Here is a 115343-nt window from a genome sequence, read left to right as displayed (position 1 = left end):
ATACTGCAAGGCCTTTTCCACAGTGGCCTTTTCATTATCGTCACCACAATCTTCCGGATCTGGGACCTTCTCCCCTAGCGGGAGGCCCTGCCCAGGATTGGTTCCCCAGGTAACGAATGGGGTCAAAGCAGAACCATCAATTTCGACGACGGTATCGAATTCCGCCCCCTCATCAGTGGGAAGCGTCTTCCAATAGTCAACCGCAGCATCCCAGTCTGCCCCCGTAGGAGCGAACTCACGACCCTTCACATATTCAAAAGTGGTCTCATCTGGAGCGACCATGCCGGCGCGGGCTCCCGCCTCAATAGACATATTGCAGATGGTCATGCGCGCTTCCATGGACATCTTGCGGATTGCTTCACCACGGTACTCAATGATGTGGCCTTGCCCGCCGCCGGTACCAATTTTGGCGATAACAGCCAAGATGAGGTCTTTGGCAGACACACCTTCTTGCAGTTCGCCTGTAACCTCAATCGCCATCGTTTTAAAAGGCTTCAAGGAGAGCGTCTGCGTGGCCATGACGTGTTCTACCTCAGAGGTACCAATGCCCATTGCGATTGAACCAAAGGCACCGTGGGTGGAGGTATGCGAATCGCCGCAGACAATGGTCATACCTGGCTGCGTGATTCCCAATTGTGGGCCAACTGTATGGACAATGCCTTGCTGCGCATCTCCCATGGAGTGCAAGCGCACACCAAATTCTTCGCAGTTTTTCCGCAGGGTCGATACCTGGGTGCGAGAAACCTCATCCTTGATTTCCAAGAGGTTTCCGGACTTGATGCCTTGCGTGGGTACGTTATGGTCCTCAGTGGCCAGGTGCAGTTCAGGGTGACGAAGCTTGCGGCCGGCCAGCCGCAAGCCATCAAAGGCCTGCGGGCTGGTAACTTCATGTAGTAGCTGAAAGTCAATAAAGATAAGGTCTGGCGCCCCAGCATCGCCGTGTTGGACGACGTGATCGCGCCAGACTTTTTCTGCCAATGTCAGCTTCTGGTTCATAAACATCTCTCCACACTTGAAATCTCATAATTTGGGACGTAGATTTCATTGTATGGGAGAGTATAGCGAAGTTTCCGGAATTAAAGTGTTGGATCGAGCAATGGCCATCATGATGGCTGCCGCCAACCACCCCTCCACCCTCAATGAATTATGCGAAACCACGGGGCTGCCTCGGGCGACGGCACATCGATTGGCCACCGCACTCGAGGCACACCGCATCCTCGTTCGCACCCCCGATGGAAAGTGGAAGGCCGGCCCTGCCCTCCCCGGCAACCGCGATCATCTCCTCGAGGCAGCCGGGCCAATCATGGAGAAACTGCGCGAAGACACCGGAGAATCCATCCAGCTCTACGAGGTCACCGGAAATACCCGTACCTGCATTGCCACCAGGGAGCCGGAATCCGGCCTCCACAACGTCGTACCAGTCGGGCGCCAGCTACCGCTTAGCTCCGGCTCTGCCGCGCGCATCATTGCCGCATATGTAGACATCAATATCGAAGATGCCTCGTTTACCCAAGAAGACATTGAGGCGGCCAGAAACCAAGGTTACTCCGAGTCTATTGAGGAACGCGAAGCCGGCTTAGCCTCCATCTCCGCGCCGGTTTTCGATGGTTCCGGCACCTTCCTCGCAGTATTGTCGATTTCCGGATCTGCCGAGCGCTTCCAACCTTCCCCGGCCCAGAAATACGCCCACATGCTCACTTCCGCCGCACTCGAATTGAGCAACCGCCTCTAAGGCCCTCCCTAGCTTTACGACGCCCGCTTCCACCTAGCCCCAGGGAGGCGGGCCCTTTTTATTTCCAAACTGGAAAAATTAGAGAAACACACCCACACCTATTGAAACCGAAATGAAAATACGGTGTTAATGAAAACACACTGAAAACAACGGGGAACGTCCCCCACCAGAGAGGATCAAACATCATGACCCACACCACCCACGAAGACCACACCCACACCCATGGCGCCGATTGCGGCCACGTTTCCTTCCCACACGGCGACCACACCGACTACCTCCACGAGGGCCACATTCACCGTGAGCATGATGGCCACTGGGATGAGTGCGAAACCACCGAGCACGTTGAAGCCGAGGCCCACGCCGACCACACCCATGGTGAAGGCTGCGGCCACGTAGCGATCCCGCACGGCGACCACGTGGACTACCTGCACGACGGCCACCGCCACGCCGCCCACGGCGATCACTACGACGAGCACTAAGCGCCTATCGGGGCCCAGCCCCACGTGCTTGCCGCCTAGGTCCCTTGAACTGAGGACCCAGGCGGCTTTTTCTATGCCCACCCTACTGCTGAAATCGTCCCCGAAATTCACACCAGAAACATATCTGCAAGCTCGACGGGACGCGCTCTCTCATTTCTGTTAAAACTGACAGTCAGGCTATTAGTTCTTTCCGGTTGGGTGTTACGATTTTTCGAGTGATTACTAGTTGGAAGATTTTTCTTCAAGATTTTGTCCGCTTGTGGCGGACCCCGCAGGTCTGGGTGATCCTCATTGGTTTGATGATCACCCCAGCCCTGTATTCCTGGGTAAACATCTCCGGTTTCTGGGACCCATACGGAAACACAGAACACCTCAAGGTCGCCGTAGTTAATGAGGACAAAGGCGCATCCTCGGAAATGACTGGCCACTTAGACGTCGGCGGGCAGATGATTGACAAGCTGCATGACAATGACGAGCTGGGCTGGCAGTTCATGGACAGGCAGGAAGCCGAAGACGCCGTTAAGAAGGGTGACGTCTTCGCCTCGGTGATTGTCCCCGAAGACTTTTCGGCAGATTTCGTGAGCCTTTTTAAAGGTACCTATTCTCAGCCCACGCTGGAATATCACGTCAATGAGAAGCTCAACGCCATTGCACCGAAGATTACTGATACTGGCGCTTCGACACTAGACACCACCATCAGCTCGACCTTCAATGAGCAGGTAGCGGATTCGGTGGCTACGGAGCTAAAGAACTCCGGTGGCGATTTGAGCCAGAAGATTAACAGTACCGCAAGCAAGACCGCGGATTCTTTTTCAGAGACCGCAGATACGGTAGCTAACTCCCGCAGCCAACTTGCTGACGTGCATTCCACCATCGAGGATGCGCGCCCAACTATCGCGCAAGCCCGCAAGTCTTTGGGCACGGTGCAAAAGACCATCGACGATGCCCAGACCGCCCTGGATGAACTTAACTCCATTACTGCAGAGGTCCAGCGGGAAGTCACTTCTTTCTCGGACGATGCCACCGCTGCCTACGTAAAAGGCACGACCGCTATGGCGGACGGCACCGCCTCCGCCAATGCCACCGTGGGCTCGGTCTCCGGCAAGCTGCGCGGCGCCCTAAATCGCGTAGGTGCCGCATCTGCGGGCGCGTCAGGAATCGTCGGTGAAGCTGACCGGGCAATCGATCAGCTTGAAAAGCTTGCGTCTTCACCGGCCCTGCCACCACAGGTTTCCCAACAGATTAAGGATCAGGTAGGAGACCTCCGCAAACGCAATGATCAAAATAAGGCCGTTCTCGGTGACTTAGATACTCTCAACGGCGATACGAACGACACCATCGATTCGCTCAATAAGACCACGGGTATGCTGGAAAAGATGGCTGCCCAAACGCGCGATGATTCCCACGCGCTGCGCGATAATGTAGCCGAAGGCCTACCCAAGCTCAACGCTGCGCTGTCCGACGTCACCGCTACCACCGGCAAGCTTTCCGCCTCGCTCGAAAGCCAGCAGGCACTGGTCGGGCAAACCGATGGGCTCTTGGGGGGCGTCGACGAGCAGCTAAGCCAGGCCCAGCAAGTAGTTGAGCGTTTTTCTGTGGACCTCGACGGCATTGAGGAGGGGCTTCGCGCCTCCCGCAGCGACGTGATTGCGCTGAGCAATACTGCCAATAACAATTCCATCCTGCAGTCTGTCAAGGGCCTTAACACCGATGAGGTGTCTTCCTTCCTTGCCTCCCCTGCGGAGATGGAAAGCCACGCCGTATTCCCTGTAAAGCACTATGGTTCCGGCATGTCCTCGCTCTTTATCAACCTCACGCTGTGGATCGGCGCGTTCATGCTGCTCATCATCTTCCGTGCTGAGGTAGACCCGCAGGGCCGCAAGGACCTCACCATTACCAAGGCTTACCTTGCCCGCTTCCTTTTGCTTTCCTTCTTTGCCATTGCCCAGGCACTCATCGTGTCCATCGGCAACCTGGCCATTGGTGTTGAACATGCCAATGCATTGGCCTACGTCGCTACCGCGGTCATCGTGGGCCTGTGCTACCTGAGCATTACCTATAGCTTGGTTTCTACGTTTGGACACGTAGGCCGCGGCATCGCGGTGGTCTTCGCCTTCATCCAGATTCCGGGCGCATCCGGCCTCTACCCCATTGAGATGACGCCGGACTTCTTCCGCGCGGTGCATCCATTCCTGCCCTTTACCTACGGCATCGATGCCATGCGCGAGACCGTCGGTGGTTTCTACGGCAACCACTATGCGCGCGACCTTGCCGCGCTCATCGGCATGGCCGCGATCGCTTACCTCATCGGTACTGTGATGCGCCGCGGCCTGTCCAACGTCAACATGCTGGTCAATGACGAACTGCATAAGGGCGGTCTCGTTATCAATGAGCAGGTCCACCTGGTCGGCAGCCGGTACCGCTTTACCGACCTCCTCTATGCCTTGAATGACCGCGAGGCGTACCAACAAAGCTTGGAGGATAAGTGGAGCATGGCCCGCAGGAATTACTCCCAGCTGATGAAGATTACCGTCGCGGTAGGCCTAGCGTTAGTCGTCGCTTTGGGCATCTACTCACGCATTAACCCTGAAGAAAAGGCCATCATCTTCGGCCTGGCCTGCCTGGTGACGCTCATTGCGGTGGGCGTTATCTGCTCCCTTGAGTACATCAAGCAGAGCATCGCGCACGATAGCCGCCTGGCGGATCTCAGTGATGAGGAAATCCAGGAGCACCTCGAGCACCGACAGGAACACCCAAACCGCTACCTCCTAGAGGACTTAGACGAGGAATCCACATTTTCTAATGCCAGCGAGACCAAGGAAATGCCCGCCGTTGATGGCGATGACTCCGGAAAGCGAGGCGAGTAAGTCATGAAAAACATCCTGACCATTCTCCGCGATGACCTCCACGCCATTCGCACCAATGTAATCACCGCGGTCATCATCTTTGGCCTTGCCATCATCCCGTTGCTTTTCACCTCCTTCAACGTGTTGGCCAGCTGGGATCCCTTTGCTAATACCGACCAACTCAAGATCGCTGTGGCCAGCGAGGATGAAGGCCACGAAAGCGACCTCGCCTCCATGAAGCTTAATTTGGGCGATAAGGTGCTCTCGCAGCTCAGCCGCAATGACGATATCGATTGGGTCATTACTGATAGCGCCGATGCAGTTGAAGGAACAAAGTCCGGCGAATACTATGCCGGCATTGTTCTGCCCAAGGACTTCAGCGCGGATTTGCTCACGTTTTATGTAGAAGGAACCGAGCCAAGCAAGCTCAACCTCTATACCAATGAGAAGAAGAATGCGCTGTCTACCATCATCACGCAAAAGAGTGCGGACGGCGTCATCCAGAAAATCAACGAGTCCTTCACCCGCGTGGTATCCAATGTCGGCCTTGGCGTCGTCTCGGATTTTGATAAATACCTTAATGAGGACGATACCCAGACTGCACTCAATAACCTGCACAACCGCGTCAATAACGTCAGCACTCGCCTCGATGCTGCGGCTGGCACCGTAGGTGCACTAAGCAATCTGGTCGACTCCACCCTGCCGCTTACGCAGGCTGCGGACAATATCCTCGCCGAGGCTGGCCGCCAGGCTACGGAGACCGACAATGACCAAGGCGAAAACCCCATCGACGTTCTGCGCTCTACCCTCAATGACTCGGCTGGCTCGCTCGACGCTTCCTTGGCGGCTACAACGCAAAGCTACGACGCGCTCTCTGCCCAGGTTGATGAGTTGCTCGATAATGCAAGCACCACCAGCGCACAAACGGCGCAGACCTACCGCACCGCAGCTGAGCGTGTAGACGAGCAGACAAAGGCCTTTGAGGGAGTTCGCGCTTCCCTCAAGGACCAAGCCGATAAGGTAGCTCTACCAGCTCCAGTCGCGGGTGGATATAAGGCGATGATGGGTCAGATTGATGCCTCCATTGCGCAGAGCAACGCGCTGCATGATTCGCTGGTATCTACCGCCGATGACCTTGAGCAAGGTCGTGGCACGTCCCAAGACTCCCGCCAGCGCACCAAGGATGCCATCGCTAATGCCAAGCAGGCTGCTGAAAAGGCACGCAATTCCTATAACGAGAACCTCAAGCCGCAGCTAGACCAGCTCAACCAGAGCGTCTCGGTGGTCGCGGACGATATTGATGCTGTCAAGCAGGACATCGCAGGCATTCGCTCTTCGGTCTCCCAGAAGGAGGGGTCGCCACAGCAAAGCCTGGCGCGCGCCCGCGATACCACCGCCAGCCTTGCCAGCACCCTGCGGGAGCAAAGCGGCCGTTTTGCTGACATGGGCCGAAAAATCGACGAGGTGCGCCGTGGCGGCGATTTAGACAAGCTAGCGGATATCGTCGGCAACGATCCAGAACTGCTCGCCTCCCGCATTGCCGCTCCCGTGGCTGTAGACCGCCAGCCGGTCTACCCTGTCGCTGCCTTTGGCGTGGGTATGACGCCGTTCTACCTCGCCTTGTCCCTATGGGTAGGCGCCCTTCTGGCATGCGTGCTGGTGCATACCAACGCCGAGCGTAAATACTTGCGCAAGGACGAGAACGGAAAGTACGACGAGAGCGAATTCACCCGTGGTCAAGCGTTCTTCGGCCGCTTTGCCACACTCGGCCTGGTCGGCCTCGCGCAGGCCACCTTGGTGGTTCTCAGCCTCATCTTCTTCATCCAGATCGAGCCCGCTCACCCATTCATGCTCATGTTTGCTGCATGGATAGTCTCGCTGGTGTTTATGTTGATCATCTATTCACTTGTCATCACGCTCGATAGTGCCGGCAAGGCTTTGGCGGTGTTGTTGCTCGTGATACAAGTCTCTGGCTCCGGCGGCGCTTACCCGCTGCCTTTGCTGCCTGAGTGGTTCCAGAACGTGAGCCCGTGGCTGCCAGCGACGTACGCCATTGATGCTTTCCGCAGCGCCATTGCGGGCATCTACCACGGCGATATATGGCGCGAGTTGGGCATGCTATTGCTATTTGCCATCCCTGCACTCATCGTCGGCCTCATTCTCCGCCGCGCCATGGATGCCTATCACAAGCGCCTCAAGAAGGCGATTAAGAAGACGAAGGTCATGGCGTAGCCGCGCTTGGCGACGTCTCCCCTTCCGCACTTCCTACACCGCCCACCAAGCCCTTTTCACGGCTTGGTGGGCTTCTTTCATGCCTCGGGCCCCACACTAGTGCCCGAAAGACCTAGAAGCGGCTGAGAAAGCCGCATATGCATCCACTAAAGGGACTCGGATACCCTTCCTATCGCTAGGTCTAGCTCCTTCTTAAGAGATTCGCTCGAACGCGGCTATCGAGCACGAAACCACTTACGGCCCACCTGAGCCCCCTACTAAAAGACCGCTACGGGAGTCTGCGTCCCGCTTTACCTCGGCTCCCAAACCGTCCCCGGGGAGGACGGTTAGCCCTTGGACGTCGAGGCCTCCCCTACATGCCGCTAAACCCCACAGGTCTTAGGCAAAGAAAAAGCTGCGAGCCATGTGGCTCGCAGCTTTTTATTGGTACCCCGTACGGGATTTGAACCCGTGTTACCGGCGTGAGAGGCCGGCGTCCTAGGCCGCTAGACGAACGGGGCGCGTTCGCAGCAATCGCACACTGTGCGTTGCGGACTTGTTAAGAGTAAACGATGGGTTAATTCAGCACAAATCGCACGGTCAAGGACGGTTTTGAGGGCAGGCGAAGGAAAACGCAAAAATTCCCGAGTCCGGTACTGCAGTGAGGTTCTTCGTGGCCGAGGTGCGGATCGAATCAGTGGTTATTCCGCAAGCAATCTGTGGATAGTCCGTGGCCGAGAACGCTGTGCTAGTAGGACTCGGGATGGCGCTGTGCGTCGAAGTGCATATGCTGCAGGCTCCTATACTTCGTACAAACGTTGGTGGGAAGGAAGTTGTGGATTATAGCGTTACTACCTGGCTGTGCTTTCGGGCTGTGCGCCTTGGCTGTGGTGCGTTTCGCTTTCTGTCACCCGCTCTCCTTTCTGTCTGTTTTCTGCTGTACTTGCAGTCTATGCCTACGCATGCAGGACAGGAAGGGTTTTGCACAACTTCGCGGTGGTCTTAGCCCTGGTCTCATTGGCACCAGGCAGCTGCCTGCGCGGACGAGGCCAATGGTCTGGGGGTAGGTTATAACCAGTTGTAGCCGCCCCCTACTCGCACCCCGTATGGCGCCAGGAAATGACGACGCCAAGTAAAGAATTGCCCCGAGTATGAAAAATCCTCCAGCCTTTAGGCTGGAGGTCTTTGTACCCCGTACGGGATTTGAACCCGTGTTACCGGCGTGAGAGGCCGGCGTCCTAGGCCGCTAGACGAACGGGGCTTAGAACTAGTGAGCCTGCCGTTTAAAGCATTTTCACTGCTGGCCTACCAGGACTCGAACCTAGAATGGCGGTACCAGAAACCGCTGTGTTGCCAATTACACCATAGGCCATTTGCTAACTTGCGTTGGAAGCTTACTGCCTTCCGGCTGTGCTCCCTTGCTCGCTGCAACGTGTAATAACTATAATGATCAACGCGTAAACTGCCAAATCGCCAGCGCACACGCCATTTTCAGGCCAGTAGAGTGATTAATAAAAGTGCGGCGAATGACAGCGCTGTAGTTCAGCTGTCATTCGCCGCATCGAAGGGCGGGATTAGATATCTATCGCCGCCTTATGGGAGACGCTCCCCCTACTGTGCCGCCGGCACATAAGGAGTCACTTCACGGGCCGCACGAAGGCGGGCCAGGGTGGACTCCTTACCCAGTAGCTCCATGGACTCAAAGAGCGGTGGGGAAACCTGGGCGCCGGAAATGGCTACACGCAACGCGCCGTAGGCCTTACGGGGCTTCAGCTCGAGGTCTTCGATAAGCGCCTTGGAAAGTGCAGCCTCAATATTCTCGGTCTTCCACTCCGCAACACCCTCGAGGGTCTCAATACCCACCTCGAGCGGCTGAATGGCCTCTTCCTTGAGGTTCTTCTTCGCCGCCTTCTCATCGAGCTTTAGGTCGGCATCCGGGGTAACCAAAAAGCTCATGAGGCCATAGGCATCAGACAGAGTCTTGATGCGGGTTTGGACAAGATCTGCGGCGAAGGCGAACTTCTCGCCGTCGTAGTCGGCCGGGAAGTCCGTGTACTCGGTCAAGTAGTTGCGCAGACGGAAGGCAAACTCTTCCGGGTCCAGCTGGCGGATGTGATCAGCGTTGATAGCCTCGAGCTTCTTCTGGTCAAAACGTGCGGGGTTACCCAGCACGTCGTGGACGTCGAAGTTTTCTACCAAGTCATCCATGCTGAAGATGTCCTGGTCCGCGGACAGCGACCAGCCCAGCAGGGACAGGTAATTGAGCATGCCCTCAGGGATGATGCCGTTATCGCGGTGATTAAACAGGTTGGACTGCGGGTCGCGCTTAGATAGTTTCTTATTGCCCTCGCCCATCACAAAGGGCAGGTGACCAAACTCTGGGGTGAACTCGGCTACGCCGATCTTCTTAAGGGCGTCGTAAAGCGCGAGCTGACGCGGAGTAGAAGAAAGCAGGTCCTCACCACGCAACACATGGGTGATGCGCATCAGGGCGTCATCAACCGGGTTAACCAGGGTGTAGAGGGGCGCACCATTGGAACGAGCCACCACATAGTCTGGCTGGGTCTCAGACTTGAAGGTCATCTCGCCACGCACCAGGTCGGTCCAGGTCCAATCCTGCTCCGGCATGCGCAGGCGCCAGACCGGCTTGCGGCCTTCAGCCTCGAAAGCGTCGATCTGCTCCTGGGTGAGATCGCGGTCAAAGTTGTCATAACCCAGCTTCGGGTCACGGCCAGCAGCCTTGTGACGCTCCTCCACCTCTTCGGCGGTGGAGTATGCCGGGTAGACAAATCCGCCGTCGATAAGCTTATCCAGGACCTCTTTGTAGATGTCCATGCGCTGGGACTGGCGGTAAGGCTCGTGCGGGCCGCCAACATTGATGCCTTCATCCCAGCCCAGGCCGAGCCAGGTCAGGGAATCAATGATGGCCTGGTAGGACTCCTCGGAGTCACGGGCGGCATCGGTGTCTTCGATGCGGAATACCAGCTTGCCGCCGGTATGGCGGGCGTAGGCCCAGTTGAACAACGCGGTGCGCACCATGCCTACGTGCGGCGTACCGGTTGGGGACGGACAGAATCTAACGCGTACTTCAGTCATGCCCACCATCGTAGTGGAGGTCGCAATCCCAGTCCGCACCAGCCCAAAGCGGCCCCACACCACCCCGGCGCGCGGAGCTACTTTCCGTGTGTACTTACACACAAATAGGGGTAGATGGAAATGGATTTCAGTAGAAATACACAGGTCAGTGAAAACCGCTTCCATTACCACTAACAGTTTATGAATTTCATTTTCTATAGTTTCTGGTGGACTTATGAGAACTGTAGAAAGGCCTCCCCAACAGTGGCTTCCCCACGCATCCGCTTCCTTGCCGCGCTCAGCACGCTAGCGCTTATCACGCCCGCCACGGCCGTCGCCGGCCCCGATGATGGCAAGCACATTGCCACCGATACCCACGTTGACTCCCCTAAGTCTTTCTGGGAGAACAACGACTTCGTGCTGAAGTCTGAATTTGGCGGCCAGGAACCACCGATCTCTGACACCGTAGCCTGGGTGGGCAGGGGCTACAGCGCTATGGACGGACACAATCAGTACCTCTATACGCTGCCGGAAAATGGCACTCAGGACTATATTGGGGCGCCCGGCACCACGTACTACACCGCGCCGCACCAAGTGTCCGGCAATACCTCACCCATCTGGTTGGGCTTTGGCGCCGATACCTCCCTGCCCACTGACAAATTCCGCGATGGCGTAGCTTTCCTCGACTTGCTAAGCGTTGATGGCCCTGGCGAGGTCGAGCTTTTCACCAATAAAGATGATGAGGACGGAACCCAGCTGCACCGTATGCTCGGCTCCTTCCCTGATTCTCCGCATTCGGCCTATCTCGTTGCCGGCACGCACACCCACAACTCCACGCTGTTTACCAAGCCCGGCCGTTACCGCCTGACCTACCGCACCAGTGCGCGCGGCAAGGACGGCCAGCTCATCGCCAATGAACCGCAGACCACAACGATTCAAGTAGGCGGCCGCAAGCCCAAGGATGAGAAGACTCCAAGCCTGCAGGAACGCTTTGCCCAGTCCGCGACTGGCGACGCCGCCCCTGCCGGCTACAGCCTGCGCATGGCACCTAAGCGCAATCCCGAAAAAGACGGCGATGACAAGCTCACCACTATTTCCTTCGACGCTAAAAATAAGGCGCAGGGTACCCTGACGCTGCTTATCGACGGCTACTTCCTCACCGACCTCCCCGTTAAGAATGGCCGCGCGCAGTGGGACGAGTACATGGGACCAGATCCGTCCAAGGTCCAGGCCGTATTTACCCCGGAGGGTGATGCCCCGCGCTGGATTTCTAGTCCCCTTGATGTCCAGCCTGGCGCGTCCGTCCAGACAGATTCATCTTCCTCCGCTGATACGTGGCAGGAAGCCTCCCACCCGCGCCAGCTTGCCCCTACCCAGGAAACCGAGCTGGAGGAGCTGGGCTATACCATCCGTATGCGCAAGCAGGGCAAGGGTGGCACCAAGATCGTGGTCGATACCGAGGATAAGAACTTCAACGGCCTGCTCACCGGCGGTCTTTATGATGCCAAGGATTCCAAATACCCCACCGTGGATCTTGAAACCCCCATTACCAACGGGCACGGCGAGGTTGCCTTTGACGAGGGCGAATACTTCACCGGCTCTTATGCAAAGGTCAATCTCTTTCCTCATTCCACCGTGAAGGCCGGGCATGCAAGCAGCGTGATTACCGAGTCCTTTGCCTTCGGCGAAAACTACGAAACCACGGGGCGGTTCTCCACTTCCAATGAGGAACCGGACACCACTCCCGGCAAGGAAGACTCGCCTTCCCAAGCGCCGCAGCCAGGCGCAAATGAAGCGGAAGCCGACACACACCAGTGCAGCGAGAAATACCTACTGGACCGTGGGCACGTGGATATCAAGGCTCAACCTGCCGAGGGCGGCTTTAGTACCGTTCTGCGCGATGACACGGCACAGGTGGATAAGAAGTCTGTCGACCGCAAACTTGATGACGTGGTGCTCGGCGTACACGATAATGCGCTCACCCGGCGCAACGAGAAGCTTGCGGGCAAGGAGTTCGATTTCCTCGGAAAACCCGGTGAGCGCTTCTATCACCTACCGCAGACACAGAATCAACACATTATCTGGCCCGGTTATAACACTCAGGACTTGGATTATTCCGCGACCAAAGACAATGCCGTCAACCTCAACCTGAAGCCCACCTCCACCCCAGACGAGGCCGAGTGGGGCGCCTTTATCGACGCCTCCCATGGCAAGGGCTTTTCGGTCTTGGCGAACTCCGCGGCCGAGGACTACACCATCGAAACCAACTTTCCGGCCCACACCCACACGCACTGGGCCTTTTCCAAGCCCGGTGTCTATACCTTCGAGGCCACCTATACGGCCACGGGGAAGGACGGCAAGGAACTTAAGTCCGAGCCGCAAACTCTGACCTTTGCCGTGGGCGATAAAACCCTAGATTCTTGTTCCTCGCACAAGCCTAACGACTCCGAGGGCGAGACACCCAGCGAGAGGCCGACCGAGAAGCCGGACGATGCCGCTAAGCCCGAAGAGCCAAAGGGGTCCTCGTTGAGCCCGTGGAGCTTAGTCCTCCCAGCGGTCCTCGTGGTGGTCTTCAAGGCCTTCTATAACTTCTTCCGCGATAACGAAGACCTCATCCGCCGGCGCTTCGGCCTCAAGTTCTAACCCACCCCAACCCAACTCACTAGACGGGACACCACAATGCACCAATCCCACTCTCCTGCCTCCCGGCGCGCCCCACAGTGGCGCCGGTTCATGTCGGTACTTGCTGCTGTCTTTGCCGCAGCTTTAGCCTTCTTCTCCCCCGGCGCGGCACTGGCCTTCGATGAGGTCTTTGATTCCGGGCACGTCGACGCCTTCTATGTCACGGCCCCTGATGGCACGCTGCACCTTTCCATGAAGGAAGACATCACGGGGTCTGCCGTTCCGCGCTCGGGCGATGACGTAGTGCTGAAAGTCGTCGAGGATGCCTGGTCCGATGCCACCGAGGGCGTGCCAGAAATCGGCCAACCCACCTATTTCCTGCCACAGGCCCAAGACCAGCGCATCATCTGGCCGGGTTGGGATACTCAACCCGCCCGCGATGGCGGCTTCGAAAGCGTTGATCTGGAATTTGCTGAGGTCTCCGGCCCGGGCTCTGTGTATGTCTTTGAAACCAGCAGTTTTGGTGGCCTCAATGCCGTGACCGATTCCGGTTCCATGGAGCTCACCAGCGGTGAGGTCATCAACCAGCCCAATCCCGCTCACCGGCATGTCAACTGGGCTTTTAGCGAGGCCGGCACCTACACCATGACGGTGCGCGCCCATTCCAATGGCGAGTCCAGCAATGCGGTGACCTACACCTGGGAGGTAGGCGACGGCGGCGATGCCTCCACCGCGGATCGCGCGGCTGACTCCGGCGATGGCACCACTGACCAGGGAGATACAAATACAAAGCGACCTGCAGGCAAGAGCGACGCGGCAGGCTCGGGCACGTCCGGCGCAGCACCAGGCGAAGAATGCACCCCGGGCATGACCCCGCAAATCAAGGACGATACGGTCTCGCCCTCCGAGTGGCGCGATGCCGATGGTGCCACCTTCTACCTCTCCGATAAATCCAGCGTGGATCTCCCCCAAGAAGTAGGACCAGTGCCAGCAGGAAAGGCCTGGATGATTGGTTCTACCCAGGTCGACGGTGTTCCGTGGTTAGGGGCGAATACCCAAAGCCCATCGATGCGTGAAAATATCCCCGGCGATGTCACCTGGGAGCTGGTGGGCTTCAAGGGCCCCGGCCCGATGATGGTCTACTCCCAGGGCGGGCTGGGCAAGGTCGTTGGCGAGGAATGGTTCCGTGGCAACGCAGATGCGGCGGAAGGCACCCATTCCATCGCCCCGAATACCCACGTGCACCCCAATTGGGTCTTTGGCGCCCAGGGAACCTATGACGTCACCATCCGCCAAGTGGCTCAAACCGGTGAGGGAAAGCAGGTTGCCGGTGAGGCAACTCTCCATTTCGTCGTCGGCGGCGATGAACCGGCCAAGGCGTTTGATAACGGGCACTTCGACCTGGGAGCTGCCGTGAATCCAGACGGCGGCGACTGTGGGAATGGCGCGGCGGCAGGTGGGGCGTCGGCAAGCGCTAGCGGCTCTGCCGCACCCACCGGATCCAGCAACGGTCAGTCGGCGCAGGCACAAGGCACGGGCGGTTCTTTAGCCAATACTGGGACCCCCATCGTGCCCCTCGGCATCGGGGTGTTGGGCCTAGGCATGCTCTTCCTCGGCCTGGGCATTGCGCGGCTGGCCGTAGCTAAGGCAGCGGACTAATGGAGCGTTCATGTTCCCACAATCGCCGGCGCCTTACCGTGGGGGCACTTCTGGCCTGTTGCCTGCTCAGCGCCGGTTGTGCGTCCTCGGCCGCTCGTGATGCTGGGACCGGAGAAGGATTCAGCGTGGTGGCCACCACCCCAATCCTGGCAGACCTAGCGCGCAACGTGGCAGGAGAAGATGCCCAGGTCAAAAGCCTCATCCCCAGCGGCAAGGATCCGCATACCTTCGAGCCAACGCTGCGCACGGTGCGCGATATTGCCAATGCCAACCTGGCGCTTAGCAACGGCTACCTGCTGGAACCGCAAGCTCTTATCGATACGCTGCACGAGTCCACCGACGCTCCCGTGGTGGAGGTCGCCGACGCTGCCTCCACCCGCGGTGCCACCCTGGTGCCGCTGGTAGAAGATGTCTCCTTGGATGCCATTTGGCTAGGACTGCGCATCAGCGGCGCCGCGCAACGCTCCTCCGGGGTGGACTTTCGCATGGTCTCCGCCGACGGACCGGGCGACGTGGCGGCCTACGTGGTCTCCGCCTTCGGTACCCCGGAGGTCCTCTTTAACTCGGCCGATGGCGTCGATGGCAAGGAAGACGCAGTAACCCTTCCTGCCAACGCCCACACCCACGTCTCCTGGGGCTTTTCCCAGCCAGGGATCTACCGCCTTGGGTTTCAGGCCGAGGGCACCGAAGTCCAGCACCTCACCGTGGCCGTGGGCGTCAACCCACCTAAAGGAATGCAGGCCATTGATTCCGGGCACCTGGATATTGAGGCAAACCTGGCGCAGCACCGCATTGACCTGCGCGACCAAGACAAGCGCTTTGACCCCGCCACCACCGCGGTATCTATCCCCTCGTCAGTGCTGCAGCCCATCCCGCCGGATCCGGCCTACCGCTTCCTCGGCGCGCCGGGCTCGGATACCTATCTCCTCCCGCAGGCAGTGCTGGGCAAGCACATCCATGGCGAGGTGGATCCACACTTGTGGCACAACGTAGACAACGCTATCGCCTATGTCGATGTCATTGCGGAGGAGATGGCGCAAGCAGATCCCTCCCATGGTGCCGCCTACCGGCAGCGGGCAGCGGCCTATACCAAGCGCCTGCGGGACACGGATGACTATGTAAGCCGCGCCATTGCCTCTATCCCTGCTGAAAACCGGCACCTAGTGACCACGCACCATGGCTACGCCTACCTCGAGCAGGGCGATGACATTTCGGTGGCGGGTTTTGTTACGCCCAACCCGGCCATCGAGCCTTCCCCGCGGGAGGTCATAGCGTTGCGCCGCACGCTGGAGAACCTGCATCTGCCTGCCGTTTTTGTCGAGCCCGTACAACAGGCCAGCGCCGACACCCTTACCCAGGCCGCCGCGGAACAAGGCGTGGCGCTGTGCCCCATTTATGGCGACACGCTGGACGGCACCGTCGGCTCCTATATCGACCTCATGAAGTTCAACGCTGATTCACTCCAGCGTTGCCTGAACCCCAATTCCACTGATGGAGAAAACAATGCTTAAATTCGCTACCCGTACCGCTATTCGCACCGCCGCCTGCGCCCTTACTGCCGGCCTTGCTTTTTCTACGAGCCCTGCCTGGGCCGGCGACCTCGCACAAGTGGTCGGCGCCGAGGAACAGGTCGCCCCACAGGGCGAGGACAAGGTCATCGACACCGGCCACGTTGACGTTGGCGCTTTGCTCAACGGCACCGATTCCGAACTCATGGCCCGCGATGATGCCGGCGACAAGCCCGTCTGGCGCCACCTAGATGATCTTGTCTTTGCCGTGGGCGATAAGGCGCAGCAAACCCTACCGGAGACCGATGACTTTGGCTTTGTAGGCGCCGATTCCGGTGAAAAGGTCTGGGTAGTTCCCCAAACCGAGCAGGTCGGGGTTCCCTGGCTGGGTTGGAACACCCAAGCGCCTTCGCTTGTCGATGCCGCCGATCGCGGAGTCACCATGGAATTCCTCGGCCACTCCGGTCCTGGCGACTTCTCCCTTTTCCTGCAAAACGGCGGCTTTGAAGCACCACAGCTGTTGTGGTCTACCGCGCAAAAGAGCGACGAAGACTTCTGGGTGGACCTCAATACCCACACCCATGCCAATTGGACGTTTACAGAGCCAGGCACCCATCAGGTAGGTATCAGGGTCAAAGGCAAGACCAAAGATGGCGCTGATTTCAGTACCGATGGCGTGCTCACCTTTGCCGTGGGCGATGATGCTGACGTCCAGGCGGCCCAAGACACTACTTGGAATCCAGACGATGCCCAGACCACAGGCTCTTCCATCCCCACTTGGGTCTTTATCCTCGCCGGCGTGGGTGCCGTCGTACTCCTGCTGGCCCTTGGCCTAGTACTGCGCTCTTCCAAGCGAGGCGATAGCCGTGGCTAAACCGCTCATTTCCGTTGCCGACCTGGAAGTATCGCTATCCCACCGGCGCGTAATCACAGGTGCGAACCTAGAGGTCCGATCGGGCGAATTCATTGGGCTCTTAGGCCCCAACGGCGCGGGCAAGACCACGCTTATGCGTGCCATTTTAGGGCTCATCCCCTCCTCCGGTACCCGAGAGATCGGGGGAATCGTAGGCTACGTGCCCCAGCGGCACGAGGTGGAATGGGGCTTTCCCATCAATGTCTACCGCACCGTACTCAGCGGGCGCACCGGCATCATTGGCTGGCTCAAACGGCCACGTGCCGCGGACCACGCCGCGGCGGCAGAGGCTCTTCGCTTGGTAAACATGGAAGATTTTTCCACCCGCCCCATCGAGGAGCTCTCCGGTGGTCAGCGCCAACGCGTCCTCATCGCCCGAGCGCTCGCCACGCAACCAGACGTGCTGCTGCTCGACGAGCCCTTCACCGGCCTCGACGCCCCCAATACCGAATCACTACTCGAGCTATTCGAAGAGCTTTCCCAGCGCGGCAAGGCCATCCTCATGTCCACCCACAACCTGTCTGAAGCGGCGCACTCCTGCCACCGCTTGGTCCTCTTTAACGGCACCGTGGTGGCCGATGACTCCGCTCCGCGCCTTCTTCACCAGACCGCTCCGTGGACGCAAACCTTTGGCGTACGCGCCGGTTCTCCCCTGCTTTCTGCCATTGGAGTCTCCGCATGATAGAAATTTCCTTTCTCGATTTCCTCCGCGACCTGGCTAACCCCCACCTCGACTTTCTCGCCCGCGCGGTAGGTATTTCTGTGCTTGCGGCCATTGTTTGCGGCGTCGTCGGCTGCTACGTGGTGCTGCGCGGCATGGCCTTTATCGGCGACGCCGTCTCCCACGCGGTTTTTCCCGGTTTGGCCATAGCCTTCGCTTTGCAAGCCTCCGTGCTCGTCGGTGGCGCGGTGGCCGGTGCGGTTGTGGCATTGCTCATCGCCGCCTTTTCGCAGCGCCGCCACGTACGGGCAGATTCCATCATCGGCATTTTCTTCGCCGCTGCCTTTGCCTTAGGCATGGTGATCATCTCGCGCACCGATGGCTATAGTGCTTCGCTGACCAGCTTTCTCTTCGGCTCGCTCACCGGCGTATCCCGCAGCGATATCATCGTCGCGGCCAGCGTGTGCGCACTGGTTATCGCCGTCGTCGTAGCTTTTGGCCCCCAGCTCAACGCCACCTGCCTGGACCGGGAAACCGCCCGCGCCATGGGTCTGCCCGTTGTTGTGCTCGACATCATGTTGTACCTGTGTGTCACCGCCGCCGTGGTCATTTCTGTGAGCACCATTGGCAATATCTTGGTTCTCGCGCTTCTCATCACCCCGGCCGCGACGGCACGCCTGCTTACCACGCATCTTGCGACCATGATGTGGCTTTCCGCCCTCATCGGCGCGCTGTCCAGCTTCTTCGGCATCTACCTGGCATGGGCCATTGACCTTCCGGCCGGCGCCACCATCGTGCTCACGCTCACCGTCATTTTCTTAAGCGTTTGGGCCATCCATCCACTCCTCGGCGCCCGCAAGCACGTCGGTGCCTCGCTTTCCGACGCCCCACGTCCCGACACCCCACGAAAGGAATCCGTTACCTCATGAAACCAGTCTGCCGCACCACGGTGGCCCTAGGCGCTGCCAGTCTCATCGGCCTCGGCTCCCTTTCAGGGACGGGCGTAGCTGCCTTAGCCCCCGCCTCCGCCCACGCAGAAGAGTCCGCCGCGGCCTGCTCCGCCAGCGACTTCGATCTCATTACCAAGGGCCACCAAGACATGGCGCTTAGCGGCGATTCCGGCGACCTCAGCTTCACGGTCAAAGACGATGACAAGGGAATCAAGCATGACTCTGGAACCTTTGCTATTGAGGTATCCGATGAGTTGAAGCAGCCACTATCTGAGCTCGGCGATAGTTCCCTTCCTGAAGAAGGCTGGGTGCTGCCTCAAACCCAAAACCCCACCGCTCCCTGGCTGGGCTTTAACACCCAGGAGCTATCCCAAGACCTACTCGCTACTGATGACACCGCAACCTTGAGCATGGCGATCGCACAGGGCCCAGAAGATGGGCGCATTGTGGCCTACCAGGCGGAGCTAGGCGAACCCACGGTGCTCATGGACACTGAAGATGGATCCGCCTGGGATTACCCAGGCAATTCGCATTCCCACCCGGCATTTGCGTTTACCAAGCCCGGAACCTACGCGGTGAGCTTTACCTTTGAGCTTCCCGATGGCTCCCGCCACCACCTCCATGCCGGCTTCCTCGTAGGAAAACAAGCTGAGGCGAAGGACCTGTGCGGCGTGGACTATTCCGAAGCGGATGCGGCCACTGGTTCTGGCAACGGCGCGGATAGCCGCCCCAAGCAACTGGAAAAGGACATCAAAGATGTAGACAAATCCATTGCCGGGTTGGACAAGGAACTGGAGAAGACCCTGCAGGAAGGCCAAAAATTCCTTGACGGCGGAGCACCTGACGATACCGAAAAGGACAAGCACTCAACGCACAAAAAGCCGGCGAATACTGAAAAGTCTGGAGCGCCACAAAAATCCCACGCTCCGACATCAACCCGATCCACTGCCCCTGCGCAAAAATCCAGTTCTGGTTCACAAACTACGACCCACCACTCGGCTAGCCGTGTCAACGAATCTGCCTCCACCGCAAAATCAGGCAAGAGCACGTCATCTGGCTCGCACCGCTCCGCTTCCACCAGCGGTTCTTCCCACTCGACTGCGAAGAAGTCCGCCAGTAAGAAGGACACAAAATCCTCCTCCCGTACGAAAGCAAAGTCCGCCGACGCCCGCAGTGCACAGCATGTTCCAGATGCAACCGACACAGAGAACAAGGACAGCAAGAATGTGCTGACCGATGCCGCTGCCTATACCTCTACCCTCGCAAAAAGCAGCTTCTGGGCGGGGATTCTGGCCGGACTGGGCGCATTCGCCTTAGCGCTCGGCATCGGGCTGTTGGTCTATGTCCAGTTCTTCCGCAAAAAGAAGACACCGCACCAGCACCAGGCCAGTGATGCCACGGCGAACTTACCGGGCGTCGATTAGCGCAGGCCCGGCTTAAGAAAGCACAAAGCCCAGAGGATCTCTCCTCTGGGCTTTAGCGGTGGCTAAGGACTAATGCTTCTATACCCGGGTCTTGGACGATAGGAAGTCCCAGACCACGTTCGGCGTATCTGGCTGCCAGAACCAGGTGTGGTCTTGCGGGACCTTAACCAGTTGCACATCCTTTTGGCAACCGTTAAAGCTCAAGCGTTCCGAACCGCCTGCTTCCGGGGTGGACTGGAAGGTCATATCGCAGCGATTGCGCTTCAGATAGCCGCCGAGCACCGTACGCACAGGGAGGTATCCAGCCTCGTGTCGGTCACCGCCCTCATAAGTCATCATCTTGTCGTTAACGCCGTGCATGATGAGGGTATTCATCGGCGCATCGGCACAGTTGACCTCAACCGGGTTATAGAAGGCACCCGAAACCATAGCTACGGCAGCAAAGGTGTCCTGTGCGTGGCAGCCAAGCACCGAGGTAAAGCCGCCTCCATTAGACATACCCATGGCGTATACGCGGTTTCGATCAACGTGGTAGTCCTTGTCTACCGAATCAAGAATGCGCTTGATAAAGCGGATATCCTCCCCATCGCGCGTCTTAGCATAAGGCGCCGCCTCCCAGGCGCGCTCGAATCCCTCTGGATAGACGATGATGGCCTCGTTATTGGCCTCAGTGGTCTGCATGCGCGCGTAGCTGGAGTAGTTCTCCGGGGAGTCTCCCCAACCACCAAAGCCGAAGAGAACGGGGGCCGCCTTTTCGGGCGAATAGTGGTTAGGAATGCGCAACAAGTACCTGCGGGTCTTACCCTCGTGCTCCATCTCTAGGGACTGCATGGAACCCGGCGTAAACGGCGGGTTCGGATTGATGCTGGTATCTACCATTGCCGGCCGCGGCGCTGGCTCGGGAAGAGACGATCCCTCAGGACCAGGCGCTGCATTGTCATCGCTGCTGCCACCTTCTACTGGTGCCGGGGTGGATTCCTTAACACCTTCTGGAACTAGGTGGGACCCATCAGGCTGCGGGGTAACTGGCTTTGCATTTTCGGGAGCAGGTGCTGGAGCCGGGGCCGGTGCCGGCGCGGGAGCAGGTACGGGCGCTGGACCTTCCTGTGCATAGGCAGGAGCAGCGCACACAAGCGCAGCGCTAGCCAGTGCCGCAGCGAGGATCAAGTATAGGGAACCATAAAGAAACTTAGTAACATTAGCCACAAGGTTAAAATTAACCACATCTTTCACTTGATTCACTGTTTACACGCCCAGTGCACACTCAATTCTGTAAGAAAAGCCCTAGGCATTAAGCTAGATCCCCATGCACGAAGACAGACCAAGCACCGCCCCCGATTTTTTGCTTTCGCGAGCAACGGGGTCTGTCCGTACCCAAGGTGCGCGCCACACTTTTAATGACACCGACGCGGCGATTTCTGCCCTGCGCAGCAAAGATGTTGACATGGTCGTCGGTGCGATTCCGTTCGACTCTGACACACCCGCCGCGCTAACGGTGCCGGAGGCCATCATCCACGAAGAGGGCCCTTTGGAGCCGCACGCCTACTACCGCAATAAAAGCCTAAACTCGCGAGTGGTCGGATTCGATCCGGAACCCGAAGAGCACCTACGCCGCGTAGAGGCGGCCATAGGCACGATCGAGACCTCCAAACTGGACAAGGTGGTTTTGGCCCGCGCCGTAGATATCGAATTCCCTGAGGCTATTGATCCGCGCCTCGTGGCGGCGCGCCTTATCGACCTTTCCGCCAACCGCGACGGCTTCATTGCCGATCTCTCCCCAGCTGGGCGGCCGGGCGCGATGCTGGTTGGTTCTTCTCCAGAGGTTTTGGTCAAGCGTCAGGGCTCGACGGTGTCTGCTTTCCCCTTGGCCGGATCGTCACCGCGCCGCGCCACAGCGGCTGAGGATCACATCGCAGGTCAAGATCTCTTGCACTCTGCCAAGGATCTTCATGAGCATTCCTTCGTAGTAGAACACCTGCGCCGGGTGCTGAGCCCACTGTGCGAAAGGCTAGATATTCCGGATACCCCGCAACTTATTAGCACCAATGAGATGTGGCACCTTGGCACGCCAATTTCCGGAACCCTCAAGGATAAAGACTTGACCGCTCTTGAACTTGCCTTGGCAGCACACCCCACACCGGCCATCTGTGGCACTCCAGCAGAGGCCGCCCAAGCCCTCATTGAGACTGCAGAAACGGACCGTGGATTCTATGCCGGAGCGGTGGGCTGGTGCGATAGCTCCGGCGACGGCGAGTACATGGTGGCTATCCGCTGCGCAGAAGTGGCCGGCGATGGTCTTTCCGCGCGCGCGTGGGCGGGCGGCGGCATCGTAGGCGATTCCGACGCCCAGGCCGAGCTGGAAGAAACCACAGCCAAGCTGCGCACCATATTGAAGGCGCTTAGCCTCTAGGCTGCACGCTTGGCGACGAGCACGACGTCGCTTTGGTGGTGCGCACACGCGCCTTCCCCACATCCAATGCCGAGGGCGGTGCCGGGGTTAAGTCCCGCGGCGTAATCGACAAGGGTCTCATTGGGGTTGCCCGATCACACCCGCCCAGAACTCTGGTAGTGTTCCCCCATTTCTTCGGAGGTGGGTACGCAGGCGCGGTGCTCCTAGTGGCTTGGGTTATGCACGGTGGATGGAATTGCGCAGGGTGCCGAGGCCTGGGATCTCGATTTCGATGGTGTCACCTGGGACCATAGGAGCGGTACCAGCTGGGGAGCCGGTGGTGATGACATCGCCGGGCAGCAAAGTGTAGGCAGCGGAGATCTCCTCCAAAATGCCCCCCATCTTCACAATCATCTGGTCCGTATTGGAATCTTGCTTTTGCTCGCGAGAACCCTCGTGCGTCAGGTAGGCATTAATCTTCTGATCGTCTAGATTCAAGCTATCCAGATCGGTTTCGATCCACGGGCCGAGCGGGCAGAAAGTGTCAATACCCTTGGCGCGGGCCCATTGACCGTCTTTGAACTGCAGGTCGCGGGAGGAAACGTCGTTACAGATGGTGTAGCCCAGCACATGGTCTTTCCAGTTCTCGGCCTTGATATTCTTCGACGGCTTGGAAATGACCACGGCAAGCTCGCCCTCAAACTCGACGTTGGTGGCGTAGTCCGGAATCTTGATTGCAGCATCCGGGCCAATGACCGCGGTAGATGGCTTAATGAAGATGGTGGGAGGAAGACTATCGGCAGACTTTTTGAAAACCTCGGCAACGTGGTCCGCATAGTTGCGGCCAAGTGCTACCACCTTGGTGGGAAGGGTCGGCGCCAAGAGGCGAACCTCGTTAAGTTTCCACTCGCGGCCGGTCGGCTCCGGTGGGGTGAAGGGCGTGCCGGCAATTTCCTTTGCTACTAGCTCTTCCATTGGGGCGTCTTTTGGCCCACCGATAATGGCGAAACAGATTCCTTCTGGGTGTGCAATTCGTCCTAAACGCATAGCGGCAATCCTACTCAATCGCCTCCTTCACATGTGTGCAAAGGGTACGGTGTTAATTAGTTAATTTGAGTAAATTCCCATTGTCCTTTAATCACCGTTGCTAACCCCAGTGCGGACTACGCCAGGACGCGGGGGTTGGGGACGTCGGCAAGCGCCCAGCGCAAAACCCCCTTCTATTCGACGAGCAGCTTGGCGATTCGGTCACCCACTTCGACGGTCTTTACCGGTTCGGCACCGCGGCGGGCAACATCCTGCGCCACCGCATCCTCAATCCGCTGCGCATTAGACTCATCGCCCAGGTGACGAAGAAGCATGGCGGCGGACAAGATTGCCGCCGTTGGGTCTGCAATCCCCTTACCCGCAATATCTGGCGCAGAACCATGCACCGGCTCGAACATGGAAGGATTCGCGCCTGAGGCATCGATATTTCCGGATGCAGCAAGGCCAATACCGCCAGTTACCGCGCCCGCCAAATCGGTGAGAATGTCTCCAAAAAGATTATCGGTGACAATGACGTCATAGCGCGCCGGATCGGTCACCATATAAATGGTTGCAGCATCAATATGCTGGTAATCCACCCGAACCTCGGGAAACTCGGCGGCGACTTCATCAACGGTGCGCTGCCACAACCCACCAGCATTGACCAAGACATTTGTTTTGTGCACCAAGGTCAGATGCTTACTGCGCTGCGCTGCCCGCGCAAACGCATCGCGCACCACACGCTCCACGCCGAAACGAGTATTTTGCGATACCTCGCTGGCCACCTCGTGCTCAGTACCCTCACGCAAGGTACCGCCGTTTCCGCAGTACAAACCCTCGGTACCTTCGCGCACCACAACGAAGTCGATATCGCCCGGTTCAGCGAGCGGCGAGGAAGCGGTGGGATAGAGCCTGGAGGGGCGCAGGTTCACGTGATGATCCAGCGCAAACCGCATCTTAAGCAACAGCCCCCGCTCCAGAACGCCAGGCGGCACCTCACCTGGGGCGCCGATCGCCCCCAACAGGATCGCATCGTGTTCGCGAAGGCTCTTCAAATCAGCGTCCGTGAGAAGCTCCCCATTGTGCAGATATCGCCGCGCACCGAGGTCATACTCGGTGGTTTCTATATCGGAGCGTACGGCGCGCAGCACCTTGAGCGCCTCGGCCGTCACTTCTGGTCCAATTCCGTCGCCGCCAATCACCGCTAGTTTCATTATGTAAGATTCCTTTCTCACAGAGTGGATATCAAATTACCTTAGCAAAAGAAACCCGCGCGGCGCAGGAAATTACCTAGCACCACGCGGGTTGAGATTCTGTTGCAGTCCGCAGCCTTATGCATCCATGTTCAGCTGTTCGCATTCAGCATCCAAGGCCGCATTAATTTCGGCAATGAGCCCCTCTGGCACCTCGGCCTCCACGCGCAGAATCAGCACAGCATCAGATTCCTGTTTACCGTGCGTAAGTGCGGCCGCCACGATATTGATTCCCGCAGCGCCCAACTTGGTACCTACCGTTCCCAGTGCACCAGGGGCGTCCGCGTAGCGGAAGAAGAGGTTGCGGCCGGTAGCACGCATATCTACGCCACGGCCGTTGATGCGAATGAACTTTTCGGTTCCATCGATGCCGATAAGTGCGCCGGTGAGCGAGGACGTCTCGCCATCGGCACCGATAACCTTTACCTGCAGGGAAGAACGGTGCCCCTTAGACTCCGTATTAGTAGATACCTCCACCTCTACCCCACGACTATTCGCGATCTGCATTGCATTGACAAAGGTCACCGGTTCCGAAGTCACACCGCTAAACAGCCCCCGGACTGCAGAAAGTCCTAGCACCTCCACGTCTTCGGCAGACAACTCGCCACAGGCTTCCACCTCGACGGCCACGGGGGCCTGACCCAAAAGGCGGCCAGCAGTAAGTCCTAGCTTGCGGGCGAGGTCCAACCAACCAGCAACCTCTTCTCTCACTGGCCCGCCCGAGACGTTGACCGCATCCGGCACGAACTCTCCTTTAAGCGCCTTCAAGACAGACTCCGCCACATCGGTTCCCGCACGGTCCTGGGCCTCTACAGTGGAGGCGCCTAGGTGCGGGGACACGGTGACTTGCGGCAGCTTAAAGAGCGGAGAATCAGTGCACGGTTCCGTGGCATAAACGTCAAAGCCCGCACCTCGATGATGTCCCGACTCGATAGACTCAGCCAGAGCCGCCTCATCTACCAAACCGCCTCGCGCTGCGTTAATGAGAATCTGTCCTGGCTTCGCCTTGGCCAAAAGTTCCTTATCAAACATTCCGGTTGTCTCCGGAGTCTTTGGCAGGTGAATGGTCACGAAATCGGAACGCGACATCAGCTCTTCTAGCTCAACTAATTCCACGCCCAACGCTGCCGCGCGAGCCGGGTTGGCGTACGGATCGTGCGCGATAATAGTCGTCTCAAAGGACTTCAGACGCTGGGCAAAGAGCTGGCCGATGTGTCCAAAGCCAACAATGCCGATAGTCTTTCCGTAGACCTCTACGCCCTTGAAAGAAGAGCGCTTCCACTCCCCTTCGCGCAGGGACTGGTCGGCCGCTGGTATCTGGCGCGCCGTCGCTAAGAGCAGTGCAATTGCCTGTTCACACGCAGAATGAATATTCGATGTTGGCGCATTCACCACCATGACACCCTTGTCTGTGGCCGTCGGAATATCGACATTGTCCAGTCCCACCCCGGCACGGCCCACAATCTTGAGCTTTGTGGCCGCTTCCAATACCCCTGCATCAACGGTTGTGGCAGAGCGCACCAGCAAAGCCTCTGCCTCCGGAACCGCGGCGAGGAGCTCGGCACGATTCGGCCCATCCACCCAACGGACCTCAACAGAATCCCCCAAGGCCGTAACCGTGGACTGGGCTAATTTATCGGCAATAAGGACTACCGGCTTCGACATATTTTCCTTCGCTTAAGTGAAATGCGGTGCACGCGGGTTGCCCGCGTGTCAAGGAAGTGTAGTTCAGTCAGGAGTGCCCTGCTTGATTTTTGCCTTAAATTCTTTCACTCGACCGAATTCCGGCCCCAAAGCTACTAAGGCGCCGTCCTCAAGGCCCGCTACAGCAGCCATGCTGTGCTTATCCGCTAGCGGATCAGCAGTCGGCACGACCAAAACTCTTCCACCGTATGCTGCCGCAGTAATAACGTTCGCGATGGGGCTATCCTTAGTGGCAACGATATTTGGCGCCATCTGGCCGTCCCTGCGGGACTGTGCTGGGATGGGTTGGTTCTTCTTTTCCTCTCCGACATCAAGTTCGCCTTCATACGGCACCCAAGCAGGGCGCAGCTCCACTTGAGGAGTCTTATCCAAACGCGCGATATCTTTCACCATCTGCTCTGGGGAAGCAACCACCTTGGAACCATACTGGAATGCCGTGAACTCCCCCAATGCTTTATGCGTTCCCGGATCCTTGATCACGTTGAAGTCCCCAGATGTTTCCGTCCACGGCACGTCTCCAATTACCACCAAGCGATTTACCCCTAAGTCCGTGAGCAGCTTATGGATTTCCAAACGTCTAGCATCGTCATACTGCACCGCCGGCAAATGCTGGTTTACCGCCAAGGTCGCTGCACGAAGAACAGATTTATCGTCCGGGGCAAAAAGGACAAGCGAATCCGAATCTTCAAAAAATAGTCGGCTGGCTTCAATTCCAATGGGGTCATTAACAATGACCAACTTGCCATCAAATTTCGGATCAATAAGACGGTTTTGGTTTTCCGCCTTGGCCTTGCTGAGATCGATTTCGGACTCATCCAGATCGGACAGACCACGCCTGACCAGCTTGGATTCTGTGACCGGAGTGCCACAGGCTGCTAGCGCAAGAGAAGCAACAAGCACTGTAGCGGCCAAGCGCACAGATTTAGCGATCAAAAGCTTGCGGACCTTCCTCTCCACCAAAAAGGTTTGCTTCATCCACATCGCGGATAACGGGTTTACCTAAAGCATATTCCACAATGCCCAAGAATCGGTGACGGCGGTCCGCAAGGAATTCACGCGGCTGCGATGCGCGCAGGAAATCCAGGTTCATTTCGTGGGATGCTAGCACCTCATCAAATTGCACATCTTCCATGATGGACTTGGACTGAACGCGAGGTAGGTAGCGGTTGGGGGCGAAACCGTCGAGCACTACCTCGGTTCGCTTGCCCATCGGGGTGTAGTTCATCACCGACTCAGCCAAGACGGGATCAACTCCGTGACGCTTGCACCAATTGAGCGGGAATACAGGGAAAAAGCCTGGCTTGAGCTCTTCAAAGGTATGCCGGGTGAAGGTCTTTCCGGTGCGCCAGTCCTTCGCACCGCGCGCCATGAGGAGGGCATAGAGTCCGTGCCATACGCCGTCTTTGTCATCTACGGAAAGCAGACGGGATTCACGGAAGGTGGCATCGGTGACGGTCTTCGGCGTCTCATCCGTTGCACCGGCTACCCATTCGGTGACCTCATCTACGTCGCGAGCTGCACGCAGCTGCACTGCAGAAGAGCCGTAGAGCTCGCCAAAGACGCCACACCAGAACCATTGGTTGATGCGGTTCCAGGACTGCTCGGTAGAAAGCGCTCCCCCGCGCTTGGCCAGGCGGGCGATAATGACTGCCAGGGGAACAATCTGCTCATTAAACGGAACCTGATCCATGCTGAGGATGCATCGCTCCGCCAAGAACTCTGATACCTCACGGAAGGTAATGCGCAGATCGTTGGCTGCCGACTTGTACTCCGCCAATGACAATTTCAAGATATCCTCGCGCTGGCCACCTGCACAGCCCTTTTCACCGGAAACCAGAAGCGATACTGCGGAGAGAAACTCGGTGCGCCCAATTCCATCCAAAGCTGGGGACTTACGCAGATCCTTTTCCACTTCTTGCCAATCAGCGGCCAAGTGAAAGCTGGGATCCTCAGAGGCAAAGACGGCAGTTAGGAGATCGAATACGTCCATCTGCAGGCCGGCCGAGTTCGCTTGGGCAAAAATCGAGCCGATGCCGGCTCGCTCCGTTTCGCGGGAAAGTCGAATCATTGGCAGGTCATAGCCGGACAATGGCCGAATGATGCGATTATTAAAGGCCGCCAGTTCCGCGCTGTATTCCTGCTTGGTCGCCGCAAGTTCAAAAAGCATGCCGACGCCGTCTTCACTTAGCAGAGAGGCCACGGGAATGCACATATTCTCTAGCGCATCTTCGCGCGTTAGGATTTCGCTCTCAATTGCCGGTGCGAAGTGCGAGCAAATCTTGCCGTCTTGATTGACTGCGAAGATGGCATCATCCGGCATAAGATTGCCGCGTACGGCTGCGCGGATATCGATAAAGAAGCGGCGGTGAATCTTCTTCTTGCGGAAGTCAGTGGTATCTACAAAGCCCTCGCCGTTAAAGCAGTGATACAGGGTGGTCAGGCGCTGCTGCCCGTCTAAAAGGAGCAAGCCGGGGTCGACGCCAGTGTCAGGTGCGCCCGCAAGGGCACGGGGACGAAAGCGCATCTTTTCGTTTCGGGTGTCAAGAGCCATGAGCGCGCCGATGGGATAACCGCGCAGCACGGAAACAATAAGAGATCGAATACGATCTTCATCCCAGGCATAGCTGCGCTGGAAGTCAGGTAACTGGATATCCCCGCGATCAATTCGTGCAAAAAGGTCTTTGAGATCATAGCTTGGCGTCGTAAAACCCATGGCCCTCATCCTACTCCCCGCACCGGAGTTTTACCTGACACAAATAAGGCAAAACCCACGGTAAACATGCCTGTTCACCGTGGGTGTGCGCTGCAGACGCCGCCCTTTATTCCTAGGCAGTAGCATCCAGCGGGTTCTTGACCCAGCTCATCAAATCGCGCAGCTTGGTGCCGGTCTTTTCAATTTCGTGCTGCGCAAATTCCTCACGCAGACTCTCCAGCTCCTTGTTGCCGCCCTCAATATTGGCCAGCAGGCGCTTGGTGAAGGTGCCATCCTGGATATCGGACAAGATATCCTTCATGCGCTGCTTGGCATCGGCGTCAATAACGCGAGGGCCAGAAATGTAGCCGCCAAACTCGGCGGTATCAGATACCGAGTAGTTCATGTTGGCGATGCCGCCCTCAAACATCAGGTCCACGATGAGCTTCATCTCGTGCAGCACCTCAAAGTAGGCCATTTCTGGCTCGTAACCAGCCTCAGTCAGAACCTCGAAGCCGGTGCGAATCAGGAACTCTACGCCACCGCACAGGACGGCCTGCTCGCCAAAGAGGTCAGTAACCGTCTCTGCTTCGAAGGTCGTCGGGATAACGCCGGCACGCGCACCGCCGATGGCTGCAGCATAAGACAGGGTCAGATCATGGCCTTCGCCCTTAGGATCCTGTTCGGTAGCAATCAAACACGGAACGCCCTTGCCGTCAACGAACTGGCGGCGAACCAGATGTCCAGGGCCCTTAGGGGCAACCATGCCGACGGTGACATTGGCCTGTGGTTCAATCAGCTTAAAGTGGATATTCAAGCCGTGCCCAAACAGCAGCGCATTGCCGTCTTCCAGGTTGGGGGCAATTTCATCTTCAAAGATCTGCTTCTGAGAGGTATCTGGTGCCAGCAGTATGATTACGTCTGCCCACTTGGCAGCTTCTGCAACGGTCTTGACCTCAAAACCGGCTTCCTCGGCCTTTGCCGCCGACTTGGAGCCTTCACGCAGACCAATAACAACCTCGACGCCGGAATCGCGCAGGTTCTGCGAGTGCGCGTGCCCCTGGGAGCCGTAGCCAATAACGGCTACCTTGCGACCCTGAATGATAGACAGATCCGCATCATCGTCGTAGAAGGTTTCAATAGCCATGTCGTAGTCCTCAATTCTGTAGTAATTGTAAGTTCAATGAATTAACGTCCCACCTAGCACTATACCACTGTGCGAGACGGAGTGACCATATAGTGGGATTTAATTTCGCGGGGGCGCCATCGCCTTGGGACCACGCCCCAAGGCCACGTCACCAGACTGCACCAGCTCGAGCACACCGAATGGCTCCAGGACATCGAGAAGCGCCGCCAGCTTTCCAGGGGTACCGGTAGCCTCCACCACCACTGATTCTTGTGCCACGTCTACCACGCGGGCACGGAAGATATTAACGGCATCGACCACCTGCGGCCGGTTGGCATTATTCGCAGCCACCTTGACCAGCATCAGGGCTCGCGCCACAGTCGAGTCTGCTTCGAGCTCCACCACCTTGATGACCGGCACAATCTTGTTGAGCTGCTTGGTCACCTGTTCCATAATCCTTTCGGATGCATCGACCACGATGGTTAGTCGGTTAATCCCTGGATTTTCCGTTTGCGCAGAAACCAGCGAAATGATGCTGTAGCCACGCCGGGAAAACATGCCGGTCACGCGCGACAGGATTCCCTCTACGTCTTCTACCAGGACCGACAGGGTATGCCGGGAAACGCCACTGGGGGCCATGCCTATACCTCCTGGATAGTCTCGTCGATATCGGCAGGAGTTTCTGCTGCCGATTCATTTTCATCAAAAAGCGGGCGCAAGCCGCGGGCATATTGAATTTCTTCGTTAGACGCCCCACCGCCAATCATTGGCCAGACTTGAGCGTCCTCACCAACGATGAAGTCAATGACCACGGGGCGGTCATTGATTGCGCGGGCCCGTTCAATGGCCGGCACCACTTCTTCCTCACAGGTGACGCGGATAGCCTCGCACCCCAGCGCCTCTGCCAAGCGGACGAAGTCTGGGGTATAGACATCTCGTTCTCGCAGCTTGGTATTGGAGTAGTTCTCATTAAAGAACAGTGTCTGCCACTGACGGACCATGCCAAGGTTGCCGTTATTGATGACGGCAACCTTCAACGGAAAGCCCTCCAATGCCGCGGTGGTGAGCTCCTGGTTGGTCATTTGGAAGCAACCGTCACCGTCAATCGCCCACACCTCCTTATCCGGGCATGCCGCCTTGGCGCCGAGGGCCGCCGGCACGGCGTAGCCCATAGTTCCGGCACCACCGGAGTTGATCCAGGAGCGTGGGTGTTCAAAGTCAATGAACTGTGCCGACCACATCTGGTGCTGACCCACACCGGCGCAGTAGATAGCCTCAGGACCTACGGTTTCACTCAGCTTTTCCAACACAAATTGGGGATTGAGCTGCCCATCCGGAGTGGGATCATAGCCACGGGGGAACCGTTCCTTGAGGCCATCGAGGTAGCCCCGCCATGGGCCTAATTCCGGAGATTTCACCGCGGAGTTCTTGCGGTACTCCTTTAAGAGACCTGCCAACACGTTGCGGGCATCACCCACGATTGGCACGGCAACGTCGCGGATTTTCCCAATTTCAGCCGGATCAATATCAGCATGAATTACCTGGGCCTCAGGGGCAAAAGTGGAGGTATCACCGGTTACTCGGTCATCAAATCGCGCGCCGATAGTAATCAACAGGTCAGCTCGCTGCATGGCCGCAACTGCAGGGACGGTGCCATGCATGCCCGGCATGCCCATGTGGAGCGGATGAGATTCCGGGAAGGCGCCCAAGGCCATGAGCGTAGTCACGACAGGGATTCCGGAAAATTCCGCAAACTCGCGCAGCTCCTTGGCCGCCTCGGCCTTGATAACACCGCCGCCGGCATAGATGACCGGCTTTTCTGCCTGTGCAATGAGCTCAACCGCTTGCGCGATCTGGCGATGGTGCGGCTTGGTTGTCGGTTTATATCCAGGCAGATCAAACGTAGCCGGGAAGGAATATTCCAATTCACCGTTTTGCACGTCCTTCGGGATATCCACCAAGACCGGCCCCGGACGGCCCGTAGACGCCAGATGGAATGCGGCTGCAATGGCAGCTGGAATCTGGCTCGGTTCCGTCACGATGTAGTTGTGCTTGGTAATCGGCATAGTCACGCCGCGAATATCGGCCTCTTGGAAGGCATCGGTTCCCAAGAGGTTGCTGCCCACCTGGCCGGTGATGGCAACGATGGGAACGGAGTCCAGGTTGGCGTCGGCAAGCGCTGTCACCAAGTTGGTCGCACCCGGCCCGGAGGTGGCAAGGCATACGCCTACCTTGCCGGAAGCTTGAGCGTAGCCTTCGGCGGCGTGGCCGGCACCCTGTTCATGGCGGGTGAGCACATGGCGCAGCTTGGTCGAGGTGTGCAAGGCATCGTATAGAGGAAGCACGGCACCGCCTGGAATGCCGAAGACGAGATCGGTTCCCAGGTCTTCGAGAGTGCGGACAATGGCGTGGGCACCACTCATCCGCTCCGGAGCGTGGGCGCGTGAGGCTGCAGCCACCGAAGCGGGCGTGGGCGAAGTTGTCGTAACCACGGTTAATGTGCTCCTTGGAATGGTCTATTACAGGTCCTAATCATCATCGATACCGGCCCCAGATATGAACAAAGCCCCCGCGGGCTTGTCTGTCTGCGGGGGCGAAAAGCGTCGACGTCACGAGGCGTCGCGGTCACCACCGCGTTGGTACTACCTGAAGTCGAATAATGATCATGGACATGACTATACCTTGATAGGTATTACCCTCGTGGACATTACCCCCTTTTGGGATCGCATTCCCACCTGGTGGGACACGCCTGAAAATAGGTTCGCCCTCGCCCGCCTTAGTGAATTAGGCTTGCACACTATGACTCCACCACCTAAGGACAACAAACCTCGTCAGTCCACCACCCAGGCAGAGGTTTTCAAGCCATCCCGCGACCACATCTTGGGCATCCTCATCCTGTCCGCCATTGCTCTGCTGAGCATCGGATGGGCCCCCAAATACCTCGCATGGCTGTTCATAATCCCCATCCTCGGATTGTGGTGGGTCATAAAATCCCGCACCAAAGTCTCCGAATCTGGAATCGCTATCTCTTACGCATTCCGGAAAAATATCCAGATCGCATGGGACGATTTTGCCGGAATCGGCTTCCAACGCGCCCGCGCCTTCGCCCGCACCAAGGCCGGCGCGGAGCACAGCCTGCCCGGCGTTACGTTTAACTCGCTCCCGCGACTTTCGGAGGCCTCCCGCGGCCGCATCCCTGACGCCCTTACCCAGGGCCGTGAAGCGGCAGATGACAAGGTGGTCATTGTCCACCGCGACGGCCAACAAGTCCTCCTCAGCAAAGAAGAGTACGAGGACTACCTCGAGCGCCACCCCGAGCTCAAACCTTCGGCCGAAAACTAAATACGCCGCCTACACTCTCCCCCACATCCTTTGAAGGAATGGTGACTGAAAACCATGTTCCCGCTGCGCTCAAAAGTAACTACCGTCGGCCGCCAAGCCTCTGGTGCCCGCGCCCTTTGGCGGGCCACCGGCACCAAGGAAAATGACTTTGGCAAACCGATTGTCGCCATCGCCAACTCCTATACCCAATTCGTCCCCGGCCACGTACACCTTAAAAACGTTGGCGATATCGTCGCCGACGCCGTACGAGCGGCCGGCGGCGTGCCCAAGGAATTCAATACCATCGCCGTCGATGATGGCATCGCCATGGGGCACAGCGGCATGCTCTACTCGCTGCCTTCGCGCGAAATCATCTCCGATTCCATCGAGTACATGGCCAATGCCCACACTGCCGACGCCCTGGTATGCATCTCCAACTGCGATAAAATCACCCCGGGTATGCTCAATGCGGCGCTGCGCCTGAACATTCCCACCATTTTCGTCTCGGGTGGACCGATGGAGGCCGGCAAAGCCGTCGTGGTTGATGGCGTAGCCCACGCCCCCACCGACCTCATCACCGCCATTACCGCCTCCGCTAATGACGCGGTATCTGATGAGGGCTTGGCCCAGGTAGAGGAATCCGCCTGCCCCACCTGCGGCTCCTGTTCTGGCATGTTTACCGCCAATTCCATGAACTGCCTGACCGAGGCGCTCGGCCTGGCGCTGCCCGGCAACGGCACCACCCTGGCCACCCACACGGCTCGCCGCAGCCTATTTGAAAAGGCCGGCTCCACCATCGTCGATATGTGCCGCCGCTATTACGGCGAGGAGGACGAATCCGTTCTCCCGCGCAATATCGCTACCAAGGAAGCCTTCACCAATGCCATGGCGCTTGACATGGCCATGGGCGGATCCACCAACACCATCCTGCACACGCTCGCAGCCGCACAAGAGGGCGAGGTGGATTTCACCCTCGATGACATTAATGACATCTCCTACCGCGTGCCCTGCCTGTCCAAGGTCGCGCCCAATGGCACCTACCACATTGAGGATGTCCACCGCGCCGGTGGCATCCCCGCCATCTTGGGAGAGCTTCGCCGCGCCGGGCACCTGAACTTGAAGGTGCATACGGCGCTCTATGACAACGCCGAGCAGTGGCTCGATGACTGGGATATCCGCAACCCCCACGCCACCGATGCGGCCCGCGAACTGTACTACGCCGCGCCGGGCGGCGTGCGCACTACCGAACCATTTTCCCAATCCAACCGCTGGGACGAGCTCGACACTGACGCCGCTCATGGCTGCATTCACGACGCCGATCACGCCTTTTCTTCCGACGGCGGCCTGGTTGTCCTGCGCGGAAACCTGGCTCCAGACGGTGCCATCGTAAAGGCAGCGGGCGTTGAAGAAGAGCTGTGGACTTTCTCTGGACCTGCCCGCGTGGTCGAATCCCAGGAGGAGGCCGTATCGATAATCCTGAATAAGGAAGTTCAGCCGGGCGACGTGGTGGTCATTCGCTATGAGGGCCCGTCCGGCGGCCCGGGCATGCAGGAAATGCTCCACCCAACCTCCTTCCTGAAAGGCGCCGGTTTGGGCAAGGCATGCGCCTTGATTACCGACGGCCGCTTTTCCGGCGGCACCTCCGGCCTTTCCATCGGCCACATCTCCCCCGAGGCGGCCCACCAGGGCCTTATCGGGCTCATCGAAAACGGCGACACCATCACCATCGACATCCACGAGCGCCAACTCACCCTGGATGTGGACGAGGACGTGCTGAAGCGCCGCCGCGCCGCCCAAGAACAGCGCGAGCAACCGTGGACTCCGGTGAACCGCAATCGCCCCATCACCAAGGCGCTGCGCGCGTATGCGGCCATGGCTACCTCTGCCGATCGCGGCGCGGTGCGCGTTGTCGATGGCCATGTAAATTAGCCAGTATTAACTGCTAAATCCCTGTGAGCCTCGGTGGGGTGCGCACCCGTTTACCTGCAGATCGCATAAAGTGTACTGCGATGAAACTCGCGCGCACCCCACTTTTTCGTTATGCCTTAGTTCTGCTGGGCCTCATTTTTGGTGCCAGGAAGATTGTTCAAGACACCCGCATCACGGACTTTCCTATCGACATGGTGGTCTACCGCGAGGGCGTCAAGGCCTTCCTTGAGCATCGCTCCGTCTATAGCGAGCCCATGCTGGCCGGGGACATTGAACTTCCCTTCATTTATCCACCCTTTGGCGCGCTCGTCATGGTTCCGCTTACGGCCTTTGACGGCATTGACCATGATATGGCGGGCGACATCATGGTCGTCCTCTCCGATCTACTCCTGCTCGTCTGCCTCTACTTTGTCTTCAAGGCGGTGCTGAAGAAGCCGGATTTCCTCTTGCCAGTTACCGCCATTGCCTGGGCCATTGCCTTGCGCTTTGAGCCGGTTGACCTCAACAATGGTTTTGCGCAGATCAATATCGTGGTGATGGCGCTGGTTATCCTCGACCTCGTCCCACGCAAGCGCTTCCTGCCCCAAGGCATCTTGATTGGCTTGGCCGCCGCTATCAAAATTACTCCGCTCGCGATGCTGCTTTACTTCCTCGTGCGCAAGGAATGGAAGCAGATTGCCACGGCCCTCATTTCCGCAGTCGCTGCCACTCTCCTCGCCGCAGCCTTCCGCTGGGACGCGTTCGTGGAGTTCTTCAGCTCTAAATTGCTCGATATGGGCTCTGGCGGCGACTTCGGCGTCGCAACCGAGTACCAGTCCAATAGTTCCATCAAGGGAGCCATTCAGCGCATGTATTCTTCTACGGAAGCCATGGACGCCAATGGACTGACCATCAACCTTGCGTGGCTCGCAGCTTCCCTAGTGGTTATTGCCTTTGCTGCGTGGCTTATCAAGCGACTGTGCGAGGAGCATCTGCTTGTCGACGCCCAATTGGTCACCGCCCTCACCCTCCTCCTTATCTCCCCTGTTTCCTGGTCGCACCACTGGGTCTGGCTCACGCTCATCATCCCGGTCTTTGTCTTCCGCGCCTGGACCTGGCTGCCGTCCGGATGGGCTGCGGGCAGCCTCCTGACCGTCCTTATCGCCTGGGCAGCCATGCTGTTAACCGTCCCTCCCAAATGGTGGTGGGGCGATCAAGTCGATGTCCACGCCATGGAGCGCTACCAGAAGTTCTGGGTGGATGACTTCGTGTGGCTAACCATACTGACCGTCGCACTTTTCGCAGCCGCTTTCTATTCCTCCCAGCGCAATAACCGGAACGCGAATACCGCTACTCCTGCCCCGCTAGCGTCTTAAGCGCTGCAAGGTGCGAATCGAATGCGGCCTTACCTTTAGCCGTGAGCATCACCCACACCGTGTCCTTGCCTCGCGAGGATCCATACTCACGAAAGCGACTGACATACCCCTCTTTTTCCAGTGCGCTTAGCTGCTTAGACAGCGTGGCATCGGATTGATTCACCTTGTCTCGAATCGCAGCAAAGCGCATTTCTTTGTTGATGGCGCCTTCCACCGCCCCAGCAGCATTGAGTACCGCACAAATCTTAAACCGGTTGAGCGGGTGAATTATTGGATCAAGTTCACTCATTGTCGCTCGCCTGCTTATCGCCTTCGTGGCTTCGCGTGGACAGATCCATCGCCCCAGAGTTGAGAACCCAAAATACAGCGATGCCCCACATCGTGAATACTATGGCCGCAATTACCATGTGTCCTTCGAGAAGGCGCTGGAAGAACACCGGAGCAAATAGGATGGGAAAGGTAGCGTAGTACTTTTTATCCGGCTGCGGCTGACTGAAAGGATCTTGCCTATAGCTCGGACGCACATCACTCTGATGAGCGCCAACCCACATAATCACTCCGAGCCAAACCACCATAAATCCGAGGAACGCCCACAGAGAAATATCCTCTTCCCACTGGTTCATAACGAAAAAGCTTCCTGCAAGCGCTGCAGCAAACAGAGCATTAAGCACAGTCTTACGCTTGCCGCTTTGCTCCTTCTCCACTTCCTCGTTGAAGGACAGTGCCTCGTTCACGCTTTCGTCCATGATCGCCGTTCCTTTCGCCTTCGACTTTTCGTTGTTTTCCACTTTAGAAAGTATCATACTTTCCACCCCGGAAAGCAAGGGGAAAAGAAAATCCGCCGCTATTGCGACGGACAATCCATTAGCGCCTAGTTCAGCGGATTAACGCCTGCGCCGAAGAACCAGAGTGCGGCAAGGATGGCGATGCCGATGAGAACAAAGGCCCAGGAAGTACCCAGTGGGCGGCGTGCCCACGAGCGCTTGAAGTCTAGGGAGATAAAGCCTGGGCCAGTAAACTGCAGGCCCACTGCGATGACAAAGAGGACCAAGGAAAGCCATACGGATTCCGGCCAGCTAAAGACATCCAGGCCGGCATCGGTCTGGGCGAGCTCGTGGACGGCGGTAAAGCCGGTCACTACCAGGCCAATCATGGCTGCCAGCGGCGTAATGAGGCCGAGCAGCAAGAAGACACCAGCGATAAGCTGCATGGTCGGCACCGCGATGGACAGTGCGGTATCCCAAGCATAGTTGGCAAAATCGCCTTCCAGGCCGGACAAGCCCTCGCTATCGCCAAGCGTGAAGAAGGTCTTTGCTCCGGCGACGATGAGGTAAGCGCTCAGCGCCAAACGGATAAACAGCAGGCCGAAGTCGATAGTGCCGCGGCGACCATAGCGCTGATAGCCTTCCTTTTCTTCTTGTTCCGCCTGTAGGCGTGCCTCGCGCTCCTCTGCGGTTTCGGTGCTGAGGGTGCTCTCTACGGGGGCGTCGGCAGTAGCAAGTGCCGTTTCTTGCTCTGGGGTAGCCGGCGTGGTGGACTCCGGTTGCGCGAAGGCTACGGTCTCCTCGCCTGCACCGCTGTCCTGACGTGCGGCTTCATTTGCACTGGAATAGGACAGCACCTCGGTTTCAGGATGGTCCTGCTGCGCCTGAGAAGGCTTGATCTCCTGCGGCTCAGCGCGGCCGGCGCGCTCGAAAAGGCCCGGCTTCGACTTCTCCTGGCCGGAAACAGAATCCTTACTAGCGGGCTTCGCGTTGTAGGTAGGCACGTCCATATCCTCATCAAACGGGGTGGCTTTATCCGGTTGCTGCTTATCGCTCATAGCTCCAACTTAGGGCACGTGCCTGCACTTTTGTGGTACCTACCACGGCGCGCCGCGCGAGCTTGCGCGCTATGTGGCCACCAAGTCGCTCGCAGCTTCGATGACCGAACGCGTTAGTTCGCTCAAGACCTCCGATTCCAAGCGCCAACGCTGCCAGTAGAGGTCGATATCGAGCGGGGAGTCGTCGAGAAGCACCAGCTCTTTTGCCGCCAATAGGGGCAGCGCTTGGGCTTGGGGCAGCAATCCCCACCCCAGGCCAACACGAACGGCCTCGAGGTAGCCCTCGGAAGAAGGAATCTGTGACACCCGCGCACGGACCACGGCCGAATCAATGAAGCGCTCGCGCATCGCATCATCCAGTACTTGATCGTTGGGACCATAGCCAACAAGGGGCATAGTTTCCCAGGTCAGCCGGCCACTATGGAAGCTTTCTGCAATATGTGGTGCCGCGACTGGGAAGTAGCGCATCGTACCTAAGAAGCTAGACTCGCAGCCCGAGACCGGCGTGGCTTCCCTCGTCACCGCGCCAAGCACATCGCCCCGCCGCAGCATGGCTAAGGTGCGCGCCTCATCTTCAATCCGGATGCGCAGGGCAACATCGCCCCGCCCCGCGGTATCGCTAATGACCCTGCGAAACCATGTCGCTAGGGAATCCGAGTTCACTGCGACTGAGAGCGGGACCCGAGCCAAGCGGTGGCCTAGGCGGGCATCCGTCTCTGCCTGTACCAACGCCATGCGGCGTGCGGATTGCACCAGGATCTCCCCCGCTTCTGTCGCGGTTACCGGGGTGGCACGGCGAAGGAGCACTCGACCGGTGCTGGATTCTAGGGCTTTAATTCGTTGACTTACCGCGGACGGCGATATGCCGAGTACGGCTGCGGCAACATCGAAGCTGCCTTCGTCCACGATGGCGAGCAAAGTTTCTAGGTGCACCGGGTTCATGAAGCTATTCTAAACCAACTGTAGATTCATTAACTGGACTAATTCAGGCCGGGAATTCACACTAGAAGGCATGTCCATCGTGCTTGCTGGTTTCTTCCTGGGATTATCGCTCATCGTGGCCGTCGGCCCGCAAAATGCCATGCTGCTCAAATACGGCATTCGCCGCGACCACATTGGCCTCATCATTGTCGTCTGCGCGCTTTCCGACGTCATCCTGATCACCTCCGGCACGGCCGGCGTGGGCTACTTGGTAGAAAAATTCCCCAACGCCCTGCAGGTTTTGAAATATGTTGGCGCCGCCTACCTGGCGTACTTCACCTTCACCTGCTTCCGCGATGCGCTCAAGACCAAAGGCGAGGCCATCGAGGTGGAATCCACGCAGCCAAAGGTCCCGCAGGAAGTCGCCTCCTTCGATGGCTCTCAGGCACGCAGCACGACCAAGACCGCAACTCGCGTCGAGATTAAGCGCTCCCCCTCCTGGGTTAAGCCGCTGCTTACCGCCCTGGCCTTAACGTGGCTTAACCCAGGCGCCTACGTGGACGTAGTGGTCATGCTCGGCAGCATCGCTAATCAATATGGCGAATCGGGGCGCTGGCTTTTCGCCGTCGGTGCAATCTGCGCCAGCTTCACTTGGTTCCCTTTTATTGGCTTTGGCGCCGCGCGCTTTTCCCACGTGCTGTCCCGGCCCACAGTGTGGCGCTGGATCAACTTCGGCATCGGCGTCATCATGATTGGCCTAACGCTCAAGTTGCTCCTGCTCTAGGGCCGGGGTTCAGCCCGCCTAGTTTCCTCGCACGCGGGAGGCGGTGGCGCCGGCCCAGCGGTTGATGCCGGCGTCATGGGCGACGTCGTCAATCGCAGCCAGCTCCTCCGCGCTAAAGTCAAGGTGATCCAGCGCGCCCAGGTTGTGCTCGAGCTGCTCCACCGAAGAAGCACCCAACAGCGCCGAGGTAAGCGTGCGATCCCCCTGGTCACGCAGCACCCACGAAATGGCCATCTGGGCCAGCGACTGCCCGCGCTTGCCTGCAATATCGTTGAGCGAGCGGATCATGGAAAGGTTCTCCTCATTGAGCCAGTCCTTTTCCAAGGTCTTATTCTTCGCCGCACGCGAATCTGCGGGGATGCCGTCGATATAGCGGTCCGTGAGCATACCCTGCGCCAACGGGCCGAAGCCGATGACGCCTAGGCCGCTGCGCGCCGTGACATCAAGCAGCGACTCGCCGTCTTCGCCCGGGCGCTCAATCCAGCGGTTCAAAATGGAATAGCTGGGCTGATGAATCAGCAGCGGGCAGCCTTCATCTTCCATAAACTCCACGGCCTCTGCGGTGAGCTCCGGACCATAGGAAGAAATGCCCACATAGAGGGCTTTGCCGGAAGCTACGATATCGCGCAGCGCGTACAAGGTCTCCTCCAGCGGGGTATCCGGGTCCGGACGGTGGTGGTAGAAGATATCTACATAATCCAAACCCATGCGCTTCAGGGACGCATCCAAGGAGCTCACCAGGTACTTGCGAGAGCCACCGAAACCGTAGGGCGAATCATTCATTACCCAACCCGCCTTGGAAGAAATGATCATTTCATCGCGGAAGGGGCGGAAATCGCGGGCGAAGATGCGGCCGAAGTTGTCCTCCGCGGCACCTGGTTCAGGGCCGTAGTTATTGGCCAAATCGAAATGAGTAATCCCCCGGTCATACGCCGCGCGTAGAATGTCGCGCTGCGTGGCCAGGGGACGGTCGTCGCCGAAGTTCTGCCATAGGCCAAGGGAAATGGCCGGCAGCTTCAGCCCAGAGTTGCCTACTCGGCGGTACTCCATCGAATCATAACGGTCAGATGCGGGTGCATAAATACTCATGACACCCATTGTCCGCTTAATTCTTGGAATTGTCAGCCTTTGGCAGTTCCTCATCTTCTTCCGGGTCGCCGGATGCGCCGGTTTCTTCGACCCACTTTTCAATCTCTTCCGGGGTGCGGTCAGTTTCTACCGCGTCACGCTCGGTGTAGTAGGAGTAGTCGGGGCGGTTTTCCTCGTACTTTTCCTTGTCAAAGTCCACGTCGTCGTCACCATCGAGCTCTTCGGTGACCTCATCCACCAGCTCATCGTAGAGGGCCTCGTTATCCATATTGGAGTCCTCGATGTGCTGGCCAATCTCGTCATCATAACGCTCAGCGTCATAATCCTTGTTGGGGTTCAGCTTCAGGTGCATAAGTGAACGTACGCGCTCACGGCGCACGGCCTCATCCTGGATCTGCGACTGGCTGCGGAACCAAGCAAAGACCAGGATGGCCACCATCAGAATGCCCATGTAGCCGATGACGGGGTAGATGTAGTTCATCAGGGTCTTGAAGCCGGCGAAGGAAACGGCGAAACCAGCCAAGCAGCCGATAACGAAGATAACCGGGAAGCGCTTCTCATGACCGGCAGATAGGCGCTTGCCCAGCGCGTAGAACATGCCGATAGCGGTATTGAAGATCATCAAGTAAATGATGACCGCCATGATGGAGCCGAGCGTCGGGTTAACGCTATCTACCAAAGACAGCATCGGAATATCGGAGCCTTGCGCCTGGTCCGAGTTCATCAGCAAGGAGAATCCGGCAAGGCCCATCATGATGGAGTAGATGACGCCGCCTACAACGCCGCCCCAACCGGCCTCGCGCGGACTAATATTATCGCCACCGATAACCAGGGACATGGACACGGCGAGCATCAGGGCAAGGCCGTTATAGTTGAGTGCTGAAATGAGCCAGTTTCCAATCGGGGTGTCGATCTGGCTGGAGGCGTCCATAGCGGCGCCGATGTCATCCGGCATATTGAGGCCGGTGTAGATGGCTACACCAATGACCGCAATGATGATGGTCGGTGTTACAGCACCGATAACCTTGGATACCTTGTCCACGTCGAGCATGCCCACGATAAGCACCAAGACCAGCATGAGCGTGGAGCCGATCCAAGTCTTCCAGCCAAACTGCTGCTCCATGTTGGAACCTGCGCCGGCCAACATCACAAAGCCAATAGCAAAGAGGGTGATGATGACCGCGATGTCCAGCAACTTGGAGACGATCGGGTGGGTGACATTACGGAAAACGGTGTTGTGTTCAGAAGCGTGGAAGTAGCTGCCCAACTGCAAGAACACGGTACCGGCAAGGGTCATGATGAGTGCGGCGATAATGAGGCCGGGAATACCCCAGGAACCAAAGGCGGTGAAGTACTGCACCACCTCTTGGCCCGTGGCAAAGCCGGCGCCGACCAACAAGCCCACGAAGGACATGGCAATGGCGATAATGTTTTTAGAAGACACAGTTGCCTAACTTTTGTAGCGAATATCTTTCGCATACTGGTGCGCGCGGCCCCTGTCCCCCCACTCCCCAGCACGTGGGCTACACAACACCGATATGCGTTCCTTAAGGAATGGTACGTAAGTGACCCGTTAAACACCTACTGGCGCATACCGATGTTGTGGTAAATCACATTCGGGCGTTCCGTGAATTCAACCTAACGCTTTAGTCGTCAAAGGTCGCGGTATCAATCACGAAGCGGAACTTTACATCGCCTTGCACCACGCGCTCATAGGCGTCATCAACATCGTTGACGCCAATCTTTTCAATAGCGGCGCCGATACCGTGCTCGGCACAGAAGTCCAGCATCTCCTGGGTCTCTGCAATGCCGCCGATGTTATTGCCCGTAAGCACCTTGCCGCCGCCGACGAGGCTGCTCATATGGATCCCCAGCTCCTCCGGCGGAAGTCCGACAACGGACATGATGCCGCGCGGCTTCAGTAGCTGCAGATAGTCATCGAGGGAGTACTGGGCAGAAATGGTGGACAGGATGACATCGAATTCGCCGCGGTGGTTGGCAAAGAAGTCTTCCTCTTCACCGGTGGCCAGAATATGCTTCGCACCCAGCTCATAGGCTTCCTTTTCTTTGCGCAGGGAGCGGGAAATCACGGTTACTTCCGCGCCCTTTGCCGCAGCGATCTGCACACCCATGTGACCCAAGCCGCCTAGGCCCACTACGGCAACCTTGTCGCCTTCCTTGACCTGCCAGCGAGCCAGCGGCGAATAGGTGGTGATTCCGGCGCACAGCAGCGGGGCTGCGACATCAAAGTCGATACCCTCCGGAATGGTGCACACAAAGTTTTCGTTGACGACTACCTTCTGGGCGTAGCCGCCTTGGGTAATGGTGCCGTCTACGTCTTCGGAGTTATAGGTGCCCACATTGCCATTCATGCAGTTCTGCTCCTGGCCGTTGCGACACTGTTCGCACTCACCACAGGAGTTGACCAGGCAGCCAACGCCAACGCGGTCGCCGACTTTAAATTTCGTGACCTTATCGCCCACGGCTTCCACGACGCCGGCAATCTCGTGGCCCACCGTCAGCGGGAAGTGGGCTTGACCCCATTCGTTGCGGATGGTGTGAATATCGGAGTGGCAGATGCCCGCAGCCTTGATATCAATGACCACGTCGTCTTCGCGCGGATCGCGGCGCTCAATTTCTACGACCTTGAATGGAGCTTCAGGGCTTTCCTTTTGCAATACTTTGCTCTTAATTGTCATGCCCACGACCCTACGCTTAACCCCACTGACCTCGCCTAACGAAAATAATCACCAACTCTAGCGGGCAAGGAAAACGTAAAAAGCCAGCCACGCCCCTCTCGTTGAGGAGAAAACGCGGCTGGCTATGTGGGGGTCTTAGTTCAGCTTCTCTGCGATGAGCTTATTGACCTGGCCCGGATCGGCCTTGCCCTGGGTGGCCTTCATGACCGCACCCACGATGGCACCGGTGACCTTCTTATTGCCGGCACGGTACTTTTCCACGATGTCCGGGTTGGCGGCCAGCGCGTCATCTACGGCCTTCTCGATGGCGCCGTCATCGCGCACAACCTCCAAGCCGCGCTTTTCGACGACCTCGTCGACGTCACCCTCGCCCGCCAACACACCATCGACGGCCTTGCGTGCGAGCTTGGTGGTCAACTTGCCCTCGTTGACGAGCGCGATAACGCGCGCCACGTGCTGCGGGGTAATGGACAGACCAGCAAGATCGGTCTCCTGCTCGTTGGCCTTGCCGGCTAGGTAGGAAACCCACCAGGAGCGTGCCTCGTCCGGCTTCGCACCGGCTTCAACAGTATCCACGATGAGGTCTAGGGCACCGGCATTGACCAAGTCGCGCATCTCCTCATCCTTGATGCCCCACTCTTCCTGGATGCGCGCACGGCGAACCCATGGCAGCTCCGGAAGGGTCTGGCGCAGCTCTTCTACCCACTCGCGCGGTGCGATGACCGGCGGCAGGTCCGGATCGTTGAAGTAACGGTAGTCCTCCGCGGTTTCCTTCGGACGACCCTTGGCGGTGGTGCCGTCGGTCTCCTGGTAGTGGCGGGTCTCCTGATCAATGGTGCCGCCATCTTCGAGCACCTGCGCCTGGCGCTGCATTTCGAAGCGAACCGCCTGCTCCACGGAACGCAGGGAGTTAATGTTCTTGGTCTCGGTACGGGTACCGAACTCTTCCTGGCCCACCGGGCGCAGGGACAAGTTGGAGTCCACACGCATGGAGCCTTGATCCATGCGGGCGTCGGAAACGCCCAAGGCTGCAACGAGCTCGCGCAGGGCGGAAACGTAGGCCTTAGCCACCTCCGGCGCGCGCTCACCGGCGCCAATGATCGGCTTGGTAACGATCTCAATGAGAGGAATGCCCGCACGGTTGCAATCCACCAGGGATGCCGTGGCGCCGTGAATACGGCCATCCGCACCACCGAGGTGGGTCAACTTGCCGGTGTCTTCCTCCATGTGGGCACGCTCGATTTCCACGCGCCACTCGGTGCCGTCTTCCAGCACAACGTCCAGGTAGCCGTCGTAGGCAATCGGCTCATCGTACTGGGAAATCTGGTAGTTCTTCGGCTGGTCCGGGTAAAAGTAATTCTTGCGGGCAAAGCGGGAGGACTCCGCAATGGAGCAATTAAGCGCCAGGCCAATCTTGATGGCGCCCTCCACGCCCTTGGAGTTAACTACCGGCAGCGCACCGGGCAGACCCAGGGAGACCGGGTCAACGTTGGAATTAGGCGCTGCGTTGAAGTTCGTAGGAGAGGTAGAAAACATCTTGGTTTCCGTATCCAGCTCTACGTGGACTTCCATGCCCATTACCGGTTCGAACTTTTCTAGGACCTCATCGAAGTCCATCAGGTCATACATCGCAGCAGTCATGCGTGCCATCTTAATACGTCCATGCGCCCGCGCGCTCACGCCCCTAAGCTGAATATTATGACTACACCACATAGCGTTGATGCCGCGCTTATCGATGCCCCATTGATCAACATCGCAGTCTTCCGTACTGCCCCTACCCCTGAGGAGGTAAGCGAGCGCCTGACCACCACTTTTGGCGATCGCCTGGGAGATATCATGCCGGGCAAGAATCCGGGAAGCATCATGGCCGAGCTTGATGATTCCTTCTTATTGCACTACCAAGCCGTCGATACCCCACCCACCCGCGATAGCTATGGCCTCCACCCCATTTTGAGCGCGGATTCCCGCGGCCTCGATTCCGCCACCGCACAAATCCTCGTATCCGTCCTTCCCCGTGAAACCGAAGATGATCGCGCGAAGCAATTCCGCGAGGCCCGCCGCGATCATCTTGAGCTACTCTCCAAGGCCACCGCGGTGGTAGCCGAGCACCCCGACTGCCTGATAGTCCACAACCCCCGCGGAAACGTATCCATTGCGCCGAATACTTTCCTCGAGGCCGTTCGGGATAACCTTGCTCCAATGCACATCGCTCCGGTGTGGCTTACCCAAAAAGAAAACAAGATCTTGGGTTATACCGTTGGGCTGGTCCAAGCCGGACACCCCGAAATCCAGGCGGCCACCAAATCCATGGATCCCACCGATCTCTATTACAAGCTGGCCAATATCGCAGACCACGTGCTCCAAGGCGCCACCGTCAAAGACGGCGACACCCTCTCTTTCGAGCAAGGCCAGCCACCTCTCACCGTACAGAAAGAGCCCTGGTTTGTAGACGAGTCCTATCCTGCGGTCACGATTATTTTCTAGCGGAATCCCCCTACTTTCGGGAATCCGAATAGCGGCAGATGGCTGCCAGCACCGCACCAGAAAGGTTGTGCCACACCGAAAAGACGGCTCCTGGCAGGGCGGCCAATGGGTTCATATAGGTCGATGCCAGGGAGGTGGCCAAGCCAGAATTTTGCATGCCCACCTCGACGGCCATGGTGCGCCGCGCGGTAACCGGCTGCTTGGTCAGCATTCCGGCCAGGTAGCCCAAGCCGTAGCCGCAGGCGTTATGGATTACCACTGCGGCAAAGACGAGTACGCCTGCGGTAGCGATGGTGTCGTGCGCTCCGCCGACCACGATGCACACAATGGCCGAAATGGCCGCAACCGAGATCCACGGCAATGCCGCGTTAATCTTTGTCACCACTCGGGGAACCAGCATGCCGATGAGAATGCCGGCGATAACCGGAATGAGCACGACCTTCACAATGGACCACGCCATGGCGGAGGCGGAGACCGGCATATACTCCCCTGCCAGCCACAGTGTCAGCAACGGCGTGAGGACCGGCGCCAACAAGGTGGAAATGGACGTCATGGTCACCGACAAAGCCACATCACCGCGCGCAAGATAAGACACCACGTTGGAACTCGTGCCGCCGGGCGCGCAGCCCACCAAGATAACGCCGGCAGCTACAGCATCGGGAAGATCCATCACCGCGACTACCAGGAGCGCCACTAGCGGCATGATGACAAACTGCGCTACTACTCCGATGAGAACAGGCAGCGGACGGCGTGCTACCAGGGCAAAATCCACCGGCTTGAGGGTTAGGCCCATACCGAACATGACAATACCCAGCAGCGGGGTGACCTGCGGGGCGAAGGAAGCTGCGGTCTCTGGCGCGAGGTATCCCACCACGCCGCCGATAATCACCAGCACGGGAAAGCCGAGCGCTGCAATGAGCGCTTGGCGGTCTTGCGCTGAGGAAGGCGCAGCGGGCGCCTCCACCCGATTATCTGTCATGCTATCGATACTCATAGCCAAAAGAATACGCTCCCACCCAGTGGGAGCGCTATCTTAATATTCGGAACGCGGAATGCCTCTAGCCAAAGAGCGCCTGGGCGTTGCGATAACGCGATTCCGGCACCGTCTTGAGCGTACCCACTGCTTCTTCCAGCGGGACGAGGTCAATATCCTCACCATGGAGGGCAACACACATGCCGGACTTGCCCTCGTGGATGGCGCGCGCTGCGTGCACGCCGTAGCGAGTAGCAAGCACGCGGTCATAGGCAGTCGGCGTGCCGCCGCGCTGAATATGCCCCAGCACGGTCGTACGCACGTCATACCCGGTGCGTGCCTTGATTTCATCGCCGATTACCTGGCCGATGCCGTTGAAAGTCTGGTGCCCAAACTGATCGACGCCGCCGGCCTCGAAGTCCATAGTCCCCTCCTTCGGGAGGGCGCCTTCTGCCACGCAGATAATGCCGTACTTCTCGCCCATCTGGAAACGGCGTTCCATCGCTTTCGTAATCTCCGCAATATCGAAGGGCTCTTCCGGTACCACGGTGTAGTGCGCACCGCCAGCCATGCCCGCATGCAGGGCAATCCATCCCACGTGGCGGCCCATAACTTCCACAATCAGGATGCGGTTATGGGACTCCGCGGTGGTGTGCAGACGGTCGATAGCATCGGTGGCCACAGAAACGGCGGTATCGAAACCAAAGGTGTAGTCGGTGGCGTTAACGTCATTATCAATGGTCTTCGGCACGCCCACTACCGGCACGCCGTTATCAGAAAGCCACTTTGCGCCCTTGAGGGTACCTTCACCACCGATGGCGACAAGGGCATCCACCCCGGCATCCGCCATGTTGGACTTAATCTGGTCAAGGCCGGCCTTGAACTTATCCGGATGCAGGCGGCCGGTACCCAGGATGGTGCCGCCGCGCAACAGAATACGGTCGATTTCCGCATCGTCATAAAGATCGCGGCGGCGGTCTTCCATCAGACCGACCCAGCCGTCTTCATAACCTACAACGGTATCTCCAAATTCATTGGACGCGGTACGCACTACCGCACGGATTACAGCATTGAGGCCGGGGCAATCGCCGCCGGACGTTAAAACACCTAGACGCATATCTACCAATCTAGCGCGCGATTTTTAGGCCTGCAGAGTGTCCCTAAAACCTAGGGCAGAAACCAGGCCCACCAGCAGCGCAGCCACGATGACGAGCAGCGAATTAATAATTGCCGCCTCTGGGCTACCCGTTTGCATAACTGCGGATACCAGGGCAACTCCCACCACGGAACCCACCTGGCGGGAGGTGTTATACACACCGGAGGCAGCGCCCATGAGCTCCGGCGAGATATCACGCAAGGTGGTAGCTGCGTTGGAACCCCAAATCAAGGACTGTCCCACGCCGAGCCCGGCAATGGGTAGACCGAGGACCCACGGAAGGGCGTCGACCTGCATGACCCACCATGCCGCAAGGAGCGAAAGTATCAGGATGGAAAATCCCAGCACCCCCAGGATCCGCGGGTTAACATAATCCGCCATGATGCCAGCGAGCGGAGATATCAGGAGAGACACCAGCGCCATAGGAGCCACGATGATGCCGGCTTCGCCCGCAGGCACTCCCTGCATGGTCTGCAGCCACAACATGATGGGCAGCATCACCGCGGCAGCCATAAAGCCCATAGCGATGATTCCTACCGAGCCCGCCAGGTAATTGCGGTCACTAAATAGCGCCAGCGGCACCAGCGGACTCGACCCGCGGGCCTGGGCAGTTGCCTGCAATCGAATAAACCAGACGCTAGCGACAACTCCGGCGAGCAGGATCAGCCAAATGGTCCATCCCCAGCCAAGCACCGGGCCCTGCTGAATACCAAAGACGATTGCCGCCAAGGCGATGAGCGACACAATGGCCGAGGGCGCATCGATAGACCGCGCGGTCGTGGGTAGCTCAGGCACCCACAGCAGCGCGAAGACAATAGCTAGCACCACGAAGGGAACGTGTACCCAAAAGGCGGCCTGCCACCCAAAGTGCCCGACCAGAAAGCCACCAGCGAGTGGACCGGCAAGTGCAGCTACCGAGCCGATGACGCCCCACACACCCAGTGCGCGCCCACGGCGCTCACGCGCAAAGATGCGATTGATAACGGACATGGTCTGTGGCATCTGGAGGGACGCACCCACGCCCTGCACGGCACGCGCCGCAATGAGCACTTCCACAGTCGGCGCTACGGCACACGCCACCGCACCCAGCCCGAAAATGCCCACGCCTAAACAGAACATCCGGCGCTGGCCCAAAACATCGCCCAAGCGGCCGGCAAAGAGCAGCGGCACCACCACAGCCAACAAATATGCCGCGGATACCCACATGGTGTGGTTTACCCCTGCATTTAGCTCACGTTGCAGGTCAGGCAGCGCCACCGCCACCATGGATTGGTCCAGCAGGGATACAAAGAAGCCGAGGGACAGTGCAAACATGGCGCGCCATGCTTGGCGCTCGGGCGGCAGATGCGTCTCCACAGTCATGGCCTTAGAGTCTAGCGGTCCGAGAAATGTCGACCTAGACTGGCCACATGTCCATGATCGATATTAAAAAGCCCCAAGACGTTTCTACCGCCACCACTGTCACCCTCGGCCTCATCGGTGGCTGGGTCACCGCCCGCGAGACCGGCATTCGCCCGCTGGGCGGCGTAATCCTCGCCGCCGCCGGTGTCTGGGCGGGTCGCTCTTGGGCCAAGAAAACCACCCCGGCTACCACCGCCGGCCTGTGCGCACTCTACGTGGGCGCATTCGGTGCCTCCCACCCGCTGGCTAAGAAGATCGGTGCGTGGCCGGCGGTACTCAGCGTCACCGCAGCCTCAGCGGGCGCGGCTTATGCGCTTTCCGACGCCAAATAGTCCCCACCCACACAAATGCGCACCACGTCCCAAGACATGGTGCGCATTCTTTTATCCTGCGTGCCGCTAGTTTCTACTTGGCCACCGTGAACTCAACCGCAGCATTCTCGCTACCCAAGGCAACGGTGCCGCCGGGAAGGTTATAGAAGGAGGGGTTGGAGTCAAGGAGGCCCCGGAGGGCGTCGGAAAGCTGCTGCGTATGCTCATCGCAGGCCGCGCGGGTGGAGTTGAACTCGCCCACGCTGATGGTGCCATCCTTGGCCACCTCGTAGGTAGTGGTGTAGGTATTGCAGCCATCATTGACCGCCAAGGTGCGGTCCTTAGCAAAGGAGACGCTCAGCTTGCCGTCTTCCTTGACGGAGTGGAGCTCGCCGGTGATGGTCTGTCCTTCAATGTGAGGCTCCAGCTTCTCTGCGCCCTCCGGGAGCGGAGAAATCAGATCAGACTGAGTCGGCGCAGTCATGCTAAACCCCGGATCGATGTCGGGGACCTGCGCAGCGTTAGCAACTCCAGCGCCCATCAGCGCAGCGGCGGACAGCGAAAATAGTGCGGTCTTTTTGAAATGCATACCCAATAATTTACCCCCGCCGAATTTAAATTCAACGGGGGTAAAGAAACCTTTATGGAATCGTCAGGGACTCCACAGGCGGCGATTTACTTATCGCGGCCAGCCTCATAGGCAGCGCCCACCTTGTACAGGCGATCATCCGCAAAGGCCGGAGCCATGATCTGCAGGCCGGTGGGCAGGTTGGTATCGCTCGCCATACCGGACGGCACAGACATGCCGCACAGGCCGGCCAGGTTCAGCGGCAGGGTGCACAGGTCAAAGTTGTACATTGCCATCGGATCCTCGGCCTTCTCCCCCAGCTTGAATGCGGTAGTCGGGGTGGTCGGGGAAACGAGCACGTCAACCTGCTCGAAGGCACGGGCAAAGTCCTGCGCAATGAGGGTACGCACGCGCTGCGCCTGCAGGTAGTAGGCATCGTAGTAGCCCACGGACAGTGCATAGGTGCCCAGCATGATGCGACGCTTTACCTCGGGGCCAAAGCCCTCCGCACGAGACTGGGACATGACCTGCTCCGCGGAGTGAGAGCCGTCATCGCCCGCACGCAGGCCGTAGCGCATGCCATCGAAACGTGCCAGGTTAGACGAGACCTCACACGGCATGATCAGGTAGTACGCCGCCAGAGCATCGTCGAAGTGCGGACAATCAACCTCAACGATTTCGGCACCCTGCTCGCGCAGCTGATCGACGGCGGCGTGGTAATTCTCCATCACGCCTTCCTGCCAGCCATCGCGCTCAAACTGCTTAATGAGGCCCACCTTGACGCCAGAGAGGTCCCCCTTGGCACCTTCGCGGGCGGCGGCGACGACCGGTGCTACCGGCTTATCCACGGAGGTCGCATCGAAGGCATCGTGGCCGGCGATGACCTCGTGCAAGAGCGCGGTATCCAGGACCGTGCGGCCACAGGGGCCGGCCTGATCCAGGGAAGATGCCGCAGCAATAAGGCCATAGCGGGACACGGTGCCGTAGGTTGGCTTAACACCAACGGTATTGGTCAGCGCGGCCGGCTGGCGGATGGAGCCGCCGGTATCGGTACCAATGCCAAGCGGTGCCTGGCCGGAGGCGAGTGCAGCGGCGGTACCGCCACCCGAGCCGCCCGGGGTGCGCTCGGTGTCATAAGGGTTATGCGCTGGACCAAAGGCAGAGTTCTCATTGGAAGAACCCATGGCAAACTCATCCAGGTTGGTCTTGCCCAGGATGGGAATGCCGGCCTCGCGCAGACGCTTGGTCACGGTGGCGTCATACGGAGAAACGTAGCCTTCCAGCATCTTGGACGCCGCGGTGGTCGGCGCATCGGTGGTAACGAGCAAATCCTTCAGCGCCAGCGGCACGCCAGCCAGCCCGGAAGCAGGCTCTTCGCCGGCATCGAGGGCCTTATCCACGGCGTCGGCAGCCGCGAGGGCTTCTTCCGCACCCACGTGCAGGAAGGAGTTAAGCTCCTCATTGGTCTCTGCGATGCGATCCAGGAAGGCCTGGGTGACCTCGCGGGAGGTAATTTCGCGGGAGTGAATCTTTTCCGCCAGCTCGGCGGCGGTCAGGGAGGTCAAGCCCTCCGCAGGAACGGTCAGGTTAGACATTTATTCTCCTCCCAAAATCTGTGGCACGACGAAGCGCTCATCCTCTACGGCCGGCGCCTGATCCAAAGCCTGTTCTGCAGTAAGGGTGCGCACAATAACGTCCTCGCGCATCGGGGCGTCCACGGAGTGCGGGTGGCTCATCGGCTCCACACCCTCGGTATCCACGTTTCCTACCGCGGAAACGGAATCAACAATTTCATCAATCTGCGTTGCAAACTGGGCTAGCTCTTCCTCACTGAGGGCCAGGCGGGAAAGCTTGGCGAGGTGGGCTACCTCATCACGCGAAATCTCAGACACGCGAACTCCATCCTTTATCTGCATAATCGACATGCGGGTGAAAAATATTCACACAATGCATGTACTATGTGAATTGCTAACGACCCATGGTACTGCACCTACCGCGACGGCTGCCGCGTCACCCCAAATTTGCGTTGCTTGAAGCCCGCATTGTGACGCACGTATCATGTTTGGGACTACAAACTACCGAAAGCGTGCGAGACAATGTCCTTTTTGATCCGTGTACTGCTCCCCGATGCCCCTGGCAGCCTGGGCCAGCTTGCCGACGCCTTTGGACTCGTCGACGGCAATATCCAATCGGTCGACATCGTAGAAAACTTCCCCGATGGCACCGTTATGGACGACATCGTCATTGAGCTGCCCCAAGGCGCCATGGCCGATGTCCTTATCACCGCCGCCTCCTCCGTCGACGGCGTGGAAATTGACTCCATCCGCCCGTTTAGCGGCCGAGTAGACCGCCGCGGCCAGATCGAGCTGCTCGCGCGTGTAGCTAACGCCACCAATGTCACTGCGGCCATGGAAGAGGTCGTCGCGGCTATCCCGAAGGCACTCACATCCACCTGGTGCATCGTCATTGACAATAACGAGCCCATCCGCCGCTTGGCCTCTTCCAACGCAGCGCCAGAAGATGACGGCACCGTTCCTCACGACATTGAGGTGGAAAGCGCCCGCGTCCTCAGCCCCGAACGCGACGAGTGGGTGCCGGAAAGCTGGTCCCTGCTTGACTCCGCACTCGCCGCCGCCCCACTCGGCGATACCGGATTAGTCATCGCCATGGGTCGAACCGGCGGTCCTGACTACCTCGCCTCCGAGGTCGAGCACCTGGGCCACATCGGCACTATCTTGGGCAGCTTCCTAAAGTAACTGGAGCGAATTAGACTTCGCCGGTCTCTAGTAGTTGCTGGAATTGCGCCTCGTTGAGAATCGGGATGTCCAGCTCGCGAGCTTTATCCTCCTTCGATCCAGCCTTTTCGCCGGCAACTAGGTACGAGGTTTTCTTCGACACCGAACCGGTGGCCTTGCCGCCGCGAGAGACAATAGCTTCTTTCGCGGAATCCCTGGTGAAGTTCTCCAAGCTGCCGGTAACCACAATGGTCAAGCCCTCGAGGGTCTGCTCCTTGTGATCCTCGGCCGCTACCTCCATGGCCACGCCCGCAGCAGCCCATTTGTCCACAATCGTGCGGTGCCAATCCACCTCGAACCAGTCGTGGAAGGATTGCGCGATGGTCATGCCGACGCCATCGACCTCCGCAAGCTCGTCTGTCTTTGCGGCGCGCAGCTTGTCCATGGATCCATAGCGGGAGGCAAGCGCCCGAGCCGCAATCGGGCCCACGTGACGTATGGATAGCGATACCAAGACGCGCCAAAAGTCTCGACTCTTGACCTCCTCCAGGTTGTTCAGCAAGTTCTGCCCGGCCGTATTGACCTTGGCGTTGCCCTCCTTCTTGGAGCGCTTGTCTTTGGTGTCCTTCTTTGCGGTATAGACATCTGAGGCCAAGAGCTTTTCCGCCGTGAGCTCAAAAAGCTCCGACTCATCGACGAGGATGCCGTTGTCGATCAGGTCCATCGCACCCTTCTCCCCCAAAGCCTCAATATCCAGAGCCTTGCGGGAGGCCAGATACTCCAATCGTGCCGAGAGCTGCGCCGGGCAAGACTGCGTATTGGGGCAACGCCAATCCGCGTCACCGTCCTTCTGCGGAGCCAGCTTCGTGCCGCACGCAGGGCAGTTCTCCGGGAAGGTCCACTCATACTCGCTACCATCGCGCTGCTCGCGCACCGGCCCAAGGACCTCCGGAATAATTTCGCCCGCCTTGCGGATAATGACGGTATCCCCAATGAGCACGCCCTTGCGCTTGACCTCGGATTGGTTGTGCAGGGTAGCCATCTCCACCGTAGATCCGGAAACGAAGACTGGCTCCATCACTGCGTACGGGGTTACTCGCCCGGTACGGCCGACCCCCACCTCAATATTCTTAAGCTTCGTGGTCACCTCTTCCGGCGGATACTTGTAGGCAATGGCCCAGCGCGGTGCGCGGGAAGTCGCACCCAGCGCTCGCTGCGACGCCAAATCATCCACCTTGACCACGAGACCATCCATTTCAAAGATGGCGTCGTGGCGGTGTTCTGCCCAATGCGCCACCTCGTCCTGAACCTCTTTGGCTGAGTGCACCTGCTTGGTATACGGGGAAACGGGCAGCCCCCAGGCCGCAATCGCCTTATAGGCATCGTGCTGTGAGGTGGGCGAGAATCCCTCGCGCGCGCCCAAGCCGTGGCACACCATCTTCAGGCGGCGCTTTTTCACCTCGGCGGGGTCCTTCATGCGAAGTCCACCGGCCGCGGCGTTGCGCGGGTTGGCAAATTTATCCTTGCCATCAGCCGCGCGTTCCTCATTGATCTCCTCGAAATCCTCGGGTCGCATATATACCTCGCCACGGATCTCGATAAGCTCCGGGACAGGGTATTCAGCAGTTCCCGTCAACCCATGCGGAATATCCTCGATTACGCGGGCATTGGCAGTGATCTCCTCGCCCACCGTGCCGTCGCCACGAGTAGCAGCGGTGGTCAAGCGCCCATTGCGATAAACCAAGTCGATAGACAAGCCATCAATCTTCAGCTCGGTGAGATAGGTCTTAGCCGGTGTTCTATCCAGCCAATCCTGCATCTCGCCAGCGCTAAAAACATTGTCCAAGCTCATCATGCGCTCAAGGTGCTCAATATCCTCGCCGGCGCTCGGGGCAGCACCCACCTGCTGGGTGGGCGAATCAGGCACGGCAAGCTCTGGGTGCTCTTCTTCTAGCGCAAGAAGGCGCTGGAAAAGTGCGTCAAAGTCGGCGTCGGGAATAGCCGGCTCACCGTTGTAGTACAGGTTGCGGTGGCGGCGCACTTCCTGCGCGAGGTCATTCCATTCACGGTGCAGATCAACTGGATTAGTCACGCTGCCCAAGTGTAGCTATCCCTCGTGTCGGGGCTAGCTACTAAGGTATGGATCATGAATTTCGACGCCTCCCGCATGCTCGCCTTCGACCTTGAGACCACCTCGGCTAACCCTAAAGAAGCTCGCATTGTTACCTCTGCCCTAGTCCGCATTGACGGTCGTGATGTGCAAAAAGTAGAGCATCTTGCCGATCCCGGAATCGAAATTCCGCAGGAAGCGACCAATGTCCACGGAATCACTACGGAAAAGGCTCGCGCCGAGGGCCGCCCGCACGAGGAGGTGCTAAAAGATACGGTCGAGGCCATCAAGGCTGCATGGGAGGATGGCCTGACGCTGATCGTTTACAACGCAGCATTTGATCTCACCGTCTTGCGCAGCCTGACCGGAGATTTTACGGTGACCGGCCCGGTCTATGACCCCTACGTGATTGACCGTGTCAGCGATAAGTGGCGTAAAGGAAAACGTACCCTCGGCGCTGTGTGCGAGCACTACGGCGTTGAGCTTGGCAATGCTCACGAAGCTACTGCCGACGCCCTCGCAGCCGCCCGCGTGGCTTGGAAGCAGGTTCGCCAGCACTACCCCAACCTGGCACAGATGGAGGAAAACGAACTCATGGAGTTCCAGGCCGTCAAGTGGTACGAGGACCGTGTCGCCTTTAAGAAGTACTTGGAAGGCAAGGGCCGCGATGCCTCGGATGTCTCGACTGCATGGCCGCTAATCGGATAAAGTCTCCCAAATCTCCACATTGAGCCGAAAGTCTCCCAAATCTCCGATAAAACGGGTTACACTAACCGCATGGACAATCCATTCCGCCCGACATTCGGCGCCCCTCCTCTGTTCTGGGTCGGTCGCGGCATCGTGCTCGATAGTTTCCGCACTGCCCTCGATGGCTCGGCAGGCAATGCCTCCCGTTCCATGGTGCTAAGCGGCGCTAGGGGCATCGGCAAAACGGTCCTCATCAACGAGCTGGAAGACATTGCTGAAGCGCGCGGTTGGGTAACGCTGCGTGCCTCTGGGCGCTCCACCATGGTGGAGGAACTGGTCAACACCACGATTCCGAGGCTTCTCGAGCGGCTCTCGCCCAGCGATAAGAAGAAGGTCAGCCGCATCGGCATCGGCGGCGTAGGATCGATTGGCTTCGACCACCAGAAGGAAGACCGCTTCACCCCCACGTTGAATACCCGCCTCCGCGAGCTATCCGCCGAGCTAAACGGCACCGGCATCCTCCTTACCATCGATGAGGTCCAAGACGCCGACGTCGAAGAGCTCACCACCATCGCCGTGGCCTACCAAGACTTGGTGCGCGATGAAATCGACATCGCCTTGGTGGCCGCTGGCCTGCCGCAGGGGGTCAACCACTTGCTGGACCTGCCCGGGGTCACCTTCCTGCGCCGGGCCCAGAAATTCGTGCTCGGCCCCTTATCGCCGGCCAATGCGGAGCAGGCGCTCGAACATACAGCCTCGGGCTCAGGGCTGGAGTTTAGCCAGGGCGCGATTACGGACGCCGCCGCGCTCACCCGCGGCTATCCCTACCTCGTGCAATTGGTCGGCTCACTGGCGTGGGAGCGCAGTCGCCGGAACCAAGAAAGCGGCATTTCCCAGCACACAATTGCCTCTATTGCCCCAGATGCAATATCAATCATGGGCGCGCAGGTGCACCAGCCTGCGACGCTGGCCCTGCCGCCGGCGCAGCGGGAGTTCCTGGAAGCGATGGCCGCAGTCGAAGTCGATGGCATCGCCACCATCGCAGACATCGCGGGCCACATGGACCGCACGGTGCGCTCCTTGTCAGCCACCCGCCAGCGGCTTATCGACGCCGACCTCATCGAACCCACCGCACATGGCAAGCTACGCTACGTCATTCCCTATATGGGCGAGTACTTCACCACCACGGATAGCCGCGGGCGCGTCGATTAAAGATCGCCGGCGTCACGGATGAGGATGCCCGCCACCTCAGCGGCTAAAGAATAGCTGTGCGCGGACTTTTCCACTGGCCACGGGAAGATATCAACCTGCCCTGGAATTAGCTCCCGCGATAGCCCCATGCGGTCGAAGTGCTGCGCGATAGCAATAGCCTCCGTGCGAGCATCGTGCCCTGCCACGCCGAGACCAACGCGAGAGCCACCATCAATCCACTGCCCCAAGCCATCGAGATGCTCAGGCGAGGCTAGACCAGCGAAATCGAGCAGCACCGTCTTCGCTCCCACTTCCCATAGTGGCTCGCGAAGCCTTAAGTAATCCGCGCCAAACTCCGCCAGTGTCGCATTGACCTGGTCCGCGGGAACAGCTCTAATCGTATCGAAGTCGGTGGTACCTGGAAGGGTGCCTGAAAGGACGTCGGCAAGCAGGGGCTCGTCCAGCTGCACTCGCACTTCTGCCCCAAAGCGCTGTGCTACCTGTGCCGTGTGTTCCTGAATTCCGGCCAATAGAGCACCACACAGGTCCCGGAAAGCGCCCGAATCAGTAATCGCGCGGTGCCCGTTTCCTAGCTCCACAGCGGCCGCCAAACTCCACGGGCCTACCGCTTGGACCTTGACGCGCGGAACTGACTCGCCCCACACCTCCTGAATCTCGTCCAGGTCCCGGCTCATCTGGTCGCCAATCCGATGCGAGATGAGCTGCGGCCGATCGCTGAGCACCCATGAGCGCGGTCCACGGTCAATGGATACTGCTTCCAACAAGCCCGCCGTTCGCCCAATGACCCCGGCATGAATCCCGCGGTCCGGCAACTGCGGAAGGTGCGGGAGACCACCCGTCTCCCCCATCACGATTTCTGCCGCCTCACTCATGGAGTATCCCGGCATGGGGCCTAAGCCAAAAGCGTCCATTTTCACCTCGGCGCTAGTATTATTTCTCAGAATTATCTATTCGATACGCGACGTATCACTTGGAAAGGAACCTTACTATGGGCGTGGAAAAATACTCCGGCTGGACCTTCTACAACGAGTGCGAAATCCCTCAGGACATTTCCACCGTCTTGGCTGACCAGGAATATCCTGTCTGCGCTTTCAAGACCGTCCGTGATGCCGCCGTATTTACCAATAGGCGCCTCATCATCCGCGACGCGCAAGGCCTTACAGGCAAAAAGGTGGAGATGTACTCCCTGCCCTATTCCTCCATCACCATGTGGTCCACGGAAAACGCGGGAAAGCTTCTTGACTTCAATGCGGAGCTGCAGCTGTGGACCAGGGCCGGCGAATTCAAAATCAACATTGGCCCCAATATCGATGTCCGTGCCCTAGACCGACTCATTGCCAACTGCGTGCTTAATTAGTTCCGCAGATGGTGCCGGAGCCGATGACGATGTCTCCCAGCTCGTCCGGCGAAGGCAAGTACAGCACCGCCGCTTGGCCGCGGGCGACACCAGATAACGGCTCCTTAAGTTCGAGGCGCATCTCGTCCGCCTCGCGGTCAACATGGGCGGTACAGGGCACCACGGAGCCGTGTGCGCGCACCTGAACCTCACACTCGAAATCCCCATCCATGCCTGGGTGGAGATACTTCAGACGATCGGCCTGGATAGAGGTGACGGCCAGGTCCTCGCGGGCACCGACGGTAACCGTGCCGGTAGCAGCATCAATATCGGTGACGTAGCGAGGGCGGCCGTCGGCAGCCGGCGCCTTAATATCCAGGCCCTTGCGCTGACCGATGGTGTAATTCCACGCGCCATCGTGCTCCTTGAGCTCCGTACCCTCTTGATCCACGATCATGCCGGGGCGCAGCCCAATGCGGGCGCCCAAAAAGGCCTGCGTATTGCCGTCTGGAATGAAGCAGATGTCATAGGAATCCGGCTTCTTCGCGGTGGAAAAGCCATGCGCCGCAGCCTCTTCACGGATCTGCGGCTTGGGGGTATCGCCGATGGGGAAAAAGCAGTGCTCCAACTCCTCGGCCGAAATCACGCCGAGCACATAAGACTGATCCTTATTCTCATCCAAGGAGCGGCGCATATAGCCGTCCTCGTCGATCGTGGCGTAGTGGCCCGTCGCAACCGCATCGAAGCCAAGCGCCATGCCCTTTTGCAGCAGCGCTCGGAACTTAATCTTCTCGTTACAGCGCAAGCAGGGATTGGGCGTCTCACCGCGGGCGTAGGAATCCACGAAGTCCGTGATGACCTCTTCTTTGAATTCTTCCGAAAAGTCCCAGACATAAAAGGGAATGCCCAGCTTATCGCAGATGCGGCGGGCATCGGCCGAATCCTCCAATGAGCAGCATCCGCGGGCTTTTTCCCTGGTCTGCTGTGCGTCTTTGTGCAGGGCGAGGTGAACGCCAATCACCTCGTGGCCGGCTTCTACTGCGCGGGCGGCGGCAACCGATGAGTCCACGCCGCCGGACATGGCAACCAATACTCGCATTGTGCTCCCCATTTCACCTTGACTACAGGCCCGAAAGTCTACTCCCTAGCCCCAACGCGGTTTAAATCGAATCCATTCCCTAAGCTTGTGTGACATGGGCAGAAAGCGAGCTTCCACCGATCCGGGAATCACCGGCACCTACGAGATTTCTACCGGCTCGGCCGAGGTTGTACCGGATGAGTTTCGCGACGGTGCCTTTATCCTCAACGTTAATGGCGTGCCAAGCAGCCACATTGTGCTCGGTGAACCGGAGGAGCTCGAGTTCGAGTACATGCGCTGGATTGCGGCGGCGGTTGAGCACCTCAATACTCGGCCCGCGAATAAGCTCCGCGTCACCCACCTAGGCGGCGCGGGGTGTTCCCTTCCGCGCTACTTCGCTAGCAGGCTCCCGGGAAGCCGCCACACAGTGGTGGAGCTGGACGCCAAGCTGGGCGAATTGGTGCGTACGCTTTTCGACGTCCCCCGTTCCCCTACCGTCAAGATCCGCGCCGGCGAAGCACGCAAAGAAACCGAGGGGTTTCTTCCATCCAGCCGCGACATCATCATCCGCGATGTCTTTGCTGGCGACAAGACACCAGCCAACCTCACCACTGTGGAGTTCTTTAAGGCGGCAAAACAATCGCTTGCGGCGGGCGGCCTCTACGTAGCCAACTGCGGAGACCATTCCGATCTACAGCTGGCGAAGAGCGAACTGGCGGGACTAGATCAAGTATTTGATCACCTCGCCGTCATCGCAGACCCACCGATGCTCAAGGGTCGGCGCTACGGGAACATCATTTTGGTGGCTTCGGATAAAGAAATGCCAGCCGAGGGCTCCGTCGAAGCCGCCCAGCTGGCAAAGGCACTCCTGGGCGGGGCCGTTCCTGCCCATTACAAGGACGAGGAGTGGACCCGCACGTTTTTCGCTGGCGCTACTGCAGCACGCGATTAAGCAGCGTAGCTACCTGCGCCGCGTCGAAATCAGGCACGTCAGCGCCGGCATTCTTGGCGGCATTCTTAGCTTCCGATACCTCCGACTCGGAGACGTTGCCTGACTTAACGTTGTTCACGTGACCGGCATTGTCCAGCAGGATAGCTAGGTCGCTGACAGAGAAATTGCCCTTAGCCATATCGCCCAGGTCCTCCACTGGAAGGGCATCCTTGTCCTTAAGGGTCTTTACGAAGCCAGCCAGGCCCTCCGCCGCTTGGGGATCGAGGCCGGACTTTTCGGCGGCGTCGGCAAGCTGCGGAATCGCAATCAGCCCCGCCGCCAGGGCCAAAATAGCACCGATGAGCGGCGTACTATCCGAGCTCAAGTCAAGCCCATCGCTGACAACCAGCTGCTCTAGCGCGCCGCCGACGTCGACGTAATTGCCGTCACTGAAAGACTGCAGCTGCTGCTTCGAACCATTAAACAGGTTCATATCGACGTCGGTAGAAATGCCTGCTACCTTGCCAGAACCAGAACGCTGCCAGAAAGATAGCTCGTTCCATCCGCCCACCGCTTCAGGCGCCTGGTCCTGATAGGCTGCAAGCCACAGTGGCATATCCGAGAACTTCTGGGAGTTATTCATCTGCCCCATCCAGAAGTACTTGTAGGTGTAAATCATGGGCGTGCGGCCGGTAAGACGCTTGAGCTCACTAGTAAATTCTTCAATCCACTGCTCCAGCTGTGCCGCAGACTTTCCTTCCGCCACCTCGATATCAAGTGCAGGAGGCAATGTCTGATCTGGGGCAAGGGCGATCTGCGCGGCAAAATTGGCCGCCTGAGTCTTGGCGTCGCCAGCCGGACGTGCGTAGTGGTATGCACCGGTCTTGAGTCCAGCAGCATTAGCCGCCTGAATATCCTCTACATAGTGGGGGTTTACCCAATCACCGCCCTCGGTAGCCTTCACGAATGCAAAGGACTGACCGTCGGTACGCACCTTTGACCAATCGATAGGTGTACCGCCTGGATGCTGGTGCGCTGCAACGTCAATGCCCTTAGGTGCACCGAAGCTCACCGCCTGGGCGACGGCGGTACCACTTACGGCTAGTGCAGCCACGGTGACCACCGCAGTAATGCTCTTTCGGAGTGCCTTCTTTGATGTCATGCGCGTGAGTCTAGCAACGGAATCACTCTAGTCACATCTTTAACACGCGCCACTAGACATAATTTTCCTTACTTCCGTTTCTCCCTTCTGGGAATACAACCTTTTAGAACACATATTTGCCCATAACCCTTGCGAAGCGGCAGGACACGACTTAAAATGAACACCATGAAGCTACGCACACTTGTTCTACTATTCGGGGGATTTAATCTTGGACGCCTACTACATAGTCAATAACCCCAACGATCCCATAGCAGTTAAAGCCACAGAAATCAGAAAGCAAGATTACCTATTCTGGAGAGAGGTCAATCCAGATCTAGAAGACGATTTCGATATCTCCTGCCACACACTTTCTACTCGAACGGGCTTAAGCGAGCGACGCACACGCGACATAACAATGGCCCTTTATCGACTCGCAGAGCTACCACTTACTAAGACACTCCAGGAAACTTATTACTTCCTGGATTTCTCTCGTCTTATTACTATCGACGCCGTGCTGAGCAAGCTTGGTGACATCCCGACCGAAATTCTCGAGCGGATAGACCAAGAGCTCGCCCGCTACCTGACCCCCACTAAGCCCGGGCAGGTACTGCCTTCGAATACGAATTTGCGGAGAAAACTTAATGGCCTCATCGCTGTAGAGGACCCAAACCCCAAAGAGGATACGAGGTCTGACACAGGGAACAACTCCTATTACACCTACCCCAGCTTCGGCGGAAAGGCCGGACTAGCAGTCGAATTCGATGAAGCCACCATGATAGCTATCGATGAACACGTCAGTAAGGCTGCCGAAGAACATAACCTCACCAAAGCTGAAGCCCTAGCCAAGCTGATTCTGGGCGAAATAGAGTCGCGGACGAAAGTGGTTCTTCACATGTACCGAGCCCACGACCAGGAGGCGGCTCCCGCATTTATCCGGGGATTCGGATGGGTAAGCCCAGAGACCGCCGACAGTCTGCGCCCCACCCAGACGCGAGACATGGATCGTGCCAAAGTAAAGGAGAGCGAAAGCTACGTCACTCCCCCGCTCATTGGCGCCTACGTAGAAGGCCGCGATGGCGTGTGCCGATTCCCGGGCTGCAATCGCCCCGCAGAAAATTGCCAAAAGGACCACCGAATTGACCATGCACAGGGAGGAAAAACGGCGGGGAGCAACTTGGCATCACTCTGCCAGCATCACCACAACATCAAAACCGATGGTGGCGCCTTCTACATCATGGATCCGCATACTGGAGACATAGTGTGGCTCTTTGACGATGGCCGCTGGGAATACGATGAGCCCCATGGACCGCTAGCGCCCAAGAACAAGAACTGGGCGCTAACGGTAGGCCGAGCTATCGCCGCCCGGCGAGCTGCGGCGAAAGAAAGGAATGATAGCTAGACGGAACGGGCTCGTGAAATAACCTCCGGAAGATGAGCCAAGACGTAGTCAACATCCTCGTCCGAAGTAAGCCTGCCGAGAGTAAAACGCAGGGAACCGATTCCTTCCGCCTCACTTACGCCCATTGCCTCGAGGACATGAGACATGCGATTTACGCCAGCGCTGCAAGCACTGCCGGTAGAGGCCTCGATCTGCAAGGAATCCAGCAGCATGATGAGGCTATCGCCATCAGCACCGGGAAATGATACGTGCAGGTGGGAAGGCAAGCACGGCTCGGCAGAGTTGACCACTACGTCGTCGATGGTGGCGAGAATTCCGTCGCGCAGCTTATTGCGGAGAGCAGCAATTCGCTCACCCTGGGAGGCGATTTCGGAGACGGATTCCTCCAACGCCGCAGCTAGACCGGAAGCGCCCGCGACGTCCACGGTGCCAGGGCGGATGCCCCGTTCTTGGCCACCGCCGTAGGCAATCGGCTTGGGCGCAGGACTGCGCTTGGCCAAAAGCAGACCGATGCCGCGGGGGCCGCCGAACTTGTGGGCGCTGGCGGCGAGGCTGGTGATCCCTAGATCAGAAAAATTGATGGGAACTTTGCCCACGGCCTGCACCGCATCCACGTGCACGGGTGTGCCTGTCGCATTCGCACGTGTGGCTATCTCTTCAATGGGCTGAATGGCGCCGGTCTCGTTGTTGGCCCACATGCAGGTAGCGACGTCGGCAAGCGTGTCTAGGGCCGACAGATCTGCAATGTGCCCGGAACGGTCGACGGGAAGGATATCGACAGCTGCTCCGGTTTTCTCCAGCTTAGAGACGGTATCGCGCACGGCCGGGTGCTCAATATCGGTAGAAATAATGCGGTTTGTTTGCCCAGCCGCGTAGAGACCCTGAATGGCGATATTGTCCGCCTCGGTGCCAGAAGAGGTAAAGATGACTTCGATGGGCTCGCAGCCGAGGAGGGAAGCCACCTTTTCACGGGCATCATCCAGCACGGACCGTGCTTTGCGGCCAGAACCATACTGCGCGCCGGAATTGAGGGAGCCGGCCGCCGCCACCCACGCGTCAATCGCGCTCTGGCGCATCGGCTGGGTAGCGGCATAGTCAAAGTAGTGCGGCATTACTGGCGCGCCTTCAGTTCCTCGGTCAGGGCTGGTGCGATTTCATGCAGGTCGCCCACGACGCCGAGATCAGCGATCTGGAAGAACGGCTCATCCTGGTCTTGGTTGACCACCACAATGGTGCCGGAAGTCTGCATGCCAGAGGTGTGCTGGATAGCGCCAGAGATACCCAAGCCGATGTAGAGGTCGGGCGAGACGGTAACACCGGTCTGGCCGATCTGATAGGCGGCGTCATAAAAGCCTTCATCGACGACGTCGCGGGTGGCGCCGACTGCGGCCCCGAGGGCGTCGGCAAGCGGCTCGACAACGGCGCCGAACTCGTCGCCCACGCCGCGGCCGCCGGCGACGACCGCCTTGGCTTCGGTAATTTCTGGTCGTGCGGACTTCTGTGCCGGGGTAAAGGAAGTTACCTTGACGTCTTTGCCCGTGGCGGCCGGCAACGGCATCGGCGCCGGCTGCGCCTCCACCTGCTGTGGTGCGGCCTCCACCGCACCCGGTCGAAGAGTGTAGATCGGGCATTGGCCAGCGGCGGTAGAAGTGGTCTCATAGGAACCACCAAAAATGGTCATCTGGGCGGAGCCATCGGCGGCGATGCCGCTGACATTGACCAGTGCGCCAGAGGCGAGGCGGGCGGCTAGGCGGCCGCCAATCTCGTTATTGGCCGGAGTTGCGGCCAGCACGATGGGCGCTGGGTTCGCAGCGCCAAGCGCATGCAGGGCATCAACCTCCGGGGTAAGGAAACGCTGTTCATAATCCTCGGCCGTTGCCTGAACCACCTGTGCGGCACCGAGGGCGGCAAGGTCGGCATCGAACTTATCGGCCTGCTTGCCGACGACCACTGCGGACACCGTACCCAATTCCCGCGCGGCCGTAATCAGCTCGCCGGTAACGGGAAGGAGGTTGTCCGCGTCGTGCTCAACTAGTACGTAAACGTGCGACATATCTACTCCTAAATCAAGTTCTTTGCGGACAGGAAGTCAGCGATCTTCTTCGCTGCATCTTGCGGGTTGGGCTCCGAAATAACTTCGCCGGCGGTGCGCGGCGGGCGCTTCTCAGCGGCCGACACGGAAGTTGTCGGCGCGATGGCCTCGATGCCCAGGTCAGCCAGGGTGAAGGTGGTGATTTCCGCCTTCTTAGCTGCCATAAGACCCTTGAAGTTGGGGAATCGTGGCTTGTCGCTCTTATCGTTCACCGTAACGATCGCTGGCAGCGGCGCCTCGAGTTCCCAGGTGCCGCGCGCATCATCGCGGGTTCCTTGCAGGGTGCCGTCAGCTAGCTCTACCTTGTGCAGGCCGGTAAGGGCCGGCAGCTGGCGGTATTCGGCGAGCAGACCGGCAAGCAGGCCGGTGGAGGCGTCGGAAGCTTCGGTGCCGGCGGTGATCAGCTGGACGTCGTCAAGCTGATTGAGCGCGGCGTTGAGGGTCCACGCGGTCGATAGCGCGTCCGCTCCGGCCAAGGAATCATCGGAGATGAGCACGGCATCGTCGGCGCCCATAGCCAAAGCCTTACGCAGTGCCTCGTCGGCCTGGGCCGGCCCCATCGTCAGTGCTACGACTTTGTAGCCCGCATCGGGGTTATTGTCGCGCAGTCGCAGGGCTTGTTCCACGGAGTACTCATTAACCTCATCAATGACGTTATCCACGGAGGTGCGATCCAGGGTGTGGTCATCGTTCAAAGACTTGGTAGACCACGTATCCGGCACGTGTTTGACCAGAGCCACGATAGTTGGCATTGGGCACTCACCTTTCCGATATATTTATGTTGCGTAATTATCCTCGGACGATGATACTCGGGGTTGACACAGCAAGGCGATTCCCTGTGAGCCAATTCGCGTAATGATGACCGCAAAAGGCCTCGTCCCCTTCAGCTTCATCTTCTTCCGCAGCTGGTCAGGGTCCACTTCTACCCCGCGTACAAGGATTTCTAAGCTTCCTGCGTCATAGGATTTAAGTACGGATTTTAATCTCTTTAGGGGTACTTTTTCTATGAATGGAAATCCCGAAGTCCCCTCCGGAATCCTCTCTCCTGTCAGGTATGCGATGCGCGGATCGATTTGATGCAGCCCTTCCCTGGCCGCGTAGTGCTGGACCAATCCCGCTCGAACGATGGCCCCATCCGGGTCGATGAGGTAACTGCCAATGTCTCCAGCATCGGGTAGGTTATCTGCGCGGTCGTCGAGGACATCCAGCTTGTTTCCTCGAATCATTACCGCTCTTCGACCGCTGCCAAGGCCTGGGGTATAAAGGCAGGCTTCTTTTACCCCGCCATCGACGCTCGCGACGGTGACGAGGCCGTCCCACTCGCTAAAATCAAGGCCAGGAGCGCACTTGATGGCCAGTTCCTTGTCGCGATGCTTATCGACGACCTCCGGGAGCGGTGGCACCAAATCCTCCGGCCGCGTGATTCGCCTGCCACCGGCGCGGCGGGCCGGGTCTGCAAGGAGAACATCGGCGGTGGTAGTAGTCGTCAGCGCATCCGCACGGAAAATCTTGGCGGAAGAAAGGTTATGCCTCGCCATTCTTACCCGTGATTCATCCAGGTCTGAGCCAATGTAGTCGAGCGGAGAATTATAGCCTTCGGTGCCGATGGAACAGGTGACGTCGTGGACGCTGCGCACCCCCTGCTCGGCGAGGAATTTCGTCCGATACGCCGCCACTTCGATGGGGGTTGCTTGCTGGGCAGAGTCTGCGTCCATAAGCCAATCGTGCGGGAGCTTTCCGGAACTGCGGGCGGTTACTAGCTCCATGACTGCGCGGCCATACTCACCAAACTTAGCTTTGAGGATTTCGGTGTCTTTGAGCCGAGAAGCCTTGGTTAAGGTGAGGTCGAGGTGTGCTATTTCCTCTTGATGTTCGGCAAGGAAATCGACTTCTGCGGGGGTATAACTCATATTCGGTCTAAAGGGGTGGTGGAAAAGAATTCGCGGTAACGGGGATCTTCGCGTGGATCCCCAATGACGGGGCGCAGGTCCGAAAAGGACGCGTCCTCTAGGACCTCTTGTACGGAGGAATACTTGCTCAGCCTTTGCATCTGTGCCCACGTGGGGATGACAAGGCGCACCAGCCCGGCGCGCCAGCCGTCCAGGATGAGCTGCGGGGAGAACCATCCAGCATCGTCTGCTTCATCGGTATCCCCATCGGGTTCTTGGCCGGAGGGCAACACCCCAACGAAGAAGAAGGTGTCGAACCAATGGCTTTTCCCCTTTCCTACCCAGCGCGCCCAAGGAAGGAGCATATCGGCGTCGACGCGCATTCCGTTATTGCTGAGGAATTCGGTAAAGGAAATGGTGTGGTTTTCTAGTAGTTTTCGCTCTTTGTGATAGCGCCGCGCATTGGAGACAATGCCGTCCTCGCGGATGGCGAAAAGGGTGCCGGCCTCTTCGAAAAGCTCGCGGGCAGCGGCGAAAACAAGGGCGTGGGCCTTGTACTTGGTCACCCCCATCCGGCGCGCCAAGGAGATGACAGACTTTCCGGCCCATAGCTCGCCCGAGTCCCAGGAACGCGGTGGAAAGTCGCGCGGATCTACGCCGCCGCCGGGAAAGACTGAATGCCCCGGGTAGTTGTGCATGGTGTGGACGCGCTCTTGTACCCACACTTCAAGACCGTCAGCGCCGTCCCGCAGGAGCAGGACGGTTGCCGCCAGGCGCCCACCGTGGAAGCCGGTGGTATCGCTGGCGTCAATGGCATCGAGACGGTCATGAAAAGGATTGGTCATAGAGAAGCTCGGCGGGCGAAGTATCGCTGTCCAATGCGGTCCACCTGAATGGGCTGGTGGAAGGCGCGAGTCAGGTTTTCGGAGGTGAGGACGGAATTAATCAGTCCTTTTGCCACAACTTTACCCTCATCCAACAGCATGGCGTGGGTGAAGCCATAGGGGATCTCCTCCACGTGGTGGGTGATCATGACAATCGCTGGGGCATCGGGATCCATAGCTAGATTGCCAAGGTATCCCACCAGGTCTTCGCGGCCTCCCAGGTCCATTCCGGCGGACGGCTCATCGAGAATGAGCAACTCCGGGTTAGACATGAGTGCGCGAGCGAGGACGACGCGCTTCTTTTCTCCCTCAGACAGGGTCCCCCAGGTGCGCTCTTTGAGGTGGGTGGCGCCAACTTGGGCCAAGATGTCATCCGCGCGGGAGAAATCCATGTCCTGGTATTCTTCGCGCCAGCGGCCTAGCACTGCGTAGCCAGCGGAGACAACTAGATCGTCCACGCGCTCAGTGTCCGGAATCCGCGATTGCACCGCCGCGGAGGAGATGCCGATAAGCGCGCGCAGATCGCGCATGTCGGTTTTGCCGATTTGCTCCCCCATCAAAAAGGCGGTGCCTTTCGAGGGGAACTCTTCGGCCGCGGCCATGCGCACCAGCGAGGTCTTGCCCGCGCCATTGGGGCCGATAATGACCCAGCGCTCATCGAGCTCTACTTGCCAGTCCACGGGTCCGACGAGGGTCTTGCCGCCGCGGCGCAGCTCGACGCCGCGAAAATCTACGAGCCAATCTTGATCAGTGGGAGTTACGTCGTTCACGCCTTCCATTGTGACTGATTTGTTCTTTGCCCGGTGAAATTGACACAGCTGCATTAGTCTTATGGGCATGACTTCTCGCCTTGGTATTGACGATGTCCGCCCACTTATCTCCGCCGGTTCTGTAGCCTCCAAAGCAGTTGTAGGCGAGGTAATTCCTGTCACCGCCCTCGTCTGGCGCGAGGGCCACGATGCGGTCTCGGCAACCCTGTCTGCGTGGGCGGCACGGACCACGGCTACCTCCTCGGTCACCATGCAGGTTGATCCCGATGACCAGGATCGCGTGCACGGCGTATTTACCCCGGGCACCCAAGGCACCTGGTACTTCCGCGTCGACGCCTGGTCCGATCCCATCGCCACGTGGAAGAACGCCGTAACCAAGAAGATGGCGGCCGGGCAATCCGCGGCCGAGCTGGCCAATGACCTGCAGCATGGCGCAGAGTTGTTTTCTCGCGCGGCGCTGCAAACCCCGTCGGATGTGGTGGAACCGCTCTTTGCGGCCGCTCGGGACTTGGAGGATGAGTCCTTGGACGTCGATAAGCGCGTGCAGGTAGCGCTCTCGGAGGAGGTAACAGGCATCCTGCACTCGCATCCCCTGCGCGACCTGCTGGTGGAGGGCGCAATCCACGAGGTATATGTGGAGCGCCCGGCCGCACTATATAGCTCGTGGTACGAGCTTTTTCCCCGCTCCACGGGAGGCTGGGATGAAGAGGGAAATCCAGTCCACGGCACGTTTGCCACCACTGCCAAGGCACTGGAGCGGGTGGCCGATATGGGCTTCGATACGGTGTACTTTCCGCCCATCCATCCCATCGGCAAGGTGCACCGAAAGGGAAAAAATAACTCCGTCGTTGCCGAGCCCGGCGATGTGGGAAGCCCCTGGGCCATCCAGGACCACTCCACCACCCATCCGGACCTGGGCACCATGGAGGATTTTAAGAAACTGGTCTCCCGCGCCCAGGAACTCGGCTTGGAGGTAGCACTCGATTTCGCGCTACAGGCGTCGCCCGACCATCCGTGGGCGAAGAGCCACCCAGAATTTTTCACCGTCCTTCCAGATGGCACCATTGCCTACGCCGAGAATCCGCCGAAGAAATATCAGGATATCTATCCACTTAACTTCGATAACGCTCCTGATGCCATCTACCACGAAATCTATGAAACCTTGATGATTTGGGTGGAAGCCGGAGTGAATACATTCCGCGTGGATAACCCGCACACCAAGCCGGCAAACTTTTGGGATTGGCTAATTACCCGCGTGCACGCCACCCATCCGGATGTCATCTTCTTGGCGGAGGCCTTTACCCGCGCGCCTCGCCTCTTCGGTCTAGCGAAGGCGGGCTTTTCCCAGTCCTATACCTACTTCACCTGGCAGACCTCTAAACATGAGCTCACCCAGTTTGGCCAGATGCACGTCGACCAGGCAGATATCTGCCGCCCCAACCTCTTTGTTAATACCCCGGATATCCTGCACGAGTCCCTGCAGACCGGTGGTCGTGCCATGTTCGCCATTCGCGCTGTCCTAGCCGCGACCATGTCGCCTCTATGGGGCGTGTACTCCGGCTTTGAACTCTACGAGCACACCCCGGTAGCCCCAGGTTCTGAGGAATATCTCGACTCTGAGAAGTACGAAATGCGCCCGCGCGATTTTGCGGCGGCGGCTGCGTCAGGAGATTCCCTTGAGTCCTATATCCGGCTGCTTAACCAGATCCGCCGCGATAATCCCGCTTTGCAGCAACTGCGCACCCTGCGGTTCCATGACACCGACAATGAAGCCATCATTGCCTATTCGAAGGCGGATCCAGCCTCCGGCAACGTAGTCCTCATTGTGGTCAACCTGGATCCGCGCAATGCACAAGAAGCCACCGTCACGGTAGATATGCAGGCTATCGGCCGCCACCCCGGCGAGTCCTATACCGTCCAAGACACGATTACCGGCTCTGCCTACCACTGGTCCGAGCGCAACTTTGTGCGCTTAGAGCCGCTTCGCGACGTCGCCCATGTCTTCGTCCTTCCCCCTGCCGACCACGACCTCCAGGAACAGCTCACCTGGCGCGTAGTTAGCGACTATCGCCCGTAAACATTCGCCCACCGGACCGCACTCGAACTAGGTACTCTGATTGTATGACTATCCCGGCCGCTGACCTCGCTCGCCTCAATGACTGCCGCCACCATGACCCGCACGGTTTCTACGGTTGGCACGAAGGTACTATCCGTACCCGCCAACCGGGTGCTACCGCGGTCCAGCTGCACACCCCCACGCAAACCCTCTCCATGGATTCGGTGGGCGATGACATCTGGGAGGCGGAAATTGGCGATAACTGCGATTACCGCCTAGAGATCACCTACCCCGAGGCCCCTACGCGCACCGTGGCAGACGGCTATCACTTCCTTCCCACGGTGGGCTCCCTGGATCTGCACCTAATTGGGGAAGGCCGCCACGAGCGCCTCTGGGATGTCCTCGGCGCCAACCTGCGTTCTTATGACACCGAAATGGGTACCGTGTCCGGCGTCTCCTTTGCCGTGTGGGCTCCTAATGCCCAGGGCGTTGCCGTAGTAGGCGATTTCTGTGGCTGGAATCCTACCCAGTACCCAATGCGTTCACTAGGCTCTACCGGTGTGTGGGAGGTCTTTGTTCCCGGTATCGGTGCTGGCGAGCACTATAAGTTTGCTATCTTTAGCCACGAGGGCCGCAAGGACAAGGCCGATCCCCTAGCCAAGCGCACCGCCTGCCCGCCGGAGACGGACTCGATCGTGGATTCCACCAGCTTCGCTTGGTCCGATTCTGCCTGGATGGACAAACGCACCGGCAACCTCGATGTCCCGATGAGCATCTATGAGGTCCACGTCGGCTCGTGGAAGGTCGGGGCGAATTATAACCGCCTTCGCGAGGAGCTCATCCCGTACCTCAAGGAACACGGTTTCACCCACGTCGAGCTCTTGCCCGTGGCCGAGCATCCCTTCGGCGGGTCTTGGGGATACCAAGTCTCTGGCTACTACTCGCCTTCTGCGCGTTGGGGCTCGCCGGATGAATTCCGTGAATTGGTCAACGCGCTGCACGAGAATGGCATCGGCGTCATCGTGGACTGGGTGCCGGCACACTTCCCCAAGGATGATTGGGCCTTGGGTCGCTTTGATGGCCAAGCTCTCTACGAGCACCCCGATCCCCGCCGCGGCGAGCAGGCCGATTGGGGCACCTATGTCTTTGACTTCGGCCGCAATGAGGTCCGCAATTTCCTCGTGGCCAACGCCCTCTACTGGGCCGAAGAATTCCACATCGACGGCCTGCGAGTAGACGCCGTGGCTTCCATGCTCTACCTAGACTATTCCCGCGATGAGTGGCTGCCCAACCAACATGGCGGCCGCGAGAACCTAGAGGCCGTGCAATTCCTGCAGGAAACCAACGCCACCCTCAACCGCACGCATCCAGGCGTACTCACCATTGCTGAAGAATCCACCTCCTGGCCGGGCGTTACCGCCCCCACCTCTGAAAACGGTCTAGGCTTTTCCCTGAAATGGAATATGGGCTGGATGAATGACACCTTGGAGTACTTCAAGCACGAACCCATCCACCGCTCTTATCACCATGGCGAGCTCACCTTCTCCATGGTCTATGCCTATTCTGAGCGCTACGTGTTGCCGTTTAGCCACGACGAAGTAGTCCATGGCAAAGGCTCGCTGTGGCAGCGCATGCCTGGCGACGACTGGAATAAGGCCGCCGGACTCCGCGCCCTCTATGGCTACATGTTCTCCCACCCCGGCAAGAACCTGCTCTTCATGGGCCAGGAATTTGGCCAGACTACCGAGTGGGCCGAGGGGAATTCCGTGGACTGGGGCAACCTCGACGGTTGGGGCAGCGAATGGCACCAAGGCATCAAGCGCCTCGTGCGGGATATTAACCTCGTCTACCGCGATACCCCAGCGCTGTGGAGCCAGGATTTCAACCAGGACGGCTTCCAATGGGTCAAGGCGGATGACTCGACCAATAACGTTCTGGGCTACGTCCGCTACGGCGCAGACGGCTCTGCCCTGCTCGCCGTGTGCAACCTTTCTGGTTCTTCCATCCCCAACTATGGCCTCTGGGTTCCACACGACGGCGAATGGCAGATGGTGCTCAACACTGACGACGCCGTCTATGAAGGCGCCGGGAACCCACTTCCCCAGCGCATCCGCGTGGAGAACAACTCCACGACCCTGCATCTGCCGGCCAATTCCGTGCAGTGGTATGTCTTGAAAGGCTAAAGAGCTACCGCTGCGCGCACACGAACTCCGCCACGCGGGCGTCGATATCATCGCGCAGCGCGTCCATGCGCTCTTCCCCTTCCAATCCGCGTAGCGATGGATCCTCGATGTCCCACCTCTGCGCTGGGCCATCATAATCCGCATCGCCTACCACCACCACGTGGTCAACAATTGCGGCAATCTGGGGATCCACGAGAGTGGGCGTACCCGACATCTCTACTCCCACCTTCGCCAGGGAAGCTTTCGCCTCTTTGTTGATTCCCTGCTTGACGTGCTCATCGGTAGTTTGCACGCCAGCAGAGTAAATATCCCAATCTGGTGCATGTTTGAGGGCGAGTGCTGCTGCCATTTGCGACTTGCCTCGGTTGGTATTGCAAAGAAAAAGCACTGAAGTCATGCTTTCCCATGCTACCCAAGCTAGTACAGGGCGCTCGCCAACTTGGTGCGCGCCTCCAGGACGCGTGGGTCATTGCGCTCAAAGAGCCCAAAGAGCTCCAGCAGGCGCTCGCGTACGCGGGACTTCTCGTCGCCGGCCGTTGTCTTCATCGTCTCGATGAGGCGATCAAAGGCCTTTTCTGGGGCTCCGGCTACCACTTCGGCGTCGGCAGCCCGCATTTGCTTATCGACGTCCCCTTTATCCCCTTCCGCGGCCGCAATCGGATCCTCGGTCTGGTTGGCAGGGTCGAGGCGCTTGAGCAAGACTGTGGTGTCGCGCGCCTGCTTGATCTGCACATTATCGGGCTCAGATTCCAAGATGGAGTTGTAGACGTTGAGAGCGCCATCAAAGTCGCCGGCATTCAAGAAGCTTTCTGCTTCCTGGAGCCGCGGATCCTCTTCTTCCTCCTGTGGCTGTTCCGATGCCTCATTGCCTTGCAAGCCCTTCAGCTGTGGACCAACATTCTGCACCAAGGTATCGACCCATTGCTTTAGGGCTTCTTTGGGTTGCGCGCCCTCAAAATTGGTCAGTGGCTGGCCAGCACCCAAGGCCACGACTGTCGGCAGGTTCTTCACACCAAAGGCCTGCGCAACCTGCGGAGTAGCATCCGCATCCACGTAAGCAACCAAGAAGCTCAAGTTTCCTTGCGCGGCCAAATCCGCAAGGTCAGTCTTCAACTGCTCTGACTGGGTAGAGCGAGCAGTACCGATGAGGACCACGACCGGAACTTCCGTAGACCGGCGAACCACATCTTGGTCGAAGTTGGCCTCGGTTACCGCGAAGAAGGGCTGGACGCCGCCGGCACTTGGCTGCGGCGATTCCTGCGCCTTCTGCCGAGCCTCGGCTCGCGCCTTGACTTGGCTGAGGTCGAGCGCTCCTCCTACATAAGCATTATTTGGTGAAGTCATCTAGTCCTCCTTTGCAAGGCGGCGGTTAACCGCATCTACCTTGTCCGTTAGCTGGTTAGTTACGCCTTCGCGAATATCGGCCTTAACCACCAAAGAGGTGCGCGGGGAAACCGCACGCACCGCATCGGTGGCCTTCTTAATCGTGTCAAAGACCTCGTCCCATTCGCCTTCGAGCAAGGTGAACATGGCATTGGTCTCGTTAGGCAGGCCGGATTCGCGGACCACGCGCACGGCCTCGGACACAGCATCGGCCATTTCTTGGGAGTCATTATTGACCACCGCAGGGGCTACAGAAAATGCAACAATCATGCCCGCTAGTCTACCTACGCTCCCAGCAGTGGCGGTGCCAGTGCCGGCGATCGTCGCCCTGGCGGCCCACGTCCCGCGGCCAGGCAACGATGTGTGCCACCCCGGGTGGGATGTTCTGGTTACACCCCGGGCAGACGTAATACTTCTGGGCACGAGCAGAGCCGATATGCCGCATGACATAGGGCTCGCCATGAGTCTCCAGCGAAAGTGATACTCTCTATTAACTATGAGAGTACTCGGAAGAATCAGATTGTCAAGGTCGAGCGAAGAATCTACCAGCGTAGAACGACAAAGAGAGCTCATCGAAAACTGGGCTAAGACCAACAACCACGAAATAGTGGCCTGGGCAGAGGATGTTGACGTATCAGGCGCAATTTCCCCGTTTGACACGCCAGCACTAGGCCCCTACCTCAAAGAACCCGCTAGTAACGAGTGGGACATCCTTGTGGCTTGGAAACTAGACCGCCTAGCCCGCAACAGTATCAACATCAACAAACTATTTGCTTGGGTTACAGACAACGATAAAACTCTAGTTTCAATCTCTGAAAACATTGACTTAAGCACCTGGGTAGGGCGCATGATTGCCAACGTCATCGCCGGTGTTGCTGAAGGCGAACTCGAGGCTATTAAAGAACGAGTAACAGCCTCAAAAAAGAAACTACGAGAGTCAGGCCGTTGGGATGGTGGAAGAATCCCATACGGCTACCGCCCCTCACCTATCAACACCGGCGGCTTCACGCTGGAAAAAGACCCCGAGACCTTCCCCGTTCTGAGAAGAATCATCGAGGATTTCATCAATGGTAAACCAATCCGCGTAATCGCAGACGAACTAAACAAAGAGAATATCCCCACTGCTCAAGCTGGAATATCTGACACTCCTACACAGTGGCGGCACGGCACACTAGGAAGAATCCTAAAATCCAGGGCTCTCCTAGGATGGGCACTGCACGAAAGCAAACCAATCTTCAACGAAGACGGTACACCTGTACTCAGGTGCCCTCCGGCTGTCACGAAGGAAGAGTGGGACAAGATTCAGGCCACCCTCGAAGGTAGGCGTTGGGCAAAAGTAGCACCAGACCGCACAAGCCCACTTTTAGGCGTACTCGAGTGTTGGGAATGCGGTGGCAACATGCACCACAAACGCTACCGAAACAAGCCTAGCGGGTCTTACACATGCGCTAACAAGTGTAAACAACTCAGTGTGAATGATGAGCAAGTCCTAGGCACAGTAAACGAGCAGTTCCACGAAATCCTAGGCGACTACGAGGTTCTGGAGAAGAAGGTAACCCGAGGCTCAGACCTAACCCAAGAGCTCAAGGAAGCACAAGACACCTACACAGACCTTTCAGAATTCATCACCACGGCTACTACATCAACCGCTAGAAAAGCATTATTCGCACAACTTGAAACACTGGAAAACAGAATCAAAGTTCTAGAAGCTCAGGAAGTGACCGAAGATAAAGTTGAATGGATTCCCACGGGTGAAACCTACCGGGAAAAGTGGGATGCACTAGACCTCGAAGGACGTAGGCAACTCTTAATCAGCATCGGAGTACGTGTTAGAGCGCGCCAACTCTCACGCGGATACCGAAACCGGCCAGGAATCCAAGAGGTTGAGCTTATTGTTCCTGAGGACCTGAAACAACGGTTGGTAAACAGGCCTTAGCCACTGCTCCGGTGCCTATGGTCGGATAGGAGATATATCCTTACATCTAAAGACCCAACAGGGTAACTAAAATAGCTCCTATGGTTGCTTACTTTCAGGCGGTAGTTGGGTTGGGGTCAGTGGTGTTTATATCAATCCACCTAGACCGAGGTTTAAACCAAACAAACGCCCGAAGCAAACTATCGGTAATCCTATTCACCTTAGGAACCTTAGCTACCGTCTTCTCAGTAGGATTCTCACTGTTCGCACTATGGCACCTTGGGGACGGCAATAGCTGGCAAGAGGTAACCGGCTTATTCAGATTCCTATCCCTTGCCAGTGGTGCAGCCCTAATAGGTACTCTCCTAGGTCAAGTTGCTGTTGGTGTGATAACTCTTAGGCAAAGAAAGCATGAACTAACAGAAAATGAAAAATCTCTACAAGCACTAAACGAAGCTAAAGAGGAGTTTGAAAGGTTCAAGCGGAAATGGGACACAAAGGGCCCTAAGAAGCCGTAGCATTCAGCCCCACAGAGCACACCAACACAGAAAGCCTCAATCTCCCACGCCTGAAAAGTCAGGAAAACAGGCCCTCTCATTAGCCCCCTAAGAGAATGAAAATAACTCTCCGGGCCATTAGTCCAAAGAAATTTTAAATCGCCTTAAATGGCAATACAGCGAATTAGCGTTTCTAAACATGCAGTTCAGATAGGGTGGAAAATCAGCCAAAATCAGCCCCACAGCACCACAGAGCAGAGCTCGAGGCGCAATTCAGGCAAAGCCGAGGAGCGTATCAACGGGAATCAACCTGTGGTTGAGTTCCCTCAACCGAGGAGCCCGCATCCCCAACAGGCCTTAGGGCCTATCAACGAGCCCATAGGCCTAACCCCACAGGCCTAGTAGGCCCGTAGGGCATGGAAACAGCTTATTCTTCTCGAGGAGCTATCCATTGCACCCCAGCCGGGGCAGAGCCTAGGTCGGTAGCAAACACCGCGCGGAACCAATCGGCCAAAGACACCCCTGCAATCTCACCAGCTTCGCAAACATACCCGTGGTCTGTGTTGCCAGCGATTAGATAACAATACGCCTTTGTCTCCTCAGCCCACTCAGAAAAAGGGACTTCCACAGGATATGTCTCCACTGGAACCCTTACAGCAACATCAGCCGGAGACACACCCCGCTGTGAACCCTTGCGGATAGTCATCGGTTCCCCCACCTCGTTTGAGCTGCCTTCTTAGCCTGCCGTCGCCTTTGCTCTGCCTTTGCTGCGGTATCCTCATCCGTATCAGGGAGCCCGAGGCTCTTCAAAAGCTTATCAAGCAAAGAAGTCTGTGCCCGAGCTTCGGCAACCAAAGGGTTAATCACAGCCTGCCCCATACTTCCCTTAGCAGTCAGGGATTGAGTAGCCGCCTCAGTCTCGAGGGCGGCTATCGTGTCCGCAGTTCGAGCCGCACGTTCAAGGATCGCCAGCTTTCCAGGTTCCTCACTAAAATCAAACGTATTGGTAATAGTTTCCACTAACCGGGTGCCAGCCTCTCCAAATTCTCCAATCAAAATAACCAACTTTCTTAAAAATCCATAAATAAACAGCATACAAAGGAGCGCACGCAATACTCCCCGGTCTTCCTTTTGGGGGCGAGGGTATACCCGGTGGGGCCCCCATGGTGGGGGACCACCAACTAACAGGACATATTGCCTGCTCAGAGGGCATTTTAGGGAGCCTTAATGCTCGGGCTCCCCAATGGCCCTTAGAGGTTTATAGCTTTAGGCTACGGCGTAGGGTTAGCCAAGCCTCATTGCTCATCTCCGTACGCGCCCGCTCCTGCTCCTCTGCGTCTGCACGTGCCTGCGAAGGCGTAGCGATACGCAGATATGCACCCTCACGCAGGGCCCGTAGGAGGGGCGGTAGGAGGGCGTCATACCCCTTCTCCCCAGTGTGCTCCTCCTCAAGGAATAGACAGGTAAGTCCAGCCACAGACTCGGGAGCGCATACCAGGAACCACTTACCCCAGTTCCCCAGGCTCTGCCCAGGAAGGTCTAGCAGTTCCCACAACCAGTTAGCCGCCCAGCTGATAACACCGGCTGCCTCTCGGGCGGTATGATAGGCCTCCCGCTGTGATTGACTAAACCCCAGTACTTCCTCAGCGGTGAACTTAGAGGAAGGCAACTGCTCTACAGCCTCTGCATAAGCTTCAGCAGCAGGGTTAAAGATTGCCTCAACCTGCTTCACATAATTATCAAGGTTGTTATTTACTTCAGCCTTTAACTGACGTTCGATAGTGTTTCGCGCTAGGTTGATAGCTTGGCGACGTTCATCGCCATGATAAAGGGCGTGAAGCGTATGCTCGTTCAGAGCAGCTTCGAGAGTGTCAGCACTCAGGAAACCACCGGTACTTGGCGAGGGGGCGTGTACCGCTTCCTCGAGCTTAGCTTGAGCTTCTAGCAGGTCTTTGACCTTTTTTGGGTGCTTCAGATTCCAAGATTCAACGTTCGACATATTCATAAACTCCTTCTTATTAATAAACAGCCTTCATTAGCGCGTCCATGAGTGGGTCCGGACGTTGCGATTTGCCCGGGTATCCGGTTCCCTGACTTGGGTCCACTGCTTTTCTGACAGGCTCTGACTTCGTAGCTCCGTTAGAACCATCGGCGGCGTCCTCATTAACCCCGGTCAATGCCTCTCGTAGCACAGTGGCGGGTGTTTGACGGCGTTCTAATTCACCGTTCGCTTTTTCAATCACTTTCGAGCCGTTTAACGGTATATAACTCATAACTTATCCTTCCTTTCCGTAGAACATGAGCTGTTGCTCTTCCACTGAGAGCGGGTAAAAATAAACCCCGCCACACTCTGGGGCGGGGCGGGCTAAATCATCTTGACTACAAGGCAATTTCGATGGTGGCGGGTCTTGCAGCCTAGGGGTGTAGGGATTGTTGGCAATCAGCTTCTTCACTCTTCTCCTCACTCAGGGCTAAAAGGGCTAGTAGACGGAACGGTAAAACTTTCCGATTAAACTTTCGTTTATTCTCGGATTGCGTGCAGGGTGCCAGGTTTGTCGGGGTGTGACCTGGCGTATCAGGTACACTCAGCGGAATAATATGGTCTAGCCCGTAATTCTCTGGAGTTAAGGGCTGGCCGGAGTACGCAGAAACCCAAGGATCAATTCCCACTGCCCGCCAGTATTCGTAAACGTCTTTTGCTTTGAACTCTTCAAAAGGAGCCCCTAGCTCTTTAGCCCGTCGATAACCATTCCTAATTCTGCTTTGCAACGGATTGAGCTCCCTGTATCGCTTACACTGTGCAGCAATAGCCTCAGCGTTATCAGCCTTATATTTCCGCATACGAGCTAATTCCCTCTCGTGGTTTGCATAGTGGTAACCGTGTTGGCATTCACGGCACTGTTGGCGGAACCCGCTGCCTTTGCGGTTATATTCACTCAAAGGCTTAACAGTCTCGCAGTAATAGCAGTACTTTAAGCCCTCTGAATCCAGTTCTTCCCTAAGCGCCTTACTTAGCTTCTTGTGCTTCGGGTCTGTGAAATATTCCCGAATGCGAGTCTCTAGGCCGCTCACTCTCTTCGAATCCTTCCTTAATCAGCGCGGCAACACGCACCGCATCAAACTTCACTACGTCTTCTTTTGGCTCATTAAGAGCCTTAGCAATATCAGCAATCCAGGTTCGAGCAGCCGCCTGCTTACGGCGATAATTTTGGTTATGGCGGGCCTGCTCTTCCTGCGTTTTGCCATTCGCATAAACCTTCATTTAATAAACCCTTTCTAATCCGGCTAAGTAACGTTACTTTTATAAAGCAAAAGAAAAAGGGCTCCGGCTAATTAATCCGGAGCCCGAATCCTCCAAGAAGGAGCGAACCTAAGTTGAGACGGCCTACAAACCCAAACCTAGAGCTAAAACTGAATGCAACCGTTTACGAGCGCTAAAAGACGGCAGAGTGCGAGAGTAGAAAATAAAAACTCTCACTATATACATAGGTGAGAAAATGACAGTTTATGTCACTAAGAAGCCTCTGTGTTACCAAATTGTTACACTAACGGGGCCTAGGCAACTTGAGCTAGCCGCTGGTAATGCTCAAACAATACCCCCCTGAAAGCTCACAAAGAGCTTCATACACTCTCACAAGTCTCCAACCAAAGGCCCGCACAGAGTCTAGAAGAGGTAGTGGGAGATAACCCCAAGCTCCTAGAACCTTCTATCAAATCTGATAACCACAGCGCGCCGCTTCTCGTTTGATTCAAAACCGGGAAAACGCTCCCGATTCAAGGTGATAGAGAATCTAAGACGCAACCCTATGCCGCTCCCGATAGTGCGTTGATACGCCTTGAATTACTACCCACCAGAAGACAAACAACGTTTTATGACAACCATCCAAAAGGCTTATCGGTAACGTGTAGACAACCTAGTCTGAGTGCCATAACCTACCACTGTAAAAGGCCACAATCACAGGAAAATGAATTGGAAAAACCGTCAACCTCTATCGTCGAATCCCCGCTCTACGAAAAGACACAGGGAGCTGAAACAAACAACAAAATTGTATGGGTAAATATTGGCCTCGGAGCCTCAGCTACTGTGCTCTGGCTAGCAGTTGGTGGAGTAACACTAAATCCAGGAACACCGCAATTTATCCGCGTTACTATAATTGCCACCGCTGCCCTACTCTTTGATAGAACCTTGTGGCTACTTTGCTTCCACCTACATAAACAATGGACAGCAACCGACAGCGCCGAAGCTCATAGCTTCGAGCGTATCGCCTTATTCCTAACCTTTTTTATATATCTTATTTCCGAAACTATCCAGAACCAGCAATGTGGTACCAACGAGCACGGCGCTGAAGAAGCCTGTGACGTTATCTTAGATAGCATAGCCCCCACACTGATATATGGACTATGCACTGTCCCAATCCTGCATATCCTCGGTACTGGCTGGAAAACACTCAAAGCAATCTCAAATCAGAGCAAAAAGGAAACTATTTGGCTACCTTTCTCGGGCATAGGAACTTTACTCTATTGGAAAGGCCTAACGTTAATTAGAATTATAGTTTCAATTATCGTATTACTTGCCACAGCGGTGGTGTATTGCTTGTTATGGTTAGGCAAGTTGCTACGGCGTTAAATGACACCACCACTATTAGGCATAATAATATTCACCCGAAACACCGCCAGAACCTGCCCAGCCTCAGTTACCTCTTAGCAGTACCTAGGGTACAAATTCCAAGAAACGGAAATAGCCTTTCCTTTGGTAATCGCCCTTCACATGTGCCGCTAATATATGACCATGAAGAAATATCTCCCTCTTGTCCTTATTCCTTTGTTCCTAGCAGGTTGTAGCACTTCGGAGGACAGTAACGCTGTCTCTGAGAACCAGGAAGCTCCTGAGTTCAAGACTCAAACTGAAGCAGGCGTTGACGTTTCAGACCAACTCCCTCCAGAAGATGCGTGGAAATGTGACTCTCGCACTATAGAGACAACCGACGGCCCGGAAACTGTTAAGAATTTCAATTTCGAGGGAACCGAAGCTACTTTCTATTTCGCTCCAAAGTCGAACCACGAATTCAATTCCTACTCCTACCGCCTGAACTTTGAACACGGAATAATGGTGATGGAAGATAAGGCAGCGGGTACATTCAACTCGTTTATACAGGTCTATCCGTCAACCGAGAAAGAGACCGTAAACACCGGGTTGGGCTCAAACTACCTAACTGCTTCTTTTGAAGTTCCAGGAGAATATCTTGACAGACTAGGGAGCTTGAAGGGTGCATACGCCTCCATTAACGGAGAACTAGCGGGCTCCTGCTCTAACTAGAAATAGCTACCACCGACCCTTGTGGTAGCCACTTCTTAGGGATTCGGTCTACACAGAACGCCCCTAGGAGCGTATCCAACCACACAGTGGGCTCATAAAGGGCCCTAGAAGGCTCATAGACGGCCTAACAGCCTCTACCCCTAGTTCCCCCTAGATAATCACTATCAAGCCCTTAGAACGCAATCTAGGGACCTAACTAAAGGTAGATCCCGTTGACGCTCCTCGAGCTTCGCTCTGTGGTGCTAGAGCTCTTGTTTACTCCACAGCAAGCACCCCTAAGACAACCACGGGTGCAACCTTCAAAACCCGCTATTCCACTTCATTAGCCGGGGATAGTAAAATAATCCCGTCAAAACCACATATTCCCGAGTGTGGTTCAAACTAGATAGGAAAAATTGGAAATGATTTGCCCAAAGTGCAAGGACGAAAACGTAACTATTGCTTACGTCGGTGAAGGAAGCCGTACAAAGTCCAACAGTATCGGCTTTGGCGGACACATGAATAACACTGCTCGAGCAATGACCGCCGTGGGCACCCTTGGCATGTCCAACCTTGTCTGGAAAAAATCCAATGGGACTCACAAGACCAAAAACAAAAACACTAAAAAGGCTATCTGCCAATCCTGTGGTCATGACTGGAAGATTCGCTAGAAAGAATTAAAGGCCCCTTGAGGGGCCTTTTTTAATTCCCATTTTTTCTTCAGAGGAGTTGGCTTTCTTACTCTGGTGAAGCACCGCAGTTCTGGAAGACCGAGGAGCGTTACGCTCTATAAACTACACCCGAAGAAGCTCCAGGAGACCTAAGCCCAGCACAAGCAACGAGCCCCGCACAGCCCAGCGCATATCACTTAGGAAGAACCCGAACACGATAAAGGCACAGGCTGATAAGCAGAACGGCCAATAATGAGACCAGGCCCACTTCATCGCAAAAACTCCTCAGGGAATCACAGTGTGTTCCGTGCCCCACCGTGCAAGCAGACTACGGGCAAACCAATAGGTGATTAAAGGGCCTTGTTTAAGGCCCAAGCACCAAGGGGTGCGTTAACAGGCCCGTAGAGGGCCCTAGCCCCGCAGGGCAGAGCTCGAGGAGCTTTACAAGAGGCCCGTAAAGGCCCCTAGGGGCCATTCTGAGAGCCTTACAGACGTTCCAAGGGGAATACACCAGACAGAGGATTAAAACGCTTAGAAGGGAATATAGAGCGTTACAGCACCACGGAGTAGAACTCGAGGAGCGTTACCGTTAACGCTCCACGGGCTTAGCCGTGTGGGCTTAGGAAACCTAGCCTACTACTCATCCAAGGTGTACCACCCTGTTCAATGGAGCATAAATAATTACTAATACGAGGTGGGCTACCTCGTCCTTAGGAGAGTAATTACCCACCGGCCACTTTGGCCGGGTAATAGCAGCGATAAGCCGCTTTATCAATGGGAGGCCACTAGGCCGACTAAGGGCAATAGCCCTCGAGGGCTATTGCTACTATGCGGCCACTCAGGCCGCTGTATATCAGTGGAGGTCGATAGACCGACTAACCGCAATAGCGCTTTACGGCTATTGCTAATACCTAGGAAATAGATATATACAAGGCGGCGATTCTGCCGCCTAATGAATATGCTCATACACAACCCCCAGAGTCGGTTGCTACTCGCACAACGCAACGGGCTTAATACCCATAAGCCCTTATGCTTTATCCGGTCGATTAACCGCCCGACGCTTTGGAGGTCGGGCTAATAATCTCCCTGTGTTTAATCGTTCAAACAACAGCAAAGACAATTGCTGTTATTCTCACTCTCTCGTTCAATCATAAGCACGAAGTAATCGTGCTCATTCTTTCACTTCCTATGCTCACAATCACGGCTAGACCATAGCCGTAATTATTCGCTTCCCTACGCGGGCGCTCATTGCGCCCTTATAGGGAAAATAGAAGTGGGGGATATGAGGCGATAGCCTCTATAAGGGGGGTGCAGTGTGCATGTGCACGTCTTTGACCAGCGGAAATACAGAACAGTGCACACCCTAGGTGTGCATTTCACAACGCTGTGACCTGCATAAACAGAAAAAGTGCACACCCTATATTTTCAGCTTAGGGCCGGGCGAATACACACCGTTGGTCTTATTTTGGTTCTTTACCAACAGCCCGATACTCACAAGCTCTGGAAGTTTACGAGCGCTCAGCGTGCGAGCAGTTGTTCCAACCTCGGAAGCAATCTCCTCAGCTACACCCGTAACAGTAGAAGCCTTAGACTCAACGGCTAGCCGGGCAATCCGAGCATTCTTATCCAACGTATCCGAAGCCCGCTGCTTAGAAACAGACTCCTCAGCCTGCTCTTCTTCCACAATGATACCGGGGTCTACAATGCGGAAATTTCGCACAACGCCTTGACCATATCGGCTTTTGCTCCGAAGCTCCCTTAGCGGCTCAGAGGCAAACTTAATATTCCCCTTGGTGTAAACCTCAACCTCACATCTAGAGAACTGAGTAACACCCGAGTTACCCATTGGCCGGTGGGAGACTTGTCCTTGAAAAGTGGAATCCGAAGAATGAGCCACCACAATAGTAGGAACATTCAGACTACGAACATGGTCTTGCCAAAACCTCTGCCACGGCTCACGAGCAATAACGTCACCATCAACCACGCCCGTAGCATGGTCAATAATCACATAGTCATAGCCGATATAACGCACTGCTTCTACAATAAGACCCCACTGTTCAGGGCTGATAACCCCAGCGTCAGCCATGTACTCCACCGCGCCGGTGGCGTTAATGTTATGCAGCCGCTGCTTGTACTCGAACTCAGCCTTAGCATCAGAGCAGATAACCAACCCTTTTAGCCCGCTCTGAGCTGGTTTAATATCAAAAAAGTTTCTACCATCAAACAGACTAGCGATTATGTTACTAATAACCATTGATTTACCAGCCGAAGCTTGACCGTAGACAACGGTATTCGTGGTGCACACAACACCGGGAATAAGCCAATTATCCGCCTGTGTAGGTAGGTCTAAATCTTCATCTTTAACGATGCCCAGGATGTCTCGTAACACCTCCGGGGTATCAAACAAACTCTGCTCCATCTTTCTTAAAACACTCCTTCTAATCTAAACGAGTAGCCCCACAGGTCAGGAAGACCGAGGAGCATACTAATAGCAGCCCCGTAGAGGTCTCTAGCAGCCCCGTAGAGCGCCTAACAGCGCCCCAAAGGGTAAAAGTATAGAAACTATATTCCAACGCCTTAGAATGGCTCACAGCGTTTAATATCAGGGTGAGGGCTTGGCACCAGCTCACCATCAAGCTCGAGTAACAAACCATCCTGAACCAACTGCTCCAGCATCTCCTCAACACTCCAGCCCAACTCAGGAGCTGCATCCGCGATACTGACTAGTTCATTCGCTTCTTCATTCCAGGCCTCTACCGCTTCGCTTGCAGATTCATAGAGCCGCTTTTGGATTTCTAACTGAACTTCCGGGGTACGGGGTAGAGCAGCGAGCTGTTCATCGGTTAGGCAGTGCAGTTTTCCGCTTCCCTCCTCGAGCAGGGTTAGCAAAGCATCAATCTCAGCACCTACCAGAGCCTCATCAACCCCGCACAACACACACAAGTGTGCAGCAACCCTGTACGGGTCTTTAGCCCTGAACATGTTCAGAGTGAACTCATCTTGCAAAACATCAAAGGAAACCAGCTGCTCCCCGCTGACACCGCACTGTGTTTGAACATCGCGGAATACATCCGCACGAGCGTTAGAACGACGCTCAGCACCGGATAGTTCAGGCCACTGAGACAACCGTTCCTTATACGCGGAACGGTAGAACTCTTTCCCCTGTTCTGAGGCGACGAATACAGCTACACGAGCTACGGCGTTAGCAATCTGCTCAGTCAATTTATTCTCCCTTGTTTCACCAGCTCAGGGCTGGAAAATACCAATATTTAAAAATAGGGAGAATCACGCTCGCTTGAAGTCCAACTTGGCCCCTCGACCGTTTGCGAGCCGAGGAAAGTTGAGCCGTCCTTAGGCAGGGATCGGATCTCTACGGGTTTGCGCCTATTTCGCCGCGGCATTAGAACAGTCGCAATTCATTCGACTCAAGCCCACGCAGCTCCTGGTAGTCAAGTACGACGCACCGAATGCCGCGGTCCTCAGCCAAGGTACGAGCCTGCGGCTTGATTTCCTGGGCCGCAAATACACCGGACACAGGGGCGAGAAGCTCATCGCGGTTAAGCAGCTCCAGATACCGCGTCAGCTGTTCTACGCCATCGATGCCACCGCGGCGCTTAACCTCGATGGCGACGTTATTATTGTTCTCATCCTTCGCCATAATGTCCACGGGGCCGATGGCGGTGGGATATTCGCGGCGCACCAGGGTGTAGCGCTCGCCCAAGGTATCAATCTGGTCTGCCAAGAGCTCTTGAAGGTGAGCCTCGACGCCATCTTTGACTAGGCCGGGGTCCTCACCCATGTCATAGGAGATTTCTTCGTGAATCTCGGCAATGGTGATGCGCAACTGCTCGCCCTTGGGGTTTTCCACCAACCACAAGACCTCGCCTGTGTCCTCACCGTCGAGGTCCTCAATCGCGGACTCCTTCAAGGTGCAAGGAGGTGTCATCCAATTGAGCGGCTTATAAGCGCGGTCGTCGGCATGCACGGACACGGAACCGTCCGCTTTGACGATGAGCAGGCGGTCTGCCATCGGCAGGTGGGCATCTAAGCGGCCCACGTAATCTACTGAGCATCGGGCGATTACTAAACGCATGTTTTCTACCCTAGCGGGTGGGCCTATCGCTTGGATTGACGGGTAGCGCGCTCGCGCAATTCCCGGAAGTCAAAGCGCTGCTGGCGCTTAGATGGGGCGGCCTCTACCCATGCGCCAAAGGCCAAGATGCCATGGGCGTCGGAAGCCAGCTCATATTCTTTTCCTTTGGCCCGAAAGCGAACGACTTCGGTGGCAGCGGACATAAAAGAAGCCTCGTCATCATCAAGCGGGCGGGTGCTCACTACTTCGATGTCGAGGCGGTTGATGCGCAGATCGCAGCGCGGAGAGACAGAACGGAGCTTGAAATACTCCACGAATTCTCCTTCATAACGCAACGAACCATGGCGCCAGGAAAGGGAATTCTTAGCCGGAACTCGGCGCAGGAGGACTGAAGTACCGCGCGATCGCACGGTGAAAAAGCGAAGCGCAGCCAGAAAAATAACTAGCAGCAGGGCCACTCCAAGGGCCCACAGAAGCACTGCAACCACCGTTGAATTCATGGGCTTTTCACGCCATCCTCGCTCTGTGGAGAAACTGATTCTTTGGATTGTAGCGCCTTGAAGGCCCCACACGCCAATAAGAAAAGGCAAAGAAAAAACGAAGAAGGCGCACCGGCTATAAACCGATGCGCCTTAAGAGAGCAGGAAGGGCGGCTATTGCTGCCCTCTCCTACCAATCCAAGGTATTAAGCCTTGGCGCGGCGAACTGCACGCTGTGCGGCCTCGCCACGGGACTTGGTGAGCTCGTGCTCAGAAGCGAAATCATTCTGAGCCTTCTCCTCATCCACCTCATCGGACCAGATGGCCCAATCAGCGAGGACGGTGATCTTGTCCTGGGTAACGGAGAGGAAACCACCCTGCACGGCGGCGACGCGGCGCTCGCCGTCCACTGGGTGGATGGTCACCACGCCATTATCGATCAGCTGACCGATCATTGGCTCGTGACCGGGAAGCACGCCGATCTCACCCTCGGTGGTCTCAGCCGTGACCATGGAGGCCTGTCCAGACCACAGCAGGCGCTCGACGGAAACCAATTCGGCGGTGATGTCAGCCATGTGCCTCTCCCTACTTCTCGTTCAACTTCTTGTATGCAGCCTCGACGTCGTCCAAGCCACCCAAGCCGTTGAAGGCCTGCTCTGGGTAGTGGTCAAACTCGCCATCGCAGATGCGCTCGAAGGCATCGATGGTCTCAGACAGCGGCACGTAGGAGCCCGGCAGGCCAGTGAACTTCTGTGCGACGAAGAAGTTCTGGCCCAAGAAGCGCTCAATACGGCGGGCACGCTGAACGGTGACCTTATCCTCCTCGGACAGCTCGTCCATACCGAGGATGGCGATGATGTCCTGGAGTTCCTTGTTCTTCTGCAGAATACCGATGACGCGCTGCGCAACCTCGTAGTGCTTCTCGCCAACGATACCCGGCTCGAGGATACGAGAGGTAGAGGTCAGCGGGTTCACTGCAGGGTAAATACCCTTGGAAGCAATAGCACGGTCCAGCTCGGTGGTGGCGTCCAAGTGAGCGAACGTCGTTGCCGGAGCCGGGTCGGTGTAGTCATCGGCAGGAACGTAAACGGCCTGCAGGGACGTAATGGAACGGCCCTTGGTCGAGGTAATGCGCTCCTGCAGAACACCCATCTCGTCAGCCAGGGTTGGCTGGTAGCCCACAGCGGAAGGCATACGACCCAGCAGGGTCGAAACCTCGGAGCCGGCCTGGGTGAAACGGAAGATGTTGTCGATGAACAGCAGAACGTCCTGGTTCTGCACATCGCGGAAGTACTCCGCCATGGTCAGGCCGGACAGAGCCACGCGCATACGGACTCCTGGCGGCTCATCCATCTGGCCGAAGACAAGTGCGGTATCTTGCAGCACGCCCATCTCTTCCATTTCCAGGAAGAGGTCGGTGCCCTCACGGGTGCGCTCGCCGACGCCGGCGAAGACGGAGGTACCGGAGAACTCACGGGCGATACGGGTAATCATCTCCTGAATGAGAACGGTCTTACCCACACCTGCGCCGCCGAAGAGGCCAATCTTGCCGCCCTTAACGTACGGGGTCAGCAGGTCAATGACCTTAATGCCGGTCTCCAGAATCTCGGTCTTACCCTCGAGCTGGTCGAACGCTGGCGGTTCGCGGTGGATGCCCCACTGCTCACCATCGCGGCCGAGACCCGGCTCGTCGAGGCAGTCACCGAGGGCGTTGAAGACGTGGCCCTTGACGACGTCGCCGACCGGCACGGAAATTGGCTTTCCGGAGTCGATGACCTCGGCACCGCGGACGAGGCCGTCGGTCGGTGCCATGGACACGGTACGGACAAGGTTGTCACCGAGGTGCTGAGCGACCTCGAGGGTGACGGTCTTTGCAACAGCTTCGAGCTTAATGTCGACGTGCAGTGCGTTGTACAGGGCCGGCAGTGCCTCACGTGGGAATTCCACGTCCACAACCGGACCGATGACGCGCACGACACGACCGGCGACTGCCGAAGACTGTGCATTCTGCTCTTGCAGAGCTGTAGTCATAATCTAGTCACTTTCTGCGCTGTCAGATAGCGCGCCAGCGCCACCGACGATCTCTGAAATTTCCTGGGTAATCTGTGCCTGACGGGCCTGGTTAGCCACGCGAGAGAGGTCCTCGACCATCTCGGTTGCGTTGTCAGTAGCAGACTTCATAGCTGTACGGCGTGCAGCGGACTCGGAAGCAGAAGCTTCCAAGAACATAGCAAACAGGATACGCGAGACGTACTGCGGAAGCAGCGCTTCCATCAGCGTCTCTGCGTCTGGCTCGAACTCGAATCCTGCGGCAACGTCGTCCGCAGATGCAGAGTCAGTCAGAGCGGATTCACCGAGGTGATACTCCTCATCCTGAATAACCGGCTGAACTGGCAACAGCTGCTGAGCACGCGCGGTCTGGGTCAGCATGGACTCAAACTCGGTGTAGACAACGTGTACCTGGTCAAAGCCACGTACACCGGCGCCCTCACCTTGCGCATGCAGGCCGTCGCGGCCCTTGGTAGTGCCATGGGAACCAGCAATGAAGCCATCAATCAAGTGACGGCGCACATCGTGGGTGGTCTCCCAGGTTGGATCCTGAGAGAAACCGCCCCAGCTGCCAACTACCTCGTCCTCGCGGAACTTGTAATGGCCGATGCCCTTATTACCGGTAACGTAGCGAACTACCTCGTAGCCCTTGCTTTCCAGGAGAGCTTGCAGCTGTGCAGCCTTCTTGAAGACGTTGTTGTTATAGCCACCGCACATACCGCGGTCAGAAGTGACCACGAGGATGGCGGCGACGTTTCCGTCTTCACGCTCACGCAGCATGTCATGCTCCAACGTAGAGGCGGCAGCCAGCTTGTTCATCATGCTGGTCATCTCAGCCGCGTACGGCTGAGAGGCCTCTACCCTAGCCTGCGCCTTGGTAATGCGCGAGGTAGCAATGAGCTCCTGGGCCTTGGTGATCTTCTTAGTCGAATTGACGGACCGGATGCGGTCACGTAGTTCGCGAAGATTAGCCATCGTTTCTCCTCCCTTCTTTAATCTAGACGGTTAGTTGTGAGTTCTGAACTCTACTTAGCCGTCTTGCGGGAGACGTTGAGCTCGGTGTTCTTTACGTCGCTTTCATCCAAAGGCTCTACCGGCGCCTCGGAGCCCAAGTTGTGGCCCTCGGAGGTGCGGAAGGTCGGCTGGAAGTCCTTAGCTGCCGCAACCAATGCGTCCTTGGACTCATCGGTCAACGGCTTGCCGCCGGAAATCTGCTCAAAGACCTCTGGGGTATTGGCGTTGAGGTACTCGTGCACCTCGTCCTCGAAGCGGCGGACGTCTTCAACGGGAACGACGTCGAAGATGCCAGCCTCGGCGAGGTAGATGGACACCATCTGGTACTCCACCGGCTGCGGGGAGGACTCGGACTGCTTCAGCAGCTCGACCAGACGGGAACCGCGCTCCAGCTGAGCCTTGGAAGCAGCATCCAGGTCAGATGCGAATGCCGCGAAGGCCTGCAGGTCACGGTAGGAAGCCAGGTCCAGACGCAGGTTACCGGCAACCTTCTTCATGCCCTTGGTCTGTGCAGCGCCACCGACACGGGAGACGGAAACACCGACGTTAATAGCCGGGCGAACGCCCTGGTTGAACAGGTCGGACTCCAGGAAGACCTGGCCGTCAGTAATGGAAATGACGTTGGTCGGAATGAAGGCGCCGACGTCGTTTGCCTTGGTCTCGATGATCGGCAGGGCGGTCATGGAGCCAGCACCCATGTCGTCGGAAAGCTTTGCAGCACGCTCCAGCAGGCGGGAGTGCAGGTAGAACACATCGCCTGGGTATGCCTCGCGTCCCGGCGGACGGCGCAGCAGCAAGGAAATGGCACGGTAGGCCTCAGCCTGCTTGGTCAGATCATCGTAGATAACCAGGACGTGGTTGCCCTGGTACATCCAGTGCTGACCCAGCGCTGCACCGGAGAACGGTGCCAGCCACTTGAAGCCGGCGGAATCGGAAGCCGGTGCGGCCACGATGGTGGTGTAATCCAGCGCGCCGTGCTCCTCAAGGGTGCGGCGCACGCCAGCGATGGTCGAGCCCTTCTGGCCGATAGCGACGTAGATGCAGCGTACCTGCTTATCCTTGTCGCCGGACTCCCAGTTAGCCTTCTGGTTCAAAATGGTATCGATGCAGACCGCGGTCTTACCGGTCTTACGGTCACCGATGACCAGCTGACGCTGGCCGCGGCCGATCGGGGTCATTGCGTCGATAGCCTTGATGCCGGTCTGCATTGGCTCTTCAACCGGCTGACGCTGCAGCACGGACGGTGCCTGCAGCTCGAGGACACGCTCCTCTTCAGCGTTGATTGGGCCCATGCCGTCAATCGGCTGGCCCAATGGGTTAATTACGCGGCCGAGGAATTCCTCGCCCACTGGGATGGAGAGAACCTCGCCGGTCCTCTTAACCTCGTCGCCCTCCTTGAGGGACTCGAAGTTGCCCAGGACCACGACACCGATGGAGTTAGTGTCAAGGTTCTGTGCGACGCCAATTACGCCGCCTGGGAACTCGAGCAGCTCATTCGCCATAACGGATGGCAGGCCAGAAACCTGCGCAATACCGTCAGCTGCCGAAATGACCACGCCGACCTCCTCACGGGAGGCCTCCGCGGAGTAGCTCGAGGTGTAGTTCGCAATCGCACTACGGATCTCGTCGGAGGAGATCGTCAGCTCCGCCATGTTCTTCCTGCTCTCGGTAGTATCTTCCAGCACTTACTTGAATCGTTTCTGTCGTTTCGGCTACGCCATCTGGGCACGCAGGCGGGCAATCTTGCCTGCCGTGGAGCCATCAATGACTTCATCGCCGACGCGGATGCGCATGCCACCGAGGAGGCTGGTGTCAACCTCAGAGTGAATGGACATCGCACGACCATAAATTTTGCCCAGCTTCTCAGCGAGTACTGCTTGCTGGCCTTCGTTTAGTTCACCCGCTGCGGTAACGCGCGCAATGGTACGGTCCTGCAGGTCAGCTGCAGTATCGGCCAGTGCGGCTACGTCATCGATCGGGTTCTGCTCTGGGCGGGAGATGGCCTGAAGCACGAGGGCCTCAGTAAACATCGTGACCTTGCCGTAGAGCACGTTTGCCAGCAATCCGCGCTTGCGGGCGGAATCAGCAGTTCGGTCGGAAAGCAGCTGGGTGAGCTCGCCCTCACGGTCAAGGATCTGGGACAGGCGGAAGAGCTCGTCTTCTACCTGGCCCAGCTGACCCTGCGCCTCAGCACCGCGCAGCAGTGCGCGGCGGCCCAGGGACACCAATCCCTTGACAAAGTCCTTCGGGGTGGACCACTGTGCGGCCGCAGCTTCTTGGATGATGCGCAATGCGCCATCAGAAATCTTGGAGCCAAACAGGGTTTCCGCCAGGGACTTGCGTACCTCGCTCGGGGCGGCGATATCGGTGAATGCGACTCGCAATTCGCGGTCTGCATCCAAGACATCGACAACCTCAAAGATATCCAGGCCCGCCTGCGCGGCGGTGGCGACATTGTTGTCGCCTGCCAGGATCTCATCCAAGCGGGTTTGTGAGGTTGCGAGTGCTTCGCGGCTAGCTGCCTTCATAGTTGCCTACTTTCCGGCCGGTGCCACAGAGTCGAGCTCGGACAAGAAGCCATCAATGGTGGAGGACTTCTTAGAGGCGTCGGAAAGCTCGCCGCCCAGAATCTTCTCCGCCAGGTTGATGGAGTTCTGGCCCATTTCGGAACGCAGCTCAGTAACAACCTGCGAGCGGGAAGCCTCCAGCTGCTTCTCGCCATTGGCGACGATGCGGCGGGACTCTTCTTCCGCGTTGGTCTTAGCCTCGGCCTCAATCTGCTTGCCGCGCTCGCGCGCCTGCTCGCGGATCTCGGCTGCCTCTGCACGGGCATCAGCCAGCTGAGCATTGTACTTTTCCAGAGCAGCCTTAGCCTCGGCCTGCTGGGCCTTGGCACGCTTCAAGCCGCCCTCGATCCGGTCTTCACGCTCCTGCAGCATCTGGCTGTACTTCGGAAGAACGAACTTCGCGAAAATCAGCAAGATGATGGCGAACGGAATGATTGACCAGACTAAGTCGTACATCTTGGGCAGGAGGATGGAGTTGCCGCTCTCCAGCGGCAGGTGCTCACTTCCTTCTGCTGCAAGGTAGTAAATGACGTTGTTCATGGGTCTCCGTTCTTAAAGTTCGATTTACTTGTGTAAAGCGTTCTTTAGAACAGGAAGCCTGCAACGAGGCCGATGAGGGCAAGTGCCTCAACGAAGGCGATACCCAGGAACATGGTGGTACGCAGCTGGCCGGCCATCTCAGGCTGGCGTGCCATGCCCTCAACGGTCTTGCCAACGAGGATGCCGATGCCCAGGCCCGGGCCGATGGTGGCCAGGCCGTAGCCGAGGGACTGAAGGCCGTCGAAGGAGGTGGTTGCTGCGTCCTGAGCCAGGATGATCTCGTTCATGTGAAAGTCGTTCCCTTTCAATGTATATCCCGCGGGAGTGTCCTGCGGGGCGGTGTTGGTTTGATTTTGGGGTATTTAGTTAACCGCGAGGTTCGCGTTGTTGTTAGTGCGAATCTGCATGCAACGACAATTCGATGTATACCGCCGTCAGCAGGGCAAAGATGTATGCCTGCAAGAAGATGACGATAAGCTCGTAAAGCGTGAACAGAACCGCTGCGACCAGGGTCAAGCCACCCACTGCGGTCCAGGCGTTGAACTGGAAGAAGAAGAAGTTCGTAGCCGAGTACAACAGGACCAAAATGAGGTGACCAGCCAGGAAGTTCGCCATAAGACGAAGAGCCAAGGTGACTGGGCGCATAACAAACGTAGAGAAAGCCTCAATCGGCACGACAAGAATGTGCAAGGCCGGCGGCAGGTTAGGAATAACCACCGAGGACTTGATGAACTTGCCAAAGCCATAGCGCTTAGCGCCGGCGTAAATCATGGCGATATACGCGACAGCGGCCAAGACGATTGGCATACCGATACGGGCGTTCGGAGAAATGTTCAGGCCCGGCACAATAGTTGTGAAGTTCCAGAACAAAACTGCAAAGAAGATAGAGGCCAAAAGTGGAAGGAAGCGACGTCCTTCCTTCTTGCCCAAGATGTCTTCTGCGATCTGAACTCGCACGAAGTCAATCGCATGCTCGCCTACGTTTTGAATTCCTTTAGGAACCAGCTTCGGGTTCCTGAAGGCGACAACAAATAGGAGCACCAGCACGGCCGCCATCAGAAGGCGAACGAGCATGATGCGATCCAAAGCGAACCAACCGTTGGCAAAATCGCTCAACCAGAGGTCAACGACTCCGCCATCATCGGTTACGTGCCCCGGGAAAAATTCTGGGTCCAGTTCGGGTGCGTGGAAGCTACCCTTCATGGCCAATGTTGTAACGCTCAGCGTTCTCTCCCGTGTTCGGGCCACACAGCTTGTCGAAGGCCGTGTGGTGCGATGGACGTCTCAAACTCTCTGCCTCACACACGGACTCCGTCGCACATCAGCGTGCGCAAGACAGGGATTCACCGCTGCGAAAGCCAGCTTTTGTGCTAGCCCGCGGTAACCCGAAGAAAAGCGTATCAGTTAGATCAAGAGTTTTCGCACGTGGGGGGCCACTAACGAGCCCAGTTTCGCCACTGTGGGCTCAATTCCGCCACAAATTCACAACAAAAAGGCCACATTCTGCCTAAATCCTGCTACGTGGAGTTCATCACACTTGCCTATTTCCCCACCTTGACGGGGGTAACCACAACAGAAACGATTGCATGAGCACGCAGCAAAAGGGCCCACCACCTTTCCTTCCGGAAAAGCGGTGGGCCCTGACAAAGGCCACTTCCCTGCTACGAGACGTACGTAACCCGCGAGGTGACGACGGCCCACACCTCCGTGCCCAAAGTGGCAAAAAGTGCCAGCATAACGGTCACGAATAGCGCCAAGGTGTCATAGAAATCCATATCTCGGATTACGAGAAGCACCATGACCAAGACGATGACCTTGAGCAGCCAACCGCCCAGCACCACGGCCATGGTGTTGGCAGGAGTGGTATTGGCAGTCAGCAGGACCGACAAGGCGGTAAACAAGACGAAGCCGCCTCCGATAGCGGCACCGACCAGGACTCCCCAAATACCGGGGAGACCACTGATACCGCCCCAAACGGCTAAGGAGACCACCGTGATAACCAGCAGGGCAAGACCACCCAGCTTGACCGCCCTTTGCATGGGACGGCGGTGGTCATCAAATTCCGAGGGTTGCGTAGTCGCTTGTGCTTCACTCACGGCTACACACCCTACCTCACGAGGGCTCGGATTCCTTCACCACGACGGTCTCTCGCGCGGCAGGCCCAATCTTTCCTTGGCGCAAAGGCACGAGGGTCGCCGCGAACGCGAGGAGCAAGGCAACGATGGTGACGCCAATGGCCACCGGCGCGGGCACGATGGAAAAGGACACCGCGCCGAAGGCTACGGCGGAGACCCACAGGTAAAGAACCAGCACGGTCCGGCGGTGGGTATGGCCGAGCGAGAGTAGGCGGTGATGGATGTGCGCCTTATCCGCAGAAAACGGTGAGCGGCCCTGGGACAGACGGCGAATGACGGCCCAGACAAGGTCTAGGACTGGAATAAACACCGCTGCGGCCACCACGATGATGGGCGACATCAAGGCGACAATGTCCACCGTGCCGTAAAGCGACATGTTGATCTTGCCAGACGCAGAAGTCGAGGCCGCAGCGAGCAAGAGACCGATAAGCATCGAGCCAGAATCCCCCATGAAGATGCGCGACGGTTCGAAGTTATGCGGCAAGAATCCAGCGCACATGCCCACCAGGGCAGCGCTGATGATGGCCGGTGGGTAGGCCGAGACCGCACCGCCTTGGTCATGGAGAACGGTCAAAGAAAACACCAGAATTGCCCCGCCCGCAATCATGCCAAGGCCTGCCGCTAGGCCATCGAGTCCGTCGACAAAGTTGATGGCATTGATCAGCAAAACGGTAAAGAATGCGGTGAGCAGGGTGCTTTGCAATTGGTCGAGGACGACCGTGGTGCCGCCGCCAAAGGGGATGAAAAGCAGCGTCCAGGTAAGGCCCAGCCCACTCATCAAGGTGGCCGCAAAGAGCTGGCCAAAAAGCTTCACTATGGCACTCAGTTCCACCAAGTCATCAACCACTCCGACAAGGACTAGCGCCAGGGCGGCCCAGAGCACTGCATTCATCTCCGGAGTGACGGGCATAAAGCCCCGAGTCAAGGCTGGAAGCTGGGCTGCGAGGAATATCGCCGCGGCGAAGCCGGTAAACATGGCCACCCCACCCATGCGCGGGGTGGGCTGCGTGTGGGCGTCGCGCAGGCGAATCTCCGCCACGCGGCCGGTGCGCACCAAAAAGGAGCGCACCACACCTGTGGTGAGATACGTAAATGCTGCTGCGACGAGGATGACGAGGGCCAGCTCGCGCAGCGGGACACCACTGCCGCTCACGCGAATTCCCCCTTAAGCTTGTGGGCGGGTGCGCAGGGTCTGCGCGTCAATGCCAATGACCTCGCCGATTTCCTCGGCCGAAAGCGCGCCTTCGCGCAGGAGGTACGGGCGCTCACCGGAGAGATCAATGATGGTCGAGGGCTTGCCGACGGCCGTCTCTCCCCCATCCAAGTAAACCGTCACGGCTTTACCTAGCTGCTGCTTGGCCATAAGCGCCGTGGTCGGCGGCTGGTGGCCAGAAATATTGGCGGAGGAGACAGCCATGGGGCCGACTTCGCGCAGCAACTCGATGGCAATGGGATGCAACGGCATGCGCAACATCACGGTGCCGCGGGTATCGCCGAGGTTCCACGGCAGGGACGGCGCTTGCGGGACGACGATGGACAGGCCACCGGGCCAGAAGGCCTCCACCAAGTCACGCGCGGTATCGGTATAGGAAGCAACGAGACCGCGAACGGTATCCCAGGACCCCACCAAAACCGGCACCGGCATATCCGGGCCGCGCTGCTTGGTGGCCAAGAGGTTGGCTACGGCATCATTATCAAAGGCATCGCAGCCGAGGCCATAGAGCGTATCGGTGGGCATGACCACAAGGCGACCGGATTGCGCGGCCTTGACCGCAATGTTCATGCCCTCTTCGCGCTCGGCATCATCGGCGCAGTTAAAAATCTTTCCTTGCATATTCTTTTCCCCTTCTTGCCCTCAATGGTGTCTTAGTCTACTCCGCGCACCGCAGTGACAAACCGGGGCGTTCCCGTCAGATCCTGCAGCGGGGCGATCTGTGCAAAGCCGCCGTGTCGGGCCAACGCGGCTTGTACGGCCTCGCTCGTGGAATCGTCGTGTTCGATGGCTAGCTTGCCGCCCGGGCGCACAAGGCGCGCAATGGTCGGGATAAGGCCGGTAATGACCCCCATCCCATCCGCTCCGGCAAAAACCGCGTTATGCGGGTCGTGGTAGACCTCCGGTTCAAGATCCGGGGTCTCCGGCACGTAGGGCGGGTTGGTCACGAGGAGATCCACGGTCCCATTCCATTCCGCCAAAGTATCGTCGGCCGTGGCATCAGCCTGGATGACCTCTACCCCGGTGTTACGGGTATTGGCGTGGGTGTAGGCCAGGGCGGCGTCGGCAAGCTCCACTGCCTTCACCTGTGCGTCAGGCAGATAGTGGTGCAGGTAGAGCGCTAAAGCGCCCGTGCCGGTGCACAAATCAACCAGCCGCGGGCCATCTGCGTTGCGCACCGCCCAGTCCGCCATAACCTCGGTCTCCGGCCGCGGGATAAACACGCCCGGGCCCACCTTGAGCTCCAGCGGGCCGAACCAGGCGCTGCCTAGTACGTACTGCAAAGGCTCGCGGGCCTCCCTTCGGCGCAGCAGCGCATCATAGGCCACGTCGAAGCCGGGCATAGGAGCCTGATCGAGCGGGATATCCATGTGGCCGCAGTGGATGAGGTGCGCGGCCATGATGCGTGCATCCCACTCAGGGCTGGCCACCCCGGCAGCACGAAGGCGCTGCACCCCGCGGCGCAGCGCCTGTCCATACGTGTTTTCCACGCTGGTTTAGCCCTCGGCCTCGAGGCGCTCGGCGCGCTCTTGGTCCTGCAGGGCCTTAATAAGGTCATTCATGTCACCGTTCAGCACGGAGTCCAAGTTATTGGCCTTATAACCAATGCGGTGATCCGTGATGCGGTTTTCCGGCCAGTTATAGGTGCGGATGCGCTCGGAACGGTCCATGGTGCGCACCTGGGAGGCGCGCTGCTCGCCGGCCTCAGCCTCGCGGGCTTCGCGCTCCATTTGATCCAGACGGGCCTGCAGAACCTGCAGCGCACGCGCCTTATTTTGAATCTGGGAACGCTCCTTCTGGCAGGTCACGATAAGCCCGGTGGGCAGGTGGGTAATACGCACCGCGGAGTCGGTGGTGTTCACGCCCTGACCACCCTTACCGGAAGAACGGTAGACGTCGACGCGAATATCCTTGTCATCGATATTGACGGACTCGACCTCTTCCGGCTCCGGGTAGACCAGCACGCCGGCGGCAGAGGTCTGAATGCGACCCTGAGACTCGGTAACCGGAACACGTTGCACGCGGTGCACGCCGCCCTCAAACTTGAATACGGACCATGCGCCATCGCGCGACGGGGACTTGGAGCGGAAGGAAATGGTCATATCCTTCACACCGCCCAAATCGGACTCATTGAGGCCCAAGACCTCCCAGTTAAAGCCCGTCTTATCCGCATAGCGCTCGTACATGCGGGCCAGATCGCCGGCAAAGAGGGCTGCCTCTTCGCCGCCCGCGCCGGCCTTGATTTCCATAATGATGTCCTCGGAATCCTGCTCATCGCGGGGCGCGAGCAGGTCAGCGAGCTTTTCTTCCAAGCTCTCCACGGACTTTTCTAGCCGGTCCGCTTCCTCCTGGAAGTCATGGTCCTCATAGGCCATCTCCTTGGCATCAGCGAGATCCTCGCGCGCCTGGGTCAGCTCATCATTGACCATGATGATGGGGCGCAGCTCCGCGTAGCGCTTGGAGAGCTTGCGGAATTGCTTCTGGTCGCCGGCTACTTCCGGATCGGCCATCTGCATCTCAATGCCCTGGTACTCGGACACGATGTCATCAACGAGTGAAACCTGATTAGACATAATCTTCTTCATCCTTATCCGCAGCCATCGGGGCCGAGGAGGCCACCTGCATCAAGAACTCGCCATTGGAGCGGGTCTTCTTCAGCTGCTTAATGAGCAGGTCAATGGCCTGGTGGGAATCCAGGGCGGAGAGGATGCGACGCAGCTTGGTCATGATGCGTGCCTCCTCTGGAACGAGCAGCAGCTCGTCCTTACGGGTGCCGGACGGGTTGACATCCACGGCCGGAAAGACGCGGCGCTCAGAGATGCCACGATCCAGCTTCAGCTCGGCGTTGCCCGTGCCCTTGAATTCCTCGAAGATGACGGTATCGCCGGTAGAGCCGGTCTCCACCATGGCGGTGGCGATAATCGTCAGCGAACCGCCCTCTTCGATATTGCGGGCGGCACCCAGGAAGCGCTTTGGCGGGTAGAGCGCATTGGAATCCACACCGCCAGAGAGAATGCGGCCAGAAGCCGGGGAGGAATTGTTATAAGCGCGGCCCAAGCGGGTAATGGAATCCAGCAGGACCACGACGTCCTTGCCCTGCTCCACCAGGCGCTTGGCGCGCTCGATAGCCAGCTCCGCCACGGAGGTGTGCTCTGATGGCGGGCGGTCAAAGGTGGAGGCAATTACCTCACCGTTGACGGAGCGCTGCATGTCCGTAACTTCCTCAGGACGCTCGTCTACGAGGACGACCATGAGGTAGCACTCCGGGTTATTGGTAGAAATCGCGTTGGCGATATTCTGCAGAATCGTCGTCTTACCGGCCTTTGGCGGGGAGACGATAAGCGCGCGCTGGCCCTTACCAATCGGCATGATGAGGTCAATGACGCGGGTGGTGAGGATCTTCGGATCCGTTTCCAAACGCAAGCGCTTATTCGGGTACAGCGGGGTGAGCTTATTAAAGTGCGGGCGCTGCTTTGCGCCTTCCGGATCGATGCCGTTGACGGTATCGACCTGTACCAGCTGGTTGTACTTGCGGCGGTTGCGGCCATTGCCGTGCGTATGCGTCGGGCCGGAGACCTTGACCTGGCCGGTGATGGCGTCACCAGAGCGCAAGCCCAGGCGGCGGACGATGCCGTTGTTCACAAAGACGTCGGAAGCCGCGGCACGGTAGCCCGTGGTGCGCAGGAAGGCGACATTATTGTCTACGACGTCCAAGATGCCGCCGACGGCCTGCAGCTCATCGCCCTCGCGGACCTGCAAATCGTTGCCGCCGTTATTGTCATTGTTATTTCCGCGGCCGCGGCGGTTGCGGCGGTTGCGGCGCCCACGGCGGTTGCCGCGCTCGTGGTTATTGTTGTCCTCATGGCGGTTGCCGCGCTGCTTATTATCGCCGCGGTCATTCTTCTCGCCCTGACTATCGGAGCCGTCCTGGGAGTTTTTGTCGCGGTTGTCCTTAGTGCCGCCCTGCTCCTCGTTGCGGTTGCGCTCCTCGCGCTCTTGGCGTTCCTGGCGCTCCTGACGCTCTTGGCGGCGGGCGCGGTTGCGGCGAGCGCGGCGGGCCTGGGAGCGCGACTCATAGCGCTGCTCCTCGCCAGAGCTCTGCTGGCGGTTATCCTGCTTCTCGCCGGATTCTTCCTGCTTTTCTGCCTTGTGCGGCGCTTTATCCTGCGCCTTAGTGCGCGGCTTATCTGCTTTCTCAGGCTTCTCTGCCTTTTCTACCTGAGCGGCCTTTTCCACCTTGGCCTTGGCCTTAGGCGGAACCTGTCCGGTCTTGATGGCGGTGATGAGATCCCCCTTGCGCAGGGCAGAGACACCACGTAGGCCGCGCTCTGCGGCCATTTTGCGCAATTCCGGCAGCTTCAGGGATGCAAGATCCTGTGCCGCGGTGTTGTCCGTTTCGCTCACGGATATCCTTTCGTTGCTTGACCAGGTCCGATTATGCGGGAGCCGCCGCAGCCTATGCTCGCGGCGTTGCACTGGAAGCCAATGTGTATTTTTCTAGGACTTCTCGCCCTCGTGCCAAGGCGCATGCGCGTCCTGCCGGGCAATAAGTATGAGGCCTCTTCCGTGTCCTTGTGGAGACTTCGCGCAGCGAGTGCACGAACCGGAAGAAATCAAGAAACGACTGCGGGCAAAAATACTTCTCTGGGCCCGAATGCATAGGAAAGGGGAGCTAAAACTTTCCGGTTTCCTACCAGTCGCGAACAAGTATAACGCATAGGGAGCAACGCCCGCACCATGACACCGCTACAGTAGAGGCATGCTTTCCACGATGATGGATATCCCCCTCTCCCTGACCCGCATTTTGGAATACGGTGCCTCGGTACACGGGGACACCACGGTTACCACCTGGCACGGTGAGGGCACCGGCTCGGAGTTCGATCCGGCCGAGGAAGTTACCTTCCGCGATATCGCTGCCCGCGCCGCCGCGTTCGCCCACGCCATTCACGATGAATTGGGTATCACCAGCGATGAGCGCGTGGGCAGCTTTATGTGGAATTGCGCCGAGCACTTGGAGGTAATGTTCGGCACCGCCTGCAAGGGTGCGATTTTCGCCCCGCTGAATAAGCAGCTGATGAATGACCAGATTCGCCACATTATTAACCATGCGGAAATCTCCGCTATCGTGTGCGATCCCCGCCTGGCGCAGCAGCTGGGCAAGGTGCTCGTGGGCACCGACTCCGTGGGAAGCGTCATCATCACCGGCGCCCAACCAGCGCAGCAGTTTGCCCACCTTTTCCCCCGCGGGGTTGAGGTGTATTCCTATGAGGCTCTTATCGACGGCCGCTCTACCGTCTATGACTGGCCCGAACTAGATGAGCGCACGGCCGCGGCGCTGTGCTATTCCACGGGCACCACGGGCGCACCCAAGGGAGTGCTGTATTCGCACCGGTCCCTTTACTTGGAGGCCATGCAGCTGCGTTCCTCGGACTCGCTGTGCATTACCCACGGCGAGACCTTCCTGTGCTGCATTCCTATCTGCCACGTGCTCAGCTGGGGCGTTCCCTTCACCTGCTTCATGACGGGCACCCCGCTGGTGCTTCCCGACGCCGACGTGTCCGCCCCCACCCTTGCCAAAGCCATCGCCGCTACCTCTCCGCGCGTGGCACACGGCGTGCCCACCATCTGGATTCAGCTCTTTGTCCACTACATGCACCATCCACCAGAGCGCATGACGCTTACTGAGATCTACGCCGGCGGCTCCCCCGTCCCGCCGACGCTGATCAAGATGTGGGAGGAGCGCTACGGCGTCGATGTGGTCCACGTGTGGGGCATGGTGGAAACCTCCACCGTGGGCAGCGTTGCCCGCCCGCCCCAGGGTGCCTCTGGCGATACCCGCTGGGCCTACCGCGTATCCCAGGGCCGCATCCCCGCCTCACTGGAATACCGCGTGGTCAATGATGGGCAAGTCGTCGCCCGCACCGACCGCAACGCCGGCGAGCTGCAGGTGCGCGGTAACCTAGTCACCGGTTCCTACTACCACTCGCCCACCGCTGAGCCGGGCGAAATCGCCTCCGAATTCCGCGGCAAGCAAGTCGAGGCCGCGGAGGATAAGTTCACCGCCGATGGCTGGCTGCGCACTGGCGACGTCGGCTCTGTGACCAAGGATGGCTTCCTTACCGTGGAGGACCGCGCCCGCGATGTCATTCGCTCCGGCGGCGAATGGATCTATTCCGTGCAGCTAGAAAACCTCATCATGTCTGACGAGCTTGTCGTCGAGGCCGCCGTCATCGGCTACCCCGATAAGCAATGGGTCGAGCGCCCACTCGCCGTCACAGTATTGGCCGAGGGCGCTTCGCCCACCATCGAGACCGCAGAGCGCCTGCGCGCCAGCATGCGCAAGGAACTGCCGAGCTGGATGCTGCCGGAGTATTGGACCTTTGTGAAGTCCATCGATAAGACATCCGTGGGCAAGTTCGATAAGAAAGATTTGCGCGCCCACCTGGCAGAGGGCGAGTACAACATCATCCGGCTCAAGGGACCGGGTGAATCCCAGCGCCTCGATGTCACCGACACCGCCGATTAAAGCCGGGAAAACTAGGAATAAATTCGCGTCAGTCGCCGTTGCAGCTTGGTGTACCTCGTCCCCTCTCTTAGACTGGCACCAATGACCTCTTCCTCCCAGCAGCCCGTGGTTTCCTTGCCCCTGCCTACCGTAGGCCGAGCGAAACCGCCGGCGGATCTACCTGAACCGGCCGCTGATGGCACGCGCGCACTGCTGGATCGCTATGGACGCCAAGCCCGTGACCTGCGCGTCTCCCTCACGGATCGCTGCAACCTGCGTTGCACCTATTGCATGCCGGCCGAAGGTTTGGAGTGGATGCCCACAGAGCAAACCTTGAGCGATGAGGAAACCATCCGGCTGATCCGGATAGGCGTCGGCAAGCTGGGCATCCGCCAGGTGCGCTTTACCGGCGGCGAGCCCCTGCTACGCAAGTCGCTGGAAAAAATTATTGCCGCGACCAAGGAGCTGCGCACCGACCAGGGCCGCTCCCCGTCCACCGCGCTGACCACCAACGGGCTTGGCCTGGAAAAGCGCGCCGGCGCCCTCGCCGCGGCCGGGCTCGACCGCATCAATATCTCGCTCGACACCATCGACCGCGAGCGCTACGCCGCGCTCACCCGCCGCGACCGGCTCGACCACGTGTTGCAGGCCATCGCCGCCGCGGATGCCGCGGGCCTGCACCCCATCAAGATCAACGCCGTGGTCATGCCCGGGGTCAACGAAGAAGACATCGTTCCGCTGGCGGACTATGCCGTCCACCACGGCACCCAGCTCCGCTTCATCGAGCAGATGCCGCTGGGACCCCGCGAGCAGTGGCGCCGCGAGGACATGGTCACGGCCGAAGACATTCTCGCCCGCCTGCGCACCCACTTTTCCATGGAGCCGGCACGCGAACCACGCGGTTCCGCCCCCGCCGCCCTGTGGGAGGTCAGCGCTCCGGATGGCACGCACGGCACGCTGGGCATCATTGCCTCGGTCACCCACCCCTTCTGCGGCGATTGCGACCGCACCCGCCTTACTACCGATGGCGCCATTCGCAATTGCCTCTTTGGCAATTCCGAAACCCCACTGCGAGACCTGCTGCGCTCCGGCGCAAGCGATGCAGAGATCATGGAGGCTTGGGCCGGGGAGATGTGGACCAAAAAGCCCGGTCATGGCATTGATGACGAGGGCTTCCTCCAACCAGACCGTCCGATGTCCGCCATCGGCGGCTAACCTGAATCTTATGTCCACGCCCCGCAGCATCTCCGCGCATCTCGATGCCGTACTCGCGCTGGCTTCCACTCCACCGGCCGAGTCCGCGCCTGTCGACGCCTCCCTCATCGGCCGCGTCCTCGCCACCGACGCTACCGCGCGCTTCCCCGTGCCGCCGCATGCCAATTCGGCGATGGATGGCTTCCTCGTCCACGCCGCGGATCTTTCCTCCCCCGGCCCGTGGACGCTCCCCGTCGCCGGCGATGTACCAGCCGGCACCGCCCCCATCGACGTCCCCGCAGGACACGCCGTGCGCATCATGACCGGCGCACCAGTAGCTGATACCGCAGGAATGCTCGTCGTTCCCGTAGAAAACACCACCACCCCGGCCGGCCCGGTAGCATTTCCGGACGAGGTCACCATCACGGAGGCCCCCACCAAGTCGCATATCCGCCCCGCCGGCGAGGACATCCAGCCCGGCGCGCCAGTCGCCACCGCCGGCACGCTTATCGACGCCGCCGTCATTGCCGCGCTCACCTCCGCCGGCGTATATACCGTTACGGCCTACCGCCGCCCGCGCATCGCGGTCATCTCCTCCGGCGAAGAACTCGTCTCTTCCCCAGCGCAGCTCGCCCCCGGCCAACTACCGGATTCCAATGGCCCGATGCTCGCTGCCCTTGCAGGTGCAGACGCACACGTCCACGTGGGTGATGCCCCTGCGGACTTAGCCTCTGCGCTAGATGAGCTTTCCTCCTCCCACGACCTCATCATCACCTCCGGTGGCGTATCAGCCGGCGCCTTCGACGTCGTGCACACCGTGTTGGGAGGCACGAATTCCGCGTGGTTCGGGCACGTCGACCAGCGCCCGGGCGCCCCGCAGGGCTACTCCCTGTGGAATGACACCCCGGTGCTGTGCTTGCCCGGCAATCCCGTGGCAGCCTTCGTCGATTTCCAGCTCTATGCGCGGCCACTGATCGCCGCGCTCTCCGGACACCCCGCGCCACGCCAGCGGTTCAACCTGCGCGCCCGGGTGGATTCGCCCCTTCCCGCCTCCCGCGGCCGGCCGACCATTATTCCCGTCACCGTAGACTTTCAGGAAGCGCCCGCCATCACCTCGCACCTGCCCCACGGCAGCCACCGCGTGGTGTCGCTGGCCGGCACCAATGGCTTTTGCCTCGTCGACTCCGAGCCGCCGGCCATGGGCGAGGACATCACCGTTCATCTGTATTAAGGAGCAACCATGGAATTTACCCACCTGAACTCTGACGGCGCTGCCTACATGGTCGACGTCACCGAAAAGCAGCCCACCGTGCGCACCGCGACCGCTGAGGGCGAGGTCGCCTGTTCTCCGGAGGTCATGGCCACTTTGCGCGATGGCACCGTACCCAAGGGCGATGTCCTCGCGGTAGCCCGCATTGCCGGAATCTCGGCCGCCAAGAAGGTCCCCGAGCTGCTTCCACTGGCACATACCATCGGCGTACACGGCTGCGCGGTGGAGCTCACGCTTGCCGACGACCACGTGTCCATCTCCGCCACCGTCCGCACCGCCGACCGCACCGGCGTGGAAATGGAGGCGCTGACGGCCGTGAACGTATCCGCACTCGCCATCATCGACATGGTCAAGGGCGTGGACCGCTCCGCGTATATCCGCCGCTGCGGCATCGTGGCGAAATCCGGCGGCCGCTCCGGGGACTGGTCCCGCACCCTCCCGGAGTCCTAATGCTCGGCGCGGTCATCCTCGCCGGCGGCCACGGCAGACGCATGGGCGGCACCGATAAGGCCTCCCTTTTTGTCCACGGCACGCGTTTTATCGACCGCCTGCTCGCCCAGCTTCCCTACGGCACCCCGACCGTGGCCGTCTCCCCGCATCGCCTCGGCGTGCCCCAGGTGTGCGAGTCACCGCTCTACGGTGGTCCCGTCGCCGGCATCGCAGCCGGCGCCCAGGCGTTATCCCACTGCTCCGAGCTCGCCCTCTTCGCCGTGGATGCCCCCGATTCGCCGCAGCTGCTTCCCCGCCTGCGCTCGACCCTCGCTTCCTCCTCGGCCGATGCCGTCCTCACCCGCGCCGCCGACGGATACCTCCAGCCGCTGTGTTCCCTCTGGCGCGCTCCCGCGCTCCGCACACAGCTCGAATCCCTTCCCACGACTCGGAACGTCTCCGTCCGCCGCCTCATCCGTGGCGCCAACTTCATCGAGATTTCCGGCACCGGCGCCGAACGCGACTACGACACCCGTGCGGAGCTGCGCGAGGTTCCTGCGTTCCCTCCCCACACCGCCCTTCGCGCTCACCGGCAGCCGCTCGGCTAGTCCTCCACTTCCGCCGGTGACCGCCAAGGGAGAAGTCTCCACCTCCCCGCCCTTCGCGCTCACTGAGAGCCGCAGCCAACGCGAAATTACCGTCCCGGTGAGCGCGAGGGGTGGACGAATACAGAAACCCGCCCTTTGCGCTCACGGTGGGCATCAAATGTGACCACGAACGGTCGCTGGTGAGCGCGAAGGGCGGGAGGAACGGGAGGGGCCGTACCGCTGGAGGGCTACTCGGTAACGATGAACTTGCCGTGCTGGCCCTTCTCCGCGTTAGTCATGATGTGATTGACAAAGGAATAGGTACCGGTCTCGTTGAAGGTCATCTCGACGAATCCGCCTTGTGCCGGGAGGAGGTCCAGGGCTTGCGAGCCGGTCGAGTCCTCATTCTTGATGAGGTAGGCGCCTTCCTTGTAGGCGGTATCGAACTGTTCGCCCACAACGTGGAAGCTCAGCGGCTGGTCGGGGCCTAGGTTGGTCAACCACAGGCGGACGGTATCGCCTACCTTGGCCTTGATGGGCTCTGCGTCATACTGGCCAGGGTAGTAATTGAAGGCCATCAGGTCGAAGCGGCCGTCGGCAACGCGCTGGGCGTCGGCTCCGGTAGATTCCTCGCCCAGGAAGACATCGGTAGCCATGAAGTTGTACTCCGCGTCAACGGGCTTGAGGTCCGGCGGATCGATGATGACGTTGCCGGCCATGCCGTTGGCGATGTGAAGGGACATGGGCATCGTGGAGCAGTGATACATCCAGATGCCGGAGCGGTTCGCGGTGAACTTGTAGGTCAATTCCTCGCCCGGCTGGATGGATTTCATGGTCTTATCTGGGTTGACCTCGCCGGCGTGGAAGTCGATGGAGTGGGCCATGGAGCCCTCGTTCTTGATGGTGATTTCGAACTTATCGCCCACCTTGCCACGCAGGGTGGGACCCGGGGCTTGGCCGTTGAAGAGCCAGCGCATCTGCTTGATGCCGGGGGCAACCTCCACGACTTCCTCAGTCATCGTCCAGGTCTCTTTGTGCGTCTTCGTCTCAGCGGCCGGCTGCAAGGTGGCGTCAAAGGCGGAAAAATCGTCGCGCTGTGCGCCGAGTTCGGCGGCGGTTGGCACGTCTACGTGCGGATTGCTAGCTGAGGACACCGCATGGTCATGTCCTGCAGCGGCGCCGTCTCCCACGTTGACTTGGAAGGTCATGCCCTGCATCTTGTGGCCGGCGATGGTGCAATAGCCTTCCTCGGAGGAGTCGATGACTCCGGCGTCGAGTTGGACGGTCTCGCCGGGGTCGACGCGGCCGGTTTCGGCGTCGCCTATCTTGAGGTCATGGACTTGGTCGCCGGAATTGGTGAAGTTAACCACCAGGTGGGTGCCGGGGTCGATATCGATGGACGAGGGGGTAAAGGCCATGCCGTCTACGCCCACGTCAATGGTCTGCGTTTCGCCAGACGATACCGGTGCCGCGGACTCCGTGCCCTTACCGGTGGAATTAACCACCGCGAGCGCGATGACCGCCGCTAGTGCGATGCCGATGAGCAGCCACGAGGCCCAGGAGGAATCCTTCGGCGCGGGTTTGTCCGCAGGTTGTGAGGAAGAAACGCTCAGCATTTAGTTCTCCAGTCTTTTCTGTAGGTAGATGGCTCGGCCAACGGCGAAGACGTTGGCGGCAAGGCCTATCCCCATCATGATAAGCCCGGCCGCGGTAGCGCCCAGCAATGTCAGCAATCCGCCTAAGTTGATGAGCAACAGGCGGGCGTAGCCGGTGCGCTCCGCGGTATTAGGGCGCGCGCCGGTCAAGATGGGAAGCAGGTGGTGCAGGACGCCGGTGACCAACTGCAAGAGGCCGGCTCCGAGGAAGGCGGGCAGCAAAACTAGCGTGATGGTGCGCGGGTAGGCGCCCACCGCTGCGGAAATGGCATCGCCAGCGCACAGCGCCAGCATCCATAGCAATCCCGCGATGACGGCCACGGTGGCGGTGGTCAGCCGCGGTGAGCGCCCCATGACGGTGGCAAGCACCGGCTGGATGATGAGCACCGCCGCCAGGACCACGAGCAGTTGGGCCACGCCTGCGGCGCGGGTAAGGCCCACCGCGTACAGCGCCATCGCCAAGGACAAGCCAACGCAGTGCACGATGAGCGCGCGACTACACCGCGCGCGAGCGGTGGGCGAAATCGCGGTGGCCGATAGCGTGGGGAGCAATGTGACCACCGTGCCGATGACGGTAAGCCACGCGAAGCCCCAAATCATGCCGCGCGAGTGGGCGCCGACGAGGAGAGAATACTCGCCTACCCCATTTCCGCTGAGGATGACCAGCACCACGGAGGCAATCATGAACACGGCCGCCGCGATATAAAAGGGCACGGTCACGGCAAAAGAACCAGACAATGAGCCGCGCAGGCGCCGCGCGATGAACCACAGGTGCCAGGTGAGGGCGGCGATGATGAGGGCAGAGGCGGCGTCGGCAAGCGGGCCCCAGTCATACCCCGCCCTATCAATGAGCAGCAAGATAAGCCCGAGCTGCACGAGGCCCACGCGACTGCCGACGCCCCGATAGTCCCCGCCCGCAGTCCGGGTCAAGGCCTCGGTGAAATGGGTGGAAAAGACGATGATTGCCGTGGTCAGCGCACCAATGGTGAAGGGATGGATGATATCCCACCACACCACCGGAGCGCCCAAGGAGCCAGCGATGAGTAGGCCGAGGCCGATAAGGATCCACAAGCCGATAATGGCGGCGCTCAGGGTATGCCAGCGGCCGCGCGCGGCCAGGGACACGTCATGAATGCGCACGGCGCGACTCCTTTCCGGTCAGGACGATGCCGCAGGCGAGAAAAACTAACACTGCGATTATCGTAACCACCCCGCCGGTGCGGAGGGCAGTGGTGTGCTCGGCGCAATCGGCAAGGATGCGCAGCGCGAGGCCGCCATGTAAGAGCGCCACCGGCACATACAGCACTGGGTGGTACGGCAATCGGCGGCGGATAACGGAGGTGAAGATGATCGGTGCGTGGGCAAAGATCATGGACATGACAAAGCCCAAGAAGATGGCGTGCACTGAGGCATCATAGGCAAAGCCCGTGGACTGCCCGTGCAGCAGCCAGAGGTAACCGCCGAGGGCGAGCCAGGCGTAGCCGGCCAGCATGCATGCCGCCGAGTAGCGCGGCAGGCTGTGAGAACGCACCAAATTCTTGGCCACGTCTACCCGCGCGGTGGCCGCAGCGATGGCGATGAGCACCAAGCCCATGGCGCGATAGCCCACCGCAGGGGCAAGCACGTAGATGACACTGGCCGCCGCCAGCCCCAGAACCAGAAGGGTGAGGTGGTTTTCGGCGCGGGTTCCGGCCATGGTGACGCGCGCTAGTTCCATGCGCTCGCCGATGATGGTGGCCACGGCGTAGAGGACGCACAACGGCATCGCCGCGGCGAACCCCGGGCCCATGGCCCACAGGGCAGCTGCTGCTACTCCCCCGATAACTCCGGCTGCCTGCACCAGGATCGCGAGGCTCGCCTGGCGGCGATAGATGGTGGCGTAAATGAAGCCAAGGACAAGGAAGCTGGCGGCAAAACCCACTGCGGGAACCGCCCGCGGCAGGCCGGCGAGAATACCCAACACGCCGGCAACGTGGCACACGGGCCCGGCCCATGCCCAGGAGGTGCGCACGGCAACGGTGCGCTCAAGGCCGATGGCTCCGCCCACGAAGCCGAAGACCATGAGCGGTCCATGATCGGCGGCGAAGGACGCGCCAGGGGTGGCGGTCAACCCCAATAGGGTGGCGCCCGCAGCCAGGCCTACCAGCAGAGACAGGCCTGCGAAGGCGAGGCAGATGAGGCGATGCGCCACGCTATTATTTTGCACGGGTTTTATCGTACTAATATTGGTTGCAGAGCGAAACTCGCACCCCTTTAGAAAGGACCACTCGCTATGCAACTGCCCATCTCCGATGCCAATAAGCCACACTCCATCCCAACCCTGAATGCCTCCGAAATTCCGCACGCCGTTCGCCACGGCGCCATCCATGGCGCACTGGGCACCTTGAATGTGGGCGAGTCCATGATCCTCATCGCCCCGCATAATCCGGTTCCCCTGCTCAAGGAGGTCGAGGCTCGCGAGGAGAGCTTCGAGCTGGACTACCTCAAGGAAGAAGAAAACGACTTCCACATCAAGTTCACCCGCGTGAGCTAAACCCTCGCGGGGCGGAGGGCTATCCTAGGTAGGTCACACTCTCCGCTGTAGAAGGAGCCCTCCGCAGATGAAGAAGCGCGCCGCCGCACTCCTCGCCGCCCTCGCATTCGCCCTTACATCCTGCGCTCCCCCAACGTCAACGACCTCCGCCCAGGACGCGGATGCTGCCACGCTCAATGTCTTGGCTGCATCCTCCACCCGCGTCATCAATGACGAGCTCACTTCGCGCGCCGGCCAGCTCGCACCACCGGTAAATCTGAACTTTGAAAATGGCGGCTCCTCCGACCTGGTGAGCAAGCTGCGCGAGGGCGCCCCGGCCGATCTACTCCTCACGGCGTCGAAAAAGACCATGGATAAGGCGGTGCAGGATGGCACGGTTGCCACGCCCGAGGTGCTTGCCACCAATGTCATGGTCATGGTCGTGCCCAAGGGCAACCCGGCGGGAATCCATTCCGTGGAGGATCTGCCCCACTCCGACCACTTTGTGCTGTGCGATCCCCAAGTTCCCTGTGGCGATATCTCCTCCCGCATCATCGACGATAAGAGCCTGGACATCCACCCTTCCTCCCAGGAGCGCCAGGTAGCCGACGTTTTAGGAAAGGTTGCCTCGGGTGAGGCCGATGCTGGGTGGGTCTATTCCACCGACGCCGCCGCGGCCGCCGATGATGTCGACGTGATTGACATTCCTGGAGCAGAGAAATTCACTAACCAGATCCTTGGCGCCGTCGCCAAGGAGACTTCCCACCCGGATCAGGCTCGCGCGGTGCTCGATATCCTGAGCGGCGACTTTGCGTCCACCTGGCGCGAGCGCGGCTTCACCCCGACGGAGTAAGCAATGTCCGCCCCACAGCCTATTCGCCCCAAAGCCCCGCTTCTTATCGGCCTTATTGGCCTCATTGCGGTAGCGACCATCATCGTCCCCGTTGCTGCCCTTGGCCTGCGCGTGCCCTGGGCGCGCATTAGCGACTATCTCGCGCGCGACGAGATCCGGGACATGCTGCTCATCTCAGTGGCAGCCGCCTTCCAATCCATGATCCTTGCGCTCGTGCTGGGCTTGGGGCTGGCCCTGTGGGTGCAGCAGCTCGGCCGCGGCAGCGCCGTAGTGCGTCTCTTGGTCTACCTGCCCTTGGCCATGCCACCGGTAGTGGGCGGCTTGGCCCTTACCGCAGCCTTCGGCCGCAAAGGGTACTTGGCCCCGCTTCTCGACGCCCTAGGCATCCACTTCGCCTTCGCCTTCCCCGGGGTCGTTATGGCGCAGACCTTTGTGGCGCTGCCCTTTGTGGTGGTCGCGGTCGATTCGGCATTGCGCCAGCTGGATCAGGAAATCCTCGCCTCTGCGCGCGGCGTGGGCTTGGGCCGGTGGGAGGTCCTGGGCAAAATCACCCTGCCGTCCATGGCCCCGGCCTTGGCTACGGGCGCGGGGTTGGCCTTCGCGCGCTCGCTGGGTGAATTTGGCACGACCCTGACCTTTGCCGGCTCGCAGCCTGGGGTCACCCGCACCATGCCGCTAGGCATCTATTTAGAGCGCGAGGTCGATGCGGATGGCGCGTACGTGCTCTCCGCGCTGCTAATCGGGTTGGCCTTGGCCTGCCTGGCGCTTGCGGGCTTGCCTGCCCTGCGGCGGCGGAGCTACCAGCCGCAGGCCAGGAGGTTGCATGGGATGGACGTCGATAAGCTCCGCGCCCTTACCCGTCCCACCGATGCGCCGGCGCTGTCTGTGACCGTCGATGGGGTGCGCACGGATTTTTCCCCGCGCGCCATAACGGCCGTGGTGGGCCCGAATGGTTCCGGCAAAACAACCTTGATGGGGCGCGTTGCCGGGCGCCTGAGCGGCGGTGAGATCTCCCCGGAGGGCGCCGACGTCGTCTTGCTCACCCAGCGGCCGGGATTGCCGCCGCGCTCGACGGCCCTGCAGGCGGTCGCCATGGTCACCCGCAATAAGGTACGTGCGCAGGAACTCCTGGCGGCGGCGGGATTGCACGAGCTTGCTGACGTCCCCGTTCCCGCCCTGTCCGGCGGCCAGGCCGCCCACGTGGCGCTGGTGCGCGCGCTGGCTGCACGGCCGGCGGTGTTGATTGTGGACGAACCCCTGGCCGCAGTCGATGTAAAATCCGCCGAGAGGTGGCGCCGCTTCTTGCACGCGGCCCGCGCAGACCGCACCACACTGCTTGTTACCCATGATGCGCTCGATATTGCGCACCTGGCGCAGGACATGTTGGTCATGGAATCCGGCCAGGTCCGGGCCCACGGCGCAACCGCGCGTCTGCTCGAGGCACCACCGACAGGATTCGTTGCGGCGCTAGCGGGTCTTAACCGCCTCGAGGGAACCGTAACCGGGATCGGCGCGTCCGCGGTAGAAGTCGCGTGCGGCGATATTACGGTTCTGGCGGCCACGGAGCATGCGTCTCTTGCGCCCGGCCAGAAGGTGGCGGTGACCTTTGACCCGCATGCGACCACTATTGGCACCCCGCAGGAGGCCTGCAATCAGTGGGCAGTGCGTGTCTTAGCAGTCGAGGCCACCAGCCTCGCAGGGGCACAGCTGCGCGTTGAACTAGGCGGCCAAGAGGCTACCGTACCGGTAGACCGCGAGTTCGCTTTAGACGTTGGGGTGGGTAACGTCGTATCCTTAACAGTGTCTAAAGTAAACGTTTTTGTCCACCCCAACTAAGATTTCTGTTTTCGCAGACCCCAAGGCGGATTCCCACCATGCCTGATTCACTTCCTCGGTCCACCACCGAACTTTTTCCGGAGGCCCTCAACCTCTCGCCCAAGCAGCGCGAGGTGCTCACCGCTGTGCAACGCCACCCCGAAGGCGCCAAGGCCGGCACCGTGGCCGAAGAACTAGGCATGCACGTCAACACCGCTCGCGGACACATCGATGAGCTGGTCAACGCTGGGGCCGTCAACGTTGTGTCCGCGCCGAGTAAGGGCCGCGGGCGCCCCTCCCTCATCTTCCAAGCCCGCATTCCGGATAACAAAGCGGTGGCAGAGGAATACATCACCTTGGTGGAGGTGCTGACCACGATGCTGGCGAAAGAGAAAGAACTTGATGACGCCGCCTCGGCCAAGGCCCTCGAGATCGGGCGCCGCTGGGCGCGCGCCGCGGGCGCGGATAGCTCCGATGGTGCGCTCGATACGCTTTTTGCCACCCTGCGCGATATGGGCTTTGACCCCGCCACCAAGCCGGACTCGACCGATATCGAGCTCCATGCTTGCCCGTTTGTCTCTTCGGGTCTTGAGCCTTCGCCGTTCCTGTGCGCGGTACACGCTGGCTTCCTGCAAGAAACCAGCGATGACGACACCTCGATCACCTTGGTGCCGCGCCAGCACCCCAACGTGTGCCGGCTAAAGATTAAGCCTGCGTAAGCTCCACGCTGACGGGGCCGGCCACGGTGAGGTCGATGACGCGGAGGTTCTGCTCGCGGGCGTCGGCAAGAATGCCCTCCTCAATATCCTCGGTGTGCAGCACCATGACGGTAGGGCCAGCGCCGGATAGGTAGGCCGCATAGCCGCGGTTGCGCAGGCGGTTGACCCACTCCGCGGTCACGGGAAGCACATCCGCGCGGTACGGCTGGTGCAAGCGATCGCGGGTTCCCTCCCACAGGAGATCCGGGTAGTTCTGCAATGCCGCCACCTGGACCGCGGTGCGCGAGACGTTGAACGCCGCATCCGAATGCGTCACGTGCGAGGGCAGGACGCGGCGCACCGCCTGGGTGGAAGCGTGGAAATCAG

General features: G+C 58.5%; 104 protein-coding genes and 3 tRNA genes (2 of these 107 cut by a window edge). 40 read left to right on the top strand and 67 right to left on the bottom strand.

The window, feature by feature from the left end:
- Positions 1 to 996: the 5' portion of a 3-isopropylmalate dehydratase large subunit gene (gene leuC / locus QP884_RS02370; RefSeq protein ID WP_250409204.1), read on the bottom strand. The gene continues 426 nt to the left of window position 1, outside the view; 996 of the gene's 1422 nt are visible here — the first part of the coding sequence; it begins with the start codon at positions 994 to 996; its stop codon lies off the left edge, out of view.
- A 52-nt stretch (positions 997 to 1048) separates the two neighbouring features.
- On the opposite strand from leuC, the gene QP884_RS02365 reads away from it, so the two are divergent.
- The 4 genes from QP884_RS02365 to QP884_RS02350 all read left to right on the top strand — a co-directional run bounded on the left by QP884_RS02365 (position 1049) and on the right by QP884_RS02350 (position 7289).
- The gene (locus QP884_RS02365) at positions 1049 to 1732 is read left to right on the top strand and encodes an IclR family transcriptional regulator (RefSeq protein ID WP_250409203.1); all 684 of its coding nucleotides are present in this window, start codon (positions 1049 to 1051) and stop codon (positions 1730 to 1732) included.
- Positions 1733 to 1917: 185 nt separating this feature from the next.
- Positions 1918 to 2211 carry a hypothetical protein gene (locus QP884_RS02360; RefSeq protein WP_234447205.1) on the top strand — a complete coding sequence of 98 codons (294 nt, stop codon included), beginning with the start codon at positions 1918 to 1920 and terminating at the stop codon, positions 2209 to 2211.
- A 215-nt stretch (positions 2212 to 2426) separates the two neighbouring features.
- Complete coding sequence (locus QP884_RS02355) at positions 2427 to 5078, top strand: YhgE/Pip domain-containing protein (RefSeq protein WP_284820509.1); 2652 nt, start codon at positions 2427 to 2429, stop codon at positions 5076 to 5078.
- A gap of 3 nt (positions 5079 to 5081) precedes the next feature.
- Entirely contained in the window at positions 5082 to 7289 is a 2208-nt protein-coding gene (locus QP884_RS02350) for a YhgE/Pip domain-containing protein (RefSeq protein WP_284820507.1), read from the top strand.
- A gap of 424 nt (positions 7290 to 7713) precedes the next feature.
- Here the strand turns inward: QP884_RS02350 and QP884_RS02345 are convergent.
- The 4 genes from QP884_RS02345 to gltX all read right to left on the bottom strand — a co-directional run bounded on the left by QP884_RS02345 (position 7714) and on the right by gltX (position 10373).
- Positions 7714 to 7789, bottom strand: a tRNA-Glu gene (locus QP884_RS02345).
- 667 nt (positions 7790 to 8456) lie between these two features.
- Positions 8457 to 8529 (bottom strand) — tRNA-Glu (locus QP884_RS02340).
- A 39-nt stretch (positions 8530 to 8568) separates the two neighbouring features.
- Positions 8569 to 8640: transfer RNA gene (locus QP884_RS02335), tRNA-Gln, on the bottom strand.
- Between the two features lie 239 nt (positions 8641 to 8879).
- On the bottom strand, positions 8880 to 10373 hold the full coding sequence (gene gltX / locus QP884_RS02330; RefSeq protein WP_084771627.1) for a glutamate--tRNA ligase: 1494 nt from the start codon (positions 10371 to 10373) through the stop codon (positions 8880 to 8882).
- A 234-nt stretch (positions 10374 to 10607) separates the two neighbouring features.
- On the opposite strand from gltX, the gene QP884_RS02325 reads away from it, so the two are divergent.
- The 7 genes from QP884_RS02325 (at position 10608) to QP884_RS02295 (ending at position 20080) form a co-directional block, all read left to right on the top strand.
- The gene (locus QP884_RS02325; protein ID WP_284820505.1) at positions 10608 to 12986 is read left to right on the top strand and encodes a choice-of-anchor M domain-containing protein; all 2379 of its coding nucleotides are present in this window, start codon (positions 10608 to 10610) and stop codon (positions 12984 to 12986) included.
- A gap of 90 nt (positions 12987 to 13076) precedes the next feature.
- Positions 13077 to 14624, top strand: a complete 1548-nt coding sequence (locus tag QP884_RS02320) for a choice-of-anchor M domain-containing protein (RefSeq protein ID WP_284820503.1) — start codon at positions 13077 to 13079, stop codon at positions 14622 to 14624.
- Positions 14624 to 16135 (top strand): anchored repeat ABC transporter, substrate-binding protein, encoded by a 1512-nt coding sequence (locus QP884_RS02315; RefSeq protein ID WP_284820502.1) that lies wholly within the window; start codon positions 14624 to 14626, stop codon positions 16133 to 16135. The genes QP884_RS02320 and QP884_RS02315 overlap by 1 nt, the downstream gene beginning before the upstream one ends.
- Entirely contained in the window at positions 16128 to 17006 is an 879-nt protein-coding gene (locus QP884_RS02310; protein WP_005327743.1) for a choice-of-anchor M domain-containing protein, read from the top strand. Before QP884_RS02315 ends, QP884_RS02310 begins: the two co-directional genes overlap by 8 nt.
- Positions 16993 to 17727, top strand: a complete 735-nt coding sequence (locus tag QP884_RS02305; protein WP_370658796.1) for an anchored repeat-type ABC transporter ATP-binding subunit — start codon at positions 16993 to 16995, stop codon at positions 17725 to 17727. The genes QP884_RS02310 and QP884_RS02305 overlap by 14 nt, the downstream gene beginning before the upstream one ends.
- Positions 17724 to 18635 carry an anchored repeat-type ABC transporter permease subunit gene (locus QP884_RS02300; protein WP_225747042.1) on the top strand — a complete coding sequence of 304 codons (912 nt, stop codon included), beginning with the start codon at positions 17724 to 17726 and terminating at the stop codon, positions 18633 to 18635. The genes QP884_RS02305 and QP884_RS02300 overlap by 4 nt, the downstream gene beginning before the upstream one ends.
- Entirely contained in the window at positions 18632 to 20080 is a 1449-nt protein-coding gene (locus QP884_RS02295; RefSeq protein WP_284820500.1) for a choice-of-anchor M domain-containing protein, read from the top strand. The genes QP884_RS02300 and QP884_RS02295 overlap by 4 nt, the downstream gene beginning before the upstream one ends.
- 78 nt (positions 20081 to 20158) lie before the next feature.
- On the opposite strand, the gene QP884_RS02290 is transcribed toward QP884_RS02295, so the two are convergent.
- Positions 20159 to 21286, bottom strand: coding sequence for an alpha/beta hydrolase family esterase (locus QP884_RS02290; RefSeq protein ID WP_284820498.1), 1128 nt, complete (start codon positions 21284 to 21286; stop codon positions 20159 to 20161).
- Positions 21287 to 21386: 100 nt separating this feature from the next.
- Between QP884_RS02290 and QP884_RS02285 the strand changes: the two genes are divergently transcribed.
- Positions 21387 to 22490: an isochorismate synthase gene (locus QP884_RS02285; protein ID WP_284820497.1), complete on the top strand. Its 1104-nt coding sequence runs from the start codon at positions 21387 to 21389 to the stop codon at positions 22488 to 22490.
- A 216-nt stretch (positions 22491 to 22706) separates the two neighbouring features.
- On the opposite strand, the gene QP884_RS02280 is transcribed toward QP884_RS02285, so the two are convergent.
- From QP884_RS02280 to QP884_RS02245, 8 genes are all read right to left on the bottom strand, one after another.
- Positions 22707 to 23516 (bottom strand): fumarylacetoacetate hydrolase family protein, encoded by an 810-nt coding sequence (locus QP884_RS02280; protein ID WP_284820496.1) that lies wholly within the window; start codon positions 23514 to 23516, stop codon positions 22707 to 22709.
- Between the two features lie 173 nt (positions 23517 to 23689).
- A complete protein-coding gene (locus tag QP884_RS02275; RefSeq protein WP_284820495.1) occupies positions 23690 to 24709 on the bottom strand; it encodes a 3-isopropylmalate dehydrogenase in 1020 nt (339 codons plus the stop codon).
- 117 nt (positions 24710 to 24826) lie between these two features.
- The gene (serA, locus tag QP884_RS02270) at positions 24827 to 26413 is read right to left on the bottom strand and encodes a phosphoglycerate dehydrogenase (protein ID WP_284820494.1); all 1587 of its coding nucleotides are present in this window, start codon (positions 26411 to 26413) and stop codon (positions 24827 to 24829) included.
- A gap of 63 nt (positions 26414 to 26476) precedes the next feature.
- Positions 26477 to 27427 carry a hypothetical protein gene (locus QP884_RS02265; RefSeq protein WP_284820493.1) on the bottom strand — a complete coding sequence of 317 codons (951 nt, stop codon included), beginning with the start codon at positions 27425 to 27427 and terminating at the stop codon, positions 26477 to 26479.
- A complete protein-coding gene (locus QP884_RS02260) occupies positions 27375 to 29165 on the bottom strand; it encodes a GmrSD restriction endonuclease domain-containing protein (protein WP_284820492.1) in 1791 nt (596 codons plus the stop codon). The genes QP884_RS02265 and QP884_RS02260 overlap by 53 nt, the downstream gene beginning before the upstream one ends.
- A gap of 112 nt (positions 29166 to 29277) precedes the next feature.
- Positions 29278 to 30291 carry a ketol-acid reductoisomerase gene (ilvC, locus tag QP884_RS02255; protein WP_284820491.1) on the bottom strand — a complete coding sequence of 338 codons (1014 nt, stop codon included), beginning with the start codon at positions 30289 to 30291 and terminating at the stop codon, positions 29278 to 29280.
- A 99-nt stretch (positions 30292 to 30390) separates the two neighbouring features.
- Positions 30391 to 30909 carry an acetolactate synthase small subunit gene (gene ilvN, locus QP884_RS02250; RefSeq protein ID WP_239228492.1) on the bottom strand — a complete coding sequence of 173 codons (519 nt, stop codon included), beginning with the start codon at positions 30907 to 30909 and terminating at the stop codon, positions 30391 to 30393.
- Between the two features lie 2 nt (positions 30910 to 30911).
- Positions 30912 to 32762, bottom strand: coding sequence for an acetolactate synthase large subunit (locus QP884_RS02245; protein ID WP_284820489.1), 1851 nt, complete (start codon positions 32760 to 32762; stop codon positions 30912 to 30914).
- 307 nt (positions 32763 to 33069) lie between these two features.
- Between QP884_RS02245 and QP884_RS02240 the strand changes: the two genes are divergently transcribed.
- The 3 genes from QP884_RS02240 to QP884_RS02230 all read left to right on the top strand — a co-directional run bounded on the left by QP884_RS02240 (position 33070) and on the right by QP884_RS02230 (position 36875).
- Positions 33070 to 33612, top strand: coding sequence for a PH domain-containing protein (locus QP884_RS02240; RefSeq protein ID WP_198492929.1), 543 nt, complete (start codon positions 33070 to 33072; stop codon positions 33610 to 33612).
- A gap of 54 nt (positions 33613 to 33666) precedes the next feature.
- The gene (ilvD, locus tag QP884_RS02235) at positions 33667 to 35520 is read left to right on the top strand and encodes a dihydroxy-acid dehydratase (RefSeq protein ID WP_284820485.1); all 1854 of its coding nucleotides are present in this window, start codon (positions 33667 to 33669) and stop codon (positions 35518 to 35520) included.
- Between the two features lie 80 nt (positions 35521 to 35600).
- Positions 35601 to 36875 (top strand): glycosyltransferase family 87 protein, encoded by a 1275-nt coding sequence (locus QP884_RS02230; protein ID WP_284820484.1) that lies wholly within the window; start codon positions 35601 to 35603, stop codon positions 36873 to 36875.
- On the opposite strand, the gene QP884_RS02225 is transcribed toward QP884_RS02230, so the two are convergent.
- From QP884_RS02225 to QP884_RS02210, 4 genes are all read right to left on the bottom strand, one after another.
- The gene (locus QP884_RS02225; protein WP_284820483.1) at positions 36850 to 37164 is read right to left on the bottom strand and encodes a transcriptional regulator; all 315 of its coding nucleotides are present in this window, start codon (positions 37162 to 37164) and stop codon (positions 36850 to 36852) included. The genes QP884_RS02230 and QP884_RS02225 overlap by 26 nt on opposite strands.
- Positions 37157 to 37735, bottom strand: coding sequence for a hypothetical protein (locus QP884_RS02220; protein ID WP_284820482.1), 579 nt, complete (start codon positions 37733 to 37735; stop codon positions 37157 to 37159). The genes QP884_RS02225 and QP884_RS02220 overlap by 8 nt, the downstream gene beginning before the upstream one ends.
- A gap of 11 nt (positions 37736 to 37746) precedes the next feature.
- The gene (locus tag QP884_RS02215; RefSeq protein ID WP_284820480.1) at positions 37747 to 38697 is read right to left on the bottom strand and encodes a DoxX family protein; all 951 of its coding nucleotides are present in this window, start codon (positions 38695 to 38697) and stop codon (positions 37747 to 37749) included.
- 69 nt (positions 38698 to 38766) lie between these two features.
- Positions 38767 to 39639, bottom strand: coding sequence for a LysR family transcriptional regulator ArgP (locus tag QP884_RS02210; protein WP_284820479.1), 873 nt, complete (start codon positions 39637 to 39639; stop codon positions 38767 to 38769).
- Positions 39640 to 39709: 70 nt separating this feature from the next.
- Here QP884_RS02210 and QP884_RS02205 point away from each other — a divergent pair, with 70 nt between their 5' ends.
- The gene (locus QP884_RS02205) at positions 39710 to 40402 is read left to right on the top strand and encodes a LysE/ArgO family amino acid transporter (RefSeq protein ID WP_284820478.1); all 693 of its coding nucleotides are present in this window, start codon (positions 39710 to 39712) and stop codon (positions 40400 to 40402) included.
- Between the two features lie 18 nt (positions 40403 to 40420).
- Here QP884_RS02205 and QP884_RS02200 read toward each other — a convergent pair whose 3' ends face one another.
- From QP884_RS02200 to gatB, 4 genes are all read right to left on the bottom strand, one after another.
- Positions 40421 to 41500: an aldo/keto reductase gene (locus QP884_RS02200; protein ID WP_284820477.1), complete on the bottom strand. Its 1080-nt coding sequence runs from the start codon at positions 41498 to 41500 to the stop codon at positions 40421 to 40423.
- A 7-nt stretch (positions 41501 to 41507) separates the two neighbouring features.
- Positions 41508 to 42935: a YkvI family membrane protein gene (locus tag QP884_RS02195; protein ID WP_284820475.1), complete on the bottom strand. Its 1428-nt coding sequence runs from the start codon at positions 42933 to 42935 to the stop codon at positions 41508 to 41510.
- Positions 42936 to 43137: 202 nt separating this feature from the next.
- The gene (locus QP884_RS02190; RefSeq protein ID WP_284820474.1) at positions 43138 to 44190 is read right to left on the bottom strand and encodes an NAD(P)-dependent alcohol dehydrogenase; all 1053 of its coding nucleotides are present in this window, start codon (positions 44188 to 44190) and stop codon (positions 43138 to 43140) included.
- 135 nt (positions 44191 to 44325) lie between these two features.
- A complete protein-coding gene (gene gatB, locus QP884_RS02185) occupies positions 44326 to 45831 on the bottom strand; it encodes an Asp-tRNA(Asn)/Glu-tRNA(Gln) amidotransferase subunit GatB (RefSeq protein ID WP_250412317.1) in 1506 nt (501 codons plus the stop codon).
- Positions 45832 to 45888: 57 nt separating this feature from the next.
- Between gatB and QP884_RS02180 the strand changes: the two genes are divergently transcribed.
- Complete coding sequence (locus tag QP884_RS02180; protein ID WP_284820472.1) at positions 45889 to 46674, top strand: DUF4261 domain-containing protein; 786 nt, start codon at positions 45889 to 45891, stop codon at positions 46672 to 46674.
- 10 nt (positions 46675 to 46684) lie between these two features.
- On the opposite strand, the gene QP884_RS02175 is transcribed toward QP884_RS02180, so the two are convergent.
- From QP884_RS02175 to QP884_RS02165, 3 genes are all read right to left on the bottom strand, one after another.
- Positions 46685 to 47653, bottom strand: a complete 969-nt coding sequence (locus QP884_RS02175; protein WP_408922258.1) for a bile acid:sodium symporter family protein — start codon at positions 47651 to 47653, stop codon at positions 46685 to 46687.
- Positions 47654 to 47732: 79 nt separating this feature from the next.
- On the bottom strand, positions 47733 to 48764 hold the full coding sequence (locus QP884_RS02170) for an ATP-dependent 6-phosphofructokinase (protein WP_200435210.1): 1032 nt from the start codon (positions 48762 to 48764) through the stop codon (positions 47733 to 47735).
- Positions 48765 to 48788: 24 nt separating this feature from the next.
- A complete protein-coding gene (locus QP884_RS02165; RefSeq protein ID WP_284820469.1) occupies positions 48789 to 50165 on the bottom strand; it encodes an MFS transporter in 1377 nt (458 codons plus the stop codon).
- 47 nt (positions 50166 to 50212) lie between these two features.
- Here QP884_RS02165 and QP884_RS02160 point away from each other — a divergent pair, with 47 nt between their 5' ends.
- Complete coding sequence (locus tag QP884_RS02160) at positions 50213 to 50536, top strand: hypothetical protein (protein ID WP_005323344.1); 324 nt, start codon at positions 50213 to 50215, stop codon at positions 50534 to 50536.
- A gap of 73 nt (positions 50537 to 50609) precedes the next feature.
- On the opposite strand, the gene QP884_RS02155 is transcribed toward QP884_RS02160, so the two are convergent.
- The 3 genes from QP884_RS02155 to gatC form a co-directional block, all read right to left on the bottom strand.
- Positions 50610 to 51104 (bottom strand): META domain-containing protein, encoded by a 495-nt coding sequence (locus QP884_RS02155; protein WP_284820467.1) that lies wholly within the window; start codon positions 51102 to 51104, stop codon positions 50610 to 50612.
- 86 nt (positions 51105 to 51190) lie between these two features.
- Positions 51191 to 52678, bottom strand: coding sequence for an Asp-tRNA(Asn)/Glu-tRNA(Gln) amidotransferase subunit GatA (gene gatA / locus QP884_RS02150; RefSeq protein WP_239279937.1), 1488 nt, complete (start codon positions 52676 to 52678; stop codon positions 51191 to 51193).
- Positions 52679 to 52999: an Asp-tRNA(Asn)/Glu-tRNA(Gln) amidotransferase subunit GatC gene (gatC, locus tag QP884_RS02145; protein WP_218840749.1), complete on the bottom strand. Its 321-nt coding sequence runs from the start codon at positions 52997 to 52999 to the stop codon at positions 52679 to 52681.
- A gap of 180 nt (positions 53000 to 53179) precedes the next feature.
- On the opposite strand from gatC, the gene QP884_RS02140 reads away from it, so the two are divergent.
- Positions 53180 to 53839 carry an amino acid-binding ACT domain protein gene (locus QP884_RS02140; RefSeq protein WP_284820464.1) on the top strand — a complete coding sequence of 220 codons (660 nt, stop codon included), beginning with the start codon at positions 53180 to 53182 and terminating at the stop codon, positions 53837 to 53839.
- Positions 53840 to 53849: 10 nt separating this feature from the next.
- Here QP884_RS02140 and ligA read toward each other — a convergent pair whose 3' ends face one another.
- A complete protein-coding gene (gene ligA, locus QP884_RS02135; protein ID WP_434736444.1) occupies positions 53850 to 55919 on the bottom strand; it encodes an NAD-dependent DNA ligase LigA in 2070 nt (689 codons plus the stop codon).
- Between the two features lie 45 nt (positions 55920 to 55964).
- On the opposite strand from ligA, the gene QP884_RS02130 reads away from it, so the two are divergent.
- Positions 55965 to 56636 (top strand): 3'-5' exonuclease, encoded by a 672-nt coding sequence (locus QP884_RS02130; protein WP_284820461.1) that lies wholly within the window; start codon positions 55965 to 55967, stop codon positions 56634 to 56636.
- Positions 56637 to 56705: 69 nt separating this feature from the next.
- Complete coding sequence (locus QP884_RS02125) at positions 56706 to 57827, top strand: AAA family ATPase (protein ID WP_284820460.1); 1122 nt, start codon at positions 56706 to 56708, stop codon at positions 57825 to 57827.
- Here the strand turns inward: QP884_RS02125 and QP884_RS02120 are convergent.
- Positions 57824 to 58738 carry a methionine synthase gene (locus QP884_RS02120; RefSeq protein WP_284820459.1) on the bottom strand — a complete coding sequence of 305 codons (915 nt, stop codon included), beginning with the start codon at positions 58736 to 58738 and terminating at the stop codon, positions 57824 to 57826. The two genes, QP884_RS02125 and QP884_RS02120, sit on opposite strands and share 4 nt — an antisense overlap.
- A gap of 77 nt (positions 58739 to 58815) precedes the next feature.
- Here QP884_RS02120 and QP884_RS02115 point away from each other — a divergent pair, with 77 nt between their 5' ends.
- A complete protein-coding gene (locus tag QP884_RS02115) occupies positions 58816 to 59184 on the top strand; it encodes a PH domain-containing protein (protein ID WP_005327668.1) in 369 nt (122 codons plus the stop codon).
- Here the strand turns inward: QP884_RS02115 and mnmA are convergent.
- Complete coding sequence (mnmA, locus tag QP884_RS02110; protein WP_150851060.1) at positions 59177 to 60262, bottom strand: tRNA 2-thiouridine(34) synthase MnmA; 1086 nt, start codon at positions 60260 to 60262, stop codon at positions 59177 to 59179. The two genes, QP884_RS02115 and mnmA, sit on opposite strands and share 8 nt — an antisense overlap.
- A 94-nt stretch (positions 60263 to 60356) precedes the next feature.
- On the opposite strand from mnmA, the gene QP884_RS02105 reads away from it, so the two are divergent.
- Positions 60357 to 61193, top strand: a complete 837-nt coding sequence (locus QP884_RS02105; protein ID WP_284820457.1) for a spermidine synthase — start codon at positions 60357 to 60359, stop codon at positions 61191 to 61193.
- Here the strand turns inward: QP884_RS02105 and QP884_RS02100 are convergent.
- Complete coding sequence (locus QP884_RS02100) at positions 61174 to 62334, bottom strand: glycoside hydrolase family 25 protein (protein ID WP_284820454.1); 1161 nt, start codon at positions 62332 to 62334, stop codon at positions 61174 to 61176. The two genes, QP884_RS02105 and QP884_RS02100, sit on opposite strands and share 20 nt — an antisense overlap.
- Before the next feature lie 208 nt (positions 62335 to 62542).
- Between QP884_RS02100 and QP884_RS02095 the strand changes: the two genes are divergently transcribed.
- Entirely contained in the window at positions 62543 to 63712 is a 1170-nt protein-coding gene (locus QP884_RS02095) for an HNH endonuclease signature motif containing protein (protein WP_284820453.1), read from the top strand.
- On the opposite strand, the gene QP884_RS02090 is transcribed toward QP884_RS02095, so the two are convergent.
- From QP884_RS02090 to QP884_RS02065, 6 genes are read right to left on the bottom strand one after another with little or no spacing between them, the layout of a single operon-like run.
- The gene (locus tag QP884_RS02090; RefSeq protein ID WP_284820452.1) at positions 63709 to 64824 is read right to left on the bottom strand and encodes a cysteine desulfurase family protein; all 1116 of its coding nucleotides are present in this window, start codon (positions 64822 to 64824) and stop codon (positions 63709 to 63711) included. The two genes, QP884_RS02095 and QP884_RS02090, sit on opposite strands and share 4 nt — an antisense overlap.
- Positions 64824 to 65765 (bottom strand): electron transfer flavoprotein subunit alpha/FixB family protein, encoded by a 942-nt coding sequence (locus tag QP884_RS02085; protein WP_284820451.1) that lies wholly within the window; start codon positions 65763 to 65765, stop codon positions 64824 to 64826. Before QP884_RS02085 ends, QP884_RS02090 begins: the two co-directional genes overlap by 1 nt.
- Positions 65766 to 65773: 8 nt before the next feature.
- The gene (locus tag QP884_RS02080; protein ID WP_284820450.1) at positions 65774 to 66556 is read right to left on the bottom strand and encodes an electron transfer flavoprotein subunit beta/FixA family protein; all 783 of its coding nucleotides are present in this window, start codon (positions 66554 to 66556) and stop codon (positions 65774 to 65776) included.
- Between the two features lie 24 nt (positions 66557 to 66580).
- Positions 66581 to 67714, bottom strand: a complete 1134-nt coding sequence (locus QP884_RS02075) for a THUMP-like domain-containing protein (protein WP_284820449.1) — start codon at positions 67712 to 67714, stop codon at positions 66581 to 66583.
- Positions 67711 to 68538, bottom strand: coding sequence for an NUDIX hydrolase (locus QP884_RS02070; protein ID WP_284820448.1), 828 nt, complete (start codon positions 68536 to 68538; stop codon positions 67711 to 67713). Before QP884_RS02070 ends, QP884_RS02075 begins: the two co-directional genes overlap by 4 nt.
- Complete coding sequence (locus QP884_RS02065) at positions 68535 to 69356, bottom strand: ABC transporter ATP-binding protein (RefSeq protein WP_005327654.1); 822 nt, start codon at positions 69354 to 69356, stop codon at positions 68535 to 68537. Before QP884_RS02065 ends, QP884_RS02070 begins: the two co-directional genes overlap by 4 nt.
- A 58-nt stretch (positions 69357 to 69414) precedes the next feature.
- On the opposite strand from QP884_RS02065, the gene QP884_RS02060 reads away from it, so the two are divergent.
- Together QP884_RS02060 and glgB are read left to right on the top strand one after the other, a co-directional pair.
- Positions 69415 to 71424 (top strand): maltotransferase domain-containing protein, encoded by a 2010-nt coding sequence (locus tag QP884_RS02060; protein ID WP_284820447.1) that lies wholly within the window; start codon positions 69415 to 69417, stop codon positions 71422 to 71424.
- Between the two features lie 44 nt (positions 71425 to 71468).
- Positions 71469 to 73586: a 1,4-alpha-glucan branching protein GlgB gene (gene glgB / locus QP884_RS02055; RefSeq protein ID WP_284820446.1), complete on the top strand. Its 2118-nt coding sequence runs from the start codon at positions 71469 to 71471 to the stop codon at positions 73584 to 73586.
- A gap of 4 nt (positions 73587 to 73590) precedes the next feature.
- On the opposite strand, the gene QP884_RS02050 is transcribed toward glgB, so the two are convergent.
- The 4 genes from QP884_RS02050 to QP884_RS02035 are packed head-to-tail and all read right to left on the bottom strand — an operon-like array spanning position 73591 to position 75441.
- Positions 73591 to 73983, bottom strand: coding sequence for a low molecular weight phosphatase family protein (locus QP884_RS02050; protein WP_284820445.1), 393 nt, complete (start codon positions 73981 to 73983; stop codon positions 73591 to 73593).
- 20 nt (positions 73984 to 74003) lie between these two features.
- Positions 74004 to 74930 carry a tetratricopeptide repeat protein gene (locus QP884_RS02045; RefSeq protein ID WP_284820444.1) on the bottom strand — a complete coding sequence of 309 codons (927 nt, stop codon included), beginning with the start codon at positions 74928 to 74930 and terminating at the stop codon, positions 74004 to 74006.
- The gene (locus QP884_RS02040; protein ID WP_005323373.1) at positions 74931 to 75239 is read right to left on the bottom strand and encodes a thiamine-binding protein; all 309 of its coding nucleotides are present in this window, start codon (positions 75237 to 75239) and stop codon (positions 74931 to 74933) included.
- Positions 75240 to 75249: 10 nt separating this feature from the next.
- The gene (locus tag QP884_RS02035) at positions 75250 to 75441 is read right to left on the bottom strand and encodes a hypothetical protein (protein WP_434736445.1); all 192 of its coding nucleotides are present in this window, start codon (positions 75439 to 75441) and stop codon (positions 75250 to 75252) included.
- Positions 75442 to 75465: 24 nt separating this feature from the next.
- Here QP884_RS02035 and QP884_RS02030 point away from each other — a divergent pair, with 24 nt between their 5' ends.
- Positions 75466 to 76905 (top strand): recombinase family protein, encoded by a 1440-nt coding sequence (locus QP884_RS02030; protein WP_284820443.1) that lies wholly within the window; start codon positions 75466 to 75468, stop codon positions 76903 to 76905.
- An 80-nt stretch (positions 76906 to 76985) separates the two neighbouring features.
- Positions 76986 to 77402: a hypothetical protein gene (locus QP884_RS02025; RefSeq protein WP_284820442.1), complete on the top strand. Its 417-nt coding sequence runs from the start codon at positions 76986 to 76988 to the stop codon at positions 77400 to 77402.
- Between the two features lie 681 nt (positions 77403 to 78083).
- On the opposite strand, the gene QP884_RS02020 is transcribed toward QP884_RS02025, so the two are convergent.
- From QP884_RS02020 to QP884_RS02010, 3 genes are all read right to left on the bottom strand, one after another.
- Complete coding sequence (locus QP884_RS02020) at positions 78084 to 78476, bottom strand: hypothetical protein (protein WP_284820441.1); 393 nt, start codon at positions 78474 to 78476, stop codon at positions 78084 to 78086.
- Positions 78477 to 78639: 163 nt separating this feature from the next.
- Positions 78640 to 79380, bottom strand: coding sequence for a hypothetical protein (locus tag QP884_RS02015; RefSeq protein WP_284820440.1), 741 nt, complete (start codon positions 79378 to 79380; stop codon positions 78640 to 78642).
- A 1008-nt stretch (positions 79381 to 80388) separates the two neighbouring features.
- Positions 80389 to 80643: a hypothetical protein gene (locus tag QP884_RS02010; RefSeq protein WP_284820439.1), complete on the bottom strand. Its 255-nt coding sequence runs from the start codon at positions 80641 to 80643 to the stop codon at positions 80389 to 80391.
- 708 nt (positions 80644 to 81351) lie between these two features.
- Between QP884_RS02010 and QP884_RS02005 the strand changes: the two genes are divergently transcribed.
- The 3 genes from QP884_RS02005 (at position 81352) to QP884_RS01995 (ending at position 83348) form a co-directional block, all read left to right on the top strand.
- Positions 81352 to 82008 carry a hypothetical protein gene (locus QP884_RS02005; RefSeq protein ID WP_284820438.1) on the top strand — a complete coding sequence of 219 codons (657 nt, stop codon included), beginning with the start codon at positions 81352 to 81354 and terminating at the stop codon, positions 82006 to 82008.
- Between the two features lie 162 nt (positions 82009 to 82170).
- A complete protein-coding gene (locus tag QP884_RS02000) occupies positions 82171 to 82698 on the top strand; it encodes a hypothetical protein (protein WP_284820437.1) in 528 nt (175 codons plus the stop codon).
- 497 nt (positions 82699 to 83195) lie between these two features.
- Positions 83196 to 83348, top strand: a complete 153-nt coding sequence (locus tag QP884_RS01995; RefSeq protein ID WP_284820436.1) for a hypothetical protein — start codon at positions 83196 to 83198, stop codon at positions 83346 to 83348.
- A 1417-nt stretch (positions 83349 to 84765) separates the two neighbouring features.
- Here QP884_RS01995 and QP884_RS01990 read toward each other — a convergent pair.
- The 18 genes from QP884_RS01990 to rho form a co-directional block, all read right to left on the bottom strand.
- A complete protein-coding gene (locus QP884_RS01990; protein WP_284820435.1) occupies positions 84766 to 85767 on the bottom strand; it encodes an AAA family ATPase in 1002 nt (333 codons plus the stop codon).
- A 158-nt stretch (positions 85768 to 85925) separates the two neighbouring features.
- Positions 85926 to 86570, bottom strand: coding sequence for a hypothetical protein (locus QP884_RS01985; protein WP_284820434.1), 645 nt, complete (start codon positions 86568 to 86570; stop codon positions 85926 to 85928).
- A gap of 178 nt (positions 86571 to 86748) precedes the next feature.
- Positions 86749 to 87441 (bottom strand): endonuclease NucS, encoded by a 693-nt coding sequence (gene nucS, locus QP884_RS01980; protein ID WP_179386385.1) that lies wholly within the window; start codon positions 87439 to 87441, stop codon positions 86749 to 86751.
- A gap of 23 nt (positions 87442 to 87464) precedes the next feature.
- Entirely contained in the window at positions 87465 to 87941 is a 477-nt protein-coding gene (locus tag QP884_RS01975; RefSeq protein ID WP_284820433.1) for a DUF2550 domain-containing protein, read from the bottom strand.
- Positions 87942 to 88126: 185 nt separating this feature from the next.
- Positions 88127 to 88495 carry a F0F1 ATP synthase subunit epsilon gene (locus tag QP884_RS01970; RefSeq protein ID WP_049361376.1) on the bottom strand — a complete coding sequence of 123 codons (369 nt, stop codon included), beginning with the start codon at positions 88493 to 88495 and terminating at the stop codon, positions 88127 to 88129.
- A gap of 10 nt (positions 88496 to 88505) precedes the next feature.
- Positions 88506 to 89951 carry a F0F1 ATP synthase subunit beta gene (atpD, locus tag QP884_RS01965; RefSeq protein ID WP_049361377.1) on the bottom strand — a complete coding sequence of 482 codons (1446 nt, stop codon included), beginning with the start codon at positions 89949 to 89951 and terminating at the stop codon, positions 88506 to 88508.
- A 3-nt stretch (positions 89952 to 89954) separates the two neighbouring features.
- Complete coding sequence (locus QP884_RS01960) at positions 89955 to 90944, bottom strand: F0F1 ATP synthase subunit gamma (RefSeq protein ID WP_200435194.1); 990 nt, start codon at positions 90942 to 90944, stop codon at positions 89955 to 89957.
- A 50-nt stretch (positions 90945 to 90994) separates the two neighbouring features.
- The gene (gene atpA / locus QP884_RS01955) at positions 90995 to 92635 is read right to left on the bottom strand and encodes a F0F1 ATP synthase subunit alpha (protein WP_023021750.1); all 1641 of its coding nucleotides are present in this window, start codon (positions 92633 to 92635) and stop codon (positions 90995 to 90997) included.
- A gap of 60 nt (positions 92636 to 92695) precedes the next feature.
- Entirely contained in the window at positions 92696 to 93511 is an 816-nt protein-coding gene (locus tag QP884_RS01950) for a F0F1 ATP synthase subunit delta (protein WP_284820432.1), read from the bottom strand.
- A 6-nt stretch (positions 93512 to 93517) separates the two neighbouring features.
- Positions 93518 to 94090 carry a F0F1 ATP synthase subunit B gene (locus QP884_RS01945; RefSeq protein ID WP_049361380.1) on the bottom strand — a complete coding sequence of 191 codons (573 nt, stop codon included), beginning with the start codon at positions 94088 to 94090 and terminating at the stop codon, positions 93518 to 93520.
- 44 nt (positions 94091 to 94134) lie between these two features.
- Positions 94135 to 94377: an ATP synthase F0 subunit C gene (locus tag QP884_RS01940; RefSeq protein WP_049361381.1), complete on the bottom strand. Its 243-nt coding sequence runs from the start codon at positions 94375 to 94377 to the stop codon at positions 94135 to 94137.
- 103 nt (positions 94378 to 94480) lie between these two features.
- Complete coding sequence (gene atpB, locus QP884_RS01935; RefSeq protein WP_179386380.1) at positions 94481 to 95293, bottom strand: F0F1 ATP synthase subunit A; 813 nt, start codon at positions 95291 to 95293, stop codon at positions 94481 to 94483.
- 458 nt (positions 95294 to 95751) lie between these two features.
- Positions 95752 to 96129, bottom strand: a complete 378-nt coding sequence (locus QP884_RS01930; protein WP_239273018.1) for a hypothetical protein — start codon at positions 96127 to 96129, stop codon at positions 95752 to 95754.
- A gap of 73 nt (positions 96130 to 96202) precedes the next feature.
- Positions 96203 to 97378, bottom strand: coding sequence for a glycosyltransferase family 4 protein (locus tag QP884_RS01925; protein WP_179386378.1), 1176 nt, complete (start codon positions 97376 to 97378; stop codon positions 96203 to 96205).
- A 12-nt stretch (positions 97379 to 97390) separates the two neighbouring features.
- Entirely contained in the window at positions 97391 to 98059 is a 669-nt protein-coding gene (locus QP884_RS01920; protein ID WP_284820431.1) for an L-threonylcarbamoyladenylate synthase, read from the bottom strand.
- Positions 98060 to 98091: 32 nt separating this feature from the next.
- Positions 98092 to 98928, bottom strand: a complete 837-nt coding sequence (gene prmC / locus QP884_RS01915; RefSeq protein WP_284820430.1) for a peptide chain release factor N(5)-glutamine methyltransferase — start codon at positions 98926 to 98928, stop codon at positions 98092 to 98094.
- 6 nt (positions 98929 to 98934) lie between these two features.
- A complete protein-coding gene (gene prfA / locus QP884_RS01910; protein WP_040425038.1) occupies positions 98935 to 100011 on the bottom strand; it encodes a peptide chain release factor 1 in 1077 nt (358 codons plus the stop codon).
- On the bottom strand, positions 100004 to 101842 hold the full coding sequence (gene rho, locus QP884_RS01905; RefSeq protein ID WP_284820429.1) for a transcription termination factor Rho: 1839 nt from the start codon (positions 101840 to 101842) through the stop codon (positions 100004 to 100006). The genes prfA and rho overlap by 8 nt, the downstream gene beginning before the upstream one ends.
- Positions 101843 to 102197: 355 nt before the next feature.
- Between rho and QP884_RS01900 the strand changes: the two genes are divergently transcribed.
- The 5 genes from QP884_RS01900 (at position 102198) to mobA (ending at position 107444) form a co-directional block, all read left to right on the top strand.
- Positions 102198 to 103964 carry a long-chain fatty-acid--CoA ligase gene (locus QP884_RS01900; protein ID WP_284820428.1) on the top strand — a complete coding sequence of 589 codons (1767 nt, stop codon included), beginning with the start codon at positions 102198 to 102200 and terminating at the stop codon, positions 103962 to 103964.
- Between the two features lie 81 nt (positions 103965 to 104045).
- Positions 104046 to 105158 carry a GTP 3',8-cyclase MoaA gene (moaA, locus tag QP884_RS01895; protein ID WP_284820427.1) on the top strand — a complete coding sequence of 371 codons (1113 nt, stop codon included), beginning with the start codon at positions 104046 to 104048 and terminating at the stop codon, positions 105156 to 105158.
- A 10-nt stretch (positions 105159 to 105168) separates the two neighbouring features.
- Positions 105169 to 106368: a molybdopterin molybdotransferase MoeA gene (locus QP884_RS01890; protein ID WP_284820426.1), complete on the top strand. Its 1200-nt coding sequence runs from the start codon at positions 105169 to 105171 to the stop codon at positions 106366 to 106368.
- Between the two features lie 9 nt (positions 106369 to 106377).
- Positions 106378 to 106857: a cyclic pyranopterin monophosphate synthase MoaC gene (gene moaC, locus QP884_RS01885; RefSeq protein ID WP_284820425.1), complete on the top strand. Its 480-nt coding sequence runs from the start codon at positions 106378 to 106380 to the stop codon at positions 106855 to 106857.
- Positions 106857 to 107444, top strand: coding sequence for a molybdenum cofactor guanylyltransferase (mobA, locus tag QP884_RS01880; protein WP_284820424.1), 588 nt, complete (start codon positions 106857 to 106859; stop codon positions 107442 to 107444). Before moaC ends, mobA begins: the two co-directional genes overlap by 1 nt.
- A gap of 227 nt (positions 107445 to 107671) precedes the next feature.
- On the opposite strand, the gene QP884_RS01875 is transcribed toward mobA, so the two are convergent.
- The 3 genes from QP884_RS01875 to QP884_RS01865 are packed head-to-tail and all read right to left on the bottom strand — an operon-like array spanning position 107672 to position 111284.
- Positions 107672 to 109039, bottom strand: coding sequence for a multicopper oxidase domain-containing protein (locus QP884_RS01875; protein WP_284820423.1), 1368 nt, complete (start codon positions 109037 to 109039; stop codon positions 107672 to 107674).
- Positions 109040 to 110218, bottom strand: coding sequence for a beta-carotene 15,15'-monooxygenase (locus QP884_RS01870; RefSeq protein WP_284820422.1), 1179 nt, complete (start codon positions 110216 to 110218; stop codon positions 109040 to 109042).
- On the bottom strand, positions 110205 to 111284 hold the full coding sequence (locus QP884_RS01865; RefSeq protein WP_284820421.1) for a hypothetical protein: 1080 nt from the start codon (positions 111282 to 111284) through the stop codon (positions 110205 to 110207). The genes QP884_RS01870 and QP884_RS01865 overlap by 14 nt, the downstream gene beginning before the upstream one ends.
- A gap of 66 nt (positions 111285 to 111350) precedes the next feature.
- On the opposite strand from QP884_RS01865, the gene QP884_RS01860 reads away from it, so the two are divergent.
- The 4 genes from QP884_RS01860 to QP884_RS01845 all read left to right on the top strand — a co-directional run bounded on the left by QP884_RS01860 (position 111351) and on the right by QP884_RS01845 (position 114977).
- Entirely contained in the window at positions 111351 to 111611 is a 261-nt protein-coding gene (locus QP884_RS01860) for a DUF2249 domain-containing protein (protein WP_040425040.1), read from the top strand.
- Positions 111612 to 111678: 67 nt separating this feature from the next.
- Positions 111679 to 112443 carry a molybdate ABC transporter substrate-binding protein gene (modA, locus tag QP884_RS01855; protein WP_284820420.1) on the top strand — a complete coding sequence of 255 codons (765 nt, stop codon included), beginning with the start codon at positions 111679 to 111681 and terminating at the stop codon, positions 112441 to 112443.
- A gap of 3 nt (positions 112444 to 112446) precedes the next feature.
- Positions 112447 to 114279, top strand: a complete 1833-nt coding sequence (locus tag QP884_RS01850) for an ATP-binding cassette domain-containing protein (protein WP_284820418.1) — start codon at positions 112447 to 112449, stop codon at positions 114277 to 114279.
- 38 nt (positions 114280 to 114317) lie between these two features.
- Complete coding sequence (locus tag QP884_RS01845; protein WP_284820416.1) at positions 114318 to 114977, top strand: helix-turn-helix transcriptional regulator; 660 nt, start codon at positions 114318 to 114320, stop codon at positions 114975 to 114977.
- Here the strand turns inward: QP884_RS01845 and thrB are convergent.
- Positions 114964 to 115343 carry the final stretch of a homoserine kinase gene (gene thrB, locus QP884_RS01840; RefSeq protein ID WP_284820414.1) on the bottom strand. It continues 550 nt past the right edge of the window, so 380 of the gene's 930 nt are visible here — the last part of the coding sequence; its start codon lies beyond the right edge, outside the window; its stop codon occupies positions 114964 to 114966. The genes QP884_RS01845 and thrB overlap by 14 nt on opposite strands.

Source organism: Corynebacterium tuberculostearicum (assembly GCF_030229345.1).
GTDB classification, from domain to species: domain Bacteria; phylum Actinomycetota; class Actinomycetes; order Mycobacteriales; family Mycobacteriaceae; genus Corynebacterium; species Corynebacterium tuberculostearicum_G.
Note: the sequence above shows the minus strand (reverse complement) of the source record. Positions and strands in the feature narration are given on the sequence as shown.

Coding starts and splice junctions, on each gene's coding strand:
- moaC (WP_284820425.1), top strand. CDS start 106,378: ATGGAATTTACCCACCTGAACTCTGACGGCGCTGCCTACATGGTCGAC.
- QP884_RS02120 (WP_284820459.1), bottom strand. CDS start 58,738: ATGGACGCTTTTGGCTTAGGCCCCATGCCGGGATACTCCATGAGTGAG.
- QP884_RS02230 (WP_284820484.1), top strand. CDS start 35,601: ATGAAACTCGCGCGCACCCCACTTTTTCGTTATGCCTTAGTTCTGCTG.
- QP884_RS02060 (WP_284820447.1), top strand. CDS start 69,415: ATGACTTCTCGCCTTGGTATTGACGATGTCCGCCCACTTATCTCCGCC.
- QP884_RS02130 (WP_284820461.1), top strand. CDS start 55,965: ATGAATTTCGACGCCTCCCGCATGCTCGCCTTCGACCTTGAGACCACC.
- QP884_RS02025 (WP_284820442.1), top strand. CDS start 76,986: ATGGTTGCTTACTTTCAGGCGGTAGTTGGGTTGGGGTCAGTGGTGTTT.
- QP884_RS02090 (WP_284820452.1), bottom strand. CDS start 64,824: ATGCCGCACTACTTTGACTATGCCGCTACCCAGCCGATGCGCCAGAGC.
- QP884_RS01975 (WP_284820433.1), bottom strand. CDS start 87,941: ATGAATTCAACGGTGGTTGCAGTGCTTCTGTGGGCCCTTGGAGTGGCC.
- QP884_RS01940 (WP_049361381.1), bottom strand. CDS start 94,377: ATGAACGAGATCATCCTGGCTCAGGACGCAGCAACCACCTCCTTCGAC.
- QP884_RS02040 (WP_005323373.1), bottom strand. CDS start 75,239: ATGATTGTTGCATTTTCTGTAGCCCCTGCGGTGGTCAATAATGACTCC.
- QP884_RS02065 (WP_005327654.1), bottom strand. CDS start 69,356: ATGGAAGGCGTGAACGACGTAACTCCCACTGATCAAGATTGGCTCGTA.
- QP884_RS02360 (WP_234447205.1), top strand. CDS start 1,918: ATGACCCACACCACCCACGAAGACCACACCCACACCCATGGCGCCGAT.
- glgB (WP_284820446.1), top strand. CDS start 71,469: ATGACTATCCCGGCCGCTGACCTCGCTCGCCTCAATGACTGCCGCCAC.
- QP884_RS02170 (WP_200435210.1), bottom strand. CDS start 48,764: ATGCGTCTAGGTGTTTTAACGTCCGGCGGCGATTGCCCCGGCCTCAAT.
- gatB (WP_250412317.1), bottom strand. CDS start 45,831: ATGACTGCTGCGATGTATGACCTGATGGACTTCGATGAGGTCCTAGAA.
- mobA (WP_284820424.1), top strand. CDS start 106,857: ATGCTCGGCGCGGTCATCCTCGCCGGCGGCCACGGCAGACGCATGGGC.
- ilvC (WP_284820491.1), bottom strand. CDS start 30,291: ATGGCTATTGAAACCTTCTACGACGATGATGCGGATCTGTCTATCATT.
- gltX (WP_084771627.1), bottom strand. CDS start 10,373: ATGGTGGGCATGACTGAAGTACGCGTTAGATTCTGTCCGTCCCCAACC.
- QP884_RS02015 (WP_284820440.1), bottom strand. CDS start 79,380: ATGTCGAACGTTGAATCTTGGAATCTGAAGCACCCAAAAAAGGTCAAA.
- mnmA (WP_150851060.1), bottom strand. CDS start 60,262: ATGCGAGTATTGGTTGCCATGTCCGGCGGCGTGGACTCATCGGTTGCC.
- QP884_RS02000 (WP_284820437.1), top strand. CDS start 82,171: ATGAAGAAATATCTCCCTCTTGTCCTTATTCCTTTGTTCCTAGCAGGT.
- ilvN (WP_239228492.1), bottom strand. CDS start 30,909: ATGGCCCCCAGTGGCGTTTCCCGGCATACCCTGTCGGTCCTGGTAGAA.
- QP884_RS01945 (WP_049361380.1), bottom strand. CDS start 94,090: ATGAACAACGTCATTTACTACCTTGCAGCAGAAGGAAGTGAGCACCTG.
- QP884_RS02280 (WP_284820496.1), bottom strand. CDS start 23,516: ATGCGTTTAGGACGAATTGCACACCCAGAAGGAATCTGTTTCGCCATT.
- QP884_RS02225 (WP_284820483.1), bottom strand. CDS start 37,164: ATGAGTGAACTTGATCCAATAATTCACCCGCTCAACCGGTTTAAGATT.
- QP884_RS02105 (WP_284820457.1), top strand. CDS start 60,357: ATGGGCAGAAAGCGAGCTTCCACCGATCCGGGAATCACCGGCACCTAC.
- QP884_RS02310 (WP_005327743.1), top strand. CDS start 16,128: ATGCTTAAATTCGCTACCCGTACCGCTATTCGCACCGCCGCCTGCGCC.
- QP884_RS02350 (WP_284820507.1), top strand. CDS start 5,082: ATGAAAAACATCCTGACCATTCTCCGCGATGACCTCCACGCCATTCGC.
- QP884_RS02210 (WP_284820479.1), bottom strand. CDS start 39,639: ATGAACCCGGTGCACCTAGAAACTTTGCTCGCCATCGTGGACGAAGGC.
- QP884_RS02030 (WP_284820443.1), top strand. CDS start 75,466: ATGAGAGTACTCGGAAGAATCAGATTGTCAAGGTCGAGCGAAGAATCT.
- QP884_RS02300 (WP_225747042.1), top strand. CDS start 17,724: ATGATAGAAATTTCCTTTCTCGATTTCCTCCGCGACCTGGCTAACCCC.
- QP884_RS02100 (WP_284820454.1), bottom strand. CDS start 62,334: ATGACATCAAAGAAGGCACTCCGAAAGAGCATTACTGCGGTGGTCACC.
- QP884_RS02295 (WP_284820500.1), top strand. CDS start 18,632: ATGAAACCAGTCTGCCGCACCACGGTGGCCCTAGGCGCTGCCAGTCTC.
- QP884_RS02190 (WP_284820474.1), bottom strand. CDS start 44,190: ATGACAATTAAGAGCAAAGTATTGCAAAAGGAAAGCCCTGAAGCTCCA.
- QP884_RS01960 (WP_200435194.1), bottom strand. CDS start 90,944: ATGGCTAATCTTCGCGAACTACGTGACCGCATCCGGTCCGTCAATTCG.
- QP884_RS02140 (WP_284820464.1), top strand. CDS start 53,180: ATGTCCTTTTTGATCCGTGTACTGCTCCCCGATGCCCCTGGCAGCCTG.
- QP884_RS01900 (WP_284820428.1), top strand. CDS start 102,198: ATGCTTTCCACGATGATGGATATCCCCCTCTCCCTGACCCGCATTTTG.
- QP884_RS01890 (WP_284820426.1), top strand. CDS start 105,169: ATGTCCACGCCCCGCAGCATCTCCGCGCATCTCGATGCCGTACTCGCG.
- QP884_RS02045 (WP_284820444.1), bottom strand. CDS start 74,930: ATGACTTCACCAAATAATGCTTATGTAGGAGGAGCGCTCGACCTCAGC.
- QP884_RS02115 (WP_005327668.1), top strand. CDS start 58,816: ATGGGCGTGGAAAAATACTCCGGCTGGACCTTCTACAACGAGTGCGAA.
- QP884_RS01950 (WP_284820432.1), bottom strand. CDS start 93,511: ATGAAGGCAGCTAGCCGCGAAGCACTCGCAACCTCACAAACCCGCTTG.
- QP884_RS02215 (WP_284820480.1), bottom strand. CDS start 38,697: ATGAGCGATAAGCAGCAACCGGATAAAGCCACCCCGTTTGATGAGGAT.
- QP884_RS02275 (WP_284820495.1), bottom strand. CDS start 24,709: ATGAAACTAGCGGTGATTGGCGGCGACGGAATTGGACCAGAAGTGACG.
- QP884_RS02180 (WP_284820472.1), top strand. CDS start 45,889: ATGACTACACCACATAGCGTTGATGCCGCGCTTATCGATGCCCCATTG.
- QP884_RS01850 (WP_284820418.1), top strand. CDS start 112,447: ATGTCCGCCCCACAGCCTATTCGCCCCAAAGCCCCGCTTCTTATCGGC.
- QP884_RS02165 (WP_284820469.1), bottom strand. CDS start 50,165: ATGACTGTGGAGACGCATCTGCCGCCCGAGCGCCAAGCATGGCGCGCC.
- gatC (WP_218840749.1), bottom strand. CDS start 52,999: ATGCAGATAAAGGATGGAGTTCGCGTGTCTGAGATTTCGCGTGATGAG.
- nucS (WP_179386385.1), bottom strand. CDS start 87,441: ATGCGTTTAGTAATCGCCCGATGCTCAGTAGATTACGTGGGCCGCTTA.
- QP884_RS02125 (WP_284820460.1), top strand. CDS start 56,706: ATGGACAATCCATTCCGCCCGACATTCGGCGCCCCTCCTCTGTTCTGG.
- moaA (WP_284820427.1), top strand. CDS start 104,046: ATGACCTCTTCCTCCCAGCAGCCCGTGGTTTCCTTGCCCCTGCCTACC.
- QP884_RS01920 (WP_284820431.1), bottom strand. CDS start 98,059: ATGCAAGGAAAGATTTTTAACTGCGCCGATGATGCCGAGCGCGAAGAG.
- ilvD (WP_284820485.1), top strand. CDS start 33,667: ATGTTCCCGCTGCGCTCAAAAGTAACTACCGTCGGCCGCCAAGCCTCT.
- QP884_RS01845 (WP_284820416.1), top strand. CDS start 114,318: ATGCCTGATTCACTTCCTCGGTCCACCACCGAACTTTTTCCGGAGGCC.
- QP884_RS02050 (WP_284820445.1), bottom strand. CDS start 73,983: ATGACTTCAGTGCTTTTTCTTTGCAATACCAACCGAGGCAAGTCGCAA.
- gatA (WP_239279937.1), bottom strand. CDS start 52,678: ATGTCTAACCTGACCGTTCCTGCGGAGGGCTTGACCTCCCTGACCGCC.
- QP884_RS02155 (WP_284820467.1), bottom strand. CDS start 51,104: ATGCATTTCAAAAAGACCGCACTATTTTCGCTGTCCGCCGCTGCGCTG.
- QP884_RS01970 (WP_049361376.1), bottom strand. CDS start 88,495: ATGGCTGACATCACCGCCGAATTGGTTTCCGTCGAGCGCCTGCTGTGG.
- QP884_RS02020 (WP_284820441.1), bottom strand. CDS start 78,476: ATGCTGTTTATTTATGGATTTTTAAGAAAGTTGGTTATTTTGATTGGA.
- QP884_RS01930 (WP_239273018.1), bottom strand. CDS start 96,129: ATGCAAAGGGCGGTCAAGCTGGGTGGTCTTGCCCTGCTGGTTATCACG.
- QP884_RS02265 (WP_284820493.1), bottom strand. CDS start 27,427: ATGAAGCAAACCTTTTTGGTGGAGAGGAAGGTCCGCAAGCTTTTGATC.
- QP884_RS01860 (WP_040425040.1), top strand. CDS start 111,351: ATGCAACTGCCCATCTCCGATGCCAATAAGCCACACTCCATCCCAACC.
- serA (WP_284820494.1), bottom strand. CDS start 26,413: ATGTCGAAGCCGGTAGTCCTTATTGCCGATAAATTAGCCCAGTCCACG.
- QP884_RS02260 (WP_284820492.1), bottom strand. CDS start 29,165: ATGGGTTTTACGACGCCAAGCTATGATCTCAAAGACCTTTTTGCACGA.
- QP884_RS02075 (WP_284820449.1), bottom strand. CDS start 67,714: ATGAGTTATACCCCCGCAGAAGTCGATTTCCTTGCCGAACATCAAGAG.
- QP884_RS01990 (WP_284820435.1), bottom strand. CDS start 85,767: ATGGAGCAGAGTTTGTTTGATACCCCGGAGGTGTTACGAGACATCCTG.
- QP884_RS02200 (WP_284820477.1), bottom strand. CDS start 41,500: ATGGGTGTCATGAGTATTTATGCACCCGCATCTGACCGTTATGATTCG.
- QP884_RS02205 (WP_284820478.1), top strand. CDS start 39,710: ATGTCCATCGTGCTTGCTGGTTTCTTCCTGGGATTATCGCTCATCGTG.
- QP884_RS02080 (WP_284820450.1), bottom strand. CDS start 66,556: ATGCCAACTATCGTGGCTCTGGTCAAACACGTGCCGGATACGTGGTCT.
- atpB (WP_179386380.1), bottom strand. CDS start 95,293: ATGAAGGGTAGCTTCCACGCACCCGAACTGGACCCAGAATTTTTCCCG.
- QP884_RS02175 (WP_408922258.1), bottom strand. CDS start 47,653: ATGACAGATAATCGGGTGGAGGCGCCCGCTGCGCCTTCCTCAGCGCAA.
- QP884_RS01995 (WP_284820436.1), top strand. CDS start 83,196: ATGAATAACACTGCTCGAGCAATGACCGCCGTGGGCACCCTTGGCATG.
- modA (WP_284820420.1), top strand. CDS start 111,679: ATGAAGAAGCGCGCCGCCGCACTCCTCGCCGCCCTCGCATTCGCCCTT.
- atpA (WP_023021750.1), bottom strand. CDS start 92,635: ATGGCGGAGCTGACGATCTCCTCCGACGAGATCCGTAGTGCGATTGCG.
- QP884_RS02240 (WP_198492929.1), top strand. CDS start 33,070: ATGACTCCACCACCTAAGGACAACAAACCTCGTCAGTCCACCACCCAG.
- QP884_RS01875 (WP_284820423.1), bottom strand. CDS start 109,039: ATGCTGAGCGTTTCTTCCTCACAACCTGCGGACAAACCCGCGCCGAAG.
- QP884_RS02315 (WP_284820502.1), top strand. CDS start 14,624: ATGGAGCGTTCATGTTCCCACAATCGCCGGCGCCTTACCGTGGGGGCA.
- QP884_RS02085 (WP_284820451.1), bottom strand. CDS start 65,765: ATGTCGCACGTTTACGTACTAGTTGAGCACGACGCGGACAACCTCCTT.
- QP884_RS02320 (WP_284820503.1), top strand. CDS start 13,077: ATGTCGGTACTTGCTGCTGTCTTTGCCGCAGCTTTAGCCTTCTTCTCC.
- QP884_RS02365 (WP_250409203.1), top strand. CDS start 1,049: ATGGGAGAGTATAGCGAAGTTTCCGGAATTAAAGTGTTGGATCGAGCA.
- prfA (WP_040425038.1), bottom strand. CDS start 100,011: ATGTCTAATCAGGTTTCACTCGTTGATGACATCGTGTCCGAGTACCAG.
- QP884_RS02070 (WP_284820448.1), bottom strand. CDS start 68,538: ATGACCAATCCTTTTCATGACCGTCTCGATGCCATTGACGCCAGCGAT.
- QP884_RS02010 (WP_284820439.1), bottom strand. CDS start 80,643: ATGAAGGTTTATGCGAATGGCAAAACGCAGGAAGAGCAGGCCCGCCAT.
- atpD (WP_049361377.1), bottom strand. CDS start 89,951: ATGACTACAGCTCTGCAAGAGCAGAATGCACAGTCTTCGGCAGTCGCC.
- QP884_RS02285 (WP_284820497.1), top strand. CDS start 21,387: ATGCACGAAGACAGACCAAGCACCGCCCCCGATTTTTTGCTTTCGCGA.
- QP884_RS02160 (WP_005323344.1), top strand. CDS start 50,213: ATGTCCATGATCGATATTAAAAAGCCCCAAGACGTTTCTACCGCCACC.